106 protein-coding genes (2 of these 106 only partly in view) are annotated in these 115,343 nt (G+C 40.4%); 35 read left to right on the top strand and 71 right to left on the bottom strand.

Annotation, left to right across the window (positions count from 1 at the left end; translation table 11 throughout):
* Positions 1-1,786: the 5' portion of a GTP diphosphokinase gene (gene relA / locus PSPO_RS03780; RefSeq protein ID WP_010560761.1), read on the bottom strand. 401 nt of this gene lie to the left of the window's left edge; only the first 1,786 of its 2,187 coding nucleotides appear in the window; its start codon is at positions 1,784-1,786; the stop codon falls past the left edge of the window.
* 5 nt (positions 1,787-1,791) lie between these two features.
* Complete coding sequence (rlmD, locus tag PSPO_RS03775) at positions 1,792-3,114, bottom strand: 23S rRNA (uracil(1939)-C(5))-methyltransferase RlmD (RefSeq protein WP_010560762.1); 1,323 nt, start codon at positions 3,112-3,114, stop codon at positions 1,792-1,794.
* A gap of 91 nt (positions 3,115-3,205) precedes the next feature.
* Here rlmD and barA point away from each other — a divergent pair, with 91 nt between their 5' ends.
* Positions 3,206-5,977 carry a two-component sensor histidine kinase BarA gene (barA, locus tag PSPO_RS03770; RefSeq protein ID WP_010560763.1) on the top strand — a complete coding sequence of 924 codons (2,772 nt, stop codon included), beginning with the start codon at positions 3,206-3,208 and terminating at the stop codon, positions 5,975-5,977.
* A gap of 117 nt (positions 5,978-6,094) precedes the next feature.
* On the opposite strand, the gene pdxJ is transcribed toward barA, so the two are convergent.
* From pdxJ to rpoE, 10 genes are all read right to left on the bottom strand, one after another.
* Complete coding sequence (gene pdxJ / locus PSPO_RS03765) at positions 6,095-6,826, bottom strand: pyridoxine 5'-phosphate synthase (RefSeq protein WP_010560764.1); 732 nt, start codon at positions 6,824-6,826, stop codon at positions 6,095-6,097.
* A 3-nt stretch (positions 6,827-6,829) separates the two neighbouring features.
* Positions 6,830-7,510: a DNA repair protein RecO gene (gene recO / locus PSPO_RS03760; RefSeq protein ID WP_010560765.1), complete on the bottom strand. Its 681-nt coding sequence runs from the start codon at positions 7,508-7,510 to the stop codon at positions 6,830-6,832.
* Between the two features lie 10 nt (positions 7,511-7,520).
* Complete coding sequence (gene era / locus PSPO_RS03755) at positions 7,521-8,447, bottom strand: GTPase Era (RefSeq protein WP_010560766.1); 927 nt, start codon at positions 8,445-8,447, stop codon at positions 7,521-7,523.
* Positions 8,437-9,114, bottom strand: coding sequence for a ribonuclease III (rnc, locus tag PSPO_RS03750; RefSeq protein WP_010560767.1), 678 nt, complete (start codon positions 9,112-9,114; stop codon positions 8,437-8,439). Before rnc ends, era begins: the two co-directional genes overlap by 11 nt.
* A gap of 18 nt (positions 9,115-9,132) precedes the next feature.
* On the bottom strand, positions 9,133-10,068 hold the full coding sequence (gene lepB, locus PSPO_RS03745) for a signal peptidase I (protein ID WP_010560768.1): 936 nt from the start codon (positions 10,066-10,068) through the stop codon (positions 9,133-9,135).
* A gap of 12 nt (positions 10,069-10,080) precedes the next feature.
* Positions 10,081-11,871 carry a translation elongation factor 4 gene (gene lepA / locus PSPO_RS03740; RefSeq protein WP_010560769.1) on the bottom strand — a complete coding sequence of 597 codons (1,791 nt, stop codon included), beginning with the start codon at positions 11,869-11,871 and terminating at the stop codon, positions 10,081-10,083.
* Positions 11,872-11,940: 69 nt separating this feature from the next.
* The gene (locus PSPO_RS03735; protein WP_010560770.1) at positions 11,941-12,390 is read right to left on the bottom strand and encodes a SoxR reducing system RseC family protein; all 450 of its coding nucleotides are present in this window, start codon (positions 12,388-12,390) and stop codon (positions 11,941-11,943) included.
* On the bottom strand, positions 12,390-13,334 hold the full coding sequence (locus tag PSPO_RS03730) for a MucB/RseB C-terminal domain-containing protein (RefSeq protein ID WP_010560771.1): 945 nt from the start codon (positions 13,332-13,334) through the stop codon (positions 12,390-12,392). Before PSPO_RS03730 ends, PSPO_RS03735 begins: the two co-directional genes overlap by 1 nt.
* On the bottom strand, positions 13,335-13,940 hold the full coding sequence (locus PSPO_RS03725) for a sigma-E factor negative regulatory protein (RefSeq protein ID WP_010560772.1): 606 nt from the start codon (positions 13,938-13,940) through the stop codon (positions 13,335-13,337).
* Positions 13,941-13,948: 8 nt separating this feature from the next.
* Positions 13,949-14,530 carry an RNA polymerase sigma factor RpoE gene (gene rpoE, locus PSPO_RS03720; protein ID WP_010560773.1) on the bottom strand — a complete coding sequence of 194 codons (582 nt, stop codon included), beginning with the start codon at positions 14,528-14,530 and terminating at the stop codon, positions 13,949-13,951.
* 346 nt (positions 14,531-14,876) lie between these two features.
* Between rpoE and nadB the strand changes: the two genes are divergently transcribed.
* A complete protein-coding gene (gene nadB / locus PSPO_RS03715; RefSeq protein WP_010560774.1) occupies positions 14,877-16,487 on the top strand; it encodes an L-aspartate oxidase in 1,611 nt (536 codons plus the stop codon).
* Between the two features lie 384 nt (positions 16,488-16,871).
* On the opposite strand, the gene PSPO_RS03705 is transcribed toward nadB, so the two are convergent.
* Positions 16,872-17,123: an FAD assembly factor SdhE gene (locus PSPO_RS03705; RefSeq protein WP_010560776.1), complete on the bottom strand. Its 252-nt coding sequence runs from the start codon at positions 17,121-17,123 to the stop codon at positions 16,872-16,874.
* Positions 17,124-17,229: 106 nt separating this feature from the next.
* On the opposite strand from PSPO_RS03705, the gene ygfZ reads away from it, so the two are divergent.
* Together ygfZ and PSPO_RS03695 are read left to right on the top strand one after the other, a co-directional pair.
* A complete protein-coding gene (ygfZ, locus tag PSPO_RS03700; RefSeq protein ID WP_010560777.1) occupies positions 17,230-18,132 on the top strand; it encodes a tRNA-modifying protein YgfZ in 903 nt (300 codons plus the stop codon).
* A 7-nt stretch (positions 18,133-18,139) separates the two neighbouring features.
* The gene (locus PSPO_RS03695) at positions 18,140-18,658 is read left to right on the top strand and encodes an FKBP-type peptidyl-prolyl cis-trans isomerase (protein WP_010560778.1); all 519 of its coding nucleotides are present in this window, start codon (positions 18,140-18,142) and stop codon (positions 18,656-18,658) included.
* Positions 18,659-18,696: 38 nt separating this feature from the next.
* Here PSPO_RS03695 and PSPO_RS03690 read toward each other — a convergent pair whose 3' ends face one another.
* The 5 genes from PSPO_RS03690 to PSPO_RS03670 form a co-directional block, all read right to left on the bottom strand.
* Entirely contained in the window at positions 18,697-19,125 is a 429-nt protein-coding gene (locus PSPO_RS03690) for a hypothetical protein (RefSeq protein WP_010560779.1), read from the bottom strand.
* Positions 19,126-19,137: 12 nt separating this feature from the next.
* Positions 19,138-19,935 carry a DUF481 domain-containing protein gene (locus PSPO_RS03685; RefSeq protein WP_010560780.1) on the bottom strand — a complete coding sequence of 266 codons (798 nt, stop codon included), beginning with the start codon at positions 19,933-19,935 and terminating at the stop codon, positions 19,138-19,140.
* A gap of 58 nt (positions 19,936-19,993) precedes the next feature.
* On the bottom strand, positions 19,994-20,308 hold the full coding sequence (locus PSPO_RS03680; RefSeq protein ID WP_010560781.1) for an HI1450 family dsDNA-mimic protein: 315 nt from the start codon (positions 20,306-20,308) through the stop codon (positions 19,994-19,996).
* A 145-nt stretch (positions 20,309-20,453) separates the two neighbouring features.
* Positions 20,454-23,567 (bottom strand): efflux RND transporter permease subunit, encoded by a 3,114-nt coding sequence (locus tag PSPO_RS03675; RefSeq protein WP_010560782.1) that lies wholly within the window; start codon positions 23,565-23,567, stop codon positions 20,454-20,456.
* A 9-nt stretch (positions 23,568-23,576) separates the two neighbouring features.
* The gene (locus tag PSPO_RS03670) at positions 23,577-24,764 is read right to left on the bottom strand and encodes an efflux RND transporter periplasmic adaptor subunit (RefSeq protein WP_010560783.1); all 1,188 of its coding nucleotides are present in this window, start codon (positions 24,762-24,764) and stop codon (positions 23,577-23,579) included.
* A gap of 279 nt (positions 24,765-25,043) precedes the next feature.
* Here PSPO_RS03670 and PSPO_RS03665 point away from each other — a divergent pair, with 279 nt between their 5' ends.
* From PSPO_RS03665 to PSPO_RS03630, 8 genes are all read left to right on the top strand, one after another.
* Positions 25,044-25,844 carry a crotonase/enoyl-CoA hydratase family protein gene (locus PSPO_RS03665; RefSeq protein ID WP_010560784.1) on the top strand — a complete coding sequence of 267 codons (801 nt, stop codon included), beginning with the start codon at positions 25,044-25,046 and terminating at the stop codon, positions 25,842-25,844.
* Between the two features lie 48 nt (positions 25,845-25,892).
* Positions 25,893-26,252, top strand: coding sequence for a CidA/LrgA family protein (locus PSPO_RS03660; RefSeq protein ID WP_010560785.1), 360 nt, complete (start codon positions 25,893-25,895; stop codon positions 26,250-26,252).
* The gene (locus PSPO_RS03655; protein WP_010560786.1) at positions 26,249-26,941 is read left to right on the top strand and encodes an LrgB family protein; all 693 of its coding nucleotides are present in this window, start codon (positions 26,249-26,251) and stop codon (positions 26,939-26,941) included. The genes PSPO_RS03660 and PSPO_RS03655 overlap by 4 nt, the downstream gene beginning before the upstream one ends.
* A 15-nt stretch (positions 26,942-26,956) precedes the next feature.
* A complete protein-coding gene (locus tag PSPO_RS03650; protein ID WP_040641225.1) occupies positions 26,957-28,477 on the top strand; it encodes a phospholipase D family protein in 1,521 nt (506 codons plus the stop codon).
* A 76-nt stretch (positions 28,478-28,553) separates the two neighbouring features.
* Complete coding sequence (locus tag PSPO_RS03645; RefSeq protein ID WP_010560788.1) at positions 28,554-29,138, top strand: TetR/AcrR family transcriptional regulator; 585 nt, start codon at positions 28,554-28,556, stop codon at positions 29,136-29,138.
* Between the two features lie 197 nt (positions 29,139-29,335).
* The gene (locus tag PSPO_RS03640; RefSeq protein WP_010560789.1) at positions 29,336-30,460 is read left to right on the top strand and encodes an efflux RND transporter periplasmic adaptor subunit; all 1,125 of its coding nucleotides are present in this window, start codon (positions 29,336-29,338) and stop codon (positions 30,458-30,460) included.
* Positions 30,461-30,467: 7 nt separating this feature from the next.
* The gene (locus PSPO_RS03635; protein WP_010560790.1) at positions 30,468-33,797 is read left to right on the top strand and encodes an efflux RND transporter permease subunit; all 3,330 of its coding nucleotides are present in this window, start codon (positions 30,468-30,470) and stop codon (positions 33,795-33,797) included.
* A 141-nt stretch (positions 33,798-33,938) separates the two neighbouring features.
* A complete protein-coding gene (locus tag PSPO_RS03630) occupies positions 33,939-34,787 on the top strand; it encodes an HDOD domain-containing protein (protein WP_010560791.1) in 849 nt (282 codons plus the stop codon).
* Positions 34,788-34,871: 84 nt separating this feature from the next.
* On the opposite strand, the gene lysS is transcribed toward PSPO_RS03630, so the two are convergent.
* From lysS to xerD, 5 genes are all read right to left on the bottom strand, one after another.
* Positions 34,872-36,413 (bottom strand): lysine--tRNA ligase, encoded by a 1,542-nt coding sequence (lysS, locus tag PSPO_RS03625; RefSeq protein WP_010560792.1) that lies wholly within the window; start codon positions 36,411-36,413, stop codon positions 34,872-34,874.
* 28 nt (positions 36,414-36,441) lie between these two features.
* Positions 36,442-37,540, bottom strand: a protein-coding gene (prfB, locus tag PSPO_RS03620) for a peptide chain release factor 2 (protein ID WP_096035283.1) whose coding sequence is annotated in 2 segments (ribosomal slippage) — positions 36,442-37,464 and positions 37,466-37,540 — 1,098 coding nt in all. Because the reading frame shifts where the segments join, the coding sequence is not laid out codon by codon here.
* Between the two features lie 120 nt (positions 37,541-37,660).
* On the bottom strand, positions 37,661-39,385 hold the full coding sequence (gene recJ / locus PSPO_RS03615) for a single-stranded-DNA-specific exonuclease RecJ (protein ID WP_010560794.1): 1,725 nt from the start codon (positions 39,383-39,385) through the stop codon (positions 37,661-37,663).
* A gap of 67 nt (positions 39,386-39,452) precedes the next feature.
* On the bottom strand, positions 39,453-40,184 hold the full coding sequence (gene dsbC / locus PSPO_RS03610) for a bifunctional protein-disulfide isomerase/oxidoreductase DsbC (protein ID WP_010560795.1): 732 nt from the start codon (positions 40,182-40,184) through the stop codon (positions 39,453-39,455).
* A 78-nt stretch (positions 40,185-40,262) separates the two neighbouring features.
* On the bottom strand, positions 40,263-41,177 hold the full coding sequence (gene xerD, locus PSPO_RS03605) for a site-specific tyrosine recombinase XerD (RefSeq protein WP_420848518.1): 915 nt from the start codon (positions 41,175-41,177) through the stop codon (positions 40,263-40,265).
* Positions 41,178-41,241: 64 nt separating this feature from the next.
* Between xerD and fldB the strand changes: the two genes are divergently transcribed.
* Entirely contained in the window at positions 41,242-41,763 is a 522-nt protein-coding gene (fldB, locus tag PSPO_RS03600; protein ID WP_010560797.1) for a flavodoxin FldB, read from the top strand.
* Between the two features lie 9 nt (positions 41,764-41,772).
* Here fldB and PSPO_RS03595 read toward each other — a convergent pair whose 3' ends face one another.
* The gene (locus tag PSPO_RS03595; RefSeq protein ID WP_010560798.1) at positions 41,773-42,477 is read right to left on the bottom strand and encodes a tRNA1(Val) (adenine(37)-N6)-methyltransferase; all 705 of its coding nucleotides are present in this window, start codon (positions 42,475-42,477) and stop codon (positions 41,773-41,775) included.
* 76 nt (positions 42,478-42,553) lie between these two features.
* Between PSPO_RS03595 and srmB the strand changes: the two genes are divergently transcribed.
* Positions 42,554-43,783: an ATP-dependent RNA helicase SrmB gene (srmB, locus tag PSPO_RS03590; protein ID WP_010560799.1), complete on the top strand. Its 1,230-nt coding sequence runs from the start codon at positions 42,554-42,556 to the stop codon at positions 43,781-43,783.
* A gap of 30 nt (positions 43,784-43,813) precedes the next feature.
* On the opposite strand, the gene PSPO_RS03585 is transcribed toward srmB, so the two are convergent.
* Both PSPO_RS03585 and ygjK read right to left on the bottom strand, forming a co-directional pair.
* Entirely contained in the window at positions 43,814-44,872 is a 1,059-nt protein-coding gene (locus tag PSPO_RS03585; RefSeq protein ID WP_010560800.1) for a bifunctional transcriptional activator/DNA repair enzyme AdaA, read from the bottom strand.
* A gap of 80 nt (positions 44,873-44,952) precedes the next feature.
* The gene (ygjK, locus tag PSPO_RS03580; RefSeq protein ID WP_010560801.1) at positions 44,953-47,346 is read right to left on the bottom strand and encodes an alpha-glucosidase; all 2,394 of its coding nucleotides are present in this window, start codon (positions 47,344-47,346) and stop codon (positions 44,953-44,955) included.
* A gap of 169 nt (positions 47,347-47,515) precedes the next feature.
* Between ygjK and PSPO_RS03575 the strand changes: the two genes are divergently transcribed.
* Both PSPO_RS03575 and PSPO_RS03570 read left to right on the top strand, forming a co-directional pair.
* On the top strand, positions 47,516-48,445 hold the full coding sequence (locus PSPO_RS03575) for a tetratricopeptide repeat protein (protein ID WP_010560802.1): 930 nt from the start codon (positions 47,516-47,518) through the stop codon (positions 48,443-48,445).
* A 68-nt stretch (positions 48,446-48,513) separates the two neighbouring features.
* Complete coding sequence (locus tag PSPO_RS03570) at positions 48,514-49,371, top strand: GGDEF domain-containing protein (protein ID WP_010560803.1); 858 nt, start codon at positions 48,514-48,516, stop codon at positions 49,369-49,371.
* Here the strand turns inward: PSPO_RS03570 and yaaA are convergent.
* Entirely contained in the window at positions 49,368-50,147 is a 780-nt protein-coding gene (gene yaaA, locus PSPO_RS03565) for a peroxide stress protein YaaA (protein WP_010560804.1), read from the bottom strand. The genes PSPO_RS03570 and yaaA overlap by 4 nt on opposite strands.
* A gap of 232 nt (positions 50,148-50,379) precedes the next feature.
* Here yaaA and tal point away from each other — a divergent pair, with 232 nt between their 5' ends.
* The 3 genes from tal (at position 50,380) to PSPO_RS03550 (ending at position 53,302) form a co-directional block, all read left to right on the top strand.
* Positions 50,380-51,330: a transaldolase gene (tal, locus tag PSPO_RS03560; protein ID WP_010560805.1), complete on the top strand. Its 951-nt coding sequence runs from the start codon at positions 50,380-50,382 to the stop codon at positions 51,328-51,330.
* Between the two features lie 14 nt (positions 51,331-51,344).
* The gene (gene pgi, locus PSPO_RS03555; RefSeq protein WP_010560806.1) at positions 51,345-52,958 is read left to right on the top strand and encodes a glucose-6-phosphate isomerase; all 1,614 of its coding nucleotides are present in this window, start codon (positions 51,345-51,347) and stop codon (positions 52,956-52,958) included.
* Between the two features lie 158 nt (positions 52,959-53,116).
* Positions 53,117-53,302 carry a DUF3545 family protein gene (locus tag PSPO_RS03550; protein WP_010560807.1) on the top strand — a complete coding sequence of 62 codons (186 nt, stop codon included), beginning with the start codon at positions 53,117-53,119 and terminating at the stop codon, positions 53,300-53,302.
* A 53-nt stretch (positions 53,303-53,355) separates the two neighbouring features.
* Here PSPO_RS03550 and ung read toward each other — a convergent pair whose 3' ends face one another.
* The 5 genes from ung to PSPO_RS03525 all read right to left on the bottom strand — a co-directional run bounded on the left by ung (position 53,356) and on the right by PSPO_RS03525 (position 59,368).
* The gene (gene ung / locus PSPO_RS03545; RefSeq protein WP_010560808.1) at positions 53,356-54,027 is read right to left on the bottom strand and encodes a uracil-DNA glycosylase; all 672 of its coding nucleotides are present in this window, start codon (positions 54,025-54,027) and stop codon (positions 53,356-53,358) included.
* Positions 54,028-54,121: 94 nt separating this feature from the next.
* A complete protein-coding gene (gene thrC, locus PSPO_RS03540) occupies positions 54,122-55,405 on the bottom strand; it encodes a threonine synthase (protein ID WP_010560809.1) in 1,284 nt (427 codons plus the stop codon).
* Positions 55,392-56,351: a homoserine kinase gene (gene thrB, locus PSPO_RS03535; RefSeq protein WP_010560810.1), complete on the bottom strand. Its 960-nt coding sequence runs from the start codon at positions 56,349-56,351 to the stop codon at positions 55,392-55,394. The genes thrC and thrB overlap by 14 nt, the downstream gene beginning before the upstream one ends.
* 9 nt (positions 56,352-56,360) lie before the next feature.
* Positions 56,361-58,775 carry a bifunctional aspartate kinase/homoserine dehydrogenase I gene (gene thrA, locus PSPO_RS03530; RefSeq protein WP_010560811.1) on the bottom strand — a complete coding sequence of 805 codons (2,415 nt, stop codon included), beginning with the start codon at positions 58,773-58,775 and terminating at the stop codon, positions 56,361-56,363.
* A 221-nt stretch (positions 58,776-58,996) separates the two neighbouring features.
* A complete protein-coding gene (locus tag PSPO_RS03525; protein WP_040641222.1) occupies positions 58,997-59,368 on the bottom strand; it encodes a response regulator in 372 nt (123 codons plus the stop codon).
* 259 nt (positions 59,369-59,627) lie between these two features.
* On the opposite strand from PSPO_RS03525, the gene PSPO_RS03520 reads away from it, so the two are divergent.
* On the top strand, positions 59,628-61,394 hold the full coding sequence (locus PSPO_RS03520; RefSeq protein ID WP_010560813.1) for an ATP-binding protein: 1,767 nt from the start codon (positions 59,628-59,630) through the stop codon (positions 61,392-61,394).
* 116 nt (positions 61,395-61,510) lie between these two features.
* Positions 61,511-62,422, top strand: coding sequence for a recombination-associated protein RdgC (gene rdgC / locus PSPO_RS03515; RefSeq protein WP_010560814.1), 912 nt, complete (start codon positions 61,511-61,513; stop codon positions 62,420-62,422).
* Positions 62,423-63,176: 754 nt separating this feature from the next.
* Here the strand turns inward: rdgC and PSPO_RS03510 are convergent.
* The 12 genes from PSPO_RS03510 to PSPO_RS03455 all read right to left on the bottom strand — a co-directional run bounded on the left by PSPO_RS03510 (position 63,177) and on the right by PSPO_RS03455 (position 75,837).
* A complete protein-coding gene (locus tag PSPO_RS03510; RefSeq protein ID WP_148665225.1) occupies positions 63,177-63,623 on the bottom strand; it encodes a hypothetical protein in 447 nt (148 codons plus the stop codon).
* Between the two features lie 108 nt (positions 63,624-63,731).
* Positions 63,732-64,439 carry a type II secretion system protein GspG gene (locus tag PSPO_RS03505; RefSeq protein WP_010560816.1) on the bottom strand — a complete coding sequence of 236 codons (708 nt, stop codon included), beginning with the start codon at positions 64,437-64,439 and terminating at the stop codon, positions 63,732-63,734.
* A gap of 297 nt (positions 64,440-64,736) precedes the next feature.
* Positions 64,737-65,945 carry a hypothetical protein gene (locus PSPO_RS03500; protein WP_010560817.1) on the bottom strand — a complete coding sequence of 403 codons (1,209 nt, stop codon included), beginning with the start codon at positions 65,943-65,945 and terminating at the stop codon, positions 64,737-64,739.
* 96 nt (positions 65,946-66,041) lie between these two features.
* Positions 66,042-66,500: a hypothetical protein gene (locus PSPO_RS03495; RefSeq protein WP_010560818.1), complete on the bottom strand. Its 459-nt coding sequence runs from the start codon at positions 66,498-66,500 to the stop codon at positions 66,042-66,044.
* 188 nt (positions 66,501-66,688) lie between these two features.
* A complete protein-coding gene (locus PSPO_RS03490; RefSeq protein WP_010560819.1) occupies positions 66,689-67,462 on the bottom strand; it encodes a hypothetical protein in 774 nt (257 codons plus the stop codon).
* A gap of 372 nt (positions 67,463-67,834) precedes the next feature.
* Entirely contained in the window at positions 67,835-69,319 is a 1,485-nt protein-coding gene (locus PSPO_RS03485) for a hypothetical protein (protein ID WP_096035282.1), read from the bottom strand.
* Between the two features lie 719 nt (positions 69,320-70,038).
* Entirely contained in the window at positions 70,039-70,842 is an 804-nt protein-coding gene (locus tag PSPO_RS03480; RefSeq protein WP_010560822.1) for a substrate-binding periplasmic protein, read from the bottom strand.
* A 157-nt stretch (positions 70,843-70,999) separates the two neighbouring features.
* Positions 71,000-71,992, bottom strand: coding sequence for an ABC transporter substrate-binding protein (locus PSPO_RS03475; protein ID WP_148665224.1), 993 nt, complete (start codon positions 71,990-71,992; stop codon positions 71,000-71,002).
* A 414-nt stretch (positions 71,993-72,406) separates the two neighbouring features.
* Positions 72,407-73,324, bottom strand: a complete 918-nt coding sequence (locus tag PSPO_RS03470; RefSeq protein ID WP_010560824.1) for a GGDEF domain-containing response regulator — start codon at positions 73,322-73,324, stop codon at positions 72,407-72,409.
* A 315-nt stretch (positions 73,325-73,639) separates the two neighbouring features.
* Positions 73,640-74,776, bottom strand: a complete 1,137-nt coding sequence (locus PSPO_RS03465) for a porin (RefSeq protein WP_010560825.1) — start codon at positions 74,774-74,776, stop codon at positions 73,640-73,642.
* 11 nt (positions 74,777-74,787) lie between these two features.
* Positions 74,788-75,228, bottom strand: a complete 441-nt coding sequence (locus PSPO_RS03460; protein WP_010560826.1) for a substrate-binding domain-containing protein — start codon at positions 75,226-75,228, stop codon at positions 74,788-74,790.
* 315 nt (positions 75,229-75,543) lie between these two features.
* Positions 75,544-75,837: a hypothetical protein gene (locus PSPO_RS03455; protein ID WP_010560827.1), complete on the bottom strand. Its 294-nt coding sequence runs from the start codon at positions 75,835-75,837 to the stop codon at positions 75,544-75,546.
* A gap of 448 nt (positions 75,838-76,285) precedes the next feature.
* Between PSPO_RS03455 and PSPO_RS03450 the strand changes: the two genes are divergently transcribed.
* A complete protein-coding gene (locus PSPO_RS03450) occupies positions 76,286-77,026 on the top strand; it encodes a hypothetical protein (RefSeq protein ID WP_010560828.1) in 741 nt (246 codons plus the stop codon).
* A gap of 470 nt (positions 77,027-77,496) precedes the next feature.
* Entirely contained in the window at positions 77,497-77,712 is a 216-nt protein-coding gene (locus PSPO_RS03445) for a hypothetical protein (RefSeq protein WP_010560829.1), read from the top strand.
* A 246-nt stretch (positions 77,713-77,958) separates the two neighbouring features.
* Here PSPO_RS03445 and PSPO_RS03440 read toward each other — a convergent pair whose 3' ends face one another.
* From PSPO_RS03440 to ftsY, 7 genes are all read right to left on the bottom strand, one after another.
* A complete protein-coding gene (locus PSPO_RS03440; protein WP_010560830.1) occupies positions 77,959-78,453 on the bottom strand; it encodes a hypothetical protein in 495 nt (164 codons plus the stop codon).
* Positions 78,454-78,707: 254 nt separating this feature from the next.
* Positions 78,708-79,130 (bottom strand): hypothetical protein, encoded by a 423-nt coding sequence (locus tag PSPO_RS03435; protein WP_010560831.1) that lies wholly within the window; start codon positions 79,128-79,130, stop codon positions 78,708-78,710.
* Positions 79,130-79,948: a hypothetical protein gene (locus PSPO_RS03430; RefSeq protein WP_010560832.1), complete on the bottom strand. Its 819-nt coding sequence runs from the start codon at positions 79,946-79,948 to the stop codon at positions 79,130-79,132. Before PSPO_RS03430 ends, PSPO_RS03435 begins: the two co-directional genes overlap by 1 nt.
* 615 nt (positions 79,949-80,563) lie before the next feature.
* The gene (rpoH, locus tag PSPO_RS03420; protein ID WP_010560833.1) at positions 80,564-81,427 is read right to left on the bottom strand and encodes an RNA polymerase sigma factor RpoH; all 864 of its coding nucleotides are present in this window, start codon (positions 81,425-81,427) and stop codon (positions 80,564-80,566) included.
* 187 nt (positions 81,428-81,614) lie between these two features.
* Positions 81,615-82,601, bottom strand: coding sequence for a permease-like cell division protein FtsX (ftsX, locus tag PSPO_RS03415; RefSeq protein WP_010560834.1), 987 nt, complete (start codon positions 82,599-82,601; stop codon positions 81,615-81,617).
* Complete coding sequence (ftsE, locus tag PSPO_RS03410; RefSeq protein ID WP_010560835.1) at positions 82,601-83,275, bottom strand: cell division ATP-binding protein FtsE; 675 nt, start codon at positions 83,273-83,275, stop codon at positions 82,601-82,603. Before ftsE ends, ftsX begins: the two co-directional genes overlap by 1 nt.
* A 21-nt stretch (positions 83,276-83,296) precedes the next feature.
* A complete protein-coding gene (ftsY, locus tag PSPO_RS03405; RefSeq protein WP_010560836.1) occupies positions 83,297-85,159 on the bottom strand; it encodes a signal recognition particle-docking protein FtsY in 1,863 nt (620 codons plus the stop codon).
* A gap of 121 nt (positions 85,160-85,280) precedes the next feature.
* Here ftsY and rsmD point away from each other — a divergent pair, with 121 nt between their 5' ends.
* Positions 85,281-85,868, top strand: a complete 588-nt coding sequence (gene rsmD, locus PSPO_RS03400) for a 16S rRNA (guanine(966)-N(2))-methyltransferase RsmD (RefSeq protein WP_010560837.1) — start codon at positions 85,281-85,283, stop codon at positions 85,866-85,868.
* Between the two features lie 12 nt (positions 85,869-85,880).
* Here rsmD and PSPO_RS03395 read toward each other — a convergent pair whose 3' ends face one another.
* Both PSPO_RS03395 and PSPO_RS03390 read right to left on the bottom strand, forming a co-directional pair.
* Entirely contained in the window at positions 85,881-86,471 is a 591-nt protein-coding gene (locus tag PSPO_RS03395; RefSeq protein ID WP_010560838.1) for a YjaG family protein, read from the bottom strand.
* Between the two features lie 103 nt (positions 86,472-86,574).
* Positions 86,575-87,969 (bottom strand): coiled-coil domain-containing protein, encoded by a 1,395-nt coding sequence (locus PSPO_RS03390; RefSeq protein ID WP_010560839.1) that lies wholly within the window; start codon positions 87,967-87,969, stop codon positions 86,575-86,577.
* Between the two features lie 267 nt (positions 87,970-88,236).
* Here PSPO_RS03390 and PSPO_RS03385 point away from each other — a divergent pair, with 267 nt between their 5' ends.
* From PSPO_RS03385 to PSPO_RS03370, 4 genes are all read left to right on the top strand, one after another.
* Entirely contained in the window at positions 88,237-88,668 is a 432-nt protein-coding gene (locus PSPO_RS03385) for a DUF2721 domain-containing protein (protein WP_010560840.1), read from the top strand.
* A gap of 109 nt (positions 88,669-88,777) precedes the next feature.
* Positions 88,778-90,295 carry a DUF3369 domain-containing protein gene (locus PSPO_RS03380; protein WP_010560841.1) on the top strand — a complete coding sequence of 506 codons (1,518 nt, stop codon included), beginning with the start codon at positions 88,778-88,780 and terminating at the stop codon, positions 90,293-90,295.
* 298 nt (positions 90,296-90,593) lie between these two features.
* Complete coding sequence (locus PSPO_RS03375) at positions 90,594-91,505, top strand: LysR family transcriptional regulator (RefSeq protein ID WP_010560842.1); 912 nt, start codon at positions 90,594-90,596, stop codon at positions 91,503-91,505.
* A gap of 51 nt (positions 91,506-91,556) precedes the next feature.
* Complete coding sequence (locus tag PSPO_RS03370) at positions 91,557-92,189, top strand: 2OG-Fe(II) oxygenase (protein ID WP_010560843.1); 633 nt, start codon at positions 91,557-91,559, stop codon at positions 92,187-92,189.
* On the opposite strand, the gene ubiA is transcribed toward PSPO_RS03370, so the two are convergent.
* Both ubiA and PSPO_RS03360 read right to left on the bottom strand, forming a co-directional pair.
* Positions 92,179-93,045, bottom strand: coding sequence for a 4-hydroxybenzoate octaprenyltransferase (ubiA, locus tag PSPO_RS03365; protein ID WP_010560844.1), 867 nt, complete (start codon positions 93,043-93,045; stop codon positions 92,179-92,181). The two genes, PSPO_RS03370 and ubiA, sit on opposite strands and share 11 nt — an antisense overlap.
* 2 nt (positions 93,046-93,047) lie before the next feature.
* Positions 93,048-93,581: a chorismate--pyruvate lyase family protein gene (locus PSPO_RS03360; protein WP_021032986.1), complete on the bottom strand. Its 534-nt coding sequence runs from the start codon at positions 93,579-93,581 to the stop codon at positions 93,048-93,050.
* 168 nt (positions 93,582-93,749) lie between these two features.
* On the opposite strand from PSPO_RS03360, the gene PSPO_RS03355 reads away from it, so the two are divergent.
* Positions 93,750-94,145: a flagellar basal body-associated protein FliL gene (locus tag PSPO_RS03355; protein ID WP_010560846.1), complete on the top strand. Its 396-nt coding sequence runs from the start codon at positions 93,750-93,752 to the stop codon at positions 94,143-94,145.
* A 22-nt stretch (positions 94,146-94,167) separates the two neighbouring features.
* Here PSPO_RS03355 and glpG read toward each other — a convergent pair whose 3' ends face one another.
* From glpG to PSPO_RS03325, 6 genes are all read right to left on the bottom strand, one after another.
* The gene (glpG, locus tag PSPO_RS03350) at positions 94,168-94,995 is read right to left on the bottom strand and encodes a rhomboid family intramembrane serine protease GlpG (protein WP_010560847.1); all 828 of its coding nucleotides are present in this window, start codon (positions 94,993-94,995) and stop codon (positions 94,168-94,170) included.
* A 5-nt stretch (positions 94,996-95,000) separates the two neighbouring features.
* Entirely contained in the window at positions 95,001-95,324 is a 324-nt protein-coding gene (gene glpE, locus PSPO_RS03345) for a thiosulfate sulfurtransferase GlpE (protein ID WP_010560848.1), read from the bottom strand.
* Between the two features lie 58 nt (positions 95,325-95,382).
* Positions 95,383-96,408 (bottom strand): L-threonine 3-dehydrogenase, encoded by a 1,026-nt coding sequence (gene tdh / locus PSPO_RS03340; protein ID WP_010560849.1) that lies wholly within the window; start codon positions 96,406-96,408, stop codon positions 95,383-95,385.
* A 47-nt stretch (positions 96,409-96,455) separates the two neighbouring features.
* Positions 96,456-97,652, bottom strand: a complete 1,197-nt coding sequence (locus tag PSPO_RS03335; RefSeq protein WP_010560850.1) for a glycine C-acetyltransferase — start codon at positions 97,650-97,652, stop codon at positions 96,456-96,458.
* Positions 97,653-97,886: 234 nt separating this feature from the next.
* Entirely contained in the window at positions 97,887-98,444 is a 558-nt protein-coding gene (gene gmhB / locus PSPO_RS03330) for a D-glycero-beta-D-manno-heptose 1,7-bisphosphate 7-phosphatase (RefSeq protein WP_010560851.1), read from the bottom strand.
* Positions 98,444-99,496: a glycosyltransferase family 9 protein gene (locus PSPO_RS03325; protein WP_010560852.1), complete on the bottom strand. Its 1,053-nt coding sequence runs from the start codon at positions 99,494-99,496 to the stop codon at positions 98,444-98,446. Before PSPO_RS03325 ends, gmhB begins: the two co-directional genes overlap by 1 nt.
* A gap of 101 nt (positions 99,497-99,597) precedes the next feature.
* Here PSPO_RS03325 and PSPO_RS03320 point away from each other — a divergent pair, with 101 nt between their 5' ends.
* Positions 99,598-100,320, top strand: coding sequence for a 3-deoxy-D-manno-octulosonic acid kinase (locus PSPO_RS03320; protein ID WP_010560853.1), 723 nt, complete (start codon positions 99,598-99,600; stop codon positions 100,318-100,320).
* Between the two features lie 22 nt (positions 100,321-100,342).
* Here the strand turns inward: PSPO_RS03320 and hldE are convergent, their stop codons facing one another.
* Positions 100,343-101,788 carry a bifunctional D-glycero-beta-D-manno-heptose-7-phosphate kinase/D-glycero-beta-D-manno-heptose 1-phosphate adenylyltransferase HldE gene (hldE, locus tag PSPO_RS03315; protein ID WP_010560854.1) on the bottom strand — a complete coding sequence of 482 codons (1,446 nt, stop codon included), beginning with the start codon at positions 101,786-101,788 and terminating at the stop codon, positions 100,343-100,345.
* Positions 101,789-101,797: 9 nt separating this feature from the next.
* Positions 101,798-102,379, bottom strand: coding sequence for a D-sedoheptulose-7-phosphate isomerase (locus PSPO_RS03310; protein WP_010560855.1), 582 nt, complete (start codon positions 102,377-102,379; stop codon positions 101,798-101,800).
* Positions 102,380-102,562: 183 nt separating this feature from the next.
* Between PSPO_RS03310 and PSPO_RS03305 the strand changes: the two genes are divergently transcribed.
* Positions 102,563-103,681, top strand: coding sequence for a glycosyltransferase family 9 protein (locus PSPO_RS03305; RefSeq protein WP_010560856.1), 1,119 nt, complete (start codon positions 102,563-102,565; stop codon positions 103,679-103,681).
* 26 nt (positions 103,682-103,707) lie between these two features.
* Here the strand turns inward: PSPO_RS03305 and PSPO_RS03300 are convergent, their stop codons facing one another.
* Positions 103,708-105,120 (bottom strand): capsule assembly Wzi family protein, encoded by a 1,413-nt coding sequence (locus tag PSPO_RS03300; RefSeq protein WP_010560857.1) that lies wholly within the window; start codon positions 105,118-105,120, stop codon positions 103,708-103,710.
* A gap of 111 nt (positions 105,121-105,231) precedes the next feature.
* Between PSPO_RS03300 and waaA the strand changes: the two genes are divergently transcribed.
* Positions 105,232-106,509 (top strand): lipid IV(A) 3-deoxy-D-manno-octulosonic acid transferase, encoded by a 1,278-nt coding sequence (gene waaA, locus PSPO_RS03295; protein WP_010560858.1) that lies wholly within the window; start codon positions 105,232-105,234, stop codon positions 106,507-106,509.
* Positions 106,481-107,026, top strand: a complete 546-nt coding sequence (locus PSPO_RS03290; protein ID WP_010560859.1) for a DUF1415 domain-containing protein — start codon at positions 106,481-106,483, stop codon at positions 107,024-107,026. The genes waaA and PSPO_RS03290 overlap by 29 nt, the downstream gene beginning before the upstream one ends.
* Here PSPO_RS03290 and PSPO_RS03285 read toward each other — a convergent pair.
* Positions 107,023-107,679, bottom strand: a complete 657-nt coding sequence (locus tag PSPO_RS03285; protein WP_010560860.1) for a TetR/AcrR family transcriptional regulator — start codon at positions 107,677-107,679, stop codon at positions 107,023-107,025. The two genes, PSPO_RS03290 and PSPO_RS03285, sit on opposite strands and share 4 nt — an antisense overlap.
* 145 nt (positions 107,680-107,824) lie before the next feature.
* Between PSPO_RS03285 and coaD the strand changes: the two genes are divergently transcribed.
* On the top strand, positions 107,825-108,307 hold the full coding sequence (gene coaD / locus PSPO_RS03280; protein WP_010560861.1) for a pantetheine-phosphate adenylyltransferase: 483 nt from the start codon (positions 107,825-107,827) through the stop codon (positions 108,305-108,307).
* On the top strand, positions 108,304-109,716 hold the full coding sequence (locus PSPO_RS03275; RefSeq protein ID WP_010560862.1) for a capsule assembly Wzi family protein: 1,413 nt from the start codon (positions 108,304-108,306) through the stop codon (positions 109,714-109,716). Before coaD ends, PSPO_RS03275 begins: the two co-directional genes overlap by 4 nt.
* Before the next feature lie 45 nt (positions 109,717-109,761).
* On the opposite strand, the gene PSPO_RS03270 is transcribed toward PSPO_RS03275, so the two are convergent.
* From PSPO_RS03270 to argB, 6 genes are all read right to left on the bottom strand, one after another.
* Positions 109,762-110,334, bottom strand: coding sequence for a hypothetical protein (locus PSPO_RS03270; protein WP_010560863.1), 573 nt, complete (start codon positions 110,332-110,334; stop codon positions 109,762-109,764).
* 17 nt (positions 110,335-110,351) lie between these two features.
* Positions 110,352-110,552 carry a hypothetical protein gene (locus PSPO_RS03265; RefSeq protein WP_010560864.1) on the bottom strand — a complete coding sequence of 67 codons (201 nt, stop codon included), beginning with the start codon at positions 110,550-110,552 and terminating at the stop codon, positions 110,352-110,354.
* Positions 110,553-110,893: 341 nt separating this feature from the next.
* Positions 110,894-112,759, bottom strand: a complete 1,866-nt coding sequence (argH, locus tag PSPO_RS03260; protein WP_010560865.1) for an argininosuccinate lyase — start codon at positions 112,757-112,759, stop codon at positions 110,894-110,896.
* Between the two features lie 31 nt (positions 112,760-112,790).
* Entirely contained in the window at positions 112,791-113,993 is a 1,203-nt protein-coding gene (locus tag PSPO_RS03255; protein WP_010560866.1) for an argininosuccinate synthase, read from the bottom strand.
* A 12-nt stretch (positions 113,994-114,005) separates the two neighbouring features.
* Positions 114,006-114,926 (bottom strand): ornithine carbamoyltransferase, encoded by a 921-nt coding sequence (locus tag PSPO_RS03250; RefSeq protein ID WP_010560867.1) that lies wholly within the window; start codon positions 114,924-114,926, stop codon positions 114,006-114,008.
* An 8-nt stretch (positions 114,927-114,934) separates the two neighbouring features.
* Positions 114,935-115,343 carry the 3' portion of an acetylglutamate kinase gene (gene argB / locus PSPO_RS03245; RefSeq protein WP_010560868.1) on the bottom strand. Its footprint extends 353 nt past the window's final position, so only the last 409 of its 762 coding nucleotides appear in the window; its start codon lies beyond the right edge, outside the window; its stop codon occupies positions 114,935-114,937.

The following is a 115,343-nucleotide window of genomic DNA, read 5'->3' as shown; positions in this document are numbered from 1 at the left end:
CATGGCTTAATAAACTGCCTACACCATCAACAACAATACCGTTTTTATCGCCTTTGCGCGGTTTTGCTGATTTACGGAACTTGGGTAACTCATCATCTTGCGGTAGATGTTTATTTTGTAAAAAGTTAATCAGCTGGTTTATGCGCACATCCGCAGCACCAACCGCAACTTGTAAATCTTCTATCGAATTCAAGTTAAAACGCGTCAATGCAGGTTTTAAGTCTTTGGTTTGCAAACTCAGTTTAGCAAGTTCCGCATCCAAAATTTCTTTACCAGCGGCAAGATTTTTATCGCGGTCTTGTTGCTTAAACCAGTGATGAATTTTAGAACGTGCGCGAGACGATTTGACATAGCCCAATGATGGGTTTAGCCAGTCACGACTTGGATTAGGTTCTTTCTGCGTAAGAATTTCAACTTGGTCACCAGTGTGAAGCTCATGAGTAAACGGCACAATTTTGCCGAACACTTTTGCACCGATACAGCGGTGTCCAACATTCGAGTGAATGTAATAAGCAAAATCAAGTGGTGTCGCGCCCTTTGGTAAGTCGAGAATATCGCCGCGCGGCGTAAATACATATACACGGTCTTCCACAACTTGGTTTTTAAGCTCTTCAGCAAACTCTTCGTCGTCGACAACTTCTTCTTGCCACTGTAGTAACTTTCTTAACCAACTGATTTTTTGTTCGTAACCTGAGTTTTTACCCGGCAATGAACCCTCTTTATAAAGCCAGTGTGCGGCAACCCCAAGCTCTGCATCTTGGTGCATCGCTTGGGTGCGAATTTGAATTTCAACAGTTTTGCCTTCGGGTCCAAATACAACCGTGTGAATAGATTGGTAACCATTCGCTTTTGGTGTAGCAATGTAATCATCAAACTCTTTATTGAGATGACGCCAGTTAGTGTGCACAATACCTAGCGCTGCATAGCAATCTTGTAATTCGTTAACCACTACGCGCATGGCGCGAATATCAAAGAGCTGATCAAACTCATAATTTTTGTTTTGCATCTTTTTATAGATGCTGTAAATGTGTTTCGGTCGACCGTAAACTTCAGCTTCAATGCCTGATTCAGCAAGCTTAGCTTTTACTAATGCCACCATATTGCTCATGTAACTTTCACGAGCAATGCGCTTATCATCGAGTAATTTAGCGATTTCCTTGTATTTTTCTGGATGAAGGTAACGCAGTGAAAGATCTTCAAGCTCCCACTTTAATTGACCAATACCCAAACGGTTCGCCAGTGGTGCAAAGATGTTGTCCGTTTCTTTGGCGGCAATTACCCGCTCTTCTTCAGAGGCGTTTTTTAGTTCGCGCAATAAACACACTTGCTGCGCGAGTTTTATTACCACAGCGCGCACATCTTCCACCATTGCCAATAGCATACGGCGAATATTATCAATTTGCGTACTGCCTTTGCCCTGGAAGCTTAGCGCACCGAGCGCCGCCATTTGTTCAACACCTTTTAAAAGCTCTACAACTGATCGTGAAAAATGTTTGCTTAAGTGTTCTTTATCGAGCTTGCCGTTTAAATAAAGCGGCGTTAGAAATGCGGTTAACAGGGTTTCAGCATCCATATTAAGCTCTGCGAGAATTTCGACAATTTCTTTGCTAGCAGGCAAACTGGTTTCAAATTCGTCGTCTAATTTTTTTTGCTCGCAATATGCTAGGCAATAATCATAAGCACGCTCAAGCTGCTGTTGCTTATCGTCGCTTAAGGCCAACATCTCTAACCAAGCTTGAAAGCTCTCTAGATTAGCAAGTAAGTGCGATTGCCTAATGGATACCATGTTTATTAATTCTCCTTTTCAAACAACGCCATCGTTTCAATATGGGACGTATTAGGAAACATATTCATCAATGAAATTTTACTCACCTTAAAGCCCGCGTTAGTTAAAAGCTTGCTGTCACGTGCCATGGTTACTGGATCACATGCAACGTAAAGTATACGAGAAAAACGCTTTAATTTAAGTTGAGTTAGAATATCAAACGCCCCCATACGCGATGGGTCTAGCAATAGTACCGAATACTCACGATTAAACCAGTCTTGCGACTTAATATTTTCAGTTAAATCTTGGCAATAAAAATCGATATTGTTTAGCTGGTTATGTGCTGCGTTGTGTTTGGCAAGCTCAATTGCCGAAGCGACCCCTTCTACCCCAACAACAGTATTCGATTGTGTTGCAAGTGGTAAGGTAAAATTACCCACACCGCAGAATAAGTCGAGTACATTATCTTGTTTAGTGAGGTTCAGCCACGTAAGTGCCTGTTTAATCATGGCTTGATTAACCTCGGCATTGACTTGAATAAAGTTATCAAAACCAAAAAACAAGGTTAATTGATAATCATCCAACTGGTAGTAAGGTAATTCATCGCCTGTAAAAGTACCTTTTTCACTATTTAGCACCAACTGCCAATCATTTTCATGGCAAATACGCTGGAGCTTTGCAATATCGCTATCTTTTAGCGGCTTAGTGTGGCGCACAATTAAATAGTTACCGCTTTGCACCGAACACAATTGCAAATGTGAAATCGCATCACCCGCCTTCAACTCTGGGAGCAAGTTACGTATTTCGGTAAAAACCGATTGCCAAGGTTTAACGAGCACGTCGCAGCGTTCGATATTAATGATTTTCTTTGATTGCTTTTGTCTGTAGCCAACCAAAAAGTTATCTTTTTGCTTATCGTAAATCACCGCAATACGGCCACTACGACGATAATGAGTCGGGTTGCTTGCTAGCGCATCACACCAAGGTAAATTAATGACCTCGGCGAATTTTTCAAACAATTTAGTTACTGCGGCCTGTTTTTCAATAACTTGCTGAGCAACTTCTAAATGCTGTAATTGGCAACCGCCACATTGATCGTAATGTTGGCAAAATGGCGCAACGCGATACTCACTTGGCGTAATCACTTTTACGGTTTGGTATTTTTCGAACTTACTTTTATTCGCCAATTGTTTAGCTAAAACAGTTTCGCCTGTTATTGCCCCTTCAACAAATGCCACTTTTTTATTGCTACGCGTTACACCTAGCCCTTCATGGTTCATTGAGTCGATGCTTAATGTTTGTTTCTCTGCTGAAAGTTGCTTTTTTTGCGGTTTAAAAAACCTTGCCACTGTGATTACCCTATAAATTGTTTGCCTAATATCGCTTTAGTCTTTAACCTTAACTCAGTGTCATAATAATTTATTATAACAATCGCACCCGATGAGTAAATTTGGCTTAAGAGACTGGATAATACTATTAACTTTAGTACCCACCTTAACGGTAGGTATTATCCTAGGCAGTTATTTTACCTTAACTCGCTATCAAGAACTTAACGATTTTCTCACCGAACAAGGGCAAACTATTTCCACACCGCTGGCAAAAGCCATAGAGCATGCGCTAAACAGCAACAATATTGTTGAATTAAAGTCGGTTATTAGCGATACACACAATCAACACGCTCCACTTATAAAATCAATTGTATTATTCAACGCCGATCATGAACTTATTCTCACCAGTAACTATTACCCAGAGATAGAAGAGTTTAAATTTGAAAACGGCAACGCATTGCCAAAACAGCTTTATATTAAACAATTTGAAAAAAGCATTCTGTTTTCGCTACCAATTTTCGATAAAAACGCGCTTTCACAAGACAGCTTATTAATTTCACAGCATTTACCAGTAAAAGCCTATGTAAACGTAGAAATTAGTAACGACCGCGCAGTGATTGCGCGCCAAAGTGCTTTGCTGTTTAGTATTGTGATTATTGGTTTAGCCGTAGCCATCGCGTTAGTAATTGCGTTTCGTTTTTCTAATCGCTTAAGTGATCCAATCAAAAAGCTGGTGTTTGCGGTTGATCAGCTAAAAAGTGATGAATTAGAAACCGGACTCGATGAACGTATGGCAGGCGAGTTTGAAATTTTAAGACGCGGCCTTAACGATATTTCGGCCAATATGGTTACGCAAAAAGATGAAATGCAGCGCCATATCGACCAAGCCATTAGCGATTACCGCGAAACGCTTGAACAATACGAAACACAAAATATTAAGCTAAATTTTGCCAAACGCGAGGCGCAAAGAGCAAACCAAGTTAAGTCTGATTTCTTAGCTAAAATGAGTCATGAGCTCAGAACACCGCTTAACGGTGTTATTGGCTTTACCCGCCAGTTATCTAAAACACCACTCAATAAGCACCAAAAAGATTACCTCGATACCATTGAATTTTCCGCAAAAAGCCTGCTTACAATTATTAGTGATATTCTAGATTTCTCTAAGCTTGAAGCGGGTGCGATGGAACTTGAGCATATTCATTTTCAATTGCGCGATACCATTAACGAGGCGCTCACCTTATTAGCGCCGAACGCCCACGAAAAGCACATTGAATTATCGCTATATGTTGCTGATGGGATTTCCGATCATGTAATAGGCGACCCTACCCGCTTTAAACAAATTTTAATCAACCTTATTAGTAACGCGATTAAATTTACAGACAATGGCAGTGTTACTATTGACGTAACCGGCCGTATGTTAAGCGACCATAAGCAAGCACTGCTTATTTCTGTCAAAGACACCGGCATTGGCATCGATAGCAATAAACAAGATTCACTGTTTTTGGCGTTTGGTCAGGCCGATTCCAGCATTACCCGTAAGTTTGGTGGTACCGGTCTAGGTTTGATTATTACCAAACACTTAGTTGAAGCAATGGGCGGTAAAATTTCCTTAAATTCAGCGCTAGGCAAAGGCAGTTGCTTTACCTTTAATGCTGAACTTGAAATTCCAAAACACCAATATGCGGTAGATTTACCACTTGGTCCGTTAGAGCAAAAACGCGTGTTATTCTTTGAACCGTTTGAACACAGCTTTGAAGCCGGCAAAGAATTATTAGAAAGCTGGCAGTTAAATGTGACTGCATGTGCAACATTCGGCGAATTGGAAGAAGCGCAAAATCAAGCGTTTAATTTTGATATTGGCCTGCTTGCTGTGAACATTGACCCCAACGACCTACACGCATGCCGCGAACTAATTAAGCGTGCACGGGAAAAATGTGATTACCTATACGTATTAGTTAATACCATATCGCATAGCTATCGCGAGGTGGTGATTAATGCCGGCGCCGATGCGTGTTTGTCAAAGCCAATGAACCATCGCAAGCTGTGCCATACACTTGCCGCCCCATACAGACTTGATCACCCAACGATTAGCACTCCGGCAACAGATAAAGAAACATTGCCATTAAAAGCGCTTGTGGTGGATGATAACGATGCTAACTTGCGCTTAATGTGTGCACTGCTTCGCGACAAAATTGAAAGTTTTGATACCGCACACAATGGGGCGCAAGCGGTTAGCCTTGCAAAAAGCCGTAAGTACGATGTGATACTGCTTGATATTCAAATGCCAATTATGGATGGCGTAACCGCATGCAAACTCATTTTAGAATCGTCTCTTAATGAGCAAACCCCAATTATTGCCGTGACCGCTCACGCTCTTGCCAGTGAAAAAGAATCGCTACTAAGCAATGGCTTTACCAGTTACCTAACCAAACCGATCGATGAAGAAATTTTAATGAAAACCATTGCAGAGTTTGGTTCAAAAGATTATCAACCGAAAGTACAACCTGCCAAATTAATTAGCAGTGAACCTCCGTTTTCGAGCAATATGATTGATTGGCAGTTAGCATTACAACGCGCTGGCGGAAAAGAAGATCTCGCGAACGAAATGCTGAGCATGTTATTGCTTAGTATTCCCGAAACACAAAAGTTAATTAGCGAAGCCTTTGACGATAGTGACAGCAAAGAGCTATTAAGTATTATCCATAAATTTCATGGCGCCTGTTGTTACACTGGTGTGCCCAAAATTAAAAACCTCGCAGAAACCATCGAAACTGCGTTAAAACAAGCACAAGCGCTTAAAGACATCGAACCAGAAATATTTGAACTGCAAGATTGTTTATCGAGCTTAATGCAAGATGCTGGGGCAATTCAGAGTGTAGAGTAAAAGTTTACTGTTAAAGTAGAGTGAAGATTTTGACGGGGACTTGTGAGTTTAATCTCTTCTAAATAATGGAATAAGTGCTGGAATGTCGCTGCTGCTAAAAGCAGCGACAAACACAATTTACATTCTTGCTTCTAGCATTAAGCGTTTCATATCTGAAACGGCTTTTGCTAAGCCATCAATCGCTGCACGCGCAATAATTGCATGGCCAATATTAAGCTCGTAAATTTCTGGAATGGCGGCGATTGGTTTTACATTATGATAATGCAAACCATGACCTGCGTTTACGGTTAAACCTAAATCTGCTGCGTATTTACAACCAGCGGCGATACGCGCGAGTTCTTCATCACGCTCTTTATCGTTTTCAGCGTCTGCATACGCGCCAGTGTGAATTTCAACGAATGGCGCTTTTACTCGAGCACATGCATCAAGTTGCGCTTCAATTGCATCAACAAACAGCGATACTTTAATACCGGCTGCGCTGAGTTTTGCTACTGCATCGACAATTTTTGCTTCGTTGCCAACTACATCTAGGCCGCCTTCGGTGGTAAGCTCTTCACGTTTTTCTGGCACTAAACATACGTATTCTGGATTTACCTCAAGCGCTATACCTATCATTTCATCGGTAACGGCCATTTCTAAATTCATACGTGTTTGAATGGTTTTTGCCATTACATATACATCACGGTCTTGAATATGACGGCGGTCTTCACGTAAGTGGATAGTAATACCATCTGCACCAGCGTGCTCTGCAACGGTTGCTGCATGTGCTGGGTCTGGAAATTGCGTGCCACGGGCTTGTCTTAACGTTGCGATATGGTCAACATTGACCCCTAATAAAATATCTTTCATAAATTAAGATCCAAATAATTCTCGGCTTTTCAGTTTTTTATACCCTAAAAGCGGATTAAGTAAATAGCGTGCCAGTTGTTTTGCTAATGTGCGCGTTAGCTTATCAGAAAAGTCTAAGCATGCAATTTGTTGTATTTGCTTTCCACTTAAACCTCGGCGACTACCTTTTAACGACAACCAACCTAGTTCATTTTGATACTGGTAATACGTATCATCTTTCAATTCAGAGCCGTGAGCGTCAAAAGAAAAATCTAACCCTACACCTAACGCTTCTAATAATTGAAACTCAAACGAACGCAAAATGGGTTCGTAGTCTTCATCATTCGCTAACTGCGTTATATGCTGATGATACAGTTCATATATTTCATCAAGTGGTTCATTGATAGGTGTTAAGCGCGCGGTCAATTCGTTGAGGTAAAAACCACAGTACAAAGCTTTATTTTTGAGTGCGACAAGGCTCTCGAGCTCGTATTGGTTTAAGTATTTGATATCGCCTTTGCCAGCATATTGTACGCTAAGGCGACTAAATGGTTGCAGATTGGCTTTTTGTTTGATGCTATTGCGGCCCTTCACACGAGCCAACAAGCGGATATGACCAACACCTTGTACCAACAGGTCCAACATTAACTGCGAGTCGCTAAATGGACGTGAATGCAGTAAATAAGCTGGCACAAAGTGTTGCATTGATTAGACCTTAGTCTTCACCATAGCCTAAGCTGCGAAGTGCGCGTTCATCATCAGCCCAACCTGATTTCACTTTTACCCAAAGTTCTAAGAACACTTTATTATCAAGCATATCTTCAAGATCTTTACGTGCTTCGCGGCCGATTACTTTAAGCTTTTCGCCTTTATTACCAATCACCATGCGTTTTTGTGTTTGGCGCTCAACCAAAATTAAGCCATTAATTTGCCAAACGCCGTTATCCATCCATTTAAACTGTTCAATTTCAACAGTCACGGAATACGGTAGCTCGTCCCCCATAAAGCGCATTAATTTTTCGCGAATCACTTCTGCCGCTAAAAAGCGCATTGAGCGATCGGTTACGTAATCTTCAGGGAAGTAAAATTCACATTGAGGCAAAGTGTTATGAACGTGCTGTTTGATTTGCTCAACGCGTTTGCCATGCTTTGCTGAAATTGGGATCATATCAAGGAAATTACCTTTCGTTGCTAACCACTGCAAATGTGGTAGTAACTCTTCTTTTTCCTTAACGTTATCTTCTTTGTTGATTGCAAGAATCACAGGCACGCCACTGCCCATTACCTTAGTAAGTACCATCTCATCGTCATCTGTCCAACGGGTACCTTCAACCACAAAGATAATCAGTTCCACGTCACCAATTGAGCTGGATGCAGCGCGGTTCATTAAACGGTTAATTGCGCGTTTTTCTTCGCTGTGAAGACCTGGAGTATCAACATACACGGCTTGGTATTTGCCTTCAGTATGAATACCCATAATGCGGTGACGCGTAGTTTGCGGCTTACGTGAAGTAATACTCACTTTTTGCTCAACCAAACGGTTTAACAGCGTTGATTTACCCACATTTGGGCGGCCCACAATGGCAATCATGCCACAGTGAGTATCAATTGGCGCATCTAACAGGTCTTTATCAAGCGTCATCTTTAATCATCTTCAATGCAAGCTCAGCTGCTTTTTGTTCTGCTTTACGACGCGAACTTCCTTTAGCTACTACTTGAGGTTTATTCTCAATTAAGCACTCAACCGTAAATACTTGATTGTGCGCTTGGCCTTTAGTATCAATTACATTATAGCTAGGCAGAGGGATCTTGCGGGCTTGCAGATACTCTTGTAGCAAGGTTTTTGGGTCTTTTTGATTGTGCCCTGGGGTAATTGCTTGTAAACGCGTTTGATACCAGTTAAGTACTAATTCACGACATGTTTCAATGTCTGAATCTAAAAATACAGCACCTATAATTGCTTCAACGGCATCAGCAAGCGTTGATTCACGGCGATAACCACCGCTTTTCAGCTCACCCGGACCAAGGCGAAGAAAATCGCCAAGTTCAAATTCCACACCAAATTCCGCCAATGTTTGACCGCGTACTAGCGTAGAGCGCATACGGCTTAAATCGCCTTCACGGGCTTTTGGAAATTGATGATACAAAGCATCAGCTATAACGAAGCTCAAAATCGAGTCACCTAAAAACTCAAGGCGCTCATTGTGAGCACCTCGGTAACTTCTATGGGTCATTGCTTGCTCTAGCAAGCGAACGTCGTTAAAGCTGTAACCTATCTTCTTAAATAATAAGTTTACGTCTTTAGTCATTATTAACTTGTTAAAAGATTATTGAATTTTGCCAAGGCGTTCAAAGCGCACACCAGTTGGCACCCAAGACGGTAATAAACTGTCTTCGTCTTCTGAAAAAGTAAAGCTCATCCAAATAAATACTGCTTTACCTACTAAATTTTCTTTTGGTACAAAACCCCAAACACGGCTATCTTGGCTGTTATCGCGGTTATCACCCATTGCAAAATAATGGCCTTCTGGTACGCGCCATTCATCTTGCGCCGTACCCGCTTGCTGATAATAGCGACCTGATAATTCAGGCATTGCTGGGTTAATTAAAATATCGTGTGTTAAACCTGAAAGCTGTTCTGTTGCGCGAATTTGTGGCACACCAGCGAGCATAAACTCACCTTGATTCACCAGTTCACGTTCCATTTTATTAAACTGACCACAAGTTAAGCCTTGGCTATCACTTTGCCCTGCATCACATTTAGGTTTAATGTAAATTTCTTTATTGCGATAAATAATAGTATCGCCCGGTAAACCCACGACACGTTTAATAAAATCAATTTTATCGTCTTCTGGGTATTTAAATACAAACGGGTCACCACGCTCTGGCGTGCCAACATCCATTAGTTGCGAGCGCCAAACTGGGTCTTTTACACCATAAGAGTATTTTTCCACTAGAATGAAATCACCTTTTAATAAGGTTGGCATCATTGAGCCCGATGGAATTTGAAACGGTTCATACAAAAACGAACGGAAAATTGTAATGGCGGCAACCATAGGAAAAATCGACTGCGCTGTTTCAGCAATTGAATGCTGCGGTGCAATCTGCTCGATCACATCTTCGGTTAACGGCACACCACTTGCGCCTTGCGCCACGGCAATACGCTCTTTACGCTTAGGTGCGTAAACTAAGTGATCGATTAACCAAATTAGGCCCGAACCTAAGGTCAACAATACTAAAAATATTGAAAAATAACCCGCCATGTCATTAACTCCTTACTTGCCCACTTTCAAAATGGCTAGGAAGGCGTCTTGAGGTACTTCAACATTACCGAGTTGTTTCATACGCTTTTTACCTTCTTTTTGTTTTTGTAATAGCTTTTTCTTACGTGATACGTCACCACCGTAACACTTCGCGATTACGTTTTTACGAAGTTGTTTTACAGTAGTACGTGCAATTACGTGCCCGCCAATGGTTGCTTGAATCGCAATATCGAACATCTGACGCGGAATAAGCTCTTTTAATGCTTCTGCTAATTGACGACCACGTGATTGAGATGCATCACGGTGACAAATAATTGCCAGTGCATCAACACGGTCACCATTGATAAGAATATCAACGCGAACCATATCGGCTGGTTGGAAATGCTTAAAGTTATAATCAAGAGATGCGAAACCACGGCTGGTTGACTTCAATTTATCAAAGAAGTCCATTACTACTTCACCCATTGGCATTTCGTAAGTAATCGCTACTTGGTTGCCGTGATAAGCCATTTTTGTTTGCATACCGCGTTTTTCAACGCACAGGGTAATTACGTTACCAAGGTACTCTTGCGGCACAAGAATATTTGCTTCAACGATTGGCTCGCGAATTTCTTCAATATTACCAACTGGCGGTAAATCAGACGGGTTATCGATGTGAATAACGTTACCGCCCTTTTCAACAATCTCATACACTACCGTTGGTGCAGTAGTAATAAGGTCCATGTCATATTCGCGCTCTAAACGCTCTTGGATAATTTCCATGTGTAGCATACCCAAGAAGCCACAACGGAAACCAAAACCAAGTGCTGTTGAGTTTTCAGGCTCATAGAATAACGACGCATCGTTTAAGCTTAGTTTTGATAGCGCATCACGGAAGCTTTCATATTCGTCTGATGAAATTGGGTACATACCCGCATACACTTGCGGTTTTACCTTTTGGAAACCCGGTAATGGAGCATCAGCTGGCTGACGTTGCAAGGTGATGGTATCACCTACTGGTGCACCGTGAATATCTTTAATACCCGCGATAACAAAACCTACTTCACCCGTTCTTAACGTGCCCGTTTCAGTTTGTTTTGGCGTGAAGATACCTACTTTGTCGGCGATGTGAACTTGACCATTTGACATGATCTGGATTTTATCGCCTTTTTTCAGCTCGCCGTGTTTAATACGCACAAGTGATACTACGCCTTGGTATGGGTCAAACCATGAATCGATAATCAGCGCTTGTAATGGCTTTTCTGGATCACCTTCTGGTGGTGGAATATTTTTAACAATGTCTTCAAGTACCGCGTCGATACCTAGACCTGTTTTTGCACTACATTGGGTTGCACCCGTTGCATCGATACCTACGATATCTTCAATTTCTTCCGACACGCGGTCAGGATCAGCTTGCGGTAGGTCGATTTTATTTAGAATTGCGAGTACTTCTAGATCCATTTCAATTGCGGTGTAACAGTTAGCAACTGTTTGTGCTTCTACACCTTGACCAGCATCAACTACTAATAATGCACCTTCACACGCTGCTAATGAACGCGAAACTTCATAGGTAAAGTCAACGTGTCCGGGTGTGTCGATAAAGTTTAGTTGGTATGTTTCGCCATCGTTAGCAGTGTAGTTTAGCGTAACACTTTGCGCTTTAATGGTAATACCACGCTCACGCTCAAGGTCCATTGAATCCAGTACCTGCTGTTGCATTTCGCGATCAGATAAACCACCACAGACTTGGATTAAACGATCCGATAAAGTCGATTTACCGTGATCAATGTGGGCAATAATAGAAAAGTTACGAATGTGCTTCATATGTTGGATTCAATACTTCTAAATAAATAGGGTTCAAAATCAAAACGCCGATTTTACCCTTAATTTGGGCTAATCACCATTAATTTGCGTGATTGGTAAGCTGATTGGGTGAATTTTTTTTATTTTAATGCGATTTTTAAGGCCCGTTTGCTTCGCTTTTGCTAGCAAAAACCCCGTATAACCGCCTAGCATTGCAGATAAAATTTGCCACCCTTCACTAACAACAAAAACATGTGCCGCAACTATGGTAAACACTAAAGCAAGCAGCAAAGGCACGATGTACGTCCACAACGACATTTTAATGACATGAGAATCATCTAAGGTTAAATCGACTTTTTGCCCGACTTCAAGGGCAGCATCACTTACAATCGTAAGTTCTGAACGTTTATTAGCAAATAGTTTAGCAAAGGTAAGCGAGCCGCATTTACCATCACAACCACTGCATGCTTGGGGTTTAGGTAATGCAAAAGTGACCAAAGTATTATCTACTTTGGCCACCGTAAACGTTTTTTCAATCATTAGTTAGCGCGTTGAACTGATTCTGCTACTAGTTTAGCAGTCATTGGCGGCAATTGACCAATCACAGAGACTTCATAGCCTGGTGCTTGATGAATAAATACCGTTGTAGCACCTGCCGAAAGCGCTTTGCTACGACTATTACTAGCAAGCGGTCTTTGAATAAAGACCGACACTTCAATTAACCCGTCACTGTAAAGATAGTAATCGGCAAGCTCACCGTTTAAGTTTAACGTTTGACGCTCTGATTTTACCAGTGCGAAACCTGCAGGCATCGCATCAACTTGCCATGTTTCAATACTTTGCTCTTCTTTAACAGCGGTTACTGGCGCAGGTAGATTTTGCTGACTCATTTCGATAAGTTCAACACTCGGTTGTTCACTAAAACTAACGTTAGTCATTTGCAGCTGTTCAACAATTTCGCCAGCGGCCGACACATAGGCAGTTTTTAGTGGCAGTTTTGAGTGTTCATCAAGCCACAACCAGTAGTTGAATTTTGCTTGGTCTTTAGATTCGATGCGCACCAATTGTGCTACACGACCTGATATCCGTGACTTGCCACCAATTGCAAAGTGATAATTCGGTTCCAGCTCACTGATATCGTTAAAAATAATACTTGGGATCGGGCCAGCTAAAGACGAGCTGTTTAAAGAATAAGGTGGGTTTTGTGGCTCAAAGTAGGTAACTACATTGCCAACACGCAACATTTCAACACCCGCACCGTCGAGTAGACTTAAGTGCTCGAGTTCAGTGCCTTTGTAATTTGCATGTCGCCACGCGTAAGGTTCTATATTATTTCGCCCTTTTACAACTACAAACGAGGCGGTAAAGTTACTGTTTTTGACCGTATTGGCCATTTCTAATAAAAGCTGTTTCGCTTCATTAGGTTCAGAAGCAAAGCTTGGCAACGCAACTACAAGCCAAGCTAAGACAACGAATATTCGCATCTACTGATTGTTCTCCAACTCGTCTTCTTTCGCTTTTTCAGCTTGAGCAATACGCGATTGTCTTTGGTGCTCTAATAACAGCGCACCTAGACGTTTTTCTTCAAGCTCGCGCAGTCCTTTTTGAGCGGTTTCAAGCGCAGGTTCAGTTGAATAACTTACTGGCGTTGCAGTACCACCAAAAGGCATGGTTTCTAAATTTTGCAGTTGTGGCTCAGGGCTAATGATATCTGCATCCTGGGGAACAGATTGCACGCCAATTACCGCAACAGCAGCAACACTTGCTGCAATTGCCATTTGGGCAAACGGTTTTTTCCAATTTGAGATTGCGACTGTGCTTTGTTGATTTACCGCAGCAACTTGCTCAGTAACGCTTGGCGCTTCTGGCACTTGGCTGTAGGTTTCTTCTTGTTCTAATGCCAGTGCAACTTGATCTGCGATATCGATTTGGATAAGTTCTTTGCCTTCGCCACGCATTACATCACCAATCAGTGAATAACGCGATGCAGCGTGCTCTAACTCATCCCCCAAATGTCGGCTTTCGAGGCTGTGTTCGTTATCAAACAATGCCGATATTTGTTCTTTTCGTTTCTCATTCAAATTAGTCATAAAGTGACCTATGCATTATTTAAAATTGGATTAAGTCGATTATCGATTGCCTCGCGAGCACGGAATATCCGCGATCTCACTGTCCCGACAGGACAGTCCATTATCATGGCAATGTCTTCGTAACTTAACCCCTCTAATTCGCGTAATGTAATTGCCGTTTTAAGATCATCCGGTAAGCCGTCAATGGTCCTAAAAATTACCTGCTTTATTTCATCGCTTAGCAACAAGTTTTCTGGTGTTGAATTACTTCTCAGTGCATCAGCGCCATCATAAAATTCTGCATCATCCGCATCAACATCGTTGGCTGGCGGACGGCGACCTTGTGAAACTAAATGATTCTTAGCACAGTTAACAGCTATACGATAAAGCCAAGTGTAAAAAGCACTGTCACCGCGAAAACCCGGTAACGCTCTGTATGCTTTAATAAACGCTTCTTGTGCAATATCAGCAACATCTCCATGGTTAGAGACGTAACGTCCAATTAAGTTCGCAACTTTGTTCTGATATTTTTTAACTAACACATTGAATGCGTTTTTATCACCCTGCTGAACTTTTCTTACTAGCGCTAAATCCAAATCCTGCTCGCTCATTCGAGCCGGTACTCCTCTTAATTTATAATCTTTCTCTAGTTCCCAAGAGTAATGTCACAATATAGGACTCAAGGAGTTTGAAAAAGTTCGAAACATTTTATAAAAATTTTAAATCAATTTATCTTTGTTAATCTTAAACATAGATAAATAGACTGTAACAAGGTCACTTTAACACTTTTCCTTAAGCAAAATTAGCATAAAATCACGTTATCGCTATTTCTTCGCTGTTTTTCACATTCTTATACTACCTTACAAATAGGCTGTGCGACTTTTGTCTTTTTATCATTGTCATAATTGATGTTATTATATGCCAAATAAATTACCTGCATTGTAAAGTGATACCTGTATGACAAATACACCACAGTTAACAACCGATGTTGTCATCGTAGGAAGTGGTGCTGCTGGACTAACCTTAGCGCTTACCTTAGCAAATCACTGTCACGTCACCGTATTAAGTAAAGGGCCATTAACTGAAGGCTCAACCATGTATGCCCAAGGTGGCATCGCCGCAGTTTTTGATAAAGAAGACAGTGTTGAATCGCACGTTGAAGACACCCTCGCAGCGGGCGGTGGACTATGTGATCGCGACGCCGTTCATTACACTGCAAGCAACGCTAAAACATGCATGAAGTGGCTAATAGAACAAGGCGTACCATTTGATATGGATAAAAACGCCCTTGGCAAAGAACGCTACCATTTAACCCGCGAAGGCGGTCATAGTCACCGTCGTATTCTGCATGCAGCTGATGCAACCGGTAAAGCAGTACAAACCACGCTTATCGACCGCGTAAAAGAGCACGAAAACATTTTATTGCTTGAACGCTATAATGCAATTGACCTAATCACCGATGAAAAACTGAATAACACAGGCAAACGCTGCCACGGTTTATATGTTTGGAATCGCATTACCGAACAAGTTGAAATTATTAGTGCTCGCTTTATCGCACTTGCCACAGGTGGCGCCAGCAAAGTCTATCTATATACATCAAACCCTGATGTTTCTAGTGGTGACGGCATTGCAATGGCGTGGCGTGCAGGCTGCCGTGTCGCCAATATGGAATTTAACCAATTTCACCCAACCAGTTTGTATCACCCTGAATTACAAAACTTTTTAATTACTGAAGCTATGCGTGGCGAAGGGGCGTACTTAAAACGCCCTGATGGTTCACGCTTTATGCCTGATTTTGATGAGCGCGCCGAACTTGCGCCTCGCGATGTAGTTGCGCGCGCCATCGATTATGAAATGAAGCGCCTTGGCGCTAACTGCGTATATCTCGATATCAGCCATAAAGATAAAAACTTTATTATCGACCACTTCCCCACTATTTACGCAAAATGCTTAAGTGTTGGCCTCGATATTACCAAAGAAGCAATTCCTGTGGTTCCAGCAGCCCATTATACCTGTGGCGGCGTAATGACCGACTTTAATGGCAAAACCGACTTAGATAATCTTTATGCCATTGGCGAAGTCGCTTATACGGGCCTGCACGGCGCTAACCGCATGGCGAGTAATTCACTGCTTGAGTGCATCGTATTTGCGCAAGCTGCCGCCAAAGATATTATGGCAAAGCTTAATTCAGAACATAGTGCACCAAGCATTCCAAACTGGGATGAAAGTCGTGTGACAAATTCTGATGAAGAAATTGTGATTACTCACAACTGGCACGAACTGCGTTTATTTATGTGGGATTACGTTGGTATTGTTCGCACCACCAAGCGCCTAGAACGAGCGCTTCGTCGCATAGAGTTACTGCAACAAGAAATTGATGAGTACTACACTAATTTTAGAGTGAGTAATAATTTATTGGAGCTGCGTAACCTAGTTCAAGTGTCTGAGCTCATTATTCGCAGTGCGCTTGAACGAAAAGAAAGCCGCGGTCTGCACTATACCCTTGATTACCCAAATCAAACGGAAAACCCAACGCCTACCGTGCTACACAAAAACGCATCAACTTAAACATCTCGATAAACGGCTCTCAATAGCCGTTTTTTATCTTTTGTAGATAACTTATTTAGCAAAATCAGTTTATTAAACTTACTTTTTTGCCGTTTAAAGCGAATTAATACAAACCATGCAGTTACGATACTAAACGGACGTATTTCACCAATTTTATTGCCGTCGTGCTGACACAATACACGCTCATCTTCGAGCAACAAATAACAGTCACTTACTAACGCTCTTTTTAGCTTAAAAAAGCAGATAATACTAACCAGCACAAGAAATACTAAAACAAGTAGAGCGGAGAGAATATCTTCAGCGGGGAGTAAAGCAAAGAAAAAAATAGGCAAGTTAATGCCGAGATAAACACTCGGCACAATGTTAGATTTTGCGACGTATAACCTATACGCGGACACGATTTAAAATCGTTTTAACCATGTAATCTAGCTCAGCGTCTTCACATTTTTCATGCCCCATAAACCAAGCAAATAAATCAGGGTCATCGGCTGCTAGTAAACGTTGAAAAATTGCTTTGTCATTATCTGTTAATGCGTCGTAAGCTTCATCAACAAATGGTCTTAGCAACACATCAAGTTCCAACATACCGCGTCGACACGCCCAACGTAATTTAGCCTTGCTATCTAAATTGCTCATTTTATACCTCGTTAATTCACGCATCTTAATAGTAGCAAAAGCTAAGCATGCAATCATCAGGAATCTAAGTTAAAATCAAGGCATTAATTTTCAGTGGTAGGGTATTATGATAGTCGCTTCTCGCATTTCAGAAAAAATCATTCAAATTAGCGGACAAGACCGCAAGTCTTACCTGCACGGACAAGTTACACAAGATCTTAATTTATTAAACGACACGACCTTTTTATGGTCAGGGCATTGCAATGCAAAAGGTAAACTTTGGTCAGTACATAAGCTAATTGCGGCAAACGACGCTTACTTGATGTTAGCAAGTGACATTGAAGCAGAGCAAAGCTTTACCGAGCTAAAAAAATACGGTGTTTTTTCAAAAGTAGAATTTGCCGTAAGCGAGCAGCTAATTAGCCTTGGTGTAACAGCGCAAACCACTAGTGAAATTGAGTCTGCATTGGCGATTTCATTTACCAGCCACAATTTAGTGCAATTTGAATTAGGTTATGCGCTAAAGCTAGCCGAAGGCTTAGTGCAACTTGTTATTGAAACAGAAAAACTGGCTGAACTTGAAGGCAAAATTACACTTACAAATAATGAAAATGCATGGCTTGCAGCTAATATTAAAGCCGGATTGCCGCGCCTAAATGCTGAAACACTCGATGAGTTTGTTCCGCAGATGGTCAATCTACAAGCGATTGGTGGAATTAGTTTTAATAAAGGCTGTTATACAGGCCAAGAAACGGTCGCGCGCATGAAATACCTAGGCAAAAACAAGCGTGCAATGTACAGCTTATTTGCCGCCGAACAAAACATTGAAACAGCAAGCGACGTTGAAGTTCAGCTTGGTGAAAACTGGCGTAGAGCCGGTAAAATAATTAACACAGCGGTTACCGATGAAGGCACATATATTCAAGCGGTACTGCCAAACGACACATCTGAGCAAGCTCAGTTGCGCGTTAAAGATCTTGAAGAGTCACGCCTTAGCGTGAGTGCTCTTCCTTACACACTTGAAGATTAGGTTTAATATGAAAATTGCACAGCAAAAAGTAGTAAAGCTTCATTACTCAGTAATGGACAAAGACAACAATGCCATCGACAGCTCATTTGATAACGAGCCACTAGAATTCATCATTGGTTCGGGTTTTTTAATTCCAGGTCTTGAAAATGCGCTTATTGATAAACAAGCTGGCGATACCTTTACTGTAGAAGTTGCAGCAAAAGATGGCTATGGCGAGCGTCACGACGGTTTGATGCAAGCAGTACCTAAGTCAATGTTTGACGGTATGGATATTGAAGTAGGCATGCAATTTCGCGCAACGACCGATGACGGTGAGCAAACTGTTGTAATTATCGATATTCAAGAAGACGATGTGATTGTTGATGGCAACCACCCGCTTTCTGGTATTGATTTAACATTTGATGTTGAAGTACTTGAAGTACGTGACGCGACAGAAGAAGAATTGGCACATGGCCATGTTCATGGTGAAGGAGGCTGTGGTTCACACCACGATCACAAACATGATGAAAATGGCGGCTGTTGTTAATTTACAGCTCTGACAATAAAAAATAGCGCTTTAGGGCGCTATTTTTTTTGCTTATCTAATGCGGCGATTAAGCCAGCTTGATCGTTTGTACCAAGCCTAATTTTTGTTTCATCCTGCAGCACTAATTCAACCGCCTTAAAACCGTGGGCTGAATACACAAACCCATCATGGCTAATGCGTAAACCAATGCCATGTCGCCATGAATTCTCCACAGCCTGATACGAAACAACCTCTGACAAAGGTAAAGTTTGACCAAACCAGCCAAAAGCAAAACCCCATTTTATTGTGTTATCTTTTACGGTGACTGTCATGCCATGAAATAAAAATGCCACCAGCACCACAAAACCTGAAAAAATCAGCAAACCTGTAATCGGGCCAATTAAGTAAACCGCTAATAAGGTAAATGAAAAAATCCACGAAAGCAGCAGTAAAATAGCCCAGGCGATTTGTTTATGAGAATAGGTCATTAATATTCCAAGTTAGTTGAAGCTAAAAACAAAAGTTGCACTGGTTTCAGCGTCGTAATTGCGTTTGCCTTCTTCAGGCATGGTGTTGTAACGATATAAATAAGAAAATTTAAGACTAAGTGCACCGCTAATTTGGCTCACCAATGACGTCTCAGATTTGATGCGGGAGTTTAACCCACTTAACGAATGCTCCGCACTAATATCCTGATTAAAGCGCGTGCGTTTACTTACGATTCGCTCCCACTGCAAAGCTAATCGCAGCAAGTAACCTAAATCCGATTCATCGGTTTCACTGACCTGATAATTAACCCCAGGACCAACATCTAAATCAATGCTGTCTTTACGATTTTCTAAAAAGCGCCAACCGTAACCAGCAACAAAGCTCGCTTGCTTTTCGATACCACTAAATCTATCAAATTCATAATCACCGTATAAAAACAGTGAGTTATTTTTGTCTTCAAGTAAGTAGTTACTTTGCAATGAAGTAAAATAACGCGTGGCAGACAGCTCATCGCCTTCGTCATTATCGTTATCTTTTTTTACCAAGGAATCAAACTTCAATTGGTTGCGCCAATTATTGAGATCTTGCATGATGTTAGTTTTGAGTTTTGCACTAGCAGTATTAGTGTTACCAGTCGTTACAATAAAGCCCAGCTCTAAGTCACCAAATAACAGTCGCCCTTTATTTTGCTCATACCTTTCGTCACTTGGGGTTTCGCCATAAATGGCAAAGTCTTCAAACGGATCCGGATCCGCAGCGAGTAATTTAGAACAAAAAAGAACACAATAAAAAAACACAATCCAACGCATTTAATACTACTCTAACTCTCAATCCACCTAAGCTAAAAAACCAGTTTTATAAAAAGAACTACTTCCACAATACGTGAACAAAGGGCGCTGCTTTATCACGGCTAATTAAAATGCGCGCAAATAACACATCTTGGTTTTCAAACTCTAATCCCACCAGCACTTGAATATACAGCTCTGGTTCAATTTCAAATTCGGTAAATTCTTGCCAAGACTCATCCGGCTCACTTTCTTCAATAAAGCCTAAATCTTCACGATATTGATTAAACTCAACAATATCTTGTTCAGACAAGTTGTCTGGCGCCAATTCAAGAAACACTTCATACGCGTGATTAGTCGCTTCTTCAATTGTCCACAGGTGCTCTTGGTTGCTCATAACTCGACTCTTCGCATTTTTTGATAATTATATCAAAACAAAAAAGGCAAAGAAGTGCTTCTTTGCCTTATATTTTGTGATTTTAACGCAGGTGACCGACTGTTAGCCTAAAATCCAGCTAATAGCAGGCCTTCCTGTGCAACTGTTACTCATGTGCCAGCTTTGCTTTCACCTTTTCACGCATACTTTGAATTAACGCATAGAATATTGGAATTAACAAAGTACCAAAAATAGTCGCAGCCAACATACCAGCCAGTACGGTTAAACCTAAACTAACACGGCTACCCGCACCTGCACCGGTTGCAAATACTAGTGGTAAAACCCCAAGTACAAACGACAGTGCCGTCATCAATACTGCTCTAAAACGCAACCTTGCAGCATTCAGTGCCGATTCAAAAATACTGTGTCCCGCTGCGCGTTGTTCCATCGCAAATTCGACAATTAGAATGGCGGTCTTAGTGGATAAACCAATCAAGAGTATTAAGCCCACCTGCGCATAAATATTGTTTGCCATTCCAACCGTATAAAGCGCACTCATCGCACCAAATATCGCTAACGGCACGGCTGCAATTACCGCAAACGGAATGGTCCAGCTTTCGTACTGTGCAACCAAGAATAAGTAAACAAAGATAATCGCTAAACCAAATAGTAATGGCGCTAAGTTACCAGCTTGAATTTCTTGTTTCGTTTGCCCTGCCCAATCATAAACGTAGCCTGTTGGTAATTGCGCAGATAATTCTTGCATCACCTTAATTGCTTCACCACTTGAGTAACCCGGCGCAGGTTGACCTGTGATGCTTGCACTGCGATATAGGTTGAAGTGATTTACGCTAGTCGGGCCCAAAATTGGTTCAAGACTCGCAAGTGTCGTTAGCGGTACCATTTCACCACTGCTAGCACGTACATAGTAGTTATTTAAGTCAGACGGATCTTTACGAAACTCAGTTTCGGCTTGAATAACAACCTGATAAGTACGACCAAATTGGTTAAAGTCATTAATGTACAACGAACCAAGTTGCGCTTGTAAAGTCACAAACACATCGCTTAACGCCACACCTTGCGCTTTGGCTTTATCACGGTCAATTTCTAAGAAATACTGCGGCACATTAGCGCGGAAAGTACTAAATACGCTAGTTAATTCAGGACGCTGGTTAGCCTCGTAAATTAAGCCGTTCATCACCTGCGCTAAATCAGCAGGCGCTCGCCCTTCGCTATCTAGCAATCTAAATTCAAAACCTGAACTCGTACCTAAACCTGGAATTGGCGGTGGATTAAAGACAAAAATTTGCGCATCTGGCATTGCAAACATCTGTCCCATTAATCGTGGGATCACTTGCTGTAAGCCAAGTTCTGGCGCAGTTCGATCTTCCCAGTCTTTCAGCACAATTACGCCAAGGCCATTATTTGAACCAGGGCCACCAAGCAATGAAATACCCGATACGGTAATAATATCGGTTACTGCAGGGTCAGCTAAGATGGTTTCGCTTACTTTCGCCATTACCTCCGCAGTACGGCCGCTAGCTGCTGCATCTGGTAATTGCACATCAACAAACAAAAAGCCTTGATCTTCCGCAGGTACAAACGCGGTAGGAACCGCTTTGGTTAACCAACCTGTTGCAGCGAATAACAATACTGTTACTAAACCTACACGCGCTGAGCGTTTTAACAACCAACCGACCATCGATGAATATTTAGAAGTAGAAGAAATGATGCCTTTTTCTACAGGTGCTAACCATTTAATTGGTTTCATTGCTTTTTCACTTAGTAACAAAGTACACAGTGCTGGGCTTAACGTTAATGCGTTAATCGATGAAATAAGTACAGCAAATGAAATTGTTACTGAAAACTGCTTATAAAGCTCACCGGTGATACCTGGCATAAATCCAACTGGCACAAACACCGCAAGCAGTACTAGAGTTGTCGCGATAATTGGCCCTGAAACCTGCTCCATGGCTTTACTTACCGCTTCTTTAATTGGCAGCTTTTCTTCTTTTAAAATACGTTCAACGTTTTCAATAACAACAATGGCGTCATCTACCACAATACCGATAGCCAGTACCAAGCCAAACAAGGTAATGGTATTGATTGAATAACCCATCAACATCATAAAGGCGAACGTACCAACCAACGACACAGGAATTGCTACTGACGGAATTAACGTTGCACGCCAATTTTGGAGGAATAAAAATACCACTAAAATTACCAGCGCAACTGCTTGATAAAGCGTTACCACTACTTCTTCTATCGAGCGGTTAATAAATTCAGTTGTATCGTAAGGCATGCTGTAGTGAAGGCCATCAGGAAAACGCTCAGAGAGAATTTCCATTTGTTTTTTCACATTCGCAGCCACTTCAGTCGCGTTAGCATCTGGCAGCTGATAAATAACTAAAAACGCAGTATCTTCACCATTTAATTTGGCAGTAAACGCGTAATCTTTAGAACCCAATTCAATGCGACCAATATCCGACAAACGAATAAAATCACCATCGTTTGTAGCTCTAATAATGGTATCGCCAAATTCATCTGGGGTTTTTAGGCGACCGCGTGCCTGAATGGAATATTCAAACTGCTGATTTTTCGGAGCGGGACTGGCGCCTAACTTACCCGCAGCAACGATTAAGTTTTGCTCTCGTAATGCATTTTGCACATCCGCCACAGTGACACCAAGCGACGACATTTTGTTTGGATTTAACCAAATACGCATTGAATAGGTTTTTTCACCCATTACTTCAGCGTTTGCCACACCCGGAATACGCCCTAGAGGCTCTGTTAAATAGTTTGTGGCATAGTTACTTAGGAAGATTTCATCAAGATTTTCTTGCGTGCTGTAAAGCGTCACACCCAATAACATATTACTGGATTGTTTGCGCACAACAACGCCTTGACGTTTTACTTCTTCAGGTAAGCCAGCTTCGGCAAGTGCAACGCGGTTTTGCACATTCACTTGCGCCATATCATCGTCAGTACCAACTTTAAAGTAAACGGTAATGCTAGCAGTACCGTTATTAGCGGCCGTGGATTCGATATACAGCATATCTTCCACCCCATTGATTTGCTCTTCAATGGGCCGGATCACCGACTCCTCAACAACCTGAGCACTCGCCCCTGGGTATACAGCAGTCACCTGTATTTGTGGTGGCGTAATTTGAGGGTACATATTCACTGGCAACAAATACAACGAAATTAAGCCAGCTAAGGTAATTACAATTGAAATAACCAGCGCAAATTTGGGCCGATTAATAAACGTTTTACTAATCATTTACGCCCCCTATTCTGCGCTGTTTGTGATAACACCGGTTACCGTATCAACATTTTTTTCAACTGGGTTTACTTCAACACCTGGGCGCACTTTTTGCAGCCCTTCAATAATAATGCGCTCACCCGCTTCAATGCCCGAGTTAACGACCCACATAGCATTAATGCGACGACCTAAATCTACATGTCGCGTGCTCACTTTGTTGTTGTCATCAACCACTAATAAGAACTTACCTTGCTGATTTTCTTGTACCGCAGCTTGTGGCACTAACGCCATTGACGATTTATTTTTGCTCTCAGCAATCAGCTTTACAAATAACCCAGGTAATACAATACCATCTGGATTTGGGAAAGAGGCTCTTAGCTCAACCGTGCCGGTGTTGCGGTCTATTTTTGTGTCGGCAAAATCTAGCACACCAGCCTCGGCATATTCGCTGTTATTCGGTAAACGAATTTTTAAATCGAGAGGTACTTGATCAGGACTTTCGATATTTCGGTGTTCTTGTAAGTAGGTAGTATAAAGTGCCTCTTCAACCGAAAAATTAACATAGATAGGGTCCGTTGAGGTGATGTTTGCTAGCACGCCACTTTGCGGGCTTACAATATTACCTACATCAATATTTACGCGACCGATTTTCCCATCAAACGGCGCTACTATTTCAGTGTAACTTAAATCCAATTTAGCTTTTTTAAGTGCCGCTTCGCCCGCTTTTACCGCTGCTTGCGTCTGCGCAGCATTGGTAATTAGCTTGTCTAAATCAGATTGTGAAATAAAGCCTTTATCAGCGACTTCTCTACCACGTTTTAAATCGCGGGCAGCACCTGCTGCACCAGCTATTTTTGATTTTAGGTCCGCATCAGATTGCGCTAAAAACGCCTCGTATTCGCTAGGATCAATTTTTAGCAGTAAATCGCCTTTTTTAACTTCAGAGCCTTCAACAAATTTTCGCTCTATTAATTCACCTTGCACACGGGTTGTAATATCCGCTTCTTTCGACGCTTCGGTGCGCGCAGTAAACTCACGATAAGTGCCAACTTGGTCATTATTAACAGTATAAACCGAGACCGCTGGTGCTGGCGCTTGTTGCACAACTTCTTCCTTTCCACAACCCGTCAAGGCCATCGGCCCTAACAACACACAGCTGACAAAAAACGCAGCTTTGGTTGGGGAACTAATATTTTTATACTTAGACGTAAACATGCAACTCTCCCTTATCACAAATAGAGCAAATTTTTATTCTCGATGAAAAATCCGAAATTTCTAATAATATCTTCTGGTTATCAATCATAATACGACTGCACATTAATTGTAATTTAATATTTAACAAAATCTAATCAAATCAGTAAGTGGTGTTTTTAGCCATTTGTCAGAGCGGCTATTTTGCTGGAAAAATATGAACCTAGGGTGAAGTTACACGCTTTACAGACATAGTAAGACACGTTAATCTCGAACAACCCAACAGGTCGGATGAGAATAATAATGAGCCACCTTGTCACCTTAAATATTGAAGCTGGCGTTGCCACCGTCACATTTAATCGCCCCGATAAACTCAACGCACTGAGCTATGAAAGTTTTGTACAGCTAGCACGCATTATTAAACAATTGAAAAAAGAAAAATCTCTAAGATTAGTGATTATTGATGCCAACGGCAGTGATTTCTGTACCGGCCTTGATGTAAAAAACATCAGCCGCTCTCCCACTAAAATGTTAAAGCTGCTATTGAAATGGCTTCCCGGTAACGCAAATCTAGCGCAGCGAGTCACCATAGGGTGGCAAGAAATTAAAGCGCCGGTGATTTGTAAAATTCATGGCCGCTGTTTTGGTGGCGGTATGCAAATCGCGCTTGGCGCAGACTTTCGTTTAGCGAGCCGCGATGCCCAATTCGCCATTATGGAATCTCGTTGGGGATTAACACCAGATATGGCAGGCAGTGTCATGTTGCAAGGCCTAATGCCTTATGACCAAGCCTTAAAGCTCACTCATATAGCCGAGCCAATTAGTGCTGACATTGCCCAAGCAGTCAATTTAATTACACAAGTATGCGACGATTTAGATCACGAATGCGAGCAATTAAAGGCGGCATTATTAGCACAATCGCCCGATGCGTTAGCTGCAAACAAACGCACTTATCAAAAGCGTATGCTCGCAAATCGCCGCCAATTGTTAGCAGCTGAAACATTTAATCAAATACGTATTCTACGCGGCAAAAATGTAAAACGTGCCATTAGCAATCGCTTAAAAGGAGAAACTAAGCCTTTCGACAATTCGGCTAATTGGTAGCGACTAAAGAACAGTATACCGACCTGCAAGCTGTGATAGGCTATTGCTATGAAATACATTGTTAGTTTAACAATTCTAGTAACAGCATTAGCCCTTGGTCATGGCCTGCTGTATATACTGAATTTTAGTTTTCCCCCAGCAGTGCTCGGTATGGGCATATTATTGCTTGTGCTCAAATTAAATATTGTGTCGCTAAAGCAATGTGAGGCGGTTGGTGCATTACTGCTGAAATACTTCCCACTTTTTTTCATTCCCGCTGGTGTTGGCATCATTCAGCATTTGGACCTTATTAAAGACAACCTGCTTTTAATAGTGTTCTCAATACTTACCGCCACGGTAGGCACCCTATTTATTGTAGGAAAAGTCGCAAGTCTGCTTTTTGCATCTAGCGATAAGGAACAGTCATGAGCCTGCTTTTGATTGTTTTGTCTCCGCTTTGTTTTTTTACCTTTAAATGGTTGCAGACCCATTACTTAAAACACAGCCTTTGTAACCCTATTTTATTAAGCATTGCGTTTATTAACGTGATTTTAGTGTGGGGTGAAATTCCCTACACAGAGTTTGCCACAATTAACACAGCGTATTTTTGGTTACTTGATTTAGCAATTGTTGCGCTAGCGATCCCACTATACAAAGAATCACGCACCATAAAACAACATACCTGGCGCTACATTTTATGCAGCGCCACCGGCGTTTTGGTTTCATCGATAATTGCCATGCTTGTCGCCTATTTACTTGGCGCCAATGAACAACTTATCGCAAGCCTTGCACCCAACGCAGTAACAACCCCCATTGCTATTGAGGTTAGCAATCAACTTAACGGAATAAGTGCTCTTTCGGCAGTGATTGTTATTTGTGTCGGTATTTTTGGCGCTGTTTTTGGCTTACCGCTACTCAAACTATTTGGCGTAACACATATACCCAGTCAAGGCTTAGCGCTTGGCGCAGCTTGTCACGCAGTGGGGACTGCACGTGCCATTGAGATTGATGAACGTATGGGCGCATTTGCTTCCGTTAGCTTAGTATTAAGCGCCATATTGACCCCACTTATTATCCCTGTAATCTATACCTTGATAGAACTGGTACTATTAAACTAACTAGTCGGTAATCACATGTTACTAATACGCTTTTTTATTATAGGAGTTGTACTTGCCATGGCTGGATGCGCAACAAAAATAACGCCAAACACAAGTACACCTAGCTATGCTAAAGAGGCAGCGAAAACAGGTCGATTAGCTGAGTTTATTAACGATTTAACACATGATAAGCAAGGACAAACCGGCGTTTATACGCTTGGGCAAGGAGTCGATGCCTTTGTATCACGCGTGAGTTTAATCAATGCGGCAACCAGCAGCATTGACCTACAGTATTACATCTACAATAACGACATTACCGGCAACCAAATCAACTATTCGCTATACAACGCCGCGGAGCGCGGCGTGCAAATCAGATTATTGCTAGATGACTTGAAAGCACCTGATTCAAACCCACAATTACAAATTTTAAATCAGCATAAAAATGTTGAGATTCGTCTATTTAATCCCTCACCTAACCGCCGCTTCAAAGCACTTGGCATTCTTACTGATTTCGATCGCTTAAATAGCCGGATGCATAATAAATCGCTCACAGTCGATAGCTTAACCTCTGTGATTGGTGGACGAAATATTGGTGATGAATACTTTAGTGCAAGTCACGAAGTTGAGTTTGGTGATTTTGATTTATTACTAATTGGCGCTGCAGTAAATGATATTAATACGCAATTTGATAGTTACTGGAATAGTGAGTTTAGTTACCCCTTAGAAGTATTCCACAACAAACTCTATTCTGACGCTGAAGTAATTAATATTCTTAGTAATTGGGACCTTGAAGTCAGTAATGCCGAAGAGAGCAAACAGGATTATGTTCAAGCATTGTTAAACTCAGAATTTATTGAACATTTAACTGAAGGTAAATTACCTTGGTCGTGGGGTAATGCCCAAGTGTTATATGACCCACCGAGTAAAATCAATGAGAAAGGACTCGCTAGCCCACTACTTGATGATTTAGAAGAAGCCTTTGCTAGTACCACAGAAAGCTTATTTATTATTTCCCCCTACTTTGTGCCCGGTGAAAACGGAACTGAGTATTTAAGAAAAATGGTAGAGCGTGGTGTTGAAGTCAGCATATTGACTAACTCACTTGCCGCAACCGATGTTGTCGCAGTACACTCGGGCTATGCTCCCTATCGAAAGTCCCTTTTAGCAGCAGGTATCACCCTTTACGAAACAAAAGTTACTCCCAACATTAAACCAAGTGCATGGCGCGGCTCGACCCAAGCAAGCCTTCACGCTAAGTCTATTATTTTTGACAACAAGCACACGTTTGTAGGCTCTTTAAACCTCGACCCACGTTCAATTTTTATCAACACCGAAATCGGTGTGCTGTTTAAAAACGCCCCCTTAAGTGAGAAAATTCATAATGCTCTGTCCGATGCCATCAGTGACTCTGCCTATCAGGTTAAGCTCAATGATAATAAGCTTGAATGGATTGATTTAAAGACAAAAAATACATTCACAAGTGAACCCGATGCAAGCATTTGGCGTAAAATCGGGGCATGCTTTTTTGGTATTCTACCCATTGAAGATCAGCTTTAAACACGTTGTTCAAGTTGACTTTAGAGACGACTGGTCTAATAATACCCACTAGGTGTAAAAAAGTATTAACCCAAATATGACTAAGCCAGATACCAAAGAAGCGATTTTGGCAGCAGGCCATGCGCTAATTATCGAAAAAAGTTACAACGGATGTGGCTTAAAAGAAATCCTAGATAAGGCTGGAGTGCCTAAAGGATCATTTTATCATTACTTTAAGTCTAAGGAAGATTTTGGCTTAGCGTTAATTGAGCGCGCCCAAGATCAAACTCATGACTTTATGCGTGAATTCTTACGCGACCGAAAGTATTCACCACTACAACGAATAAACAATTGGTTTAAGCGTATTCAGCAATTTCATGAGGAAGAAGGTATTGATTGTGAATGTTTGGTGCCAAAATTGATTTTGGAACAATCACAACTCAGTGAAAATATGCGTGGTGGGATAAAATGTGCACAAGATTTAATGCACAGTATGATGGCGCAAACCATTCGTGAAGCGCAGCAAGAAGGTGAAGTGAACGAAAAGCTCGACCCACATAAAATTGCTGCTTTTTTATTTAATGCCAGCCATGGTGCTGCAATCCAAATGCAAGTAGAACGCTCAACAGAACCCTACGATAACTTTGTCGACATTATTTTTGAGTCCATTTTAGTGCCTTAATTGGCACTAAACTCATATAAAAAGCCTCAACTAGACCAATTGGTCTAAAAAATAAAAATTAAATATATAACAAAATTTCAAAGACTTAAGCAGAAACAACCAGCTAAAAACACTATTCAGTTAAAATTCATCTTGCAACAATTGCCATTATCAAAGACAATCCGCTAGACGACTGGTCTACTAAATTGGAAATTACAATGACTTCTCCACGCTCATTTAAACAAATTGTACTTTTATTAAGTCTGTTGTTTTTAGTGTTTCAAGCCAATGCACAAGTAGTGCGTTTTTCTGAAGCAAGTGAACAACAATTACAACCACGCAAACGTGTAGTCGGTACTTTAAAAGCCTTTAATCAAGCAAATGTTGCTTCTGTGGAATCAGGAAAGGTTGTCGAAGTGCTGGTTAATGAAGGCGATACTGTCACTCAAGGTGACATTTTAGCTAATTTAGATACGCGTCGTCTTGATGCTGAAAAACAGCGTTTACAAGCAGAGAAAATGCTTGCCGAAGCGAACCTGTCATTAGCTAAAGCGGAATTTACCCAAGCCGAGGCAGATTATCTAGCTTATAAACAGTCAGCACAAAAAAGCGCTGTATCAAAACAGCGCCTAAATCAAAGCAAAACACAAACAATCGCTAATCAAGCCCGAGTGATTGCGGCAACGCAAGCTATTGAAGCATTAAACGCACAGCTTGATGCATTACAAGTGCGCATTGATGATATGTCAATCCGTGCTCCGTTCGATGGTCAAGTGACAAGTCGGCTTGCAGAGTTAGGCCAATGGTTAGGAAGTGGCGATCATGCTTTTACACTCACCTCACTTAATAAATTAGAAGCTTGGTTAGATGTTCCAGAGCGATTCGCATTTTTAGCAAGCAAAGCCCCCTCTGAAATAGCGCTGCAAATCGGTGATGAGTTGGTGCAAGCCCACAATATAAAAATACTTAACAGCGTTGATGAGCGTGCGCGTACTTTTCGCGTTATTGGTCAAGTAAATGGCAAAGGATTAATGCCAGGCATGTCAGTGAGTGCATGGTTACCTGAGGGTGACGTTCGTACAACGCTTACAGTTCCAAAAGATGCATTAGTGAACCGAGGTGGCAATTACTTGGTTTATAAAGTGGTAGTGCAAGGTGATAAACAAATTGCTCAACCAGTTTCGGTTAACGTGCAATTTCATCAAGGAAATAAGGTTGCCGTTTTCGCACCTCAGTTAGCACCTAATGACAAAGTAATTACGGAAGGTAATGAACGATTAATGCCTGGACCTGTAGTTGCAGTAGCAGACGCCTCAAATGGCAACAAACAACATTTAAAGTAGGCACGATATGAAGATTGTAGAAAGCGCGGTTAAACAACCCATAAGTGTTATCGTTGCTGTAATATTATCGGTACTTGCAGGCGTATTAGCCTTCACTCAAGTACCGGTTCAAATGACGCCATCGGTTGACTCAGTGGTTGTTAGCGTAAGAACATTTTGGGAGAACGCAAGCCCTGAAGAAATTGAATCTGACGTTGTTATTGAACAAGAAAAGGTACTGTCAGATGTAAATGGCTTGGTTTCATTAACCAGTATCAGTCAAACCTCAGCAGCGCAGTTGCGTTTGGAATTTGAAACTGGCACCGATATTAAACAAGCTCAAGCAGAAGTTGTACAAAAACTCAATGAAGTACCAGCCTACCCTATGGGCGTTTCGGAACCAACTGTTGAAGGCGTTGACCCAATGTCGGTTGATTACATTGCCTGGGTAGGCCTTGCGGCGAGCGATCCGAGTTTTGATAACACTACCTTGTATGATTTTATGGAACGTCGTTTACGTCCTCGCCTTGAAAACATCAAAGGTATTTCAAAGGTCGGCATTTTAGGGGCACGTGAACAAGAACTGCAAATTCAGATTGACCCTATCAAACTTGCCAACTTTGGCATTACCTACAGCCAATTAGTAGACGCAATTCAAATTACCAACACCAATTACTCAGGTGGTCGCTTACCTGACGGTAAAAACGATATTCGTGTGCGTGCCATGGGACGCTTTACAGATGTTGCCACCATTGAAAACATTGTGATCCGAAAAGACAGCCGCGGTCCTGTATATGTTAAAGACATTGCGACGGTAAAACTCGATTACAAGGATATGCGTGATTGGGTACGTGCTCGCGGTGTGAAAATGCCATTTTTTAATTTCCAACTTGCCCATGGCGCTAACTTGCTTGAAACCATGAATGCGCTAAAAGCTGAAATTGCAGAGTTGAATAAGCCGAATGGCATGCTAGAGCAACATGCTAAAAAGCTTGGGGTGAATGGTACTTTTGAGCTGGTTACTACCTGGGACTCATCCAGTTATGTAGAAAACGCCATTGATTTAGTGCAAAGCAATATCATGGTAGGTGGTTTACTTGCTGTAATTACGCTTCTGCTATTTTTACGTTCGCTGCGCACCATTGGCGTAATTGCTATCGCAATTCCAATTTCAGTGATTGCATCAGTAGTGATTTTAGTCGCCCTAGGGCGCTCAATTAACATTGTCTCTCTCGCTGGTATGGCATTCGCGGTAGGCATGGTCGTTGATAATGCCATTGTGGTTATCGAGAACATTTTCCGCCATTTAGAAATGGGTAAAAAACCGCTTAAAGCCAGTGTTGAAGGTACGCAAGAAGTTGCCGGTGCTGTATTTGCATCAACCATGACTACGCTCGTTGTATTTGTGCCTATTTTGACCATTGCCGACAGTGCAGGTCAGCTTTTTCGCGATATATCACTTGCCATCATGGCAGCTGTCTTTATTAGTTTTGTCGTATCTGTCTTAGTTATTCCGGTTGCCGGCGCTTATTTCTTGCGTGCTCGCAGTGACTCTAAACAGGTAAAATTAAAAATGGGTAAATTAGCTGAGCTTGAAAAGAAAGCAGCAAAGCTGCCGAGCCATATTGGCGCCTTGTTTATCGCAATTACCAGCACTACCAAGCGTAAAGTAACGGTAGTGACAAGTTTTGCGGTTGTGACACTTGTGGGCATTGCATTACTCATCCCACCGCTTGATTATTTACCAAAAGGGAACCGTAATTTTGCCTTTGGCTTTATGGTGCCACCGCCTGGTTACAACCTTGATCAAGTCTCAGAAATTGGTGACCGTATTGAAAAAGTGCTTCGCCCTGCATGGGAAGTGACTGGCGATAAATATCAAGCAGAGACGATTATCCGAGGTGGAGAGCCTGATTTAACGCAAAGTGTTCCTGACATTCAATTAATGGATGGCAGCACCATTAAAGCACCAGAAATCGATCACTATTTCTTAGTCGCAATGGATGGTCAAATTCTCCATGGCATGATCCCAAAAGAAGCAGATAAAACCATTGATGCGGTCGACTTCTTAAACCAAACATTAATGGGCGTAAACGCACCAGATGTGATTGGCTTTGCTTTCCAGTTTCCACTTTTTAATACCGGTGGTACAACGGGTAGCGCGATTCAAATCGATTTGGTAGGTGATGACTTAGAGCAAATCACTAATGGTGCAACAGCCTTGCTATTTAAGTTAATCGGTAATTATGGGCCTTATGCAACCATTCCTGAGCCAGCTAACTTTTTACTGCCAACGCCAGAGCTATCAATTAAGCCGCTAGATGAGCGTTTGGCTGAACTCAACATGACACGTCGTGATTTAGGCTTAGCAGTGCAAGCTAATGGTGATGGCATCATTATGATGAACAGTTTTGCGGTTGGTGGCGAATTAAAAGACCTTAAAATCGTAACGAGTGCACAACAGGATGATTTCCCAATTGATGCACTGATGCAAACACCGCTAGCAACACCACAAAGTCAGGTAGTTGATCTTCAATCGCTGGCACTGGTTGAGCGTACACAAACCGTCGATCAAATTAAGCACGTTTCACGTCAACGTGCGGTAACATTGCAGTTTACTCCACCAGCTGGCATGCCACTTGAGCAGGCCATTGCATCAGTCAATACTATGGTCGACGAACTGCGCGGCGCGGGGGCAATCTCTCCTGCTGTTGAAGTGAATCTTGCTGGTAGTGCCGGTAAGCTTGCAGATCTTAAAAAGTCCTTACTCGGCGACGGTAGTTTATTTGGCACCTTAAGTTCAAGCATGTTTCTAGCTATGTTTGTAGTTTATCTGGTTATGGTTATTTTATTCCAAAACTGGAAATACCCACTTGTTATTATGGTGAGCGTACCACTTGCAACGCTTGGTGGCTTTATGGGCCTTGCTGCTGTGCACTGGGCAAGTGTATTTGATCGCTACACACCAATTCAAAACCTTGATGTTTTAACTTTACTTGGTTTTGTTATCTTGGCAGGTGTGGTTGTAAATAACGCTATTTTGATTGTGCATCAAGCACTTAACAATCTTAAGTACAAAGGGCTTACTGCCCAATTGGCAATTAAAGAGTCTGTTGAAAGTCGTGTTCGTCCAATTATGATGTCTACACTTACTTCTGTGGGCGGCATGTTACCACTGGTGTTAATGCCAGGTGCGGGGAGTGAGCTATACCGTGGTTTAGGTGGTGTTGTGGTTGGTGGCTTAGTGGTTTCAACAATATTCACTTTGATTTTAGTGCCAGTCATATTAAGCTTCTTACTTAAGGATTCTGATATTAAACAAAATTCAGAAGACACCGATTTACGGACAGCCGCTTAGATATGGAAATCTAAATTGATGACTGACCAAAAATCCCAGCACTTGCTGGGATTTTTTATGCCTAAATAACACACACTATTGCAACAGCTCGACAATCTTTGTCTATAGTAATTAAGTGGCTTGTTAAAAATAAGCGAACTAATGATTGAAATAGATAACAAAATACTGAGCGATGTTGCAGCTGGTTTCACCATTCCAGCTAAGCCTGATATTTTGCAAGCACTGCAAGATGAGCTAAACCACGAGCCCGAACTTTATCGCGTTGCAGACATTATTGCCGCTGACGTGGCAACATCAGCTGCCGTACTCAAAATTATAAATAGTCCCTATTACGGCCTTGCCAGAACAATAAGTGATATTCGCCAAGCCGTAATGTTTTTAGGTCTTGAGAACATTACCAGCTTAGTGACTGGCTATTTACTTAAACAAGCCTATGACCAAAGTAAATGCTCGTTACCACTAAATCGTTTTTGGGATAACGCTAACGACATCGCTAATGTGTCGTGTATTATTGCGCAACATTTAAAATCGCCCCTACCACCTGAAAATTTACACTTAATAGGTTTATTTCACGATGCGGGTACACCCGCGATGGCAATTCGCTTTGAAGGCTACACCCATTTACTGCAAGAGCACCGTGAAAATGACAGTAACCTGTTAATACATAAAGAAGAAAAGAAATACAAAACTAATCACGCGGTTGTTGGCTACTACTTAGCCACGAGTTGGAACTTACCTAAACAAATTTGCCAAATAATTCTGCAACATCACAGTAATGATTTTTTTAATGCCTCAAACGATAAATTTGAGCGCAGTTGCTTTGCTTGTTTACGCTTAGCTGAAAACCTAGTGCATGTCGCTAGGAACTTTCGCCCTGAACCACAATGGCACGCAATAGAACAGCTAGTATTAGACACCTTACAACTCGATGAATATGACTTCCAAGATCTGAAAGAAGATGTAGAAGAGTACTTAATTTCATCGCATTAAGAATAACTAACAAATTCAACAGGATTTACAGCCCCTTGAAAACAAAAAACCCAGCATATAGCTGGGTTTTTTATAAGACGTTGCTTAGTCCGCTTGCGGGCGCATATGCGGGAATAAGATTACATCTTTAATCGTTGGTGAGTCAGTAAATAGCATTACTAGACGATCGATACCAATACCCTCACCTGCTGTTGGCGGTAGGCCATACTCAAGTGCTTGGATATAATCATCGTCAAAGTGCATTGCTTCATCATCACCAGCATCTTTCTCTTCAACCTGACGTGCAAAACGTGCCGCTTGATCTTCTGCATCGTTAAGCTCTGAGAAACCATTTGCTAATTCACGACCACCTACGAAGAATTCGAAACGGTCAGTGATAAATGGGTTTTCATCGTTACGACGCGCAAGTGGCGACACTTCCCACGGATACTCTGTGATGAAAGTTGGCTGAATTAGCTTGTGCTCAGCTGTTTCTTCGAAGATTTCACATAAGAACTTACCTGCACCCCATACACATTTCTCTGGCACTTTTACGTGTACTTTCTTGGCGTAAGCTACTAGCTCGTCGAAGTGGTTTTCCGGATCTTTGAAAATATGCGCGATTTCAGCTGCATCTGGACCAAACTTGATGATGGCATCAGCCATTGATAAACGCTCGAACTTACTACCGAAATCATATTCGATTGTTTCAACAACTTCACCCTCAGCGTTTTTAACTGTGTTGATAACCGTTGTGGTACCTAGTACATCTTGTGCAACGGTACGTAACATGTCTTCCGTTAAGTTCATTAGGTCGTTGTAGTCAGCGTACGCTTGGTAGAATTCAATCATGGTGAATTCTGGGTTGTGACGCGTTGAAAGACCTTCGTTACGGAAGTTACGGTTAATTTCAAATACGCGGTCAAAACCACCTACCACTAAACGCTTAAGGTAAAGCTCTGGTGCGATACGTAAATACATATCGATGTCTAATGCGTTGTGGTGAGTTACGAATGGACGCGCCGTTGCACCACCAGGAATAACCTGAAGCATTGGCGTTTCAACTTCCATAAAGTCACGTTCAGCTAAGAAACGACGAATACCTTCAATCACTTTTGAACGAATGCGGAACGTCTCACGGGTATCCATATTAGTGATAAGGTCAACATAACGCTGACGGTACTTCGCTTCTTGGTCTGTTAAACCGTGGAATTTTTCTGGTAATGGGCGCAGTGACTTTGTTAGTAGCTCGTACTGAACCATATCTACGTAAAGGTCACCTTTACCTGATTTATGAAGCGGACCCGATACACCGATGATGTCACCGATATCAAGCTGACCATACTTCTCTTTTAAATCTTTTTGTACGTCTTTAGACGCATACGCCTGAATACGACCTTTCATATCTTGAAGTACAAGGAAAGGACCACGTTTTGCTAAAATACGGCCTGCTACTGAAACTTGGTGGTCTAACTCGACTAACTCTTCCTTCGATTTATCACCAAACTTAGCTTGTAGATCTGCTGTGTAATTTTCACGGCGGAAAGTATTCGGGTGACCATTAGCTGAGCAATTCTCACGAATCGCATCTAGCTTGGCACGACGCTCTGCAATCAATTTATTTTCGTCTTGAATTTGATCTGTCATGTTATAGCTCTAAGTTGCTTGGTTTAAATTAAAGGCCAGATTTCAGGCTGGCTTCGATAAACTTATCTAAATCGCCGTCTAATACGGCTTGAGTATTGCGGTTTTCAACCCCGGTACGTAAGTCTTTGATACGAGAATCATCGAGTACGTACGAACGAATTTGGCTACCCCAGCCAATATCCGATTTTGCATCTTCTTGTGACTGCTTTTCAGCATTCTGTTTATGCATTTCAAGCTCAAACAATTTTGCTTTTAACTGCTTCATTGCCTGTGCTTTGTTTTTGTGTTGCGAACGGTCATTCTGACACTGCACTACCGTATTGGTCGGTAAGTGAGTAATACGCACCGCAGATTCTGTACGGTTAACGTGCTGACCACCCGCACCCGATGCACGATATACGTCAATACGTAAATCGGCTGGGTTAATATCAATTTCAATATTGTCATCCACCTCAGGATAAACAAACGCAGAAGCAAATGATGTATGGCGGCGACCTGTTGAATCAAACGGGCTTTTACGTACTAAGCGGTGCACACCTGTTTCAGTGCGTAACCAACCATAAGCGTACTCACCTGAAACACGAACCGTTGCACCTTTAATGCCGGCAACATCACCATCGGTTGCTTCAACGATTTCCGCTTTAAAGCCTTTTGCTTCTGCCCAACGTAAATACATACGCAGCAGCATGTTACACCAGTCTTGTGCTTCAGTGCCGCCTGAACCTGACTGCAGGTCGATATAGGCATCGTTACCATCTTGCTCACCAGAGAACATACGACGGAACTCTAGCTTATCAAGTTGCTTCATTAAGTCTTCAAGCTCAGACTCTGCTTCTGCAAAGGTGTCTTCGTCTTCGGCTTCGACAGCCAGCTCAACTAAACCTTCAACGTCTTCAGCGCCTTGCTCAAGATTTTCGATAGTTTCAACAATTGCTTCTAAGCTCGATTTTTCACGACCCAACGCCTGTGCTTTTTCAGGCTCATTCCATACTGCTGAATCTTCTAATTCGGCATTAACTTCTTCTAACCGCTCTTTCTTAAGAGGGTAGTCAAAGATACCCCCTAAGTTGGTCGGTACGTTCGCGAATTTCCTTGATTTGGTTAATCACAGGATTCACTTCAAACATTACATCACTCCAACAGGTGTTTTGCCCGAATTCTTGGCAATAATCAAAGGCGGGAATTTTAGCAAAAAAAAATGGTTTTGATTAGATTCAAAACCATTTTTTCGCATAAATATTTCTTATCTATGCCAATTGTATTTCGCTAACCAGTAATTGCAGCGAAAACTTACCTCTAAACTCATTAATATCAAGCTGATAGGCTAAACGTACTTTTTCAGCTGCGGTATTTGGCCACGCCCTTAAATCAACATTAAAGGCTATTGCGTCAACATCTAAACCCGATGCATGTCGTAATACTAATTTTAAATGTTTTTCGCCCACCATACGCTGTTGAATAACATAAAAAACATCGTCAAATAGCGGCTCAGGAAAGCTTTGGCCAAAGGGCCCGGATTGTTTAAGTTGGTTGGCGAAATTCAAGTTAAAACAATCAGCTGGCAAATTACCATCAGTTAATAGCACCGCGTGTTTATCTTCTTCGGCTAACGTATTTGCCACCGCATCTGAGTACACTTGTTTAAAACGGGTAAAGTCGCTTTCTAAAATTGATAAACCCGCCGCCATGGCATGACCACCAAATTTTAAAATTAAATCGGGGTGTTTAGTTGAAATTGACTCCAACAAATCACGCATGTGGAGCCCTGGAATCGAACGGCAACTGCCTTTTATTTCACCATTTTCACCCTGTGCGAAAATCACTGTGGGGCGGTGATATTGCTCTTTTAAACGCCCCGCCAAAATACCAATAACACCTTGGTGCCAATCATCTTGATATAGACACACAGCATCTGGAATTTCTTGTGATTGTGACACTAAGCGTTCTAGCACTGCGTTAGCTTCAACTTGCATACTTTGCTCGATTTCACGGCGTTCTTGGTTTAATCCATCAAGTTCCGCAGCAATGCGTCTTGCCTGATTGCCATCCTGACTCAGTAAACAAGCAATACCTAAACTCATATCATCTAAGCGCCCTGCCGCATTAAGCCGTGGCGCAATAGCAAAGCCAAAGTCACTGGCTTGCAGACGGTAACTATTGCGATTGGCAACCTCGATAAGCGCCAAAATACCGGGGCGGGTGCGCCCTGCGCGAATACGTGCCAAACCTTGGTATACCAAAGTCCGGTTATTAGCATCGAGCGGCACCACATCGGCCACAGTACCCAGCGCAACAATATCCAAAAGACTCGCCAAATTAGGTTGCGCTAAACCGGAGTTTTCAAAATAATTTTGCTCTCGTAACGTGTGACGAAGTGCCACCAGCAAGTAAAACGCAACACCGCATCCCGCCAATGCTTTTGATGGAAACTGACAATCAAAGCGGTTCGGATTAACAATCGCATCGGCATTCGGTAGCTGTTCCCCCTGCAAATGGTGATCGGTAACAATCACTTGAATGCCAGCTTGCTTACAAATTTCAACACCTTGCAAACATGAAATACCGTTATCAACCGTAATTAAAATATCCGGTTTAATTTGCACTACTTGTTCTGCAAGTTGCGGGCTTAAGCCATAGCCTAAGTTAAAACGGTTTGGCACTAGGTAATCAACATGTTGAAAGCCAAACATTGGCAGGCCTTCCATTAACACCGCGGTACTGGTTGCACCATCAGCATCAAAGTCACCGACAATTAAAATTTTGGCGTGTTTTTGCAGCCCATTAATTAAGATATTTGCTGCAACATCAATGTCTTTTAACAAGCGAAAATCAAGTAACGACGCCGCGCCATTATCAAGTTCAGTATTGTTTTTAATACCACGAGAAGCATAAATTTGTTTAATTACAGGATGAAGCGAGGCGTCTAAATGGCTGTCGTCAACGCGTGCACGTGTTTGAATAGTTTTTTGCATGAACCGTTTTTTAATAATCTCAGACTAAAAAGGGCCTTAACGGCCCTAATTCGCTAAAAAAGTTATCTTAACCTTTTTTGCTATCAAGAATTTGCTTTAACTGCGCCGCTGGCTGGTAACCAGGAATCAGCGTACCATCTTCTAAAATGATTGCTGGTGTACCCGTAATACCGAAGCTTTGACCCATTTCAAACTGTTCTTTCACCGGTGCATCACAGGCTGCTACGTCTACTACGTCATCACCCGCTTTTGCGTCAGTAAGTGCTTTAGCCGCATCTTTTGCGCACCAAATATCTTGTAAGTCGTCAAAACCTTTACTTGGAATACCTGCACGAGGATAGGCTAAGTATTGCACCGTAATACCTGCGTCTAGGTAATCATCCAGCTCGCGGTGTAATTTACGACAGTAACCACAAGTAATATCTGTAAAAATTGTTACCTTGTGCTTTTCGTTTTTAGCTGGGTAAACAATCATTGAATCAGCAAATTGTTTTACCCCTTCTACACGCAAATTACCTAGTGCAACTTCCGTTAGGTTTTCTTTATTTTCTAAATCAAGTAACGTACCTTGCAGTAAATACTTACCATCAGCCGTGCTGTATAACACGCCGCGATTGGTTAACACTTCATACAAACCTTTTACAGGTGTTTCGGCTACACCACTTGCTTGTAGACCGATTTTTTCAAATTCCGCTATGATTTTCGCTTCGATTGGATCAACACTCGCTGCTGCGACACCATTTGCTGAAATATTAAATGCCGCACTCAACAAAGCAGCTGCGATTGCTAGTTTTTTCATTTGCTATCTCTTTTTTAAATACTGGGGCTTATAAATATTTAGACCGTATTAAGCCACATAAAATTCCGTATTTTGTCATCAAGCTCTTGGATGATGCGTCTGATGAATGGATTTTAACCTTTCTTTTGCTACATGAGTATAAATCTGTGTGGTCGATAAGTCACTATGGCCTAACATCATTTGTACAACACGTAAATCAGCACCATGATTGATCAAATGTGTGGCAAATGCATGACGTAAGGTGTGTGGCGATAATTCCGTTTGAATATTCGCAACTAATGCATAGTGTTTAATGCGATGCCAAAAGGTCTGTCGTGTCATGCCAATGCCGCGTTTTGACGGAAAAACAAAATCAGTCGCGTGTTTAATTAATTGCGGACGTGCTAACTTAATAAACGCTTCAATATACTCAAGCGCCACTTCTCCCATTGGAACTAAACGCTCTTTGTTACCTTTACCTTTTACAAATACCACAGCTTGGCGCAAATTAATTTGCTCCATGCGCAGGCCAACTAATTCACTTACGCGAAGCCCTGTTGCATACAAAAGTTCAAGCATGGCTTTATCTCTTAGCTCTATGGGCTCTTCAAGATTAGGCGCATCAAGCAAGGCTTCAACTTCTTGTTCTGTTAAGGTTTTAGGTAATGAATGGCCTAGCTTAGGCTGTTCAATATGGGCAAGCGGTGAGCTGGAGAGTTTTTTCAAACCAATAAAATACAAATAAAAGCGTTTTAACGCACTTTGCGCCCGAGCCGTACTTCGTGCTGTAAAACCATTTTCTCGGCGATATGCTAAATATTCAAGAATAATGCCTTCATCAACCTCAAAAAGCGGGGTTTTCGCAATATAAATTGCAAATTTGTTTAAGTCGTTACGATATGCTGCCAAGGTATTTTCACTTAAACCTTGCTCTAACCAAAGGGCATCTAAAAATTGCTCTATATGTTGGCTATTTTCAACGCTTGGGGTTTGTTTTTCTGTCAATGTATTAATAACACATAGGTTAAGGTAAACTAGCGACTATCATATCAAGCTCACGGCAACGCACAAATTTAATATGAAAATTGGTTTATTTTTTGGTTCTACAACTTGTTACACCGAGATGGCTGCAGAAAAAATTCAGCAAATTATCGGTGAAGACATCATTTCACTTCACAATATTAAAGACGAGCCACTGAAAAACGCAGAACAATTCGATTTCTTAATGTTTGGTATTTCTACTTGGGACTTTGGCGAGTTACAAGAAGATTGGGAATCAATTTGGGATGATATTGAGTCAGTTAACCTAAGCGGTAAAACCATTGCACTTTTTGGTATGGGCGACCAACAAGGCTATGGTCAATGGTTTCAAGATGCATTAGGCATGCTGCACGACAAAATTAAACCACAAGGCGTGACCTTTTTAGGCTACTGGCCAAACTCAGAAGAGTACGAGTTTGAAGCCTCAAAAGCATTAACCGAAGATGGCAAACAGTTTGTTGGCTTGGCACTGGATGAAGACAGTCAGTACGAGAAAAGTGATGAACGCATTGCTGCTTGGGTTGAACAAATAATGACCGAATACACTGAAACGCTCTAACTGCTTTCCTCAAAAGTTCAAATAGAAATCACGGCACAGTTGTTTATACGCTGTGCTGTACTCCCCACTCTCAGCATGAATAACCAATTCTTCTTCAACCAAGGTTTGCAACTCATTTTTCAGCGCTAAACACAGTAATACCCGTTTTGCTGCTTTCTTTTTGCTAGTGAATACCCACTGCTTTTTAATAATTTTCAAATTAGCGTTATCTGCGGCATTTTCAAATCGGCTTAACTCGGTTGTAGGCAATACCACACAAAACCGCCCCTTTTCGCTTAATAAACTCACCGCTTTAGCACATAAACTGTCAAACGATAAATCATCCGTATGACGTGCCGTCATGCGCTGTGCATTGTCGCTTTTAAGTGAGTCATTAAAAAATGGCGGGTTTGAAACTATCAGATCAAACGCAGTATTTGCTTGAAATTCATTGATATCACCTTGCCACAAATTTAGATCTTGCCAAGGTGAAGCTGAAATATTCTCTTTCGCTTGTAAAAATGCATCATTATCAATTTCAACACCTGTGATAACTAAACTAGGCGCACGCTGCTTAAGCATTAAGGCAATTAGCCCCGTACCAGTGCCAATATCTAGCGCTGTACTAACCCCCTCAAGAGGCGCCCAAGCGCCCAGCAAAATACCATCAGTGCCCACTTTCATAGCACATTTATCGTGGTTAATATGAAACTGCTTAAACGTAAAACCCGACATTGCGGTAAAATGCCCTCTGCCCTATTGCCTCATTCGGTGTATAATACAGCTAATTTTCCTTTATGTTTATTTCCTTATGCACTTTGCTGACCTAGATCTTGATCCCAAATTATTAAACGCCATTGAAAAAATGGGTTTTGATAAACCGACTAGCATTCAATCGCTCGCAATTCCTGCAGCGATGAAAGGTCGCGATATTTTAGCAAGTTCACCAACCGGTACTGGTAAAACGGCTGCGTTTTTACTTGGTTCAATGCAATACCTGATTGATTTCCCAAGACGTAATCCAGGTTTTGCGCGCGTACTTATTATGACACCAACACGTGAACTCGCTTATCAAGTGTATGAACAAGCAAATGCCCTTGCAGCACAAACTCACCTTAAAATTGGTGTAGTAACCGGTGGTATTAACTACGGTAGCCATAAAGAAATTTTTGAAAAAAATAACGACATTCTGATTGCTACGCCTGGTCGTTTAATGGATTACTTAAATTCAGAAAACTTCCACGCAGAAGATGTTGAAGTACTTATTCTTGATGAAGCCGACCGCATGTTAGACATGGGTTTTCGTAAAGAAATGCTGCGCATTTGCGATGAAGCAAAAAACCGTAAACAATGCTTTTTGTTCTCAGCCACATTAGAGGGCGACAGCGTTGAGCTATTTGCAGAGCGCATTCTTAATGATCCTGCACTTTTAGAAGCAACCCCATCGCGCCGCGAAAAAGGCAAAATCCATCAATGGGTGCATTTATCAGATAACCGTGAACATAAAGTGGAACAACTTGAAGCGATTTTAAAATCGGAAGACGTTGAAAAGGCTATTGTTTTCGTTAAAACACGTGAACGTTTAGAGCAGCTAGTTGGCGAGTTATTCGCGAAAGACATTAAAACCACGTGGCTGCGTGGTGAAATGCCTCAGGATAAACGTTTAGCCGCACTTAAAAGCTTTGACACAGGCCGTACAAACGTATTAATTGCAACCGACGTTGCCGCGCGCGGAATCGATGTAGCTGATATTAGCCACGTAATTAACTTCGATATGCCACGCACCGCCGATATTTATGTACACCGCATTGGCCGTACAGGCCGTGCAGGTAAAAAAGGCACAGCAATTTCATTTATTGAAGCTCATGATGTGGAAATTTTGGCAAAAGTTGAGCGCTACACCGAGCAAAAACTTAAACGCCGCACAATTAAGGGTTTAGAGCCAAAACACAAAGAAGCGAAATTGCCGGCGAAAAAGAAAAAAGACCCAGAAAAAATGAAGGCGAAAAAGAAAGCCAAGGAAAAAGCGAAAAAGAAGTAGCTTTACAAGAGCGGTGTTATCACCGCTTTTTTATTCTTTAAAATCAGCCGCTTCGTGACGTAATAGCCACGCTTTTCGCTCTAAGCCACCGCCGTAGCCAGTCAGTGACCCATCTTTACCAATCACCCGATGACACGGCACAATAATCGCAACCCGATTCATACCATTTGCAGTGGCGACAGCGCGCACCGCTTTAGCATTATTGAGTGCAGTTGCTTGCTCTGAATAACTGCGTGTTTCGCCAAATGGAATAGTTTGTAACCCTTGCCATACGCCTTGCTGAAATTCAGTACCTGCTAAATCTAGGGGAATGCTAAACTCTTTGCGCTTGCCCGCAAAATATTCACTCAGCTCTGCCCTACACTGTTTAATATGCTCATTCTCGCCTTGTAAAATCACCGCATTTAAGCGTTTCTGTAAATCGTTAAATTCCGTTTCTAACATGCGTCTATCAACAAACTCAACCAAGCAGACGCCGTTATTGGTTGCGCATATAAACATAGGGCCAATGGGTGTAGTGTGGCGCGCAATTAAGATAACTTGCTTCTCTTTACTTTTACTTGGGTTAAGGCCTGTGGCTTTTTTAAAAGTGTAAGCAAATCCGCTCAGTGAGTTAAAACCTGAATCAAGCGCCGAATCAATCAGTTGCTTGCCATTTTGAATTTCTTGATAAGCGGTATTTATACGCACCATGCGCTGATAAGCTTGAAACGTCATGCCATAGTGTTTTTTAAACCAACGCCTTACCAGTTCAGGTTGAATGCCCGCCTCTTTTAAATGATAGTCTGAAAGCTTTTCTTGGCCTTTTTGCGCTAGTAATTTTAGTGCTGTCGCCACTGGCTCTGGCATGGAATGGGCATTTTGTGTTGGCTTACACACTTTGCATGGACGAAAGCCCGCATCAAGGGCATCTTTGACCTCAGAGCAAAACTCGACATTTTCTTTTTTTGGTTTGCGCGCACTGCAAGTCGCGATACAAAAAATCTGCGTGCTGGTTACACAGGCATAAAAACAACCAAGATATTGACTGTTTTTATCTACCAATGCTTGGTAATACTCGTTAATTTTTTCAGGTTGCGTGATTTTCATAAAGCCAATTATTTGGTGATTTTAGCCAAGCGTAACCAAGGCTAACATTTCACTCAACCGAAAACTGAACAAGTATATTTTTAGTGTTGTTCCTGCGAACTTTCAGGCAAACCAATTTCATCCAACATCATCATTAAATGTGCGGCGCTCCAACTAAAGTTAGTTGCGCCTTGTTGCTCACCAGTAAAAGGATGATAGTTTTCACGAATACTGCCTTTTTGGCTAAGGCCTTTACTATTACTAATCAGCTTTTGAAAAAGCTGCTGCGCGTCTTTTTTATAACCATAATGACTTAATGCACTTAGTGCGAAATACACTTGATCAAGCCATACTCTGCCACGCCAATAAACATCTGCGCCAAATGCGGGGTTTGTAATAGCTGCGGTAGGAAATGGCACATAGGTATTAAACTCATGCTCATTCAGCATGTTAGTGATCACCTTTTCCGCATTTTCAGTACTTGCAACCTGGCTAAATAACGGTGCCCAACCTTCAGGGCCTTTACCGCGATGCACTAATAGCTTACCCTTGCATTCACTCGTAGATTGCGGGGTATTATCAATGGCTAAGTCATAATAAAAACCGGTTTTGCTATCGTAAAAACACGCATCAATACGTGCTTTTAAGGTTTGATATTCTGCTTGGTATTTTTGTGCATCTTGCTTGTTACCTAATTGTTTTGCCATTGCCGCAAGTTGGCGCTTTTCCATTGCTAGATAGCTATTGAGCTCTACAGATTCTTGATTGATAGAATAACCAACCAGTTGACCATCACGTATGTTTTCAAAAATCTTAACCTGCCAATCAGCCTTCGCTTTTGCCATATCGCCTTGATAAGTTTGATTGGCATATTCTTTAAACTGTTCATTTGAAATAAAACCAAAACGCGCCGCATTATCCATACCTGACTCCCAGCCTGCAGCATGTTGCACAGGGATATCAAACGCATTTATTTGAGGGTTATCGAGTAAACTTAAATACAACTGATTGCCACTGCATAAATACCAATTATCTTTCCCTTTTTTGCACGATGCCAAAACAGCCAGTTGTGCAGTTGCTTGCACTGAGAAACGCATCTCCCCTTCTTTTGTGGTATGTGTATCGTCAACCGTACCGCCATATTCAATTAAACCATTACCATTATGATCGCGGTTTAAATACCACCATTCATGGTATGCTTTTAATTTGGGATACATTTCAGCCAAAAACGCTTCATCATTGCTTTTTGACACAATTTGCCAAACTACCCAAGATGCCAGTGGCGGCTTAGTATTACGCTCATTCCAATTACCGCCATCGCCACCGCGCGCTTTTGAGTAATTGTAAAACACCGCATCAATCACCATACCTGCATCTTGCGCACGAAGTGTATCTTTGTGCGTTATTTGATAATCAAACATGGCGCGTACGTTATCTTTAGCAAGTTCGGGCATCACCTCTGCAAGTGCATAGGCATGCTTCCAACTGTCCCACGCCCAAACGCCATTAAACCAACGGGCCGTCACCGATGGGGTTATGCCATTATGTTTAATTTCCCCTGCAGGGCTACGCCAGTTGCCAACTAAGGTTTCTAGCGCCTTTATTGCTAACTTTTTTGCTTGTTCACTGTGCTGATTTGATAGTTTATTTGCTATTGACTGCCATCTGGTTTTCGCATTCAAATAGGCAGGCTTTTTATTGTTTAACCATGCGCTTATTTTTACATCTTCGCTATCGCTTTCGTGCTGATTGTGAGTATAGCTGAGCACTGTGGTCAGCAATCGAGAGTTTGCAGGTAAAACCGTTAAACCACTTGTACTTCTGTAGCTTTGTTCAACAGGATTAAAAGCTGATTTAGAAGCAATAGACCGGGCTATTTTAAATCGCGCGGTGCTGTCATTAAGTTTGTGCCACGTATCTCGTGTTTGGCCAAATTGCCATGCAATTGCTTGGCTAGAAATTTGCGGTGTTACTTGCCAAATGTAATCATCATCTTCGCTTTTCCAATGCTTTGTAAGTTGCCCTTGCCACTTTAGTGAAAGATTAAGCGGCTTTTCGGTTAAATTAGTAATGTGTGTATCAATTACACTGCTACGCGTTGATCCAAAACTTAAGTAAACATCTATGCTAAATGAGTTTGTAGTAAAGGTTTGTTTGTAATATCCAAGCTCACTGGAAATGGTACTAGGTAATTCTGAAAGACGTTGATATTCACCACGATCAACAGCAATCGATAGCATCTCAATATATTCAGCAAAGTAAAGGGTGTATTCTTCAAATACAATGGCTGGCCCCGCAAAGCTGCCAGCATTTTCATGTTTTGGTTGTAAAAGTCCATGCCAGCTACCAAGATCAAATAATGGGTTTGCTTGCTGATTACCATAGCTATCGTAATATTTAGCGCTTTGTGGTGCGCCTTCACGATTTAATTGTGAAAGTGGTGATGCCTGTAAACTACAACAAACGATAAGAAAAGCAGCGAGTAATGTTTTCATTCTAAACAACATCTTATTTTTGTATACATTATCCATAAAGTAATACAAAAAACAATCTGATTGCGTTAGCACTGAGCACATCACAAAGATTTGAATTGAATTAAACTAATTTCTAAAATAACGGCTAAAGCCAAGTTTATTGGCACAAAATGGCTAAATTATAATAATAATGAAAATTCGATATTTTACGTTAATAGGTATATGGCTACTTTGTACAAGTGCAAAGGCTGCTGATAACCTACATAACTTTGAAGATGTGTGCCCCAACTTATCAGCACCCGATTGCAGCGCAAAGTTGCTTAAGCAACAAAGTGAGTATGCGCCCTACAGTACCGATTGGTATTTTATTACGGCTCATTACTTAGATTTGCTGTATGAAACTACCAATCTAAAACCGTTGAAAAATCTCACAGAGCAATATTTAAATTCAGGCCATACTCACCCTGTTACATTTCAAACTCAGCTCTATTTTTACGCCGCTAAAGCATTTGATATTTATAATGAAAAAGTAAAAGCCAAAGAATATGCACAGCAAGCGTTTAAATTAGTTAGTGCCACATCTGAGAGCTTTCCAAACCCATTGCGTATGGTCGAAATTGCCAATTTGGAGATGGTATTTGGCGATAAAGATACAGCAACACAAATGCTCAACCGCTTAGCTCAGCAATACCGAAAAAGTAAAGATGCTAAACTACAACACGAAATTTACGGCAACTTAGCAAACGCTTTGTACTCGCAAGGTCAGCTACTCGAATCAATCCCGCACAGAAAAAGCGCGCTATTTTGGGCTCGTAAACTCGGGTTTACCGACACTATTACTATGGCAAGTGGCAACTTAGCCCGCACCTATCAATTGGTTGGTCAATTACAACTTGCAAACGAAACATATCGCGATGCGATAAGCAATTTTAACAGTGAAGAAAGCCCCAACTATTCTATTTTCCAACTGCGTTTAGCCGAAATAAACACCGCACTTGGAGAGGTAGAAGCTGCTAAGCAGCACATAACTAAAGTTAGATTTACTAAACTACTGCCAAGCCACCTTACACTTTATCACCAACTGGCAAATAAGCTCGAACTAAACCTAACCGCACCATAGCGCGTAACTTGTTAATACGACTTGAACGGTCAATACTTGTGGTACTAACAAAATAATGTAGTTCTAAGATGTCGGTTTATATAATAGCACTGTTTATTTTACTGCCCTTCGTCTCGTATTGGGTATTCCCAGCTGTCGCTAACGTAGATGTAATTAGTTTTGCATCTGAATTTATTATGGCGAGTGCGGTGCTTGTTTGTATTTTCAATTTGAATAACTTTCGAAAAAGCGAACGTTCAAACAACGTGCTTTTTACAGGTTTTTCAATTTTGTTAGTTGCCATTTGTGTCGATGCACTTGATGAATTGGTTATCTTTCCAAAAGTCATCACTATCGTTAGTGAAGATCTCTTTCAAATTATAGGTTTGTTGTTGATTGTGTTTGGCATCAAACTATGGCTTGAAAAACAAGAAGCACAAAATAATACGCTATTAAAACTTGCCACCACCGACCCGCTAACAGGCGCTTATACTCGTCGCTATTTTATTGATAAGGCAAATGAAATAATACAAAGCGATAACCCACGGTTTTGCATTTTAATATTAGATATTGATCATTTTAAAAAGATTAACGACCAATATGGTCACAATGTGGGTGATTTGGCACTCGTTGAATTTTGCAATCTGATACAAAGTAACTGTCACGAATCCGACTTATTCGCACGTTGGGGTGGTGAAGAATTTATTATATTACTGCCGCATATAGCAACACCTTCAGCTTACAACAAAGCCGAGTCACTGCGCGTTCAATTAGAAAATACCGAACTGCATTTATCAAACGCAGTATTTAATATGACCGTTTCGATTGGTATAGCTGAATACTCAGCTAACATGAAAAAGCTAGAGACGTTAATCGATATCGCTGATAAACGTCTCTATCAAGCCAAGCAACAAGGCCGCAACCAAGTTGTATCAGGTACTGATTAAACTTGCTCTGCGCGCAAAAACACAGGTTCATTGGCTTTTTTCGTGTGCTCTTCGCTGTAATAGTAACCCGCGCAGTCAAACGCCAATAATTGTGCCATGTTCGTTACTTGTTGTTCCATAATGTAACGCGCCATTAAGCCACGCGCTTTTTTCGCATAAAAGCTAATTACTTTATATTGACCATTTTTACAGTCTTTAAATACAGGTGTAATAATCTCACCGTTAAGTGCCTTTTTATCCACTGCTTTAAAGTATTCATTCGACGCTAAATTGACGAGCATATTGGTATTTTGTTCAGCAAATACTTCATTCAGCTTTTCAGCAATGATACTACCCCAAAATTGATATAAATTAGCGCCACGTGGATTCGTCAGTTTTGTGCCCATTTCAAGGCGATACGCCATCATTAAATCAAGTGGTTTTAGAATACCGTATAACCCCGACAAAATGCGTAAATGACCTTGTGCGTAATCCAGTGCTTTTTCGCTTAGCGTTGCGGCATCTAGGCCTACATAAACATCACCATTAAACGCATAAATAGCTTGTTTGGCGTTACTATCATTGAATGGCGTTTGCCACTCGGTAAAACGCGCCACATTTAAACCCGCTAGCTTATCGCTAATTTTCATTAAGCTTGAGAGATCTTGTGCTGATAGTTCGCGACATACCTCAATAAGCTCTTTGCTGTGCGCTAATAGCTCAGGTTGTGTGTGGTTTTTACTCGGTGCAGGTGTTTCGTAGTCTAAATTTTTAGCAGGTGATATTACTGTGATCATAATTACTATTGACTTGTCGTTGTATTAAGGTAATTTCAACACTTCTTGTAATAAAAATCACCTGTTAGTTAGCATTCGATGGATTTTTCTTCGCTAGGAGTAGCGTAAACCCTGTGTTACGGACATTTGACCTTTCCCAAATACTTGTCATCTAGCTTTAATGATTCATCTTTAAGCTAAACTTAGCTAACACGCTATTTTTATTACCTTGATATTAGGAATGAGGTAAACCATGACACAAATTTTAGCGGCTTTAAAAGCCCAATCAACGATTGTTGCCGATACCGGTGATATTGCAGCTATTAAAGCACACCAACCGCAAGACGCAACAACCAACCCATCACTACTTCTAAAAGCCAGTGAAATTGAGGCATACCAGCCGTTACTAGCAGAAGCACTTGCATATGCAAAAGCAAACGAGTCCGATTCTGCAAAGCAAGTCGCACTTGCATGTGATTATTTTTCAGTTTTGCTAGGCAAAGAAATCAGTGAAGTTGTACCAGGTTACATTTCAACAGAAGTAGACGCGCGCTTATCATTTAATACTGAAGCGACCATCGCTAAAGCTAAATCGTTACTTGCGCTTTACCGCGAAGCAGGTGTTGATACAAACAAAATTTTAATTAAAATTGCGTCAACTTGGGAAGGTATCAAAGCGGCTGAACAGCTAGAAAAAGAAGGTATTAAGTGTAACTTAACGCTACTTTTCTCTGAAGCGCAGGCCAAAGCGTGTGCCGATGCCAATGTATTTTTAATTTCTCCCTTTGTTGGCCGAATTTTAGATTGGCACGTAAAAAATGGCATGCCAAAGCCAGCGTCTGCACTTGATGATCCAGGCGTTCAGTCGGTGCGTAGCATTTACAACTTTTATAAAACACACGGCTATGAAACCGTTGTTATGGGCGCAAGCTTCCGTAATACCGGCGAAATTTTAGCGTTAACAGGTTGTGACCGTTTAACCATTAGTCCTCAGCTATTAACTGAACTTGCTGAGCTAACCGACGCTGAGGTTTACCCACTTGAAAAACCGACTGAAGTATTGCCAAAACCGGCACCACTTAGCGAAAACGAGTTCCGTTGGCAGCATAACCAAGATGCAATGGCGACAGAAAAACTAGCGGAAGGTATTCGCTCGTTTGCCGATGCACAAGTTGAACTTGAAACTCGTTTTGCAAACCTATAAGGAATAAACGGTTTATGACCACCTTAGCGCAGTTGCACACGCAACTAACAGATGCTGCTGAGAATATTAAAAAGAGCCAAATTTTGGCTCTTTTTGATGCGCAGCCTAACCGTGCAAGTGAATTTACACTGAGCGCGGCAGGTTTAACCCTCGACTTTGCTAAGCAAGCAATCGATAAATCCACTCTTAACGATTTAATTGACGTTTCTAAGTTAAAGCAGTTAGCGCAAAAACGTGAAGCGCAATTTACAGGGCAGCTGATCAACAGTACAGAAAACCGCGCTGTACTGCATACTGCATTGCGCAATACGCAAACCTTAGCAACACATTTGCCTGAGGTGGCTCAAGAAATAAACTCTACAAAAGCGAGGTTACTCGATTTTGTTTCTCGCTTTGAACAAAATGCCATTGTTGGCAATACGGGCAAAGCGATAACTGATGTTATAAGCATTGGTATTGGCGGCTCATTTTTTGGCCCTAAAATGCTTGAAGCAGCCCTAATTGATAGTCATGTAAATGATGTGAATGTGCATTACCTTGCCAATATTGATGGGCAGCAAATTAAGCACACACTGACAAAATTAAATGCTGAAACAACTCTGATTGTGGTGGCATCAAAATCGTGGACCACAGCTGAAACCCAGCTTAATATGCATGCCGTAATGGACTGGTTTAAGCAAACCATGCCAAATACAGCAATCGCTGAGCACTGGGTTGCATTAACGGCAAAACCAGAGCTTGCAAAGCAAGCTGGTTTTAGTGAAGAAATGATTTTCCCATTGTGGGACTTTATTGGCGGCCGCTATTCGGTTTGGTCTACCATTGCCCTTCCGTTAGCACTTAAAATTGGTAAAACTAATTTTGAAGCCTTACTTGAAGGCGCTGCAAACCTTGATAATCATTTTTTAACAGCTCCAGAAGAGCAAAACTTACCTATTATTGCGGCGTTAATTGGCTATTGGCAACAAAAGTACTTAGGTGAAAATAACTTATTAGTACTCCCCTATGGTCACGCTTTAAAAACCCTACCGGCTTACTTACAGCAACTTGATATGGAAAGTAACGGTAAAAGTGTCGATCTTACAGGTCAGCACATTGATTTATCAGGTCCGATTTTATGGGGAGCTGAAGGCACTAATTGTCAGCACTCTTTTATGCAGTTACTGCACCAAGGTAAGCAAAGTGCCATGATTGACTTTATTTTGCCACGCATTGGTGAAGCCAATTACCAGCAACACCATAAAGCAATGATTGCCAATTGCCTAGGGCAAAGCCAAGCGCTATTGCAAGGTAAAAGCTTGGCACAAGCAAAAGCAGAGCTAGCAGCACAAGGCTTGACTCCAGAGCAAATAAACGAACTTGCGCCACATAAAGTAATGCCGGGCAACAAAGGTTCTAATACGTTATTAATTGACGATTTATCGCCTCGTTCACTTGGTGCGTTGCTGGCGTTTTATGAGCATAAAGTGTTTGTGCAAGGTGTGCTTTTTGGCATTAATAGTTATGACCAGTGGGGCGTTGAACTTGGTAAACAACTTGGCAACCAAGTGCTTGATGCGATGGCGTCCCAAAATTATGAACAGCTTGATCCATCTACAGCGAATTTGCTAAAAACACTTACAAATTAATACTCTAACAGCTACCCCTCGGGTAGCTGTTTTACCCTTCTTTGATCTAGTCGAAAAACCTTCATTATTTTTTAACAAAAGCTAAACATATTAGTTTTATTTTTAGACGAGTTATGATATTTCTTATGCCGAGGTTAAAAAATCCACAGGAGGATACCATGGATAGCATCGAAGATATTTTTGCAATATTAGAACGTCCTGAACCAACAACAAAAACCTCTTCAAAAGGGAAAAAGCGCAAATGGCGCGAAATAGAAGCGTTAAAGGAAAGACATAGACTGAAAAAAGAACTCGAAGAATACGGTTCTTTAGACGACATTGACCTAGATGATTTAGTCATCTAAACAATATAAAGGTCAAATCAAAAAAGGCTCTTACGAGCCTTTTTTATTGCTTGTTAAACCTCTTTTGGTAACAGCCAATTAATTGGAGTTTTACCCATCGTAATTAAAGCATCATTTGCTTTAGAGAAATGCTTACAACCAAAAAAGCCGCGATAGGCAGAAAGCGGTGACGGATGCGGCCCATTGAAAACAACATGCTTAGTAGTATCGATATGACGTCCTTTTTTTTGCGCATGCGAACCCCAAAGTAAAAACACTATACCATCACCATGTTCATTTAATGCAGCTATAACACGGTCGGTGAACGTTTCCCAACCGAGTTTTTTATGCGAGTGGGCTTGGCCTTGCTCAACGGTTAATACCGTATTGAGTAATAGCACTCCCTGCTCTGCCCACGCCTGCAAATAACCATGATTGGGTATAGTAAAACCGTCGATATCAGTTGCTAATTCTTTATACATGTTGGCCAAAGATGGAGGCGCTTTAATACCCGGTTTTACTGAAAACGCCAAGCCATGTGCTTGATTTGGACCATGATAAGGGTCCTGCCCGAGGATCACCACTTTCACATCATCAAACGCGGTGATTGAAAACGCACTAAACACCTCATCCGCAGGCGGAAATACATTAACTCCCTCTGCGCGCCTTTTCGCAACATAGTCGAGTGTGTCTTTAAAGTAGTCTTGTTGCTTTTCAACGGCGAGTACATCTGTCCAAGTAGTCATAGTGATTGTTAATAGCTATTTTGAACGCAATTATGCCATAAAAAAGCCGCTAACTTGTAGCGGCTAAGCATTTCAATCAACAGATTAAAAAGGATTAAGCAAGTTTCGCCAAAATGTTTTCACGCAGCACTTGATAGTCGTTAACTAGGTCTTTTGCTAAACATTGTTTTGCTAATGCATCAGCAAGTGGTTTTGGCATATCTAATTCAATCGAAAGAATGTCTTCAACTGACTCTTTAAATTTAGCTGGGTGAGCTGTTGATAAAAAGATGCCAACACCATCAGCAGCTAAATCTTGTTTTAAGCCTTGGTAAGCAATTGCCGTATGCGGCTCAGCTAAGTAGCCTTTAGCATAAACATCATGCATTACCGCTTTCGTTTCTGCTTCATCAACACTGTGCGAATAAAAGTTATCGTAACTAAACCAGTTGTTATCTAGCATAAACTGCACACGCGGCCAGTTATTTGGTTTACTCACGTCCATCGCATTTGATAACGATTCTAGTGTTGCATTTGGCGTCCATTCTTTTGATGCTAAATAACGCGGCACTGTATCATTTTGGTTTGTCGTTGCTGAAAGCTTAGCCACAGGTAAACCTAAACTTGCAGCAATCATCGCGGCACACACATTACCAAAGTTACCACTTGGTACCGAAATATGTGCTTTTGCACGCTCTGCTTTAGGTAATTTCGCCACCGCTTCAAAGTAGTAACATACCTGTGCAAGTAAACGGCTAATATTGATAGAGTTTGCTGAGTTTAAGCCTAAGCGCTGCTTTACTTCATCATCTAAAAACGCTTGTTTAACCATCGCTTGGCAATCATCAAAGCTGCCATCTACTGCGTAACAATGAATATTATTACCTAGCGTTGTGAACAGTTTTTGCTGCGCTAATGAGATTTTACCTTTCGGGTATAAAATCACGACATCAATGTCTTTTTTACCGTAAAACGCATGTGCCACAGCAGCACCTGTGTCACCACTTGTTGCCGTTAAAATCGTGGTTTTATTACCTTCATTAAATACCGACAAGCACTCCGCCATAAAACGGCCGCCAAAGTCTTTAAACGCAAGCGTTGGACCATGAAACAGCTCAAGGCAGTAAACATTATCTTCAACTTTTACCAGTTCAGCTGGAAAGTTAAAGGCATTTTGTACCATTTGCTGTACGGTACTTTCTGGCAACTCATCACCTATTAAATGCGATAAAATTTTGCTGCTGCGCGCGACAAAATCAAGCTCAAGTAACTCATCAACATTACTTAGCGGCACTAGGCTATTTGGGAAAAAGACACCTTGATTGTTGCCTAATCCTACTTTTACCGCCTCTACAAACGATACCTTCTGCTCGGCGTCTTTTAGATTATGCAATAACATCACTTTCTCCTTTTTCTAGTACACGTGTGCCACGGTTATCTATTTTACAAATGTGGCTAAAACCGTTTTCATTCAAATAATTTTCTTTTAACCAAGCGTCTATCGCTTGTGCTTGCACTTCACTTTTTGTTAAAGCCAAAAGCGTTGGACCTGCGCCAGAAATGGCAACCACTTCTGCACCTAATTCTGGTAATGCCGCTTTGGCTTCGCTAAACCCTGCAATCAGAGATTGGCGATATGGCTCAGCAAGTTCGTCTTTCATCAAGGCTATTGCGCTATCAAATTGCCCACTAAAACATAACGCAGTAAACGCGCTTAAACGCTGACCATAATTAATGCTAGTGTGCATGCTGACTTCTTTTGGCAGCACAGCGCGTGCTTTTGCGGTATTCAGAGCAAAGCCTGGGTAAGCAACGACTAACTGCCAGTTTTCATCGGTAGGTAACGCCAGTGAATTATTTGGCACTAAATCACCGCACAGTTGCAAACCACCTAAATAGCATGGTGCAATGTTATCGTAGTGGCGACCACCACTGACTTTTTCTTCAAAATCAGCCATTAATGCCAATAACTGTTTTTGCGAAAGGTTAGTATTAGCAAACTTATCAAGTGCCGCAAATGCAGCAACCACAGAGCAAGCACTTGAACCTAAGCCCGAACCAACCGGTAAGTTTTTCTTTAATTCCAGTTTACATGCTGGCATATCGCTTGAAACATGTTCACGGAAATGCACTAAACACTGATAAGCAAGGTTATCCTCTTTAGGACCTGCCAGTTTTTCAGCGTATTTTCCACTACATACAAATTCGTCTTGGCCTGAATCGCTTGCGCCAATTGCAACAATATCACCAAGTAGCGCGCCACTTACTGGCGCAAGTGCTGCGCCAAGTAAGTCAAAACCAACGGCAAAATTACCACTGGATGCGGGTGCATAAACTTCAATCATCACCCTCTCCTACGGCAATGTTTTTAAAATGTCAGCAAATACGCCTGCCGCAGTAACTTCTGCGCCAGCGCCATAACCACGAATGACAAATGGTTTTGGCTGGTAGTATTGACTTAAGATTGCCAGTGCATTTTCACCGTCGCGTACACTGTTAAGCGCATCTTCTTTGCTTACTGCTTGAATACCTACTTTACATTTGCCATCTTCGATTGAACCAACATAACGCAGTACTTTGCCATCCGCTTTTGCTGATTCAACGCGCGCTGTAAATTCAGAATCAAGTTCAGGTAGTCGTGCCATAAACTCATCAACACTTGCACCTTCAGCAAATTTTGGTGATACCACAGGTTCAACGTCAATATCATCAAGCTCAAGCTGTAGTCCAGATTCACGGGCAATAATAAGTAACTTACGCGCTACATCCATACCGGATAAATCATCTCGCGGATCAGGCTCTGTAAAACCATTGTCTTTTGCTTGTTTAGTTGCTGCGCTTAAACTTAAGCCATCTTCAACTACACCAAACATATACGACAGTGAACCACTTAAAATACCGTTAAAGCTAAGTAATTTGTCACCTGCGCCAAACAGCAGCTGCAAGTTATCAAGCACAGGTAAGCCAGCACCTACATTTGTTTCGTATAAGAATTTACGACCTGTTTTTTGTGTGGCAGATACCAGCGATTGGTAATATGCCTGAGAGCTTGTATTTGCTTTTTTATTTGCAGCTACTACGTGGAAGCCTGCATTAATAAAGTCTAAATACTGCTCTGCTAAGAACTGTGATGATGAACAATCAACAAGCACAGGGTTAATTAAATGGTTTTCTTTAACAAATTGCTCAACCGCTTTTAAATCAAAGCTCTGCTGTGAATCAGCAAGTTGCATTTGCCAGTTTTCAAAATCTACGCCGTCACTATCAAGTAGCATTTGACGCGAGTTTGCAACGCCATACAAATTTAGTTTGATATTACGTTTTTGCAGCCATTCTTGCTGGCGTTGTAGCTGGCTAACCAGCTCTTTACCAACCAAACCACAGCCAAGTAAAAATACATCGATAGAAGGCACATGAGTAAAGAAGTTTTCATGACATACTTTCACTGCATCATTACAAGATTGACCATCAATTACCGCTGAAATCGCGCTTTCTGTCGAGTCTTGCGCAATCGCAACAATGTTAACTTGTGCTTGCGCAAGTGATGCAAAGAACTTAGCAGCAAGGCCTTTATGGGCTTTCATGTTGTCGCCAACTAAAGTCACAATTGCTAAATTTTGTTCGATTTGGAATGGTTCTATCAGGCCTGCTTGCGCTTCTAACGCGAATGCTTGCTCAAGTGCGTTTGTGGCTTTAGCTAAATCAGCTTGATAAACACAAAAACTGATGCTGAATTCGCACGATGACTGTGTAATTAACACAATTGAGATTTCATCTTGGGCTAATGCGCTAAATACGCGCGATGCCATGCCCACTTTACCTTTCATGCCTGGACCTGACACCGTGATCATTGCAAGATCTTGTAAACTCGAAAGCGCTTTTACTGGTTCGCCATTTGAGCTTGACTGCGCACTGATAAGCGAGCCTGGTACATCAGGATCATGCGTATTTTTAATCTCACACGGCACGCCATATTTAGCACAAGGAAGAATTGTTTTAGGGTGAAGTACTTTAGCGCCAAAATAAGAAAGCTCCATGGCTTCTTTGTAGCTTAAGCTATCAATTTTCATTGCCGATTTGATATAACGCGGGTCGGCGCTGTAAACACCATCTACATCTGTCCAAATTTGGCAAATTTTAGCATCAACACAGGCTGCAGCTATCGCTGCAGAGTAATCAGAACCATTACGACCAAGGGTTGTTAACTCACCTTGCTCGCTTGCGGCAGTAAAGCCCGGCATAATATAAACTTTGCTTGGCTGCTCTGCTAATTGCTTTGCAAATTGCTGTTTTGATTGTGTTAAATCAACTTCTGCATCTAAATAGTTATTGTTAGATGCAATGCACTTAGTGGCTTCAAGGTAAACTGGCGATAACTCATTTAACAGCGCCTGCATCAGCGATACACTAACGCGCTCACCAAAGCTTATAACGTAGGCTTTTACTTGTGCTGGGCAATGCCCGATTAACGCTACACCATCAAGTTTTTGTTTTAGCTCGTCAAAATTAGGCCAATTAGTTACAACTGCAACGTCTGACACCTGTGCTTTAAGGCCTTCACTACGCGTAACGAGTGCTTGCCATGCTGCTGAATAATCTTGCCCTTTTTCAGCCAGCTCAGATAATTCAACAAGACTGTCTGTCATACCGCCTGGTGCAGATAACACTAACAACATCTGATCTTCAAGTTGACCTTTGGCAAGTTCAGCTACCTGCTTTAAACAGGCAAAGTCAGCAAGAGACGAGCCTCCAAATTTTAATACCTTCATTCTTTTTCCCCATTCCAAAAACGAAAAAGGCCTGTGCTCGTAGTGAGCACAGGCCTTTAAATTTTGCGTACAGACCTATGCCACTATCCAGTTAGGATAATGGTTGTAATAATGGTGGTGTGTACTAAATTAATTTGTTTCATGGCCTTTAGACTGCCGAATCGTCAAAGATATGTCAACTATAAAAAAAGATAATTTATTCCATTTAGCACTATAATAAATCAACGAATGCCAAATTTATGCAAAAGTGACGAAAACGCTTCATCTTTAAATGGTTTTTCAATAAATCCTAGTACGCCAAACTCAGCCACTCGCTGTTTCATTTCAGGTTGAATATCGGCAGAAATAATAATGGTATGTAAGTGAATTTTTTCGGCTTTTAAATTAGCTAACACGCCAAGACCGTCCATAACTGGCATAGTCAAATCTAGGCACAACAAACCGAACTCTTGCTGGCGCAATAAGTCGAGTGCCTCTTGCCCGTTCTGGGCTTGGCTAACAACAAAGTCATTGTGATTTTTGAAATAACGCGCTACTTGCTTTCGCGCAATTAACGAGTCATCACACACAAGTACGGGAAATGTACTAGACAAAATAAAACCAATAAAAACCGTAATAATATAGCCATAATATGAGTAAACGCGGTAATTGCAAGATTTATGCGTGCTAGTTACGTTATGCCGTGATTAGATCAAATTATTTAACAAAAATGTCAGTAGAGCTGGTTAAAATGAACTAAGCTTTTATTTATTCGATTTATTTAACCACTTTCGTATTTATTTTTAGGTCAAAATTAGCTAACTTTAATGGCGAACATGATAAAATTACAATAATGAGGTTCTGGTTAATTCAATGTTAAGCAAAAGTCTTTCTAAACGCTTGTTAACCAGCGTACTCTCAGTATATTTTGTACTTACGTTTATCGTAACTTGCGGTCAAGTAATCGCTGAATACCATAATTCAAAAGATCACATTCAAAACGAACTTTCCACCTTACAAAAAACCTTTTCCGGCAGCTTAACGCGCGCCATTTGGGAGCTAAATACGCAGCAAACCCGCACTATTGCCGAGGGTTTACTTGCAATCCCCTCTATCGAAGGGGTAATTGTTCGCGATGATAACGGTGAAATTATTTCACAAATAGGTCAATCAATTGATATTGTTGAACGCTACGAGTCGCAACTCGTGCAAGAAGCCGTGCTTGTTCAACATACCAGTTCAGGCCTATTTGGTTACACCTTTCCGCTAGTATTTGAATTTTCAGGTCGCGCGACACAAGTAGGTGACGTAACACTATTTTCAAGCCGCGAAGTGGTGTTTAGCCGCATTATGGTATCGCTGTACTTTTTAGTCGGTAATGCCTTAATCAAAACTACTTTCCTAATTATTTTATTTTTAATGGCATTCAGACGCCTGCTTACCGAGCCATTAACAGACTTAACTCAGCAAATTGAAGAATTAGAGCTCGATAACCTTGAAGGTGCGCGCGTAAGCATAGAAACCACTGAGCACAACGAACTAAAAATTATGGAGCATTCGTTCAATAAGCTGATTGATAAAGTGGTAAGTTATAAAGACCAACTCGAATCAACACAACGACAGCTTGTAAAAACAAACGAAAAGCTCGACCAACAAAACCTACTTCTAGAACAAGAAGTTGCACGCAAAACATCAAATCTAAGCCAAGCAATGATGGATTTACAGCAACAGAAATACGAACTTGAAAAACAAAAGTTGGTACTTACAGAAGAAGTCGATCGCCGCAAAACCACTGAAGGCGAATTACTCGTTAAGCAGGACGAACTTACTAAGTATGTAGATGAATTAAATATGGCGCAGGAGCGCTTAGTTGGCTCTGAAAAAATGGCGGCACTCGGTGGTTTAGTTGCAGGTATTACCCACGACATTAATACACCCGTTGGGATTGGCGTAACCGCCACATCGTTTTTACAAGAGCGCTTGGCACAAGTAGAAGCGGCATACGCAGAAAAAACCCTCTCACCAAAAGCGCTTGAAGAATTTATTGCCGACGCAAAACAAAGTACCGCCCTATTAACAACTAACTTAGAGCGCGCATCTGAGCTTGTTGCTAGCTTTAAGCAAATTGCGGTAGACCAAGCCAGTGAAGCGGTGCGTCAAATTAACTTAAAAGAATACCTTAACGAAATTATTCGCTCGCTTCACCCGAAACTTAAAAAGACAATGCATAAAATTAATATTCATTGTCCGAAAGATTTATTACTCAACTTACCTGCTGGCGCAATTAGCCAAATTTTTACCAACCTGATTATGAATTCACTAATTCATGGTTTTGAAGGCATCAATGCAGGCACCATTGATATTAATATTCAAGAGCAAGATGGCGAAGTAGCCATTACCTTTAAAGATAACGGCCGTGGTGTTGAAGCTGAGCAGCTAGAAAATTTATTTGACCCATTCTACACAACACGTCGCGAGCAAGGCGGCAGTGGCCTTGGCACGCACATTACCTTTAACTTAGTAAAACAAACCCTGGCTGGCGATATCACAGCAACCAGCGAACCAGGCAAAGGCTTGTGCTATAAAATCACCTTCCCTAAGGATATGCCAAGTCCAGACTCCTACCCGTTGGTGGATTAATTGCTCAATTGATAAAGAAGCGCTGAAAGGCGCTTTTTTATTGTTTGTAACCCTGATACGCTAAGCAAAATTTATAACGAAATTGGTTTTGCCAATACAATTTCAAGGATCCTTTCATGTGGTTTAGTAACCTAATTTGCTATCGCTTCAAACAAGAAGTTGATTACAACCAAGACGAATTTGAAAAAGCACTCGAGCAAGATAAATTTCGCCCATGTGGCAGCCAAGATTTAAGCACCTTTGGCTGGACCAAAGCACTTGGTAAACATGGCCAAATGCTGTCGCACTTTAGTAAAAAAAGCATTCTGCTTTGCGCTAAACGCGAAGAAAAAGTACTACCGCCAGCAGTGATCAATGATCTTCTGGCAGAGAAAGTAGAACAAATCGAAAACAGCGAAAACCGCCCTGTTAAGAAAAAAGAGAAAGACGAGTTAAAAGAAAACTTAGTGCATTCATTACTGCCTCAGGCGTTTAAAAAATCGAGCTTACAGTTTGCCTTTATCGACTTAGAAAAAGGCTGGATGGTGGTTAACAGTGCAAGTTTCAATAAAGCAGAAGAGTTACTTGCACTACTTCGTAAATCACTTGGTTCATTGCCTGTAGTGCCCGCTTTCGTAAACTATGATTTAGGCTTATTTTTAACAAATTGGTTAGCGAAAGACGAAGCTCCAGAACAATTTACCATTGGTCTTGATGCAGAGCTTGTTGAACCAGAAGAAAACGGCGCTAAGGTAGTACTTAAACAGCACGATCTTGCCTCTGACGAAGTAAAAAATCACTTAGATAACGGTAAAGTGGTTACAAAGTTAGCGCTAGATTGGATGGAGCGTATTCGCTTTGTGCTGCAAGAAGACGGCTCAATTAAACGTGTAAACTACGCAGAGCTGTTAAAAGAAGAAAACGCTGACATTCCAAAAGAAGATATGGCAGTTAAGCTAGATGCTGACTTTATGCTTTCAAGCGATGAAATTAAGCAAATGCTAGAAGCGCTGATTACTGCACTAGGTGAACCGGAAGATACAATTTAAGGTTTCCTTTTTGTAGCCGACGCTAAATATTCAAAAAGCCGTAAATGCGGCTTTTTTTATGGTTAAAATTTGAGTTTTGTCTATTCTGAAAACGCGCTTTTAGGTGTATTTTGAAAACGAACTTTTAAACTTAAAAACTTAATCTCAGCTTAAAAATAAAATTAAAGCCGGTTTGTCGTACTATCAACTTTAAACTTACAAAACTATACATTGCGCAACTGCCCCTCTTGTTCATTTTTGTTACACGACAAAAACGAACCAAAAAACGTGCCCCAAAAATCAAACTGATTCTTCAAACACAATTTAAATATGAACATTAACACCATGAAGCAACGCGCTAAACATCCTTGTACGCTTTCCAGCTCGAAGTCCTTATCTCGCGTTCATAGCTAGCCGAACTTCGTTCGTCTCAAGACGCTATTCACCCATGCCTACATGGCTTGCTCGACCGCTTCGCTCCCTGTCTCGCATTATTCATTTAAATTCTGTTTTCAGGTTTGATTAATGGGGTGACGAAAGACCGAAGCAACGCTTCGCAGCTTGAGGAAGTGAGGTCATGGATGATCGATGGAACCAAGCTTCATGGATGAATTATTAATTCAAGTCCATAACATGCTTAGTTTCTCTAAGGCAGTTCAGTGCCAACAACTGACGGTGGTAACGCCGCAAATAAACGGCTAAAGTTAGTTGGCTAAAATTTGTGAGGTACGAAAAAAAACCAACTGGTTTTTGTCCGCACTTCTAATTTGCTTTGTTAAAAGCACCTTGCTTGATTACCAAAGCTAGAACCTTCATTTGGCGCTAGAGTTTGGATGTGACTTATTGAACTAAAATAACTTTTAGCTCTATTTAGCCGTCTTGACGGGTTAAACGCTTTAAACTTACCAACAACCCTAACAAACTTACCCTCGTATGCACCTGCTAACTTCTGAATATGAGCTTCTGGATTATCGCTGTTGTAGGTAACTTGCGCAGCTTCAAATGGTTGAGAAATAGCATTTTCATAGGCTCTTGCTATGTAGCTAGCTTGGTCAAGGTATAAACTTCCGTTTTCAAACTCTACGCTTATCACGCCAACTGTTTGGACACATTTACCGTCGTACTTGTCAGGTGATGACAACAAGCTTACAAAAGAAACCTTTTCAGCCGCAATACTGGAAAATGCTGTCATCAAGAACATTATGCTAAAAAGTTTACTCATATCTCAAAGTGCTTATAACGCTTACCATAAACAGCATAAAATAGCTGGCAAAACATAGCGATAATAGTGCGAAACTATAAAAACCAGTATCTTCTACTTAAAGAGTTTCTATAATCCGCTCACAACTTGATAATTAGCTATCAAGCCAACATTCTCTATTTTCGAAGGTAGAATATCATCAGATGTATTAATTAACCCATCCCGGCCATATGAACGAACATGGTAAGAGCTTTCGTTAATAAGCTTATAGTAGTAAAATTTCCCATCAGTGCTAACTTGGGCTGGATCGTAAAGGAAAACCATGGAGTTTTCTGGCAAAGAATTTTGCAATACTTCTAATGACTCAGGGTAACTACCATTTTGTATTTTATAAAACTCTATTGCTTGTACTACATTTGTTAATTGTGATTTGGCTAAGTCACTGCGTAGATCATCGTAAACTCCACCTTCTTGAACAAAACCAAAATAGCCAAGCGCACTATAAAGTATAATAGTGAATGCGATGCCACATGAGCCAACTACTTTTAATTTTGTATGCTTGGTAACTACACCCCAAACAATTGCTATGACACCGAAAAATACACCTATTAACGGAATAAATGACATTCCACCAATAATATAACCTAAACAACCAGCAGACTCCCTTTGCATCTCTTTTTGAGATTTTTCTTGTTTATCGTTTCTCTCTTTTATCCGTTGAATAAGAAGATCGTTTAATTCTTTATATAATTCAGGTTGTTCGCGCTCGCTGAGACTATCTCTTTCTTCTCTTAATGCTTCAATTGTATATTTTGTATAATCTATTTTGGAATCCATTCTGGAACTACTCCTGAGGTTTAGAACTACTTGCTTGTGAAACCTTGCTAGCTAACCTTCCATGTAAGATGAAAGCGATTTCAAACATGATTTCACTTTAAAATATTGAAAAATATATTAAATCATAGGTGATAGAAAATAAATTAAATGTTTGTGAATGACCGTTGAACACTCTTCCAAGCGTGTTCGCGTAAACACTTTTTGGATAAGTATGAGTTAGATTCAACGGACGGTTCTGTGCCGAACTCGACCGTTCGAAAGCCTATAATAAATACCATAGTAGAACTTGGAAAACTATTATGAGTTCGTATTGCTAGTCATCCGGGTATTATTTTCTGAAATGCTATTGACTGGAATAAGGTCCATATTGCCCTGATTTTCTATAATGTAATTCCCGATTAAATTTATATACTTTGAGTATTCTTCGTTATGTATATATACATCTGATAGTAAATCGAATAGTTCCCAGTGATCTTTATAAGATAATTCATTACTACTTAAAGCTCTATTTGCATAAGAAATCACAAGTTCGGTATCTCCTTTTTTATCTCGTTGAAAAAGGATCTGAGAGATAAATTTTTCGACGTATGCTTTGTCAAAAGGCGTAAGTTGTTTCGTATTAGTTATGTAACTTATTAGGATTTCGCTACTTTTATCTAGATCACTTTCGTTATAGGCATCAAATGCTTTAACCAATACTTTGCCAGTCTCTGATGATGGATTCCTTTTTTGAAGACCATTCTTTTTACGCAATTGGTCTTTATGTGATTTATAGATATTTCTAATCGCAGCAGCAACTACAAAAGACTCTTCAATCGAATTTAAACCTAGGCTAAGAGCATTATATCCTTCACTAATACATGTTTTATTACTTTCCTTAGTGTTACACATTATTGCTTGGAACTCTGACATTACTTGTAAGCGCTGTTTACTATTCTTTATTGAGTACTTTTCTAGACACGAGTAAAAGTATTTTGCGACTAGGTATGCATCTGAGTTTTTGTCAAAATCGATTCCTGGTTGCTCAAGTGGCTGCTCACACAAATGTTTATTTTCATCATAAAGCTGTTTCATTGAGGAAAAGTTTAACTCTAAAGCAGTTTCCATTTCCGCTTTTTCATCTTTATAGTTTTTAATAGCTTCTGGGTCTTTATCTATTATTTTTTTATAGTGCTCTTTGAACAGACTGTCTGAAACATATCCCAATCGTCCTAAAAACTCTAATTGAGCAAGGAGTACAATTGCATTTACATCTTCCTCTTCAACTAACTGCTTCAATAATGGCTTAGCTAGCTTTCGTTTATTTTGTTCAAAACTCGATGAGTAAATTAAAGCAAGATCATATCTTTTCTCTTGTTTTCCTAATGAAATTTCTGATTTTAAAAATGCAACATTCTTATTGAGTTGTTGCTCTTTATCTAGTGTATTTACAGTAACTTTTGGAGAAGTTGATTGGCATGCTATTAAAAATAAACTTGCTACGATTACAGTTATAATACTCTTCATTATATTTCCATATTTTATTATTTTTCTTCAACACGATATGTTAATTAATTAAATTGAGTCTCAATAGCGAACAAAGTTAACGCTTAGGCTTTTCTATCAATGTACTTTGTCTTCACTATTAAAATCGACTGCAAATAAACCAAGTACACCAATTGATATAAAAATAAATATTGCGAAGTTTGGCTTTTCGAATATAGCTAATAAGAAACTAACAACTCCAAATGGAATACACATGTAGGCGCCCATTCTAGCTTCTGAGCCATTTACGAATTTCCAATTAGTTCTAATTACTTTAACTAAGTAATAAATACCATATAGAAATAGTGGAATGGTAATTATTGGTAGCAATGGGTCACTTATGGTTAATACTTCGCCGTTTCCTCTACCGCCTTTATTGACCAAAGGAAAATCTATTTCATGCGTCCAAAAAGACTTCAAAAAGAAGGGCATATAAAGTGCTAGTAAGTATCTAAAGGGGTTAACACCAAACTTTTTATTTCTCTTATTTCTTGGCAAACTCACATTCCTTAATGACTGTTCCTGTTTATAGAACATAAATTTTGCTTGAAAATATACTTTAAATCAATGACCGTTATTCACTCATTACTGCCGGATACATAATTAAATTCAGAGGGTTACTTCCGTTTTGTGCCAACAACTGTCATTCGTAACGCTTACAGCATGCGCGCCCATGGAATGGAGCCGAAGGCGCAATGTAATGGGTGTCGCCGTGCCCGCACTTGTTATGATTCAAAATCATACCCAATGTCGTGTAAGTAAGTCAGATCATCAACATGAATTGACTTTAGGTAGACATCAAAGGGAACTGCCAATATTTCGTGACGCTTCCAAAATACCTCGACAGAGTCATGCGGATACTTAGCAACCATCAAAAAATGTAATGTCAGCAACACTATTCGTGAGCTTACCAATATATCAGTAAGCACCTTTACATTTTCGCCTTCATCGCTTAATGGAATGTCAAAGGCACCATGAGCCAATTTGTTTCTTAGGCTATAGACGCTATATATCCCGTAACCATGATCAGAGAGAAATTCGTCGTTATCATCAACAGACCGAAACACAGACGAATAGCTAGCTTCATCCTTTTTTCTATTGCCTATATAAGCGACAAGATTAGAGTAACCAATCACATTGTTTTGACGACATTTTTGTTTCAAGAAATAACAGAGCTTTTTTATCTTGCCTCTGGGTGCATTCTCAATCGAAACAAATCTGTCTATAGCAGCTTCCAGGGCCGCCCAACACAGTTGAAAACGAGTTATTTCAGTAACTAACTTCTTCTGCAGCCCGGCTTGATTTTCGGCCCAGGTATCAGCTAAACCGCAGCAGCCTGCACCCGGGTCAAAATGACTAGTGTCATAGTTTACAGACTCAACACACGCCGCTAGATTTAGCCAGCCTGAAACATCTTCCGCTCCCTCATATCCTCTGAAATCTGATAGAGAACCGAAAAATTGAACAAGCTCCGCACAGTGTGATCTAAAATCTTTCATCGAAGATAAATGCTCGAACAACGTAATGTACCTCGTTTAGTCATAACATGTTTATAGCGAGCTAATCGCGCGTTTTTCTACCAAAGCGTCGCTCGTTTTTCTGAATGACTCATTTGTAGCAAACTTCTTAACCAATTGCTATTACTACTAAAATACAGTAGTTCTAGCTTTTTTTCAGGACAAAAACGAGCGATTGGGTCGTTTTCCTGACTATGCAAGCAATATACTTTGACGAAATAGAAAAGTAATTTTGAAAGACCGCTATTCGCTCATAACTGTCAGTTACATAATGAAATTCATAGGGTTACTTCCGCTTTGTGCCACAAGCTGCCGTTGGGAAAGGGTTAAATCAACGACTCTGACCTCATTGATTCAGTTTAGATAAACATAATCATCATTAGCGTTAATGAGAAATGCTGTTGTACCAAAAACAAAGGGCAAATAATCGCAATTATAAAAAGGTTGGACCATAAGCTCTGAGTATTTTGCAAAGTCTCCAGGTTCTACAGGTAATGCTCTAGGGCGAATAGGGTCAAAGGTATAACCAAAATACCTTACTAATTGATACCCTGTTTCATATTTAAGGGCATCAACCAGATAACTTCTATTAGCACAATATCTTCTAGCAATAAAAGTTACGTAGTGATTATCTGGTCTTTCTAACAACCAAACTCTTGGGACTTCAGTAGCTGTTTCATTAGGCAAGTTAGTGACTTTAATTATGTCAAAATAGATTTCAGCTTTGTCTGTACCTACAAAACGATCATTCAATTTAATCCGAGTCAATTCACCTTCAACAGTATTAATACCAAAGGAGCGATATTCTGCTAAGCACTCAGGAGTGAGCAAGTGGGTAAGTTCAATACGCTTGGCAGAGAAAACATCGTTCGCATCGACGAAGTTATTTGATGTTAAGATTGATACTATCTTTTCACAAGGATTATCTATGCTTTTTTTGTCTCTAATGCATAAAGGTGTGAAGGCACCTGATTCATAACTTAACCATGCTTCTGGGTCATCTTTTTTGTTGCTTTCATAAATATGTTCAACCCATCCTTCTTCGGTGTTTTCGCTTGCTTCTTGCCAGATTTCAATCAATTCTGGTTTAACGAGTCCATGCTCTAAAACGCAGCGCTTAAACTCATCAACAAATAACTGTTTTTGTGCTGCCGCAGGGTTACTTTTATGCTCAGGAATATAATGTTGAATGACAGTGAACAGCTCGAAAATACGTTTTCGCATTCCCCCTTTAGTGAACCCTTTCCACTTTAGATACGATAATGCTGAAAACCAGTGGGGCATAAAGTGGGTTAATCCACTCTTACTTTGATTGTGTTTTTCAGTCAACCATTCGTGAGCAACCGATAAATAACGCATAAAAAAGCCATTAGTTTGCTCTCGGTCAACATGCCAAGGAAAGCGTTCATGGGTTATACCCTCAATTTCAATGCTTTCTTCGCTGTAATGTGTTAATCCATCAACTGAAATAGTGTAAAAGTCATCAACTAATGTGTCGGATATCGACAGTTCATTTAACTGAGAACCAGCTATAAGCCAATAAAGAAATACATGTCTAAACTCACGTTTCCCGTCTTCCCAAGGGACTTCCTTCATCACACTAAAGTAATGCTCTTTTTTTAACTCGGGCAAAAAAGATAATTTAGTCACAAAATCAAGATCATACTCACTATGCAATGTCCATTCACCTTTCAAAAAGTACCTTTTTAAGGTGGCATTTTTTTTTGTTTTACTACTGCCAATTATGGGTAAGAGCTTTTCAAATAAGGCTTCGCGCTCTGCTTTCCATACCGGATCATTCGTTTTGAATTGTTCTTTATGAAATGAAAATTTTGCCATTAATTACTCGCTCCCTGAGATACCAAAATTTAGGTTCCCTTTTTACTTATTCTTTGAGAAAAACATGGTGATAGGTCGAGCATTTTGCATGTTGAAACTAATTTTATCAATGACCGTTATTCGCTCATAGCTGCCTGTCAGATTAAGTCCAAACCTACACATAGAAACTGCAAGATCAGATATGAGCTACTACAATTTACAGCAAGTGGTCCAAACGTTCTTAACACCCTTTAAGAAAAGTGTGTTCACGGTAAAGTGGTTTTCTTTTAGGACGCGGGAGTATCATTTCTAATTAGCTGTACTAGCTCAGACTCTTTTTCTGTAGACCCCAACTATGTCTCAATGATGCTGCGTAACCACATAGTTGAAGACATATATCGAACCAAAAGATAGACTTAGAATCACAACCTATCTCAGTATAGAAAACAGCCCAATTATTTCCCTTTTTATCCAATTTAAAAGCGCCACTGCGTCTGCCCGACACAGAAAAATTAGCAGGATTGCACACTTCCGCGATCTATTTTTTGTAACTATGATTCTTTTATTAAGAGTGTTTAACAGTTTTTGAAGAGACAAGTTGCCTGATAACTTTCTAATCATTCATCACAACTAAAAACACAACATATAGTGCATACCATCAATCTCAATTGACAATAGTACTCGTACATATCGGCAATTTAATAAGCACTCTTAAGCAAGGGTTTTGGCTATCATTAAACTTATAGTTTTTTCGCCCCTTCTAACCAAGCATTATGATAATTGTTGATGCTTTTTTCTATTTCTCCGCTTTGCCTTAGAAGTGACAACTGCTTATCGAATTCTTTTACAATTCTTTGGCACTCTTTTGCGTACTGATGCGTAAACCCGTTATGAATTTTAAGCCCATTTATTTTAAATGCGACCTCAACATGACTATCCAACTTGTTGGCTTTCAAGAAGTCGTAGCCTGTGTAAAACCCTGTTATAAAATAGTCTGTTCTACCGAGAATTAACATTTCAAAGTTTTGTGATAGTCCATGAATAAATTGCATATTAGATTGACTTGATACAAATGAATCGACTTTATCACCGTGTTTGTCACCAGCATTCACACTGCCATATAACCCAATTAAGTCTTTAAACGATTTGGGTACTAGCGCCTTGCCTTTTTTCACAAAAATTGCGACTGGATTTGTTGCGAATTCGTTTTGAGTGAATTCGAGGTACTGCTGCCTATCTGATGTTTTTTTTAACGCAGGTATGAAATCGATTTTTTCTTGCTTGATGGACATAAGCACTCTCTTCCAAGGGCCTTCATAGCTAACTTTTACATCCAATCCCAAATTTTGAAAGATGCTTCGACTGATATCAATCGAAGCGCCAACTAGTGTATCCTGCTCTTTCCAATGAAAAGGAGGGTAATTCGGATGGGCTGATATACTAATACTCTGGCATTTAGAACTGCTAGCAATGGCTATTTGAGATGGAGAAAATATCGTGAAAAATACTATCGATATAAGTAAAAGCTTATTTGTGACTACCATCAGTATTTGAGTCTGTTTTGTTCGTTTTAATTAATACTAGTTTATTCTTATTTATTGTAAATTGACCAACTTCACAATCGTATTTTTAAGCGACAACATAACAAAGTCATAGCAACTGTACGACGGAGAAGCTATAACACATCAAGTTGACTAATAATTACATGCAAGTGTTTGAGCGCCAAGCTTCTATCGCTGACGAATTAGAGGCAATCCATTGCTCAGCCGCCTCTTCTAGGTTTAACTTGTTAATAACAACCAAAGATGAGGCTTCTATAATCATCTCTTTAGAAAAGTTGACCTGTTTAATAAACTGAAAAATACAGTGATAGTTTTCTTTCAATGATTTTGACGCCGCTTTTTTTAGCCAGCCATTCTTTCGATTAGCACAGTCTTTTACGTACTTTTTATTTAATCCCCATTCTGGGTTTATTTCACATTCTTCTTCATACTCCGGAAATTGAATGAACTTTCCATGTGCATATTTATCAGTCCAATTTGGGCTCCAATTTAACAATACAATAGGTTTTTCTTTGTGTATTGCTTGTGCTAATTCGTGCCAAAGCTCTAACCCTGTCTGTAACCGATTAATTTTGAAATTAATATTTAAAGCACGAATAATATCAGCATCACCATAATTCCAAGGGCCACCATGGTAAACCCCTTTATTATCTGATGGTTTTTCCTTGAACAAATCAATACACTCATTGAGTGAAGTCCACACTGGTAACGACGGGCAGTATTTTTCAACATATTCAGGATACCACCAATCTTCTATCACTGTTGCTTTATGAGTACCCAAATCAATTATTTCGTTTTGTGCTACTAGATGATTGAAAGCCTTTTTCATTGATGGCTCCCAGACCTCTAATTGAAAATGAATTGCGCCACGCCTCAAAGCTCCCCACTGGTCCTCTACATTTATCTCAACGTACTCTACCGGAGTGCCTGAGTCGCTAATAACTTTTCCCACAGCTTTAGATAACACTCGCTGACTTGACCATTTGTTCAATGGAATGTGTATCGACTTATCAGCATACAAGTCAACGCTATAAAATGTTCCTAAAACAAAAATGAAACCTAAAACCATCCTATTCAAAATTTTCAATCCTTTAAAATTCAGCAATTCATTGTTTACGATACTATACGCCACTTTTCCCCAACAATGAGGCAATAAAATGAATTTTGCTATAAATGAAGTAATTTTTAGATTTAAAATAATTCAATAGACTAAATTTGGATGAGTTGTGAGAGTATTAACCCTGTTTAGTCGCGAAAGTCAGACTTATTATCAAAAGCATCTAGTAAATAACTCAATCCTAAATATCTTTAGTCTAGTGTTTTAGAAAATATTCAGAAAGGAGTGATTGAAGAAAACTTACAAATACGATGTATGCAAAAAATGAAATGTTTGCTCGACTTGTGTGGTAAAACGACTACTAATTAAACCAAGAAACGCTAGTCCTTTTTTTCAACTAACATCACGTAGTAGCACACGAGATTAACTTCTGACAGCTTCACGTGCTTGCGAAAGGCTCTCGTCAATTAACTAAATATCCTAATTATTTCATATGACAAGCTGATTTCTACCTAAACGCTTTGCTTCGTAAAGGTTTTCATCTGCTATTTTTATCATTGCTTCTAAAGAATATTCACAACTTTTATTATGCGATAACGCACCACCTATACTGAAAGATACATGCTCAAATGGGCTTTCTGCATGCTTTATATTTTTCTTTTTTATGTTTAATAATATGTTCTTTGCAACATGTTTTAGGCCTGCTAAATCAGCGTATGGCAGAATTATCAGAAACTCTTCTCCCCCATATCGCACAGCTACATCTTGAGGTCTTTTCAACGACTCAACTATCACATCAGCTGCATCTCTGAGACACTCATCTCCTGCCTGATGTCCATATAAATCATTAAAGCGCTTAAAAAAGTCCAAGTCCAACATTAAAAAACCAATCGACTCATTTAATCTCTTTACTTGTTTAACTATCGCTTCGGAATGTTCATTTAAATAATGTCGATTATACAAACCTGTTAACGAATCTTTATAGGTTAGCTTTTGTAACTGCTCTAATCTTGCCTTGTTAAGTAAATGGGCTTTAACTCTATGAACAAGAGTCGATGGCGCAATAGGTTTACTAATAAAGTCGCTACCTCCTGCCTCCCAACACTCATTCTGCGATTTCACTTCGACGCTTGCAGTAACAAAAATGATTGGAACATCATTCATAGCTTTTAATTCTCTAAGCTGCTTACAAACTTCCAAACCATTTATCTTTGGCATGTGAACATCAAGTAATATTAAGTCAGGAGGAGCTCCTGATATACAATAGTCCATAACTTGAGTGCTATCTGACAAAACGTCTACATTGCAGATATCGTTCAAAATAGCACCCATGACTTTTCTCATGAGTAAGTCGTCATCAACAACAAGAATTTTTGAATCTGATAAAGGCTTTAAATTAAGTGGCACGAATACTCCATTTCGATTACTAGATTTCAACAAATTATTTAGCGTTTTTATATTATCTACATTACAAAATAACGATTGCAACTAATAGACTACATTGTGTTTAATTCACAACTCTCGCTAAGTATGTACTAGCTTTAATATAAATTTCCGCGTAAAAATTTTAGACGCCCCAGCACCAAAGCAAACGTCACTTTACAAGTCAAATACTTTTAAAAAATTAAATATCACATAAACGTCCAATGAACGAATTGGTTTGCACACTACGCTTGAAATTTATTGCATGAAAAAGGGCTTTCTCAGCCCTTTTTGATTTGATTAGAAAACAAAATCTATGCCCATACTAATCGTTCTAGAATCACCATGATAAGCCCAACCTGTTGCTTTATCTCCCTGATCTACGAATGTGTCGTATTGTACTTTAAATGCAACATTTGAATAAAAATCATACCTCAAACCATAACTCAACATATAATGCTCTTCTAAATCTTCCGTCGGAACATTTGAACGTTCATGATCTGCTTTGGAATAAGAAACATAAGGTTGGAATTCATCAATGTTGTAAACCACAGAAATAAGATATGTCGGAAATTCAGTTCCAACTGCATCATCATATTCAACATAGTTCATATCAAAAAGAATGGTAAAATCACTTATATTAACCTGGCCACCAAAGCCAATAAATTGTTGAGAGAAAGGCGTATAAGGGCTAATACTGCCATCTTGTTGAATGGTTTCTCTATCCCTATCATTTTGGAAGTAAACAAAACGAAGGTCAAAGAAATCACCTGACATATTCCAGTTGAAGCCTGCAATATCTGTCCAATATTCATTAACTGTGCGTGCTGTGCCACCATATAGCTTATCGTAATACAGCATTTCAACATTATCGTCTGAATATTCATTACCATAAAATGCTGTAATAGTATTTGAATAATCACCAATTTCGAAGCTATACATAGCATGGGCGCCATCGAACTGCGTTACTTGCCACCAGTAAAGGTTTGAAGGTGGACGCATCCAAGGGTATGCGTAACCTACTTCTGCAAACTCTGAGAAATAGTACATCGGTATATTTCGTCGTCCAGCCATGAAAGTCCAATCTTCATTGGCTTGATAAGTAACATAATACCAATCAAATTCAGGTTTGAAATCGTCTACACCTTTCGCAACCAATTGAGCAGTAAAGGATAGCTTATTATTGAACCGATAAGTGCCCTGTACTGCAAGAATAGACTCAGCTTTAAATGTGAGATCATTATTATACTGACCAACATCATAAAAGTCAGCGGTGAGGATTTCATCTCGCTTTTGTCCAGGGTTAAGGGGGTCATTGACTGTACCGAGGGTTTTACCTGCGATAATAGATCCGTAACCACTTATTTTTAGCTCTGCATTGGCTGATTGAGAGAAAAAAACAAGCAGTGCTGATGCTACTAGTGAAAGCTTTTTCATTTTATCTCTCCTCAGAATGTTGCCACGACTTTAACATCGCTTGTTACGGCGCTCGCATCAACGTATCCGATTGCATCAGGGTTTGATGCTACAGATGAAATGACGGCCCCATTTGAGTCCATCTCTTGAGGCGGAGTTCCTTTGCCGGTAAACAAAATTTTTGACCAGTAAGCTTTAACCTGGCTATTCGATTTGCCAAGCACTTTTGAATTAAACTCTTCCACCGCAATATCAGTGTTGCTAGGGCTGATTAAAATTGCAGAGCGGCCATTTGTATAACTTTTAGTTTTACCTAAAAATATTTTCTTAATAGTGCCCTCATCAAAAGTTGAATCATTTGTTGGGTGGACAACAACAGCCACATCAGCTATTGCATATGACATGTTCATTATTGTCAATGTGGATACTACACAAACAACTTTCCACGTTTTTTTGGGTGAAGGTAATAACATAGTTAATCCTTATAATTGCTGCGCTATTTGTCATGCTCGGGGCACAACGTATTAAAAAAGTAGTCCTCTATTTATTTGATTTCAAGAAATTGAAGAGAATAATAATCTAGACGGAGGCTATAAATAACAACAATTTACAGGTAAAAAGTGAACGCCGTTACTCTCTGTTAAGCATAGATATCGAGCGCTTACCTTAATTGGGCGGATAAAAGGAAAGGACTTAACAAAGTCCTTTATTTGGGGTGGTGCTTAAAGAACGAGTTTGATCTCCTTGATCCAAACTCACATCAAGTATAGACAGCGTTTTAACTTTTGCTATTTTTTATTTAACACAACCTCTACAATATATGTAACACCTGCGGCGTTATACATTTTTTCCCATGAGTCGAATGATGTGTTATTGCAGATAAATTTATCCCATTCATCATCGAAATTCGTCTTATCTCCTTTAGAATCGATCACAACTCCGCTTGCTTCAATCAGGTTGTCTATATTTTCAAACTTTGAATGTTCAGATATAAATTTCGGCGGCATTAGTTCATCTAACCCAATTACAAATTTATCTTTCAAAGCTTTAAGGTTATTCTCTTGCTTACTCAATTTTCCCATTTTTCACCAAGGGTATCAGAATAGTTAAAAAATAATTTCAGATTACTTAAACATAGCCACAAATATACGTGCTTTCGAAGTTTCATCAGTCGGATATCTCAAAGCATCAATAGTCTATTTCACAAGAGAATCAACACTACAATAATTATCTTAGTGAATTTAAGTTAGAAACTAAATAAATGTGGTCAAAATTTGGAGCATCTAACCAAAAAAATGTTGCAATACAGATGAGAATAAATTCCAGTGCAACTATATTCAAACCAGAGTTAAAAACTAAATTAAGTTCATCAAATTACTAATTTCAAGTCACACTATCATTAAGTTCCGACTTTAGAATATGAGCCTAATCATACAAAACACTACAAATCCCTACATTCGCGTACTTGTTTTAGGTATTTCGAGATTTAGAATATATTTTTAATTTATTTTCTTTAACGAAACTACGACGATGAAAAAAACGGGTATTAGCATTCTCGCTCTAGGAATATTAGCTACGGGCTGCACAAGCGACACAGATTCTGATTTATTAAAAACAAAAGCTATCCAAGCAGAAATTTTAGTTAGTTCAAATGGCGAAAGAACAAAGGTGAACGCAGAACTAAACTCCGGCAATAGTTTTGGCTCAAATGTTCGGCTGTCAAATGGTGATAAAATTTACGCTGAGGTACATAACAAACGAATTCAGCTAGAGGAAGACACTGATATTCTCGATATCGATTATGAAGGTAGGTTCAGCGGCTCTGAAGAAAGTGCAGAATTTAAAGTTGAATTGATAAGAAGCAGTGCGCAAAACGCAAGTTCTACAGTCGAGTTACCATTGAACTTTAAAATTTTAGCCCCAAACAGTAATTCAGAAATTAGATATAACCAATCGGTCAACGTATTGCTTGACGGGGTTGATGTTGGTAGCAAAAATGAATTTATCCTTAACTATATTTGTGACAACAATAACGGCGGCACTACCAGCGGTTCCGCGAGCAGACAGTTCGAAAATAAAAGCAGCTTTACCTTAAATTTGCATACTCTGAAGTTGTTGGAAAACGTAAATTTAAGTAGCGTTAAGAACTGTGAATTGGACGTGATAATCAACAGATACAAACTCGGAAACATTTCAAGTGAATTTGCTGATTCAAGTCAGATACGTGCGGAGCAAACGCGTAAAATTGAAAACATTACTTTTAAGATTTAATAAAGTAATCGGGCTATGCTGGGCTAGCGTTTTATTTGCATAGCCCGCGAACTCTGATTGTTAAAATCTGGTGCTTTCTCTATCAAGCTGCTGCACTCAAACTCTTACCTTTGAAAGATATACTTCGTATATACATTCCGTATTGACTTTCACCCGCCACTATTTATTGGTAAAAGTGCATAAAGCAAACATGAACGTAAGTTAAAATAAATAAGAGAAAATTAAAAACTTAACATTAATTCAATAGTTTAATATAGTACTCTGACATCATGTTAATTAATCTATCACCGTCTCACCAATAATATTAATTGCTGACCTAAGTGTTATCTCTTGCGCAATAATAATTCATAGAATTATCTAATCAAGTACCCTTAAAAATTACAACACGTTGTTACCCTAGAACCATAAGAGCAATAAAAAAAGATGTTGTTTATACTAATATTGTAAGATTTTAGAAAAGGGCAAAACCAATGAATGACCTAGATACAGTAAATTTTAGGGAAGATAACGAACTGGACTATCATCTGGAGTTAGTAAATAAATCAAAATCTCATGCGAACCGTACCTTCTTAAGAGAAAATACACAGTGGACTGCAAAAGACGAACTAGGTAAAAAAATCATTACTCACAAAGAATTCAAACCATATGTAATAGCTGACCAATCAAACTTAAATGATTTGAAATAAACAATCAAAAAGGTCCCTTACCTTAGAGTTAAGATTAACTTGTAAATATTCACTATAAATCAGTTTTCATGACCTTGCTAATATAGGCAACTAAAAAGTATCGATACCTAAATAAATCGAAACTGTTATATTTAAGTTAATGTACTCAACCAAAGGCGCGTACCACAAACAGCCCTAACACCAAATCCAGTGTTAAAAATACCAAAATGCGTAAATCACAGCGAAGCTAGCTACAAAAAATGTACATCATTTTGCGTCTGCTGAACATCTTTGTTGTTTGTTGTTTGTTATTTGTTGTTTGTTATTTGTTGTTTGTTGTTTGTTGTTTGTTGTTTGTTGTTTGTTGTCGACGCTATAACCGTTTAATCGAGCAACTACAATAGGTGAAAACAATGTGACCAATAAAACGAGTGAGAAAAGATTCCCTTGATGCACACTAAAGACTTCATTAATCTCTGATAAAGTTAACCCTTGAGAAAAACCTAATCCATATTCAAGAAGTAGTGTTAATGTTACCCAAAAAATACCCACACATAGGTAAGTTGTGGAACTTTCACCTTTAATAAATACTAAGAGTTTTAATGAAATCACTATTATCAATACAGATAAAATTAAACCACTTAACGGCAATGCGATTTCAGGTAATAAATATTTGTTCAAAAAAAGCTCTCTAAGCGTTCCATTAACTATCGCAGCAACCACCATTAACAGCCATATACCTGTAATTTTTAGTAATAACATAGTAATCCCCGATATTTAGGCACACAAAATTAAGCTCTGCATTTTGCATGGTGATTACAAGTTTTTCAACGAATAAAACTACGATTAAGTTTAGCGAATTGCTTCTATTAGATACCGCTTTGTGTCGTTTCGCTATTTCGTCAGATTATTAATAAAACCCAAATGACGGGAGTTCAATTTAACTCATTTTTGAACAAATAAGAGTTAGGCTCGAAGGACAGCTAAGTGCCAAAAGCGGTCATTCGTTTTCTGTATTAATTTCGTAAAAGGCTCAATAAAAATTCAAATTGCCTCTCTTGTGAATTTTCAGCTTTGCTAAAATGTTGAATTGAATCGGGTGGCAGAGATAACAAAGCACCCTTTTCACATATTACAATTTTTTCAGTTTGGTCAAGATTTATATAAGCAACAATTTTATCTAACCCAGCCTCATTTAATGAGAGTAATATTTCTTCATATTCGGCATCTCCACCGAGCTCCCACTGTGCAATAAAATCTTGCCCTGACACTTTTTTATAGTCTGGCTGTTCAAAGTAGGATAAGGCTTCAAACGCCATGTGGTATTCTGCATCAACGTCATCTACAAACAAAGGTGCATCCTCGCTCAGCATCTTTGCTATAAAGCCTGTTACTGATTGCTTTGATGTTTTACCAGCCAACTTTATTACTAATTCCATTAGCTTAAGCTGACCTCTTGATTTTGAGCTTGAGCCCATAATGTTTTGAGCTCTTCTGGCAGGTCTTCATTGTCAAATTTTGCTCTCAGTTTATTAACCACTTTCCAAGCGCTTTCGTAGCGTTCGGGATTAGTATCTTTAAATGGGTCAAGCTGATCGTAGTTAGCAAAAATAGCAAGCTGTTTAGGTAACTCTATTTTTGTTCTACCAAATTCTAATTCATCAGGTGCTATTGTAAGAAAACAAAAATCAATGATATATTGAAAATAGTCATAATTGTAATGACAACCATCCAAAACAAATTTACTTAAACTGCTGCATAACGCCGGAAAGTTATATTGGTTTCTATATGAATGGCGCTTTAGTTGCTCTTCTTTTGTTTCACCATATAAAACATCGCAATAAATGGATTCGTTGCCACCTAACACCCCCTCTTGGTCTTCAACAAAAGTCATTATATTTTTTTCGAAAAAGTCGATGCTATCATCGCAACACGGCATAACTTTTTGTGGGTGATATGTTTCACAATATATATTAAATACGGTTCTCAAACTTTCTTTTGTTTGATCTGGGTAGAACATCATAATTAAAAATGCATTCACTTCTCGCGGAAAATACCCTATTTCTTGAGTATTTTGTAACTCACCAGTTAAAAAATAGGTTTGATAATATTTAATGCTGTCTGGACGCAGTATTTTATGTGCTTTAAAAAATTTAACTAAGGTTTGCCAGTGCTTTTTACGGGCTTTCAGCCACTGAGGATCTTGCGTATGCCACGCTGATTTATCAAGCTGTTTATTAAGTTCTACAAAGAGCATTTTTTAATTCCTTTTAATAATCATCTTTAAAGTTAAACCACTCTATTTTGCATTTTTGATACTTCTTTAGCAACGACCGCTATTCGCTCAATTGCGACCTTGAAAGCTGTTGCTGAGATTCCCTTCCGCTTTTTATAAAACCCGAAAATCAACTTTGAATTGATAATCCGAGACAGGCAGCGCAGCGAGTCGAGTAAGCCATGCTTAGGCATGGATGCCGCTTCATGGCGTTGTCTAAAAATTCAAAGTTGCTTAGAGGATAAAGTTTGATAGAGCGGTCGCCTTTCTATTACAAAATACATCCTTGTATTTCGCCCTTCGGGTCAGCTTCGCTGTTCAAATTTATTCCCGATAAATTTGTGGTTACTTTATCTTTGGCGAAGCACTAATTTGTCGGGAACAAATTAGAACGCCGTAGGCGGTCTTTAGATGAAAAGAAGGACCTTGTAATAAAGAAAAGTAACATTGAGCCAATGGATGGGCTTAATGATTAAAAGGGATTTGTATGTGGGCTAGATTTATCACACAACTAAATTTACTCCTGTCCGCATCATAAACTTCACCCACAAAAAAAGCCGCGGATGCGGCTTTTCTCTCTTTGGCTGTAATTAGCAATTACGCCATTAAGTTTTGTAGCTTTTTCATAGCTGATTTTTCTAACTGGCGAACACGCTCTGCTGATACTTGGTATTTAGCAGCTAGGTCTTGCAGCGTTTCTTTCTCTTCAGCTAACCAGCGTGCACGAATAATATCTTGTGAGCGGTCATCTAACGTATTTAACGCTGAGAATAAACGTTGGTTTGAATTATCTTGCCACTGCTCTTCTTCAACTGTTTCAGCTAAGTCAGACGATTGGTCTGTTAAGTACTGAACAGGTGAAAACTGTGACTGTGTTGCGCCGTCGTCTTCGTCAGCATTTAGGTCAAAGCCCATATCTTGGCTGCTCATACGTGATTCCATTTCACGTACGTCTTTTTCAGATACACCTAATTCGTTAGCAACCGTTTGTACTTCTTCGTGATTAAACCAGCCTAAACGCTTTTTGTTTTTACGAAGGTTAAAGAACAACTTACGCTGCGCTTTAGTCGTTGCTACTTTTACGATGCGCCAGTTTTTCAGCACATATTCATGAATTTCAGCTTTAATCCAGTGAACAGCAAACGATACTAAGCGTACACCTACAGTTGGGTCAAAACGTTTTACAGCCTTCATTAGGCCAACGTTACCTTCCTGGATAAGATCTGCCTGCGGTAAACCATAACCCGAGTAACTTTTCGCGATATGCGCTACAAATCTAAGGTGTGACATAATTAACGCACGTGCTGCATTAAGGTCGCCACTGTCCTGTAGCTTCTCTGCTAATGCCTTTTCCTCATCCGCACTTAGCATAGGAATAGTGCTTACAGCTTGTAGATAGCTTTCAATGCTACCTGCGTTTTGCGGCATACTAAGTGTTAGGGCATTCATCTCTTTTGTCATATTTCACCTCAGGTGGAGTAACAAATTTTCTCAACTTTAGCACTCTCTTAACTAGAGTGCTAATCTGAATTTACAGGTTTTGAGCAGGAATTCAAGTTAAAGTTCCGTGAAACTTGTAAGAAAAAACTAATGACCTGAAATATCGACAATTTTAAATGTAGTTTTATTGTAAAACGCAATATTGGCATTACACTTCATTTGGTTCAATGGCGTCGATATAGCGCTTAACAGACAAAAACGAGCCAAATAAACCTAAACAAACAGCAAGCCCAAGCAGTACAAGAAATTCACTAAAGTTGAGTCCCTGTAAGTTGAAGTTAGCGTTATAAACGCCCACAACTTGGGTAACGGCATTATCCAGCCAAAGCAACATCATCAATACCGCTAGAAAAGCAATAAAACCACCTACTATGCCATACCAAATGCCTGTCCACAAAAACGGGGCTTGAATAAAATGGTTGGTTGCACCAACGAGCTTCATTAGCTGTATTTCTTGTTTCTTATCCATAATAGACAAGCGAATAGTATTACCTACAATCAACACCACTGAGGTTAACAGTAAAAATGCAATTGTAAGCACGCTTTCACGCAATAAACTGAGTAGTGCATTAAGTCTTTCTAACCACTCAATATCGAGTTTACCAAAATCAACATCTCTCTCTCGCTCGAGTTTATCGAGTAATTCCCGTGCCGCTTCTGGTTTGGTAAATTGGCTATTCGGTGTGACTAAAACAACACTGGGTAGTGGATTTTCGTCGAGGTAATTAAGCGCTTCACCAAAGCCCGACGCCACTTTAAACTCTTCTAATGCATCTTGCTTTGAAATAAAACGCACATCTTTTACTTCGTTATAAAGAGACAGGCGCTTAATCAATGCACTTGATTCTTTGTCAGAGATGTCTTGTTTTAAGAACAATGAAATTTCAGCTGCATTGTCAAAACCGCTACTTACCTTTTGCACATTCTTAACTACCACATACAAAGTGGTAGGCAGGGTTAAACTAAGCCCGAGTACTGCAATGGTCATCAGTGATGCAACTGGCGTTCGCCACAATTCACCTAGGCTGTGTACACCTTGGCGAATGGTATTCATAAAGGCAAAGTACAGCCCCATAAAATAAGAGTGTTGAACCTGTTCACCCTGACTTTTGCGGCCTTTAAACAATAAACTCATTATGCACCTCCCATAAGTGGATCGGTGACTAAATTGCCTGCCTTCAAGGTTAAGCTGCGGTACTTCATACGCGCTATTAAGCCTAAATCGTGGGTAGCAATAAGCACAGTCGTGCCGTGTTGATTGAATTCTTCAAACAGTTTTAAAATTTCAACTGACAACTCAGGATCTAAGTTACCGGTAGGTTCGTCGGCTAGTAAAATAGGCGGTGAATTAACAATTGCCCGCGCAATACCAACGCGTTGTTGTTCACCACCCGATAGGGTTTCTGGTGCACAGCGTGCTTTATTTAACAGCCCTACTTTATCGAGGGCTGCATGCACTCGTTTTTCGATATCACGGCGATGACTGCCAGCAATAACCAGTGGCAACGCCACATTATCGAATACCGAGTAACGGTCGAGCAATCGGTGGTTTTGAAAAATAACGCCAATATCGCGCCTAACATAAGGCACTTGCTTTGCCGTTACTTTATTTAGTAGCACACCATTTATATATACCTCACCAGCAGATGGACGTTCCATCAAGCTGATCAGTTTAAGCAAGGTGCTTTTCCCTGCCCCACTGTGGCCAGTCAAGAAAGCGAGTTCACCGGGTTGTAAGTGAAAACTTACTTTCTCAATTGCTTTATGGCCACCTGGGTATGTTTTACTTACCTGTTGAAATTTTATCATTATTATAATTATGTCGTTGAATTACTCTTCGCTAAACAGAGCCTCGATAAAGTCTGTGCTATTAAAGGTACGTAAATCATCAATACCTTCACCCACACCTATGTAGCGAATTGGAATGTTAAATTGGTCAGCCACCGCAAAAATAACCCCACCTTTGGCTGTACCGTCTAATTTCGTTAAGCTGATCCCTGTTAGGCCTACAGCTTGATCAAATAGTTTTACTTGGCTAATTGCGTTTTGACCAGTACCTGCATCGATAGTTAGCATCACTTCATGTGGCGCATTCACATCAAGCTTTTTCATCACACGTGCAATTTTTTCTAGCTCTTGCATTAAGTGATCTTTGTTTTGTAAACGACCCGCAGTATCGGCAATTAATACATCCACGTTACGAGCCTTCGCTGCTTGCAATGCATCAAACACAACAGATGCACTATCTGCGCCGGTGTGTTGCGCAATAACAGGAATATCGTTACGTTCGCCCCAAACTTGTAACTGCTCTACCGCAGCTGCACGGAATGTGTCGCCCGCAGCTAACATAACGGACTTACCTTCAGCTTGGAATTGCTTAGCTAGCTTACCAATGGTTGTTGTTTTACCTACGCCGTTTACACCCACCATTAAGATAACAAATGGGCCATCGCTGATTTCAATCACAAGCGGTTTGTCTGCACTTGCTAACATTGACGACATTTCTTCTTTTAATAAACCGTATAGTGCATCACCATCTTTTAGCTGTTTACGATCGGCTGCGTCCGTTAAACTATCAATTAGTTTAAGCGTTGTATCAACACCTACGTCAGCTGTAAGCAGTTGTGTCTCGAGCTCTTCAAATAGCTCATCATCGATTTTTTTACCGCTAAAAATATTGGCAAAACCTGCACCGATGTTTTGCTTTGTTTTAAGTAAGCCTTTTTTCAAGCGACCAAAGAAGCCAAGCTTAGGTTCTTTACTTTTTTCAGCTTGCTGTTTAGCTTGCTCTTCTGCTTCAGCAGCTAAACGTGCTGCTTCTTCTGCTTGGCGCTTTTCTTCCGCTTCTGCAGCTATTCGTGCAGCTTCTTCTGCTTGGCGTTTTTCTTCCGCCTCAGCTTCTAAACGCGTTGCTTCTTCTGCTTGGCGTTTTTCTTCCGCTTCAGCAGCTATTCGTGCTGCCTCTTCAGCTTGGCGCTTTTCTTCCGCCTCAGCAGCTATTCGTGCAGCCTCTTCTGATTGGCGTTTTTCTTCCGCTTCAGCAGCTAAACGTGCCGCTTGCTCGGCTTGGCGTTTTTCTTCAGCCTCAGCTGCTAAACGTGCTTCTTCAGCTTGGCGCTTTTCTTCCGCCTCAGCAGCTATTCGTGCGGCCTCTTCTGCTTGGCGTTTTTCTTCTGCTTCAGCAGCTAAACGTGCAGCTTCTTCGGCTTGGCGTTTTTCTTCCGCCTCAGCTGCGAAACGTGCTTCTTCAGCCTGACGTTTTTCTTCCGCTTCAGCAGCTAAACGTGCCGCTTCTTCGGCTTGACGTTTTTCTTCCGCTTCAGCAGCTATTCGTGCAGCTTCTTCGGCTTGGCGCTTTTCTTCTGCCTCAGCAGCTAAACGTGCCGCTTGCTCAGCTTGGCGTTTTTCTTCTACCTCAGCGGCTATTCGTGCTGCCTCTTCAGCTTGGCGCTTTTCTTCTGCCTCAGCTGCTAATCGCGCAGCTTGCTCAGCTTGGCGTTTTTCTTCTGCCTCAGCTGCTATTCTTGCAGCCTCTTCTGCTTGGCGTTTTTCTTCAGCCTCAGCTTCTAAACGTGCCTTTTCTTCCGCTTCTAATCGCGCTTGTTCTTCTGCCGCTAGGCGTGCTTCTTCTTGCTGCTGTTGCTCGTCTTTTTTGCCGAAGCCAAGCCAAGATAAAAATTTATTTTTTGCCATTTAAGTTAAATACCAATCACAAAATTCTGATAAACTACAATTCTCAATATGGTATCACTTTCACCGGTGAATGAAAAAAATCATATTGGTTTTTTAGTCTAATTCTGTAAGTAAATTTGTAATGCGATCACACAAGCAAAAAAACAAGCCAACAAACAATTCTGGTCAAATTAGAATTATTGGCGGCAAGTTCCGTTCGAGAAAGTTAAAAGTGCATGATGTTGAAGGCTTGAGACCTACAACAGATAGAGTGAAGGAAACCGTATTTAACTGGTTGATGCCATACACCAGCAATGCCAATGTGTTAGATTGTTTTGCAGGTTCAGGTGGTTTAGGATTCGAAGCTCTGTCTCGCTACGCCAAAAAAGTAACGTTTATTGAACTGGATGCAACAGCACATCGACAGATCGCTGAAAATATCAATGTACTTAAAGCAGAAAATACCACATTAAAACATGGGAACAGTTTAGAGGTTCTGCCCAAACTAGCTGATAAATTCGACTTAGTATTTATTGATCCCCCCTTTCGCAAAAATTTAGCAGAAAAAACCTGTCACTTATTAGCTGACAATAACTTGCTAAATAACGATGCCGTTGTGTATTTGGAAGTCGAAAAAGAATTAGTAAACTTGCATTTCCCAGACGACTGGCAAATTTTAAAGGAAAAGAATTTTGGTCAGGTTACGAGCTACTTGTTAGCGACCAAGTAGCCCATAAAAGCGTTAAATTTCAATACCTATATTGCTTTGACCATCAGCAATTGCTAATTGTTTTAACGCTTTCACTGCATCTTTATCGATACGTTCAAACGATTCAACTTTATCAATCAACTCTGCCAGCACTTCCATTTCGTATGCCATTAGAGGGTGAGCACGAAGCGCTGCGTTATCGGCTATTTCACCTTCAGATGTTAATTGGTATTCGATAAACTTCGCCACACTTGCTTGTGATATTTTGCACACATCAACAAAGTTAGCTTCTTCTTTTTGCTGCATACCGTTAATTAAAGTAATTAACGCAGTACACGTATCAATTGCAGGGTATACGCCAAACATATCAAAGTCGTTGAGATCAGGCGTATTTTGTTCAACCTTCTCGTTTAATTTTTCTAAGCTAATTTTAGCTTTTGGCAATAATAGTTTTTCCCACAATGAGTTAAGAGCATTACGCAACTCTGTGCCATTACCAAACTCTAACGCTTCACTAAATAACAAATAATTGGGCAGCATTCGTTCAATCATTGCCGCTGCTAATGATGCCTGCTGTACATAGTTAAGTTCGCGAATACGCTGAAAGTTATTAGGTTTTTTCATTATTGTTCAGTCTAAAATTTAATTAGGCGAATTGTAGCAAGATTCGGCTTAAAACACATAAAAAAGGCGTGCTAATTAGCACGCCTTTTTTCTATTCTAACTATTATTCTTGGTTAAGCTGTTTTTGTGCGTATTCAAACTTAAGCTTAAATTCGGTTACTTTTGCTTCAAGCTCTTCCACGCGGTCCGTTAAACCAATGTTTTCGCTACGTATTGACTCATAAGCACCACGTGCTTGTTGAGTATCTTTTTCAATACGGCTTAGCAAGCTTGAGTTACGGCCTTGTTCACGGTTAAGCGCAGTGTCTTGCGCTTCTAACTGACGGCGTAACTGCGAAATCAAATCTTGGTCATCTTGCTTCGCGTTTTCAAGCAGTGTGAGTTTTTCCATTAACTCTTGGTTTTTAGATGTTTCTTCAGAAAGAGCATCTGCTTGCGCTTTCACTTTTTCTTTAAGCGCGCTTGCTTCTTGGCTCAAGTCTTTCTTCAAATCGTTGAAGCGACCTTCACTTTCTTGACTGATTTGCGTTAACTTCTCAGACAGTTCGCTAACTTGCTCTTTGTGCTGTTCAATATCAGATGAAAGCAGTTTGTTTTGCTCTTCAAGTTTACCAACAACCTCTGATTGCTCTTTCACTTGGCTTTCAAGTTCTGCTTTATCTTTCTCGTATTGTTGCAGTGATTTTTCTTTGTCTTCTAACATCGAGCGCAATGTTTCACTGTCTTTATTCGCTTCTTGCGACAGTGATTGGTGCTTCTCATGTACTGAGTCTAGCTCGCCGCTTACGTCATCAAGCTGTTGCTTTAATTTCTCGATAACTTCGTCTTTACTGGTTGATTCTTGCTTTAATAGCTCAATTTCATCAGTAAATACTTTTTTCACTTCAACCAGCTTTTGATCTTGGCTTTGATGCTCTGTTCTGCGCTCTTCAATCAACTGTTTAAGCTTGTTCGACTGCGCTTCGTTCTGTTCTTTTTGTTTGTGAAGCTGCGACTCTGCAAGTTCAAGACTTTCTGTAAGCTCGGCAATTTTGCCACTTAGTTCGCCTTGTTGCTGCTCTGATTGAGAGCTTAATTCGTCACTTACTTTTTCAAGCTCAGCTTCTTTCGCTGCAATCGCCTCTTCTAGCGATTCGTTATCCAGCTCTAATTGATTTGCTTTCTTTTTAAATTCGGCAAGTTGCGCTTCAAGCTGCTGAATGTGCTCATCTTCATCATTTTGATGTTGAACCATTGCCGCTTGATGACCTTTTTCTAGCGCCTGTTGACTCGCGCTCAGTAAAAGAGTTTGCAATATCGGCGCGATATTCGTCGTAAAAGTTTGACTTAATTCAGAAATATACGGATGTTCGAACTCAATTGCGTCAGCAACCTGTTGCTCGATACTTTCTTGACTTGCATTCACTTTTTCTGCTGCAAGATTAAACACATCACTAGGCGATAAACTGTTTAAAGCACTCAGCACTTCATTTAACTGCTTGCTCTTATTTTCACCCATGTATCCCCCTTTGAGCTTTTTATTATTATTGCTCTAATGTAATCCAATTTACGTATAAAGTTTCTTTGTTATCATTCGTTGTTATGAATAATAAAAATCAAAGATAAGTGTAGACAATAAAATCTGGCACTGCTTACTATAGCGATGAGATTTAATCGTGTTATTTTTGCGCTTTAGTCTAGCCTACAATATAGTCGGATGGAATAACCTAGTTGTAAAATAAAGAAAATAAGTATTTATTACTAAAAAAGAAATTATTAAAACGGTATGACAATTGAACTAAACTTAACCACCCCAGCGCTGCTTTTTCCTGCAATATCATTGCTTTTACTAGCATATACCAACCGTTTTTTGGTACTTGCACAGCTTATTAGGCAACTAAATTCACGTGAAAATGGCAATGAAATTCGCGCTATGGTGAAAGCACAAATTTCCAACCTTCGCGACCGCCTAAATTTGATTCGCCGCATGCAGTTTTTTGGTGTGCTTTCCTTTTTGCTTTGCACTGCAGCCATGTTCGCAGTATTTCTCACACAAAACTTGCTGGGTACAGGCTTATTTGGTTTAAGCTTAGCGTGCTTGCTGTACTCTTTGGTATTGTCACTTTACGAAATTCATATCTCTTGTCAGGCTATCGAAATCGAACTCAATAATATCGAAAGTAAACCCGTTATTGATAATGACGACAGCGCCATATAACAGCCCTAGCCTCACAACGCGACGCAATATTTGTGACATTTAATATTTCACTACTCTAGTTTTTTGCTTCTATACTTTTAAACAAGGTTCATAAATTAGAGCAGCGACTGTGACGGACTTTCTATTTGCCGACGAGCAAATTGATGACATTGCAAAAGCGTCAAACGACGAGAGTTGGAATATTTTGGTAGTTGATGATGAAGAAGATATTCATCAGGTCACCAAGCTAGTTCTAAACGGCTTTACGTTTGAAGATAAACGGCTAATTTTTCACCACGCATACACTGCCGCTGAGGCAATGCAAATGCTTAAAGGGCTGCCCGAGGTTGCCGTAGCGTTAGTGGATGTAGTGATGGAAACTAGCCACGCTGGTTTGGATCTCATTCGTTATATTCGCGAAGACGCCGATAATCACGATATTCGCCTGATTTTACGTACCGGACAACCAGGTGAAGCCCCCGAAGAGTCAGTGATTCGTGATTACGATATTAACGATTACAAAAATAAAACCGAACTCACTGCAATAAAACTCAAAACATTGTTGTACTCTGCCCTTCGCTCTTATCGCGACATTTGCATTATTGAGCAACATAAATTGGGACTTGAAAACATTATTAATGCTTCTGCTAAATTCTTAGAGTGTGAAACGGTTAACGAATTTGCATCTTCGATCCTAGAGCATGTTTCAGGTGTAATTGGCCACAGCAATAAAGAGATTTACTGTGCCGCAGCAATCAACTCGCAGACCGATAATGCAACAGATTTTAAACTACTAGCTTGCTCTGGTGCTGATAACACAAAGCAAGACGTACCAAGCGAAATTGGCAATTTATTTGAGCAAGCACACAATACGAAGTCATCGTTTAAAACACCGCAGGAATATGTTGGCTATTTCCCAACAAAAGGCGGCTTAGAGACTATGCTGTACGTCAGTAAATCGTCAGACTTAAACGCTTCAGACCATCAACTATTAGAGTTTTTTGCTCATAACATTGCCCTAGCATACGACAACTTACGGTTGCGTGAACTCATTAGAGAATCACAAAAAGAGCTCTCTTATATTCTTGGGGAAGCCGTTGAAAAACGCAGTAAAGAAACAGGCAGCCACGTAAAACGTGTGGCCCATTATAGTTATTTGCTTGCAATTAAGTATGGGTTAACCCCGTATCAGGCGGAAATTATCAAGCTTGCTTCACCGCTACACGATATTGGTAAAATCTCCATCCCTGATCATATCCTCAATAAACCCGGAAAGCATGACGCGCAAGAATGGGAAATCATGCAATCACACGCTGAGATTGGCTATGACATACTTAAAAACTCAACTAATGAAATTTTAAAACAAGGCGCGACGATTGCGTACGAACATCATGAACGCTGGGACGGCAAGGGTTATCCGCAGCAACTTGCAGGTGAAGATATTGATATATCAGGGCGTATTACCGCACTTGCAGATGTGTTTGATGCCCTTGGCAGCGAACGCTGCTACAAACCCGCTTGGCCGCTCGATAAAATACTTACACTGTTAAAAGGTGAAAAAGGTAAGCAGTTTGATCCCAAACTAATTGAGATTTTTATTGATAACCTCGATGAATTTTTAGCAATAAGAGATCAATTCCCCGATTAAGAAAAACAGTTAGCCGTTTTATTTACTTTTTCGTTCTAACTTTACGGTTGCGACTATTCCTAATGACGCATTAACCAATATTAAAAATACGCCGGTAAACTGAATAAAAAACACAACAAACTAAAGTAGCGTTTTACTAAGTCCAAAGTCTTGCTCTAATGTGTAACTTTTAACTTCGTTATCATTCATTTACGTAGAATGATAACTCTAATAATTAATTACACTTTAGCAATGGTATTTGTACCCTAATTATGTTCTCATTAGCAACAATAACGGATTTTAGTTTACAGGAGTAATCATGCGTATAGAGCAATTTGAACAATTTATTGCACTTGCCCATCATCAACATTTTCGCAAAGCTGCAGAGGTGTGTAACTTAAGCACATCAGCCCTTACCCGCAGCATTCAAACGCTTGAATTAGATCTCGCTTGCAATTTATTAACACGTTCGACGCGCTCGGTTAAGCTAACCGCCGCGGGCGAAGTATTTTTACAGTACTGCCAACAAGCGCTCGATAATCATGCATTACTTAAACAAAAATTAAGTAAATTTACCGAAGCCAAAAACGAAAAAATTGTTATTGGGTATAGCCCAGAAGCTATTGGGCTAGTGCCACAGGCGTGTGGCAAATTTATGCAACAATTTCCGAACATTTCAATTGAAATGCAACTACAAGATACCGATACGTTATTGCAGAATATTCGAAATGGTCAACTTGATTTAGCAATTAATGCGCCTATCACAACAAGCTCAGGTGAAATGTTTTGCCTGCCAGAACAAGTGGTGATGTTCTGCCATAAAGACCACCCTATTTTACAAAGTTCACCGGTACAGTTATCACAAATAACCAAACTACCTATGTTGGCGACAGTAAGTACTAATCAAGCACTTGGTAAATTAATTAATCAGGCAGCAACTAATCTTAACAAACAAGATTCATTGCGCTTAGGTACGTTTGAGCAAGTGGTTAATAAATTAAGCGACCGTAATCACATAGCACTCACTACACTCGATTTAATGCAGCAAGTGACGAACAATAAAGAACTTGTAAATTTAAGCGAAATGATTGAGCAATCTGAAAAACTCAACTTAGAGCTGCAAATTGCAAAAGCGAATCTAACGGCACCTAATATTTCTGAGCTTTTAAACTTTATTACGTTAGAAGCGGGTGCTCGCCCAGAAATTGAACTTGCAAAAGCAACTTTCTAACTGACTAAATGTTCTTTAAAATAACGCCAAATTTTATATTTGGCGTTATTTATGAACTGCTCACCCGAGACCTTTTTACACCTCGACAATCTGCTCGATAACATAGCGGAAAACGGCTATTGTATTATCGAAAATGCGATTTCTGCAGAGTTAATAACTCAATTACAACAGCAATGTGAAGCACAAGAAGCACAATTTCAACACGCTAAAATTGGACGCCACCAAGATTTACAGCAAGCAAGCTCAATTCGTAGCGATAAAACAAAATGGTTTAATGGTGACACAGCTGCCGAAACGAGTTACCTCGCCCTTATGGAGCAAATTAGAGTAGCAATCAATCAAAGCTTCTACCTTGGCCTATTTGATTATGAGTGCCATTTTGCGATTTATCAGCAAGGTGATTTTTACAAAAAGCATTTAGATGCGTTTAAAGGTAAATCAAACCGTGTATTTACCACAGTTTGCTATTTAAATACCCCAAACCAAGGCGGCGAGTTATTAATTTACCCTGAAAAAGGCAAAGAACCACTCGCTAAAGTAGCACCTAAGGCTGGTACGTTAATTTGTTTTGAAAGTGAACGCTTTCCGCACGAAGTATTAGCAGCTGGTAGCACACGCTACTCTATTGCTGGTTGGTTTAGAAAGAATAATTCAAGTGCGAACTTTGTTGACCCTAACCAATAAAGCTTGCAGATATGCCCATAAAGACAAATAGCCCAACGTAGTTATTGTTTAAGAACGCCCAAAAACAAGCATCGCGGTCGCGGTGCTTAATTTTTACTTGCTGATGCGCCAACAAAAATGCTGATAGCAGCACGCCAACATCAAATGGCCATGGCAAATTGCGGTTGAAACCAATAAATACTAAGGTCAGTAAAAAAGCGATTTGCAGTATAAATACCGCGGCTTTATCGAAACGACCAAACAAAATAGCGGTAGATTTAACCCCAACTTTCACATCATCGTCGCGGTCTACCATGCCGTACATGGTATCGTATGCCACAGTCCAAACGAGGTTAGCAAAATACAGCCACCACGCTTCTTCGGGTACTTCACCAAGCACAGCCATATACGCCATTGGAATCGACCAACTAAATGCAGCGCCGAGCACGACTTGAGGCAAATGGGTATAGCGTTTCATAAAGGGATAACAAAATGCTAATGCTAATGCCCCAAGCGACAGTAATACGGTTTGCCAATTTAAAAATAGCACCAAGATAAATGCTATTAAAATCAGTAAAGCAAAAAGTTGTATTGCCTCTGCAGGTGTTGCTTTACCAGATGCCAATGGGCGCATATGAGTGCGCTTAACTAAACCATCCACTTTACGATCAGCAAAGTCATTTATTACACAGCCAGCGCTGCGCATAACAAATACACCAGCGCTAAAAACAAGCAAAATCGTTAAATCTGGCACACCAGAACTCGCTAGCCATAGTGCCCAGTATGTGGGCCATAACAAAAGCAAGGTACCGATTGGTTTATCAGTGCGCATTAACGCTTTATAGGCATCACGATTTTGCCATGTTAGCTGGATCATGGTTATTCAAATGCTCCTGGTAAAAAGGCTTCACACACCATCAGTTTTAGGTCTGCTAAATGAAACACACTGCGGCGAGCTGAAACATCAGAGATTTCAAGTGACAAGTCTTGTAATAACGAGTGAAGTTGTGCACTGCCCGAAAACTGGGTGATCATTAAATCTTCCCGCACTAAATTAGGGTGCTGAAAAATAAACTCACCGAGCGGGCGCTCCCCCAAATTTAAAAACAGACTATTGTCAGTTAATTGCTCCAGCGGGATCCAGCTTTGCGCATACACCCGTGGTTTTTCATCGCCATATAAAATAACTTCGCGGCATAACGCAGTTTGCTGCTCAACACCTAACACATTGGCTTGCTGTGCACTGAGCGTAATGTGCTTTTCGCTTAGCACGCGCACACTAAATTGCGAAAACGTTTGCTTCAACTTAGCAGTAAGCGAACCGGTTTCTAACAACCACTCACTCTGCACACTATTTAGCTGGGTAAAATTTTGATGCCACTGCGCCGAAATATCTAAAGGGAAAGTTACCACAATAACCTGCTGCGAAAAAAAATCGCACCATTTTAGCACTGGATAACAGCGAGCTAAATGGTAAATTAAATTTTCAATTAAATTACGTTTAAGTGACTAGTAAAAAGCCCATAATCAAGTATTATTATTGTTAAGTTACTATGGGAAAAACAAGGTGTTAGTCACGCAATGCGTAGCCTATCGATATTTCTAATTACACTTTTTTTATCACTATCAACGCCTAAGGCCGATGCTGCGTCTAACTTTGGTTATTTTGGCTTTGAGCCTGATATCATTACAAACTACATTGCGACATCGAATAAAAAGCTTGGCTATGTGCGAGTTACCGTTGAACTGATGATTAAAGATATGGGCAATTTAGAAGTGGTTGAACACCACTCACCTTTACTACGCGACGCAATTGTTGAAATTATTAGCAAAGAGCAAGAAGAACACGTTAAATCATTAACTGGCCGTGAGGAAATTCGCAAACGTTGCAGCGAGCGAATAAAAGAGTTACTAAAAGAAGAAACAGGGCAAGAAGTTGTGCACGATGTGCTATTTACTAAGTACCTGTATTACTAGATAGAAAACAAAAAAAGCAAAGTTAATTAACTTTGCTTTTTTTATGACTACTCGCAGCTAACACGCCAAGCACAGCACCGGCGATCAATCCGCCTAAATGTGCCCAATTCGCCATATTGATAAACAACACGTCAGCAAAACCAAGTACCAGCCACACCAACATAAAGCCAACAATGGATGGGCTAACAGCTAATTTGCTATTGCCAGTAATATGACCATACAACCAGCAAAACCCAAGTAAACCATACACCACGCCTGATAAGCCACCAAAATTTGCATCGACAAACGCAAACTGAAGCCAGTTACTGGCAAGTGCAGTAACAATAAATACCAACACTAAAAAGCGTTTACCTAATTGTTCAGCTATTTTATCGCCAAGGTACATCCACCACATCAAATTAAAAATTAAATGCATTGCTGAAAAATGCATAATAGTGGGTGCAAGCCAAGTATGTGGTGCATTAGGGGCAAACTGAAGATAGGGGAACAACCACTCAAAACCGCCTAAAACAAACGCCCCATATACCAAAATGGATAACAATGACACGCTCTGAATAAGTAATGAAAGCTTTAAAAATCGCGGTATTAAATTAAGCGAACTGCCGCCGTAACTTAGTCCACTATTAGTAGAACCAACCTGCCAAGATGCCTCAAGATACTTTGCTTGATGAGGGTTGACTTGAAATTGCGCCAATTCTTTTTCAGCGGCTTCAAAGTCACCTTCTGACACCAGCAATACAACGGTTTCACTGTTAATTGGCTTTGATTCACAGTGAATATTAATGCTATTGAGGTAATCACAAAAACCTTGTGCAGCCCTTACGTTACTTAGCGTGGTAAGTTGCTTCACAATGATTACGCACCTGACTCAACATTGTCTGCTTGCTCGCTGCCCCACGCAGCAAAGCCACCGTCCATGCTGTAAACATCTTCAAAGCCCTGCTCAACCAGATAGTTCGCAGCACTTTGTGAACTAATACCGTGATAACACACAACAACTATTGGTTGCTCATAATCTTTTTCATTTAAAAATTGTGCCAAATTCTCATTCGATAAGCGCTCAGATCCAGGAATACGTGCTGAGCTGAAACTATTTGGATCACGAATATCGGCAATAATAACATTGTCATTTGTAAGAAGTGCTGCTGTTTGCGACACTGAAATATGTTTGTATGACATATATACCTCAATAAAAAAGGGAGCAAATGCTCCCTTTATAATATCATCAAGCGATAGCTTAATCCCAATTTAAAATAACTTTGCCTGACTGGCCTGAAATCATGGTATCAAAGCCTTGCTGGAAGTCATCAATGTGGAATTCGTGAGTAATAATTGGTGATAAATCTAAGCCAGATTGAATCAAACTTGCCATTTTGTACCAAGTTTCAAACATTTCACGGCCATAAATACCTTTAATAATTAACCCTTTAAAAATAACCTGATTCCAGTCAACCGCCATATCTGATGGTGGAATACCTAGCATGGCAATTTTACCGCCATGGTTCATGTTATTTAACATGCTGTTAAACGCACTCGGTACACCTGACATTTCAAGGCCAATATCAAAGCCTTCTGTCATACCAAGTTCATTCATTACGTCTTCTAACTTTTCATTAGCTACGTTTACCGCGCGTGTTGCACCCATTTTGCGCGCAAGATCTAAACGGTATTCGTTTACATCCGTAATTACCACATGGCGGGCACCAACGTGTTTAGCTACCGCTGCAGCCATAATACCAATCGGGCCAGCACCTGTGATCAATACATCTTCACCGACTAAATCAAACGACAATGCCGTGTGAACAGCATTGCCAAATGGGTCAAAAATTGATGCTAATTTATCAGGGATGTTGTCAGGAATTTTAAACGCATTGTAGGCTGGAATAACTAAGTATTCGGCAAATGCACCTTCGCGGTTTACACCTACACCTGTAGTGTTACGACATAAGTGAACTCGGCCTGCACGGCAGTTACGACAGTGGCCACAGGTAATATGGCCTTCACCTGATACGCGATCACCCACTTTAAAACCACGTACTTCTTGGCCCATATCCACTACTTCGCCAACGTATTCGTGACCCACAACCATAGGTACAGGAATGGTATTTTGTGACCATTCGTCCCATTTGTAGATATGTACATCCGTACCGCAAATCGCTGTTTTACGGATTTTTATTAATAAGTCATTGTGGCCAACTTCCGGTTTAGCCGTTTCTGTCATCCAGATCCCTGGTTCAGCTTTAAGTTTTGATAATGCTTTCATCTTTTTACTCACAAAAAAGGCCTGTTATATAACAGGCCAATATCAAATTAAATGATACCTAATTCTTTACCAATACGGGTAAATGCAGCAATTGCTTTATCTAGCTGCTCACGGGTATGCGCAGCAGAAATTTGTGTACGAATACGCGCTTGCCCTTTTGGTACTACAGGGAATGAGAAACCTGTTACGTAAATGCCTTCAGCCAGTAACTTATCAGCCATTTCAGCTGCTAATTTAGCATCGCCTAACATTACTGGAATAATTGCGTGGTCTTTACCTGCGCAAGTAAAGCCAACCGCTTCCATTTGCTCACGGAAGTACGCCGCATTTTGCCAAAGTGTATCGCGCAGCTCTTTACCATCGGCAAGCATATCAAGCACTTTGATTGATGCTGTAACGATTGAAGGCGCGAGAGAATTTGAGAATAAGTAAGGACGAGAACGCTGACGTAACCATTCTACAATTTCAGCTTTACCTGACGTATAACCGCCCGATGCACCACCTAGCGCTTTACCTAGTGTACCCGTGATAATGTCAACGCGGTCCATTACATTACAGTATTCAGGTGTACCACGACCGTTTTCGCCAACAAAACCCACCGCGTGCGAATCGTCAACCATAACCAGTGCATCGTATTTGTCAGCCAAATCACATAACGCTTCTAAGTTACAAATAACGCCGTCCATTGAGAACACACCATCTGTAGCAATTAGTTTGGTTTTAACACCCGCTTCATCAGCTGCGATTAATTGCTGCTCTAAATCAGCCATGTCGTTATTGGCATAACGGAAGCGTTTTGCTTTACATAAGCGCACACCATCAATAATTGATGCATGGTTTAACGAGTCTGAAATAATCGCATCTTCTGGGCCTAAAATTGTTTCAAAAAGGCCTGCGTTAGCATCGAAGCAAGATGAATAAAGAATGGTATCTTCAGTTTGTAAGAAGTTACTGATTTTTGCTTCTAAGGTTTTATGAATGTCTTGCGTACCACAAATAAAACGTACCGATGCCACACCAAAACCGTGGTCATCTAATCCAGCTTTTGCTGCATTAATTAACTCTGGGTGATTTGCTAAACCTAAGTAGTTATTTGCACAAAAGTTGATTACTGAGTCGCCAGATGCAACTTCAATTTCAGCTTGTTGTTGTGACGTGATTACACGTTCACTTTTGTATAATCCATCTTCTTTTACTTGTTCAATCTGTTGTTTAAGCTGATCAAAAAATGCAGATGCTCTCATCCAAAGTCTCCAATGCCTAATAGAACGGGTTGCTCGCGCGTTTTCCACACATACGTTAAAAACGACGAATGCTAAGCCTTAAAATTGTAGCTTATATTTAAAGGGGTAATTGTAAAAGGTTAGGTTGATAAATGCACTTAATACTAGTAAATGCGATTAGAAAAGTAGATAAAACTACAACTAAACAAAAATGCAGTTTAATAAACTGCATTTTAAATAGTTCACTAATTAATCCTAGGTGTTTTCACTAAACTTTTCACTAGCACAATTCAGCGATTGCCATACGTCATCAGCTAGCGTGATAGTTTGCGCGTCGATCGATTGTCCAGACTGAACAAGAATCTTCTTACTAAACCCTGCCGCCTTTGCTGCTAACATGTCTGAGCCTTTATCGCCAAACATAATGCATTTTGATGGGTCCAGCCCGAGCTCTTTCACACCTTGCAATAGCATGCCTGGCTTAGGTTTTCTGCAATCACATTGCTGTTTATATTGTGCAACACCTTTAGTTGGGTGATGCGGGCAAAAGTAGACTTTACTGATTTCCACATTATGTTGTTTAAACTGCGCCACCATCCAATCGGTAAGCGTATGAAAATCTTGTTCGGTATAGTAACCGCGCCCAATACCTGACTGATTTGTTACAATCACAATTTTGTAGCCTGCGGCCTGAAATAACTGACATGCCTCAAATACACCAGCAATAAATTCAAAATCATCAATTTTATAAACATAGGCGTGGTCAACGTTAACAACACCATCTCTATCAAGAAAAACAGCCTTATCACTCATTACAATGCCTTTTCGTTTACAACACGGTCAAACATCTCTTTAACGCTGTCTACGCTAATTTGGTGCATTAGATCTTTGCCTTTTACACGTGTACCCCATGGCAATTGGGTTGCTGTTTTGCCGGTTTGCTTTTTTAGATTTTGATGATAAACCTCAACCACATAATCTTGGTATAAATAAGGGCCGGTGCGTGCCGGATTCGAATGTGCATATAGCCCAATCACCGGTGTGCCCATAGTCACCGCCATATGTGCAGGGCCAGTATCTGGCGCAATAACAAGAGAAGCGTTTTCTAACACACATAACAATTGTTTTAAGTTTGTTTTGCCAACAAGGTTTAGTGCTGTTGATTTCATCGCATTTTCAATTTGCTTTGCAAGTGTGACCTCGAGCTCTGTAGGGCCACCCGTTATAACAATACTAAATCCTTGCTGCACCGCATAATCCGCTATTTCGGCATAGCGCTCCGGTAACCAATTGCGCTCAGCTTTACTTGCAGCAGGCGAAAGCACCAATACTTTATCCCCAAGTGGCGATAATGTTTCTTTTGCGTAGCTGCGGTCGTCTTCACTTACAGGCATCTGCCACGATGGTTCATAATGCGGCACACCTATGGCTTTTGCGAAACCACGAAAACCCTCGAGTACATGAGCTTCTTTTTCAGCTGCAATACGGTGGTTGGTAAATAAAAAGTGCCCTTCTTTAGCGCGGTTCCAGTCAAATCCAACTTTTACTTTTGCAGTAATAACACGCGCCGCTAAATTGGCACGCAGCGCAACTTGCATGTGTAATAACACATCAAACTTACGCCCTTTAAAATGTTCTTTAAGTGAGTGATAAGCCGCTTTGCCTTGTTTTTTATCAAAAACAACCAGCTCAACTCCCGGTAAATCAGCTAATAACATCGCCTCTATTTTTCCAACAACCCATGTAATTTTAGCGTTTGGATAATGACGCTGAATTGCCTGCACCGTGGAAACGGCATGACATACATCACCGATTGCTGAAAGACGTAAAATACAAATATCGTTGAACGGCCCTTGTAAGCTCAAAATTTACCTAAAAACATATAAATAGATGCGTGCAGTTTAACGTAAATTAAAACTTGGTATAATCCCTTTTTGCACGCAATTACTATTTAGTTTAAATCGCCATGCTGTCATTTCAAAAACACGGTTCAGCCACGATCATTACTCCAAGCAATTTGGAGGGCGCGTTCGATCCTAATTTATTTGATGTTGAATATTTGAGCCGTAATGATTTGATTAGCGCCAAAAAACGTGGCCGTGCAACAACTTACTTTTTTGATTGTGGTAACACAACGGGTGTACTTCGCCATTACTGGCGTGGCGGCTTAATTGGTAAACTATTGTCTGACCAATACCTGTATTTAGGCTTTGAAAACACAAGAACATACCAAGAGTTCAAGTTATTAGTAGAGCTTGAAGCTATTGGCCTACCCGTACCTAAACCGATTGCTGCTAAGGTAGTAAAATCGGGGGTAATCTATCGTGGAGATATCATTACTGAGGCACTACCACACTCGCAAAGCCTGCTCGATATCCTAAAAACCCGATCAATAAGTCAAAAAGAGCTTGCTGACTGTGCAAAAACAATTGCCGATTTTCATAATCACGGCGTTAATCATGCCGACCTTAATATCAATAATATTTTAATTAGTGATGGACGCGTTTTCTTAATTGATTTTGACCGTGGCACTCGCGCCGCATTCAACCCACAAGAAGCGCAAAGTAATATTACACGCCTAAAGCGCTCATTTGATAAAGAAGCTAATCGCAACGCACAATTTTATTGGTTAGAAAAGGATTGGCAGGTATTTATTGAAGTGTATAACAGCGCACTAAAAACAGCTTAGTGCGCCAATAAAGAGGTGGTTACTAGCTATCGCTTTGAATTTTATGAATAACGTTCGATGTTGAGCAACCATTCACAAACTCCAGCACCTCAACTTGACCACCGCTTGCAAGTACAAAATCAGCGCCTGCAATTTCCGACACTTTATAATCGCCGCCTTTCACCAGAACATCTGGCTTTACAAGTTCAATCAGCTTAGCTGGAGTATCATTTTCAGCTTCAGAACCAAACGGGATCACCCAATCGACTGATGCTAACGCACTGATTACGGTGGCACGCTCATCAAGTGGATTAATAGGTCGCGTTGGCCCTTTTAAACGGCTAATCGACTCGTCATTGTTTAAACCCACTACTAACTTATCGCCACGCGCTTTAGCTTGCGCCAAGTAGCGCACATGCCCTGCGTGTAAAATATCAAAGCAGCCATTGGTAAAGACAATTTTTTCGCCGCGCTGACGAGCAAGCTCAATATGATGCAGTACTTCTTGTGCTGGCGCTTGGTACTGCTCGCCGGTGTCACGTAAATATTGCGTTAGTTTAGCGCTTAACTCTTCTGGTGATACGGTGGCAGCACCCAATTTTGCAACTACTAAACCAGCTGCAATATTTGCGATTTCAACAGCTTGCGCTGCTGGCATGCCTGTATTTAACATTACCGCCAATGTTGCGATTACCGTATCACCGGCACCCGTTACATCTGACACTTCTAATACTTGCGCTGCAAAATCGTGTTTATCATTCGGCGTAATTAACGACATACCTTGCTCTGAACGCGTTAGCAGCATGCTACCTAAACCACACTCAGCAATAATATCGCGCGCACTTTGCGTGATGGTTGCCTCATCACCTACAACACCACCAGCTGCTTTAAACTCTGTAAGATTTGGCGTAATAAAATCCGCGCCACGGTAATCTGCCAGCTGTTTTGACTTCGGGTCAACTAAAACCGTTTTGCCTGCGTCTTTTGCAACGGCAATCATATCCGCAATTAAATGCAGTGAGCCTTTGTTGTAGTCAGAAAATACCACTAGGTCAAAATCGTTAATCAGGGTTTTAAGCTGCTCAAGCAAAAGCTGTGAATGGGCTTCACTAAAACGCTCTTCTAGATCTAAGCGCACGACTTGTTGGTGACGACTAATCACACGCATTTTTGCGATTGTTGGCGCTTCTGACTGGCGAATAAGCTGAGAATCAATGTTCTCTGACTTTAGTAACGCCTCAAGACTTTGTCCGTTATCATCATCGCCGATAATGCCAAGCAAACTTACCTTGCCATCAAGGTGTGCGATATTTTTTGCAACGTTTGCCGCACCACCGGCTTTATCTTCAAGACCACTGACTTTTACCACTGGCACCGGCGCCTCAGGTGAAATACGCCCAGTATCTCCATGCCAGTAACGATCTAACATTACATCGCCAACAACTAAAATTTTGCTGTTTGATAACTGATTAAAATACGATAAATCCATAATCTACACTTAGCTCTTTTCGGCAACTAGCATATCAACTGCTTCACACAACCAATGGCCAATAAACATATGCGCTTCTTGAATACGCGCAGTTTCATCGTTTGCAATAATAATTGGTAAACGTGCGATGTCTTTTACCTTACCGCCATCACGACCGGTTAATGCTACCGTGTAGGCACCAATTTTGTTTGCTGCTTCTAGTGCGAGATTAATATTGGCACTGGTGCCTGAAGTTGTTAAACCAATCACTAAATCTTCTGGTTTACAAAGTGCCTGAACTTGGCGTTCAAATACCGTATCAAAGTGATAGTCATTAGCATGCGCGGTTAAAATTGACGTATCCGTTGTAAGTGCAATGGATGCTAAAGGACCACGTTCATTCTTATAACGCACTACAAACTCAGCGGCTAAATGTTGCGAGTCGGCTGCACTGCCGCCATTACCAAACCAAATTACTTTGCCGCCTTTATCTAAGGTTTCTTGGCAAGCTTGTAGCAGTAATAGTGATTGTTGTTGGTATTGCTCCATAATAGCAAACACTTTGCGGTGACGTTCTAAGCTTGCTAAGTATGAGTTTGTAATCGCTTCCATAGGTCTTTGTTTATTGCATCTATAAATAGTTAACTTCATTTTATAACGAATCGTCTTAAAATGGCGAGGCTTGTTAACCAATCTTAACAAATGGCTTTGTTAAACTTTTAAGAATCTTTAAATTTACTACCCTTGCAGCAGGGTTGTTTGTTACAATTCCCGTTCATGCGCAGGGAGATTTAAGTGCATCAAAGCAAGCATTCAACCACAACTCAAATACAAGTTCCTGAACTGACTCTCAAAAAAGGCAGTAAAGTACTGTACATGACTCACCTTGCATTAGGTGATTATGTCTATCAGGGCGCGTTTCTAAAAGCCCTATCAAAGCAGTACCCTGATGTGCAAATTGACGTGTGGATTGATGATTGTCGCAATAAGAAAAAATCTTGGCATTCAGGCAGGAATTCTACTTTGCAGCAGTGGCTAGCAAAAGAAAACCACCTAAATACCATATACCCCATTGCCAGTAGTAACGAGCACAGAGAACAATTAATCGCTGATGCAAAAAATCAGCAGTATCATTTTATTGTATTTGTTGCCACTACACGCGCACCGGCCTATTTAAAAGTGGCACAGGCTATCAACGCAAATGCCACCATAGTTGGCACTGAGCCTAAAAGCCTTTTGTCGCGTTTGTTTTATCGCAACCAGTACAAATCATTAAGTACTACAATTGCACTGTCTGAATTAGCTACCAGCCAGCACATTAGTGATTTTTATAACCATATTTTTTCTCGCCTGTTTGCTGTGTCGCTTGACGAACAACAGCGCTCTCGCGAAATTTTGGTCACAAACTCATTGGGTGAACAAGGCAAACAACAAATTAACGCATGGCGTAACTCTAAGAACTTAAGTAATGGGCCGACTATTTTCATTAATCATATTTCGACTAATGAAAAACGTGACTGGCAACTATCGCAATTAGCTGAATTAACAGCAAAACTAACTGAAAAGTCACCTAATACACTGTTTGTGTTAAACGCACCGCCACATAAATTTGATGAAGTTTCTAACTGGTGTGCACAGCAAACAAACATTGCTGTAGAAGCATTTTCAGCAACTAAGGATTTCTTTGAGCTGCCGAGTGTTATGCAAGCCTGCGACTTAGTGATTTCTGTTGAAACTGCGATTATGCATATCGCAAGCAGCTTATCACTGCCACAAATCGCATTGATCAGAGAGTCGGCATCAAGCTGGCGCCCACTTAAGGCTAATTCAGTTCTTGAAGGGAAAAAGCGAGTTGATAATATTGCTGCTTCGGAAGTCGTCGTTGCTGCTGAGAATATTCTGAAGTTGGCCTAGTGCGAGCTCTAGGCCATAATCAATGGTTACCAAAACATGGTTACAGATAAATAACCATAACTTTCATCGTAAACGTTTTTCCCACCCATTAAACTAGTTTCAACACGGTAATCACCGACTTTACGACTGTTAAGCACAGATAACGAATAAGCGCGCTGATACTCGTCGCTGTCGTTATTTTGCGTGCTTAGCTTAAACTGCCAAGAGCTCAATACCGATTCAAAATAGTCATAATTAATGGTGTGTACATCAGCTGGTACACCATCGCCGAAATTACGATTATCAGCAGCAAAATGACCAAATGCGAAACCTTCATTAGTATTACCATTTTTATATAAGTGGTGAACGTACCAAAGTGTATTCCACTTGTTATATTCATATCTTAATGAAGAGTTGTTAGTTAATTTTGGTAAGTACGTACCAAATGAAATGGTTTGATTGCCAAATTTAAAATTGCTGCCATGCAAGGTATCTTCAGCACCATATTCTGCGTAAATTTCAATTGGTGTTACCCAATCAAAATAAACGCTAGAGGTAAACGAGATCATTTGGTCACCAAATTCATCGTCTGTGCTCAAGTCATTATCAGCATTATCGTTACCTGATGGGTCAAAAAATGCTTTAAAGATATCACTGATATCCGTCTCACGCGGACCACCACCAAACTGCATCACACGGTTAAAGCCTATTTTCCAGCCGTGTAGCGGTTCAATTGAACCATGCATACCAACAAGTTCAGGGCTACCGTCGTGCCATTCACCTTGATACTGAATACCATTTTTCACTTCATCAAGTTCGGTATAAAACAATTCAAAATCGAGGTTCCACCAGTTATTAAGCGGCTCAACCGTGCCTAGTGAAATACTCATTGGCATTTGTGCGTTATTCGACATAATTTGCGCCGAATTTTTAAATGGTGAATACCAATGATCTCTGTAACCAATATCAAGCTGTAGGTTTGCTGCAGCCATGCTCAATGTCGAATTATAAGCGACTAAGTCTTGACCTTTAACGCGGTAATCTACGCCTATTTGTGCCAACATAAAGTCATTAGGGCGCCAAATACCTTCGAAAAAACCTTGCGCATATTCATCGGTTGTTAAACCGCGCTGGTTAGCAATCGGCATCGTATCACCGCTGCTTGCTGTAGTTCGTAGACCATAACGGCTAATTTTGTCTTCACCACGATAACGTTTCAGCTCACCCACTAAGTAACGATACAATCTACTATCTTTTTGTTTTAGTTTCCTAAGTGCAAGGTCGACTTCACTTAACGCATACGGCTTATGCATAGGCGTACCACTGGTAAGTGCAAACATGCGATCAAGTTGGGTTTCTAAGTGGGCGTCTATGCCCAAAGGCAAATATACAGTAGGTTTTGCAGCACTTTCTGTTGCAACAAATGCCCCTGCAATAATAAGTAAATTACTGAGTTTCATAGGCGAAGTCGTTATAGAATTATCCATTCATGATAACAAAACGCCATCACATAGCGCAGCAAAAATTGTATAAATATGTTATAACTCGCCGCTCTATCTCGTGAGGTCGATATGGCACGCATCATTTACAGTTTTGTTTTATATCTTTTATCGCCGCTGGTGTTTTTGCACTTATGGTTACGCGGAAAAAAAGCGCCTGAATATCGTAAACGTTGGGCTGAACGTCTTGGTTTTTATGATGATAATTTAAAGCCAAACAGCTTGATGATTCACTGCGCGTCTGTCGGTGAGTTAATGGCCGCAAGTAAATTAATTAACACATTAAAACAGACTCACCTTGTCACTATAACCTGCAATACACCTACGGGCTCAGCGGAAATAAAAAAGCAATTTAAAGACAGCGTGCAACATGTGTATTTGCCACTTGATTTTCCTGGCGCTGTTTCACGTTTTATAAAACAATTAAAACCAAAAGCCGTTGTTATTTTAGAAACTGAGCTTTGGCCAAATTTGATTATTAAAGCAAGTAAACATGGCATACCAGTGTGTGTTATTAATGCGCGTTTATCTGAAAAATCGCAAAAAGGCTATGAGCGCATAAAGCCTTTAAGCAAACAAATCATGCATAACATTGGCTTGCTAGCAGCGCATAATAAAGACGATTCGGCTCGTTTTTTAGCTCTCGGTTTAAACCCCAAAAATGCGCATGTGACTGGCTCGATTAAGTTTGATATTACGCTAAATAATGAAATAACAAACAACGTAGCAAAGTTTCAATCTGAGCTTACAACACATGATTTTATTTGGGTTGCAGGTTCAACTCATCCTAACGAACATGAACAGGTTATTGCTGCACATTTATCACTGTTAGAGCAACAGCCAAACGCCCTACTGATTATCGCTCCGCGCCATCCTGAGCAATTTGCCAAAGTAGCAGCCTATTTAACACAACAAAATATTAGTTTTAGCCAACGCAGTAAAGCGCCACACAATGGGCAAGCAGTACTACTCGCAGATACCATGGGGGAAATGCTTACACTGTTTGGGGCCGCAAACATTGCTTTTATTGGCGGTAGTTTAATTGAGCGCGGCGGTCATAATCCGCTTGAGGCAGCGGCATTTGGTATTCCAATTATTACCGGACCAAGCTACACCAACTTTTTACATGTCTACCCGCAATTACTAGACAGTAATGCCTGCTTGTGTGTTGATAGTGCCGATGCGCTTTGTAAAAGCCTGCTTTCAATTGCAAACAACCCTAGCAAGCAAAAAGAACTAGGTGACAATGCGTTAGCTATATTGAATGCTAACAGTGGCGCGGTTAAACGCACAATAACGCTTATCGAAAACGAGATTTCTCATGACATTATCACCGATTGTACAAACTAAAAACTGGGTTAGCCGCGTTATTGTTGGGTATAACTTTTGCCCTTTTGCCAAAAAAGAAGTGGTAAACAATACAATTAACTATGTAGATAGCAAAACAAAGTCGCATGAAGATGCGGTAATTGAAATGCTCTCATTAATACAAGAAATGCGTGAAAACGACGATATTGAAACCTGTTTACATATTTTTAGCGAAGGCTTTCAAAATTTTGACGATTTTTTAGATTTGGTTGATTTAGCCAATGCGATGTTGGTATCAAGCGGTTATGAAGGCTTTATTCAAATCGCCAATTTCCACCCAGACTATGTATTTGCCGATAGTGATGAGCAAGATGCAGCAAACTACACCAACAGAGCACCTTATCCTACATTACATTTAATAAGAGAAGCTTCAATGGCAAGGGTACTTGATATTCACCCTGATCCGGAAGGTATTCCAGAGACGAACATTAATCTCGCGCGAGAAAAAGGTATCGCGTTTTGGCAGCAACTGTTAACGCACTGCCAAAAAGACCGTTAAGCAACCGCCTGTTCAACGTCAAGTTGCTTATTAATGTATTCTTGTTGTAATTCTTTTAGCTGATCTAAGCCTGCGCCTTTGGCGTAAGGCTTAAACAGTAATATAACTTTAACAATACCACCAAAAATATCCTGTTTTGACAAACGACCATCTTCGCTATGCGCTTTTACATAAGGCGTCCAAAAACTCACGGTTAGTTTCACCATATGTGCAAGTTCAACGATATCGCTGTCATCAATCTCAATCACTTCGGCGTATTTTAGCCCCGCAATAACCGCCGCTACTTGTTCTAACAGTTGTGCTTGCTGTTCTAAATATTGCGCTTTAAGCTCATTATCGCGGCTTAAAATATCGGTTAAGTTGTTATAAAAGAAGTTAAAACGCCACATTAATTCAACCAGTGAATCAAGGTAACCGGCGAGTTGTTCCATTACATCTTGGTTTTTATCCATTGGGATAAAATTATCTTTAAGGTGATTTTTATAAAGGCTAAAGATATTGCGTAAAATGTCTTCTTTATTTTTAAAGTGATAATACAAGTTACCTGGGCTAATGCCCATTTCTGATGCGATATGGTTGGTTGTTATCGCACGCTCTCCATGGTGGTTAAACAGTGCAATGCTTGTTTGAATTATCTTATCCTTGGTACTCATAAATATCCTATTATGCCTAACGTTAATACCGCGCAGTATAAACAATCTAGTGTTGAATACCAATTGGCAAAATGTCTCGCGTGGCGATTGGTATTCCAATTAAAGCTTGATAAAATGCCAGCATCATCACTAAGTTACCAAAACCATGAAAGTAAAAGCGATTTATCCTGGAACCTTTGATCCAATCACAAATGGCCACACAGATTTAGTAGCGCGCGCCGCTAAAATGTTCGACGAAGTAATTTTAGCCGTTGCACACAACCCAAATAAAAAGCCATTTTTTGAATTAGAACAACGTGTTGAAATCGCAAAATCTATTTTGTCACACCTAGATAACGTAACGGTAATTGGTTTTTCTGGCTTACTTGCTGATTTAGCGAGAGAACAAAATTCACAGGTATTAGTGCGCGGTTTACGTGCTGTATCGGATTTTGAATTTGAATTTCAATTAGCCAATATGAACCGCCGACTTAATAAAGAGCTTGAAACCGTGTTTTTAACACCTGCTGAGAAAAACTCATTTATTTCATCAAGCCTAGTAAAAGAAGTGGCAATTCATGGTGGTGATGTTCATGAATTTGTAGACCCTATTGTCGTAAACGCCCTTAAGGAAAAGTTGGCAAAATGAAGTTAAGCCATATTACTGCATCATGTAGTTTAGTTTTTGCAGCAAACGTTTTTGCTGAGCCTTGGATTGGCACCGATGACCCGTTTTTACGCGCCGCGATTGAGCAATTAGTGAGTGAGGGCGCGATTAAGCGTCCGGTTAATAGCTATCCGCTTATGTGGCAAGGAATTGCGCAAGATTTATCAATGATCAATCGCACTAAGCTATCTGATGATGGTATTTTCGCACTTCGTAAAGTGCAACATGCACTTAAAGCTGCAAAATCAGGTTCTTATTCATCAGTTAAAGTAAGTGGTAACAGTGAGCCAAGCAACTTACAAAGTTTTGGCGAACGCAATAAGCGTAAAGGTAACATTCAAGGCACCTCAGTACTAATGGGTGACAGAGTGACTGCAAAAGTATCTATTGGCTATAGCAAAGATGCCACCAGCCAAAAGGAACTCAACTATGACGGTTCTTATTTGGCGGTTTTATACGGCAATTGGAGCGTCAGTGTTGAGCAAATTAATAAATGGTTTGGACCAAGTAACGATAACGCGTTGTTACTCTCAAACAACGCCGACCCAATGCCGGGACTACGCCTTAGCCGTTTAAATACCGATTACTATGGACCGAGTTTTCTCTCATTTATTGGTCCGTGGAATTTTTCAGCCTTTGTTGGTCAAGATAAGTACCTCAAAAACGATGACAAAGACACCCTATTTTGGGCTATGCGCTTTTCATCAACCCCGATTACAGGTTTAGAGGTAGGCGTAAACCAAACTGCGCAATTTGATAGTCCAGATACAGATCATGGCTTTGGTGCGCTATCAGATGTCATACTGACCAAGAATAAGCTCGATAACAATGGGGTTAATGAATATAACCAATTAACCAGCATTGATATTAAATACAGTACTCGACTGTTTAATCAGTCTATTGCACTTTACGGTGAATATGCTGGTACCAATGAGCTAAGCTTTTTACCTGAAGATACCATGTACACATTAGGCGCTGAACACTTTTTTGGTGGCCAAGATTTCTTAGTTAAAAACTATATTGAATACTCAGATACGATTTCAAACTGTCGTTATATTGCGACCTTGAGCCATTGCCAATATCAGCACCCGTATTATGAGCAAGGGTACGCGCACTTAGGTGAAAATATCGCAGCAAGTATCGGTCAGAATGTTAAAGGCGTGAGTTTATCAAGCAACTACCAAACTACAAATGGCTATGCTGGATTTGTAAAACTGCGTCATATGGATTTTGAAAAACTTGATACAAAGCGCTTGCAACTAGAGGTGGGTTATCAGCAAGGGTTATTTGACGGTTTGCTAAAGCTAAAAGCGACAACCTGGCGCGATAAATTTGCTAATAATTCGGATACAGAATTCGCACTAAGTGGCAGTTGGGAATATCGTTTTTAATCTATGTATTTAGAACAAAATGGAAATGGAACTAACGAAAAGCGTTTAAGCTTGAAGTATAACTTGTGACAAACGCTTTTCTTTTTGGGTTTCAATAAAACCTTCTTTTTTAGCAATGACTTTATCGCGAATAAAGCGAGCTAAACGCACTAAACCAAGCCAATCTCGACCCACAATTAAAGTAATAACCATCACATAATCAACAATATTGACGCCAAACGAGTATAAGGTCCAAAACCACCAAGGCTCTTGATTAGCCAAGACTTGAATATCAACCCACATTAAATAGAACATTAAACCATTCAAGGAAAGGCCAAGATAAACGTAATATGATGCGCGATGGAGCTTAATTTTAAAAAGTTTATGTACTAAAAAAATGGTTGCAATAGTGAAGATATCTTGAGCCATCCATTGTAAATAAACACGCGTAGTTGTATCAAACTCGAATATATGGTCGCTGATAAAATAGGACATGAACACAACTAAAGCTGAAATAATTATTGAGTAACTATCTTTAAACCCGACAACCTTGCCAAATACATTAAACAAAAAGGCAATTAAAAAGCCCCATGTCATAAATGAGCCCCAAAAGTGGGCAGAAAGCGCCTCAAAAAACATTCATGTCCTTTAACGGATTAGTCTTCCTCGCGTTTAGTGATAACGGCACCACCACCGCGATTTAATTCAGGAGTCATACCAAGTGCCTCCGCCGAGAAAGTTACCTTATCATTTTGCAGGGTGTTTTGTGAAGACTCTGATTTAACAGTATTTGTTTGAGTGTTTTGCATTTGTGCATATTGCATAGCATTTAAGCTGTTTGTACCGTTAATTTGCATTTTTCTATTCCTTATAAAACTAATTTTCAAAGATGACCTAAGCGTCCTTTTTATTCTTTTTGTAGTCCTAACATGCTTAGGTGCCTTTAGCTGTCATTTTTCTGACAACTAAACATCAGGTGCACAAATTTAGCAATTAGCGATCCATAAATGCGAATTACTCTCAATATACGAATAAAGGGTTAAATTTACTGTTTTATATAACAATAAAATCAAATTGAATAACAACTGCAATCTAAATAGCACCATCTCTATTGAGTAAAGTACAAAAAGTGTAAAACGTAAAAAAGCACAACAGCATAACTGTTGTGCTTTTAATGGCGATTAAATTTGAAATGGATTTAGGCTACATTGCGACAATCGATACGCAACGAATTTGGCCGTGCAATCAAATAGTCCATAGCAACCTCATCACAGTTATCTTTTCTGAGGCACAACTCACAATCTTTCATCACCTTTTCAGGTAATTGAGATTTATGGCTGTCAGCAAAACCTAACTTACTAAAAAAACCAGGCACACGAGTCAGCACGATAATGCGCCCTAGCGCCAACTTACCACCTTTTTCAATTAGGTGATTTACCAACGCTCGTCCCTGCCCTTTCACATTCGATTCAGGATTAACTCCTAACGAACGAATTTCAGCAAGGCCTGTATCGTAAATATATAGCGATGCACAACCTGTCACTTTACCGTTGACTTCCGTTACTGCAAATTCATTGATGCTGTGGATCATATCGCTTTTTGCGCGCGGTAGGTTTTCACCTTCGCGCGCCCAATACTGAATAAGTTCAGCAATTGCTTCCACATCATTAAGCGTGGCATCTCTTACCGTAAATTCAGCGTTTTTTTTTGCGTTGCTAATGGCAAATTGAACTTGCGTCGGCGATGTACCACCAAGTGCTAAACGCGCATCTAAACACGCTTGTAGTTCAAGCACTGGGTACACATCTTCTGCGATTACATCGCAAACTGCTTTAAACTGCGCTAGTGATAAATCTTCAAGGTTTTTACCCTCTGAAATTGCCACTTGTACCAGTTCACCAACAATGTGATGACCTTCACGGAACGGAATACCTTTGGCAACTAAGTAATCTGCAAGCTCTGTGGCATTAGCATGGCCACCTTGTGCCGCAGCTTTGGTTTTCTCTGCATTAACCTTAACACCTTTAATGCAAGCTTCAGCCATATGAATACAAGCAAGCCAAGTTGGCATTGCATCAAAAAGCCCTTCTTTGTCCTCTTGCATATCTTTATTATACGCAAGCGGCAATGCTTTTAAGGTCATCATCATGGCGCTAAAGGCGCCAAATACACGGCCAGTTTTACCCCGAATAAGTTCTAGCGCATCTGGGTTTTTCTTTTGCGGCATCAGGCTTGAGCCAGACGTCACACTGTCTGCCAGTTCAATAAAGCCTGCTTCACCCGAATTATAGAAGATCATATCTTCTGCAAGGCGTGATAAGTGCATCATTGAAATTGACGCACAGCTTAAAAGCTCTACCACAAAATCACGGTCCGACACGGCATCAAGGCTATTACGGCTTGCTCTATCAAAACCTAAATTAGCAGCCAGTTGTTCACGGTCGATGGCATAGGCAGTACCTGCCAGCGCGCCGGAACCTAGCGGACAGACATTAATGCGGCTAAGCGCACTTTCTAAACGCGCTTCATCGCGCTCTAGCATTTCAAAATATGCCATACACCAATGACTAAACAACACAGGTTGCGCACGCTGTAGATGAGTATACCCAAGTAGCACGGTACCAAACTCTTTTTCCGCAAGGGTGACTAAGGCATTTTTTAATGACGCTATGGCCGCAAGTAATTGCTTCGCAGTTTTTCGGCTCCATAAGCGAAAATCAGTAGCTACTTGGTCATTTCGGCTACGACCTGTGTGCAGCTTTTTACCAAGATCGCCCACTTTTTCAATTAGCTTTGCCTCTACATACGAGTGAATATCCTCATCCCCAGCCGTTGCAATTGCATTTGGGTTTTGCTGAACTTCATGTAAAAGTTCGTTTAAACCTGCTACTAATTTTTGATGTTCGTCCGCTGTTAACACATCAACTTGTTGTAACGCACCAGCCCAAGCCACAGAACCAATAATGTCTTCTTCTGCCATTTGATAATCAAATGGCAGTGAGTCATTAAATTGCTTAAATGCGTGATCTGGTCCCGAAGAAAAACGTCCGCCCCACAGTGCCATAACTCTATCCTCTCACTAATTATCGGCAAGATTACTTGTTATTCATTGCAGAAATTCTACTGCTTAATGAAAATAGACGAATAAAGCCTTCTGCATGTGATTGGTCGTACACATCATCTTCACCAAACGTTGCAAAGTCTTCACTATATAACGAGTTTTCAGACTGCTTTTGAACTGCGGTAACTTGGCCTTTATAAAGCTTTAATACCACTTCGCCGGTTGCAAGAGTCGAAAACGCTTCTGCTGCAGCTAAAATTGAATCTTTTAGTGGCGTAAACCAACGACCGTCATAAACAAGGTGCGAGAACTCATTCGCTAAAGTGTCTTTCCACTTGCGGCTGGTTTTATCAAGCACTAACTCATCAATCGCTTGAAGTGCCGCCATAATTACAGTGCCTCCAGGTGTTTCATAACAACCACGCGACTTCATACCTACTAAACGATTTTCAACGATATCAACACGCCCAATACCATGAAGTGCTGCAACTTCGTTTAGCGTAGTGAGTACTTGAAACGGTGACATTTGCTCACCATTTACCGCAACTACTTCACCATTTTTAACACTAAGCTGAACAAATTGTGACTCATTTGGCGCTTGCTCTGGCGAGTTTGTCCATGTCCATACTTGATCGCTCGGTTGACACCACGGATCTTCAAGCTCACCACCTTCGTGTGAGATGTGCCACGCGTTTGCATCACGACTGTAAATTTTAGTCGCCGACGCTGAACACGGAATATTACGCTCAGCAAGATAATCAAGTAATGATTCACGGCTTGATAAATCCCATTCACGCCAAGGCGCTATTACTTTTAAATCGGGTGCAAGAGCTGCAAAGCAGCTTTCAAAACGTACTTGATCATTCCCCTTACCGGTACAGCCGTGAGAAAGTGCATCAGCACCTACTTTACGCGCAACTTCAACTTGTGCTTTAGCAATGATAGGACGCGCCATTGACGTACCTAGTAAGTATGTACCTTCGTAAATTGCGCCAGTTTTAAGCGTTGGATAAATATAATCGGCAACTAACTCGTCTTTTAAATCAACGATATGACACTCAGATGCGCCCGATGCAATTGCTTTTGCTTCTACGCCTTCTAACTCTTCAGCGCCTTGGCCTACATCGGCAACGAATGCCACTACTTCACAGTTATAGTTTTCTTTTAACCATGGCACGATAGCCGATGTATCAAGACCACCTGAGTATGCTAGTACAACTTTTTTAATAGAACTCATGTTACCGATTCCTTACACAAAATTTGGGTTTAATAAACTTACAAGCAGAGCATTTTGCGCATGCATACGATTTTCAGCTTGTTGTATTATGAATGATTTTTCACCGTCCATTACCTCAGAGGTAATCTCAAATTCACGGTGCGCTGGTTGACAATGAAGCACACTTGATGCGCCTGTCATATCAAGCAGTTTTTGATTAATTTGGTACGGCATGTACTTTTCTTTGACCAGCTCTAATGGTGTGTTATCGCCCATTGATACCCAAGTATCGGCATAGAGTGCATTCGACCCAACTGCAGCTTCTACGCGGTCACTTACCGAGACCGATGCGCCATTTTGTGCTGCTATTGCTTCAGCTTGTTTTACAATTTGTGCATCAGGTGATGCGCCTTTAGGGCATACCGCAACAAAGTCAGTACCTAAGCTTGCTGCTAACAGCATTAGTGAGTGCGTAACATTGTTACCTTCACCTAAATAAGCCAATTTTAGTTGGCTTACGTCGCCGTAAATTTCAGTCAATGTCAAAAAGTCAGCGAGTGCTTGGCATGGGTGATATAAATCACACAAACTATTTACAACCGGCACAGACGAAAATTCGCTAAGCGTAGTTAATGTGCTATGCGCCATTACACGCGCCACAATGCCATCCGCCCACGTGGAAATATTCAAGGCAAAATCTTTTACCGATTCACGCTGCCCCATAGCACCGTTTTGCTGGTCAAGATAAACCGCATGACCACCGAGTTTGTTAATGCCGATATCAAACGACAGGCGAGTACGTAAACTTGGTTTTTCAAATAGCGTAACAACCGATTTCCCTTTAAGAGCATCGGCAAAATCCATTGGGTTATTTTTAATTTGTAATGCTAAGTTAAGTAATTTTAAGTTGGCTTCTTTGTTTAGCTCTAAGCCCGTAATAAATTGTTGAGTCATCGTTTTTCCTATGGCGTAATCTTGGTTCCCACATGCTCACCATTGAGCAATGCGATTAAGTTATCTGGCTTTTGCCAGCTCGAGATATACACGCCACGTCGTAAATGTTGAGCAGCTTGCAAGCTGGTATTTACTTTTACCTGCATGCCGCCTTTAATGACTCCCTCTTCGATTAATGTGCTGATATCAGCACTTGATAACTGATGTAACGGATTAAGCTTGTGATCTAATACAGCTTCTACATCTGTCATAAAAACAAGCTCCGCATCAAGCAATTGAGCGATACCAGCTGCTGCTTCATCGGCGTTTACGTTGTACCAATTTCCTTCTAAGTCAAAACCAATCGAGCTCACAATTGGAAAACACCCCGCATTTAGCAATGATTTAAGAATACTGGCATCGTTTTCAATGCAGGTA

This window comes from Pseudoalteromonas spongiae UST010723-006, from assembly GCF_000238255.3.
Classification (GTDB): Bacteria; Pseudomonadota; Gammaproteobacteria; order Enterobacterales; family Alteromonadaceae; genus Pseudoalteromonas; species Pseudoalteromonas spongiae.
Note: the sequence above shows the minus strand (reverse complement) of the source record. Positions and strands in the feature narration are given on the sequence as shown.

Excerpts from the sequence above, each read along its gene's own strand:
- barA (WP_010560763.1), top strand. The coding sequence starts at position 3,206 with ATGAGTAAATTTGGCTTAAGAGACTGGATAATACTATTAACTTTAGTA.
- pdxJ (WP_010560764.1), bottom strand. The coding sequence starts at position 6,826 with ATGAAAGATATTTTATTAGGGGTCAATGTTGACCATATCGCAACGTTA.
- recO (WP_010560765.1), bottom strand. The coding sequence starts at position 7,510 with ATGCAACACTTTGTGCCAGCTTATTTACTGCATTCACGTCCATTTAGC.
- era (WP_010560766.1), bottom strand. The coding sequence starts at position 8,447 with ATGACGCTTGATAAAGACCTGTTAGATGCGCCAATTGATACTCACTGT.
- rnc (WP_010560767.1), bottom strand. The coding sequence starts at position 9,114 with ATGACTAAAGACGTAAACTTATTATTTAAGAAGATAGGTTACAGCTTT.
- lepB (WP_010560768.1), bottom strand. The coding sequence starts at position 10,068 with ATGGCGGGTTATTTTTCAATATTTTTAGTATTGTTGACCTTAGGTTCG.
- lepA (WP_010560769.1), bottom strand. The coding sequence starts at position 11,871 with ATGAAGCACATTCGTAACTTTTCTATTATTGCCCACATTGATCACGGT.
- PSPO_RS03735 (WP_010560770.1), bottom strand. The coding sequence starts at position 12,390 with ATGATTGAAAAAACGTTTACGGTGGCCAAAGTAGATAATACTTTGGTC.
- PSPO_RS03730 (WP_010560771.1), bottom strand. The coding sequence starts at position 13,334 with ATGCGAATATTCGTTGTCTTAGCTTGGCTTGTAGTTGCGTTGCCAAGC.
- PSPO_RS03725 (WP_010560772.1), bottom strand. The coding sequence starts at position 13,940 with ATGACTAATTTGAATGAGAAACGAAAAGAACAAATATCGGCATTGTTT.
- rpoE (WP_010560773.1), bottom strand. The coding sequence starts at position 14,530 with ATGAGCGAGCAGGATTTGGATTTAGCGCTAGTAAGAAAAGTTCAGCAG.
- nadB (WP_010560774.1), top strand. The coding sequence starts at position 14,877 with ATGACAAATACACCACAGTTAACAACCGATGTTGTCATCGTAGGAAGT.
- PSPO_RS03705 (WP_010560776.1), bottom strand. The coding sequence starts at position 17,123 with ATGAGCAATTTAGATAGCAAGGCTAAATTACGTTGGGCGTGTCGACGC.
- ygfZ (WP_010560777.1), top strand. The coding sequence starts at position 17,230 with ATGATAGTCGCTTCTCGCATTTCAGAAAAAATCATTCAAATTAGCGGA.
- PSPO_RS03695 (WP_010560778.1), top strand. The coding sequence starts at position 18,140 with ATGAAAATTGCACAGCAAAAAGTAGTAAAGCTTCATTACTCAGTAATG.
- PSPO_RS03690 (WP_010560779.1), bottom strand. The coding sequence starts at position 19,125 with ATGACCTATTCTCATAAACAAATCGCCTGGGCTATTTTACTGCTGCTT.
- PSPO_RS03685 (WP_010560780.1), bottom strand. The coding sequence starts at position 19,935 with ATGCGTTGGATTGTGTTTTTTTATTGTGTTCTTTTTTGTTCTAAATTA.
- PSPO_RS03680 (WP_010560781.1), bottom strand. The coding sequence starts at position 20,308 with ATGAGCAACCAAGAGCACCTGTGGACAATTGAAGAAGCGACTAATCAC.
- PSPO_RS03675 (WP_010560782.1), bottom strand. The coding sequence starts at position 23,567 with ATGATTAGTAAAACGTTTATTAATCGGCCCAAATTTGCGCTGGTTATT.
- PSPO_RS03670 (WP_010560783.1), bottom strand. The coding sequence starts at position 24,764 with ATGTTTACGTCTAAGTATAAAAATATTAGTTCCCCAACCAAAGCTGCG.
- PSPO_RS03665 (WP_010560784.1), top strand. The coding sequence starts at position 25,044 with ATGAGCCACCTTGTCACCTTAAATATTGAAGCTGGCGTTGCCACCGTC.
- PSPO_RS03660 (WP_010560785.1), top strand. The coding sequence starts at position 25,893 with ATGAAATACATTGTTAGTTTAACAATTCTAGTAACAGCATTAGCCCTT.
- PSPO_RS03655 (WP_010560786.1), top strand. The coding sequence starts at position 26,249 with ATGAGCCTGCTTTTGATTGTTTTGTCTCCGCTTTGTTTTTTTACCTTT.
- PSPO_RS03650 (WP_040641225.1), top strand. The coding sequence starts at position 26,957 with ATGTTACTAATACGCTTTTTTATTATAGGAGTTGTACTTGCCATGGCT.
- PSPO_RS03645 (WP_010560788.1), top strand. The coding sequence starts at position 28,554 with ATGACTAAGCCAGATACCAAAGAAGCGATTTTGGCAGCAGGCCATGCG.
- PSPO_RS03640 (WP_010560789.1), top strand. The coding sequence starts at position 29,336 with ATGACTTCTCCACGCTCATTTAAACAAATTGTACTTTTATTAAGTCTG.
- PSPO_RS03635 (WP_010560790.1), top strand. The coding sequence starts at position 30,468 with ATGAAGATTGTAGAAAGCGCGGTTAAACAACCCATAAGTGTTATCGTT.
- PSPO_RS03630 (WP_010560791.1), top strand. The coding sequence starts at position 33,939 with ATGATTGAAATAGATAACAAAATACTGAGCGATGTTGCAGCTGGTTTC.
- lysS (WP_010560792.1), bottom strand. The coding sequence starts at position 36,413 with ATGACAGATCAAATTCAAGACGAAAATAAATTGATTGCAGAGCGTCGT.
- recJ (WP_010560794.1), bottom strand. The coding sequence starts at position 39,385 with ATGCAAAAAACTATTCAAACACGTGCACGCGTTGACGACAGCCATTTA.
- dsbC (WP_010560795.1), bottom strand. The coding sequence starts at position 40,184 with ATGAAAAAACTAGCAATCGCAGCTGCTTTGTTGAGTGCGGCATTTAAT.
- fldB (WP_010560797.1), top strand. The coding sequence starts at position 41,242 with ATGAAAATTGGTTTATTTTTTGGTTCTACAACTTGTTACACCGAGATG.
- PSPO_RS03595 (WP_010560798.1), bottom strand. The coding sequence starts at position 42,477 with ATGTCGGGTTTTACGTTTAAGCAGTTTCATATTAACCACGATAAATGT.
- srmB (WP_010560799.1), top strand. The coding sequence starts at position 42,554 with ATGCACTTTGCTGACCTAGATCTTGATCCCAAATTATTAAACGCCATT.
- PSPO_RS03585 (WP_010560800.1), bottom strand. The coding sequence starts at position 44,872 with ATGAAAATCACGCAACCTGAAAAAATTAACGAGTATTACCAAGCATTG.
- ygjK (WP_010560801.1), bottom strand. The coding sequence starts at position 47,346 with ATGAAAACATTACTCGCTGCTTTTCTTATCGTTTGTTGTAGTTTACAG.
- PSPO_RS03575 (WP_010560802.1), top strand. The coding sequence starts at position 47,516 with ATGAAAATTCGATATTTTACGTTAATAGGTATATGGCTACTTTGTACA.
- PSPO_RS03570 (WP_010560803.1), top strand. The coding sequence starts at position 48,514 with ATGTCGGTTTATATAATAGCACTGTTTATTTTACTGCCCTTCGTCTCG.
- yaaA (WP_010560804.1), bottom strand. The coding sequence starts at position 50,147 with ATGATCACAGTAATATCACCTGCTAAAAATTTAGACTACGAAACACCT.
- tal (WP_010560805.1), top strand. The coding sequence starts at position 50,380 with ATGACACAAATTTTAGCGGCTTTAAAAGCCCAATCAACGATTGTTGCC.
- pgi (WP_010560806.1), top strand. The coding sequence starts at position 51,345 with ATGACCACCTTAGCGCAGTTGCACACGCAACTAACAGATGCTGCTGAG.
- PSPO_RS03550 (WP_010560807.1), top strand. The coding sequence starts at position 53,117 with ATGGATAGCATCGAAGATATTTTTGCAATATTAGAACGTCCTGAACCA.
- ung (WP_010560808.1), bottom strand. The coding sequence starts at position 54,027 with ATGACTACTTGGACAGATGTACTCGCCGTTGAAAAGCAACAAGACTAC.
- thrC (WP_010560809.1), bottom strand. The coding sequence starts at position 55,405 with ATGTTATTGCATAATCTAAAAGACGCCGAGCAGAAGGTATCGTTTGTA.
- thrB (WP_010560810.1), bottom strand. The coding sequence starts at position 56,351 with ATGATTGAAGTTTATGCACCCGCATCCAGTGGTAATTTTGCCGTTGGT.
- thrA (WP_010560811.1), bottom strand. The coding sequence starts at position 58,775 with ATGAAGGTATTAAAATTTGGAGGCTCGTCTCTTGCTGACTTTGCCTGT.
- PSPO_RS03520 (WP_010560813.1), top strand. The coding sequence starts at position 59,628 with ATGTTAAGCAAAAGTCTTTCTAAACGCTTGTTAACCAGCGTACTCTCA.
- rdgC (WP_010560814.1), top strand. The coding sequence starts at position 61,511 with ATGTGGTTTAGTAACCTAATTTGCTATCGCTTCAAACAAGAAGTTGAT.
- PSPO_RS03510 (WP_148665225.1), bottom strand. The coding sequence starts at position 63,623 with ATGAGTAAACTTTTTAGCATAATGTTCTTGATGACAGCATTTTCCAGT.
- PSPO_RS03505 (WP_010560816.1), bottom strand. The coding sequence starts at position 64,439 with ATGGATTCCAAAATAGATTATACAAAATATACAATTGAAGCATTAAGA.
- PSPO_RS03500 (WP_010560817.1), bottom strand. The coding sequence starts at position 65,945 with ATGAAGAGTATTATAACTGTAATCGTAGCAAGTTTATTTTTAATAGCA.
- PSPO_RS03495 (WP_010560818.1), bottom strand. The coding sequence starts at position 66,500 with ATGTTCTATAAACAGGAACAGTCATTAAGGAATGTGAGTTTGCCAAGA.
- PSPO_RS03490 (WP_010560819.1), bottom strand. The coding sequence starts at position 67,462 with ATGAAAGATTTTAGATCACACTGTGCGGAGCTTGTTCAATTTTTCGGT.
- PSPO_RS03485 (WP_096035282.1), bottom strand. The coding sequence starts at position 69,319 with ATGGCAAAATTTTCATTTCATAAAGAACAATTCAAAACGAATGATCCG.
- PSPO_RS03480 (WP_010560822.1), bottom strand. The coding sequence starts at position 70,842 with ATGGTAGTCACAAATAAGCTTTTACTTATATCGATAGTATTTTTCACG.
- PSPO_RS03465 (WP_010560825.1), bottom strand. The coding sequence starts at position 74,776 with ATGAAAAAGCTTTCACTAGTAGCATCAGCACTGCTTGTTTTTTTCTCT.
- PSPO_RS03460 (WP_010560826.1), bottom strand. The coding sequence starts at position 75,228 with ATGTTATTACCTTCACCCAAAAAAACGTGGAAAGTTGTTTGTGTAGTA.
- PSPO_RS03455 (WP_010560827.1), bottom strand. The coding sequence starts at position 75,837 with ATGGGAAAATTGAGTAAGCAAGAGAATAACCTTAAAGCTTTGAAAGAT.
- PSPO_RS03450 (WP_010560828.1), top strand. The coding sequence starts at position 76,286 with ATGAAAAAAACGGGTATTAGCATTCTCGCTCTAGGAATATTAGCTACG.
- PSPO_RS03445 (WP_010560829.1), top strand. The coding sequence starts at position 77,497 with ATGAATGACCTAGATACAGTAAATTTTAGGGAAGATAACGAACTGGAC.
- PSPO_RS03440 (WP_010560830.1), bottom strand. The coding sequence starts at position 78,453 with ATGTTATTACTAAAAATTACAGGTATATGGCTGTTAATGGTGGTTGCT.
- PSPO_RS03435 (WP_010560831.1), bottom strand. The coding sequence starts at position 79,130 with ATGGAATTAGTAATAAAGTTGGCTGGTAAAACATCAAAGCAATCAGTA.
- PSPO_RS03430 (WP_010560832.1), bottom strand. The coding sequence starts at position 79,948 with ATGCTCTTTGTAGAACTTAATAAACAGCTTGATAAATCAGCGTGGCAT.
- rpoH (WP_010560833.1), bottom strand. The coding sequence starts at position 81,427 with ATGACAAAAGAGATGAATGCCCTAACACTTAGTATGCCGCAAAACGCA.
- ftsX (WP_010560834.1), bottom strand. The coding sequence starts at position 82,601 with ATGAGTTTATTGTTTAAAGGCCGCAAAAGTCAGGGTGAACAGGTTCAA.
- ftsE (WP_010560835.1), bottom strand. The coding sequence starts at position 83,275 with ATGATAAAATTTCAACAGGTAAGTAAAACATACCCAGGTGGCCATAAA.
- ftsY (WP_010560836.1), bottom strand. The coding sequence starts at position 85,159 with ATGGCAAAAAATAAATTTTTATCTTGGCTTGGCTTCGGCAAAAAAGAC.
- rsmD (WP_010560837.1), top strand. The coding sequence starts at position 85,281 with ATGCGATCACACAAGCAAAAAAACAAGCCAACAAACAATTCTGGTCAA.
- PSPO_RS03395 (WP_010560838.1), bottom strand. The coding sequence starts at position 86,471 with ATGAAAAAACCTAATAACTTTCAGCGTATTCGCGAACTTAACTATGTA.
- PSPO_RS03390 (WP_010560839.1), bottom strand. The coding sequence starts at position 87,969 with ATGGGTGAAAATAAGAGCAAGCAGTTAAATGAAGTGCTGAGTGCTTTA.
- PSPO_RS03385 (WP_010560840.1), top strand. The coding sequence starts at position 88,237 with ATGACAATTGAACTAAACTTAACCACCCCAGCGCTGCTTTTTCCTGCA.
- PSPO_RS03375 (WP_010560842.1), top strand. The coding sequence starts at position 90,594 with ATGCGTATAGAGCAATTTGAACAATTTATTGCACTTGCCCATCATCAA.
- PSPO_RS03370 (WP_010560843.1), top strand. The coding sequence starts at position 91,557 with ATGAACTGCTCACCCGAGACCTTTTTACACCTCGACAATCTGCTCGAT.
- ubiA (WP_010560844.1), bottom strand. The coding sequence starts at position 93,045 with ATGATCCAGCTAACATGGCAAAATCGTGATGCCTATAAAGCGTTAATG.
- PSPO_RS03355 (WP_010560846.1), top strand. The coding sequence starts at position 93,750 with ATGCGTAGCCTATCGATATTTCTAATTACACTTTTTTTATCACTATCA.
- glpE (WP_010560848.1), bottom strand. The coding sequence starts at position 95,324 with ATGTCATACAAACATATTTCAGTGTCGCAAACAGCAGCACTTCTTACA.
- tdh (WP_010560849.1), bottom strand. The coding sequence starts at position 96,408 with ATGAAAGCATTATCAAAACTTAAAGCTGAACCAGGGATCTGGATGACA.
- PSPO_RS03335 (WP_010560850.1), bottom strand. The coding sequence starts at position 97,652 with ATGAGAGCATCTGCATTTTTTGATCAGCTTAAACAACAGATTGAACAA.
- gmhB (WP_010560851.1), bottom strand. The coding sequence starts at position 98,444 with ATGAGTGATAAGGCTGTTTTTCTTGATAGAGATGGTGTTGTTAACGTT.
- PSPO_RS03320 (WP_010560853.1), top strand. The coding sequence starts at position 99,598 with ATGCTGTCATTTCAAAAACACGGTTCAGCCACGATCATTACTCCAAGC.
- hldE (WP_010560854.1), bottom strand. The coding sequence starts at position 101,788 with ATGGATTTATCGTATTTTAATCAGTTATCAAACAGCAAAATTTTAGTT.
- PSPO_RS03310 (WP_010560855.1), bottom strand. The coding sequence starts at position 102,379 with ATGGAAGCGATTACAAACTCATACTTAGCAAGCTTAGAACGTCACCGC.
- PSPO_RS03300 (WP_010560857.1), bottom strand. The coding sequence starts at position 105,120 with ATGAAACTCAGTAATTTACTTATTATTGCAGGGGCATTTGTTGCAACA.
- waaA (WP_010560858.1), top strand. The coding sequence starts at position 105,232 with ATGGCACGCATCATTTACAGTTTTGTTTTATATCTTTTATCGCCGCTG.
- PSPO_RS03290 (WP_010560859.1), top strand. The coding sequence starts at position 106,481 with ATGACATTATCACCGATTGTACAAACTAAAAACTGGGTTAGCCGCGTT.
- PSPO_RS03285 (WP_010560860.1), bottom strand. The coding sequence starts at position 107,679 with ATGAGTACCAAGGATAAGATAATTCAAACAAGCATTGCACTGTTTAAC.
- coaD (WP_010560861.1), top strand. The coding sequence starts at position 107,825 with ATGAAAGTAAAAGCGATTTATCCTGGAACCTTTGATCCAATCACAAAT.
- PSPO_RS03275 (WP_010560862.1), top strand. The coding sequence starts at position 108,304 with ATGAAGTTAAGCCATATTACTGCATCATGTAGTTTAGTTTTTGCAGCA.
- PSPO_RS03270 (WP_010560863.1), bottom strand. The coding sequence starts at position 110,334 with ATGTTTTTTGAGGCGCTTTCTGCCCACTTTTGGGGCTCATTTATGACA.
- PSPO_RS03265 (WP_010560864.1), bottom strand. The coding sequence starts at position 110,552 with ATGCAAATTAACGGTACAAACAGCTTAAATGCTATGCAATATGCACAA.
- argH (WP_010560865.1), bottom strand. The coding sequence starts at position 112,759 with ATGGCACTGTGGGGCGGACGTTTTTCTTCGGGACCAGATCACGCATTT.
- PSPO_RS03255 (WP_010560866.1), bottom strand. The coding sequence starts at position 113,993 with ATGAGTTCTATTAAAAAAGTTGTACTAGCATACTCAGGTGGTCTTGAT.
- PSPO_RS03250 (WP_010560867.1), bottom strand. The coding sequence starts at position 114,926 with ATGACTCAACAATTTATTACGGGCTTAGAGCTAAACAAAGAAGCCAAC.